Source organism: Mycolicibacterium sarraceniae (assembly GCF_010731875.1).
Classification (GTDB): Bacteria; Actinomycetota; Actinomycetes; order Mycobacteriales; family Mycobacteriaceae; genus Mycobacterium; species Mycobacterium sarraceniae.
This window is the reverse complement of the sequence record NZ_AP022595.1, coordinates 4,668,436-4,783,778: the sequence shown is the minus strand read 5'-3', so window position 1 is coordinate 4,783,778 and position 115,343 is coordinate 4,668,436. Positions and strand designations below refer to the sequence as shown.

Annotated in this window: 102 protein-coding genes, 2 tRNA genes and 9 pseudogenes (2 of these 113 only partly in view); 78 read left to right on the top strand and 35 right to left on the bottom strand. The window is 66.0% G+C overall.

Translation table 11 applies throughout. The features are described 5' to 3' along the window. From recG to G6N13_RS24415, 3 genes and pseudogenes are all read left to right on the top strand, one after another. Positions 1-360: the final stretch of an ATP-dependent DNA helicase RecG gene (gene recG / locus G6N13_RS23810; RefSeq protein WP_163701354.1), read on the top strand. The gene continues 1,857 nt to the left of window position 1, outside the view; only the last 360 of its 2,217 coding nucleotides appear in the window; its start codon lies beyond the left edge, outside the window; its stop codon occupies positions 358-360. Further along, positions 357-1,064, top strand: coding sequence for an HNH endonuclease family protein (locus tag G6N13_RS23805; protein WP_163701351.1), 708 nt, complete (start codon positions 357-359; stop codon positions 1,062-1,064). Before recG ends, G6N13_RS23805 begins: the two co-directional genes overlap by 4 nt. Positions 1,065-1,206: 142 nt before the next feature. Next, positions 1,207-1,442 (top strand): annotated as a pseudogene (locus G6N13_RS24415) (hemin transporter); the annotation flags it as partial. An 83-nt stretch (positions 1,443-1,525) separates the two neighbouring features. Here the strand turns inward: G6N13_RS24415 and G6N13_RS23795 are convergent. Continuing rightward, positions 1,526-2,365 (bottom strand): aldo/keto reductase, encoded by an 840-nt coding sequence (locus G6N13_RS23795; protein ID WP_163701348.1) that lies wholly within the window; start codon positions 2,363-2,365, stop codon positions 1,526-1,528. Positions 2,366-2,623: 258 nt separating this feature from the next. On the opposite strand from G6N13_RS23795, the gene G6N13_RS23790 reads away from it, so the two are divergent. From G6N13_RS23790 to G6N13_RS23695, 20 genes are all read left to right on the top strand, one after another. After that, positions 2,624-3,697, top strand: a complete 1,074-nt coding sequence (locus G6N13_RS23790; RefSeq protein WP_163701345.1) for an alpha/beta hydrolase — start codon at positions 2,624-2,626, stop codon at positions 3,695-3,697. Positions 3,698-3,769: 72 nt separating this feature from the next. Next, entirely contained in the window at positions 3,770-4,591 is an 822-nt protein-coding gene (locus tag G6N13_RS23785; protein WP_163701342.1) for a DsbA family protein, read from the top strand. Next, positions 4,588-5,226: a vitamin K epoxide reductase family protein gene (locus G6N13_RS23780; RefSeq protein ID WP_163701339.1), complete on the top strand. Its 639-nt coding sequence runs from the start codon at positions 4,588-4,590 to the stop codon at positions 5,224-5,226. Before G6N13_RS23785 ends, G6N13_RS23780 begins: the two co-directional genes overlap by 4 nt. Positions 5,227-5,262: 36 nt before the next feature. Beyond that, positions 5,263-8,679: a pyruvate carboxylase gene (locus G6N13_RS23775; protein WP_163701335.1), complete on the top strand. Its 3,417-nt coding sequence runs from the start codon at positions 5,263-5,265 to the stop codon at positions 8,677-8,679. Then, positions 8,676-9,227 carry a 16S rRNA (guanine(966)-N(2))-methyltransferase RsmD gene (gene rsmD / locus G6N13_RS23770; RefSeq protein ID WP_163702481.1) on the top strand — a complete coding sequence of 184 codons (552 nt, stop codon included), beginning with the start codon at positions 8,676-8,678 and terminating at the stop codon, positions 9,225-9,227. The genes G6N13_RS23775 and rsmD overlap by 4 nt, the downstream gene beginning before the upstream one ends. An 11-nt stretch (positions 9,228-9,238) precedes the next feature. Further along, positions 9,239-9,736, top strand: coding sequence for a pantetheine-phosphate adenylyltransferase (gene coaD, locus G6N13_RS23765; protein WP_163701332.1), 498 nt, complete (start codon positions 9,239-9,241; stop codon positions 9,734-9,736). A gap of 49 nt (positions 9,737-9,785) precedes the next feature. Beyond that, positions 9,786-9,941: a hypothetical protein gene (locus G6N13_RS23760; RefSeq protein ID WP_163701329.1), complete on the top strand. Its 156-nt coding sequence runs from the start codon at positions 9,786-9,788 to the stop codon at positions 9,939-9,941. Between the two features lie 181 nt (positions 9,942-10,122). Further along, positions 10,123-10,860, top strand: a complete 738-nt coding sequence (sepIVA, locus tag G6N13_RS23755) for a cell division protein SepIVA (protein WP_163701325.1) — start codon at positions 10,123-10,125, stop codon at positions 10,858-10,860. 59 nt (positions 10,861-10,919) lie between these two features. Further along, entirely contained in the window at positions 10,920-11,525 is a 606-nt protein-coding gene (locus tag G6N13_RS23750) for a YceD family protein (RefSeq protein ID WP_163701322.1), read from the top strand. Between the two features lie 41 nt (positions 11,526-11,566). Then, positions 11,567-12,226, top strand: a complete 660-nt coding sequence (rnc, locus tag G6N13_RS23745) for a ribonuclease III (RefSeq protein WP_407663951.1) — start codon at positions 11,567-11,569, stop codon at positions 12,224-12,226. Then, positions 12,219-13,067, top strand: coding sequence for a DNA-formamidopyrimidine glycosylase (gene mutM / locus G6N13_RS23740; protein WP_163701316.1), 849 nt, complete (start codon positions 12,219-12,221; stop codon positions 13,065-13,067). Before rnc ends, mutM begins: the two co-directional genes overlap by 8 nt. Before the next feature lie 31 nt (positions 13,068-13,098). Beyond that, positions 13,099-13,515: an OsmC family protein gene (locus tag G6N13_RS23735; protein WP_163701313.1), complete on the top strand. Its 417-nt coding sequence runs from the start codon at positions 13,099-13,101 to the stop codon at positions 13,513-13,515. Beyond that, a complete protein-coding gene (locus G6N13_RS23730; RefSeq protein WP_179965045.1) occupies positions 13,502-13,783 on the top strand; it encodes an acylphosphatase in 282 nt (93 codons plus the stop codon). Before G6N13_RS23735 ends, G6N13_RS23730 begins: the two co-directional genes overlap by 14 nt. A 135-nt stretch (positions 13,784-13,918) precedes the next feature. Beyond that, positions 13,919-17,509, top strand: coding sequence for a chromosome segregation protein SMC (gene smc / locus G6N13_RS23725; protein WP_163701307.1), 3,591 nt, complete (start codon positions 13,919-13,921; stop codon positions 17,507-17,509). Positions 17,510-17,958: 449 nt separating this feature from the next. Next, entirely contained in the window at positions 17,959-19,314 is a 1,356-nt protein-coding gene (gene ftsY / locus G6N13_RS23720) for a signal recognition particle-docking protein FtsY (protein ID WP_163701304.1), read from the top strand. Positions 19,315-19,508: 194 nt separating this feature from the next. Further along, the gene (locus G6N13_RS23715; RefSeq protein ID WP_163702479.1) at positions 19,509-20,846 is read left to right on the top strand and encodes an ammonium transporter; all 1,338 of its coding nucleotides are present in this window, start codon (positions 19,509-19,511) and stop codon (positions 20,844-20,846) included. Between the two features lie 5 nt (positions 20,847-20,851). Further along, on the top strand, positions 20,852-21,190 hold the full coding sequence (locus G6N13_RS23710; protein ID WP_005148837.1) for a P-II family nitrogen regulator: 339 nt from the start codon (positions 20,852-20,854) through the stop codon (positions 21,188-21,190). 75 nt (positions 21,191-21,265) lie between these two features. Next, positions 21,266-23,749 (top strand): [protein-PII] uridylyltransferase, encoded by a 2,484-nt coding sequence (locus G6N13_RS23705; protein WP_163701301.1) that lies wholly within the window; start codon positions 21,266-21,268, stop codon positions 23,747-23,749. A 96-nt stretch (positions 23,750-23,845) separates the two neighbouring features. Then, positions 23,846-25,411, top strand: a complete 1,566-nt coding sequence (gene ffh / locus G6N13_RS23700) for a signal recognition particle protein (protein ID WP_163701298.1) — start codon at positions 23,846-23,848, stop codon at positions 25,409-25,411. Between the two features lies 1 nt (position 25,412). Beyond that, on the top strand, positions 25,413-26,489 hold the full coding sequence (locus G6N13_RS23695; protein ID WP_163701296.1) for a metal-dependent hydrolase family protein: 1,077 nt from the start codon (positions 25,413-25,415) through the stop codon (positions 26,487-26,489). 20 nt (positions 26,490-26,509) lie between these two features. On the opposite strand, the gene G6N13_RS23690 is transcribed toward G6N13_RS23695, so the two are convergent. From G6N13_RS23690 to G6N13_RS23665, 6 genes are all read right to left on the bottom strand, one after another. Beyond that, positions 26,510-27,724: a class I SAM-dependent methyltransferase gene (locus G6N13_RS23690; protein ID WP_163701292.1), complete on the bottom strand. Its 1,215-nt coding sequence runs from the start codon at positions 27,722-27,724 to the stop codon at positions 26,510-26,512. Positions 27,725-27,738: 14 nt separating this feature from the next. Then, positions 27,739-28,152, bottom strand: coding sequence for a hypothetical protein (locus G6N13_RS23685; protein WP_163701290.1), 414 nt, complete (start codon positions 28,150-28,152; stop codon positions 27,739-27,741). Positions 28,153-28,238: 86 nt separating this feature from the next. Further along, positions 28,239-28,448: a hypothetical protein gene (locus G6N13_RS23680; protein WP_163701287.1), complete on the bottom strand. Its 210-nt coding sequence runs from the start codon at positions 28,446-28,448 to the stop codon at positions 28,239-28,241. Next, on the bottom strand, positions 28,445-29,287 hold the full coding sequence (locus tag G6N13_RS23675; protein WP_163701284.1) for a D-alanyl-D-alanine carboxypeptidase family protein: 843 nt from the start codon (positions 29,285-29,287) through the stop codon (positions 28,445-28,447). Before G6N13_RS23675 ends, G6N13_RS23680 begins: the two co-directional genes overlap by 4 nt. 166 nt (positions 29,288-29,453) lie before the next feature. Continuing rightward, the gene (locus G6N13_RS23670; protein WP_163701281.1) at positions 29,454-30,326 is read right to left on the bottom strand and encodes a D-alanyl-D-alanine carboxypeptidase family protein; all 873 of its coding nucleotides are present in this window, start codon (positions 30,324-30,326) and stop codon (positions 29,454-29,456) included. Between the two features lie 50 nt (positions 30,327-30,376). Further along, complete coding sequence (locus G6N13_RS23665) at positions 30,377-31,966, bottom strand: sulfite reductase subunit alpha (RefSeq protein WP_407663950.1); 1,590 nt, start codon at positions 31,964-31,966, stop codon at positions 30,377-30,379. Positions 31,967-32,122: 156 nt separating this feature from the next. On the opposite strand from G6N13_RS23665, the gene G6N13_RS23660 reads away from it, so the two are divergent. After that, positions 32,123-32,539 (top strand): nuclear transport factor 2 family protein, encoded by a 417-nt coding sequence (locus G6N13_RS23660; protein WP_163701275.1) that lies wholly within the window; start codon positions 32,123-32,125, stop codon positions 32,537-32,539. Between the two features lie 107 nt (positions 32,540-32,646). On the opposite strand, the gene G6N13_RS23655 is transcribed toward G6N13_RS23660, so the two are convergent. Continuing rightward, complete coding sequence (locus tag G6N13_RS23655; RefSeq protein ID WP_197746816.1) at positions 32,647-33,180, bottom strand: fasciclin domain-containing protein; 534 nt, start codon at positions 33,178-33,180, stop codon at positions 32,647-32,649. A 535-nt stretch (positions 33,181-33,715) separates the two neighbouring features. On the opposite strand from G6N13_RS23655, the pseudogene G6N13_RS25580 reads away from it, so the two are divergent. After that, positions 33,716-33,917 (top strand): annotated as a pseudogene (locus tag G6N13_RS25580) (cytochrome c biogenesis protein DipZ); the annotation flags it as partial. Positions 33,918-33,966: 49 nt separating this feature from the next. On the opposite strand, the pseudogene G6N13_RS23650 reads toward G6N13_RS25580, so the two are convergent. The 3 genes and pseudogenes from G6N13_RS23650 to G6N13_RS23640 all read right to left on the bottom strand — a co-directional run. After that, positions 33,967-34,203 (bottom strand): annotated as a pseudogene (locus G6N13_RS23650) (IS110 family transposase); the annotation flags it as partial. 289 nt (positions 34,204-34,492) lie between these two features. After that, positions 34,493-35,332, bottom strand: a complete 840-nt coding sequence (locus tag G6N13_RS23645) for a mycofactocin-coupled SDR family oxidoreductase (RefSeq protein WP_163701267.1) — start codon at positions 35,330-35,332, stop codon at positions 34,493-34,495. A 33-nt stretch (positions 35,333-35,365) separates the two neighbouring features. After that, on the bottom strand, positions 35,366-36,547 hold the full coding sequence (locus G6N13_RS23640; protein WP_163701264.1) for a cytochrome P450: 1,182 nt from the start codon (positions 36,545-36,547) through the stop codon (positions 35,366-35,368). A 219-nt stretch (positions 36,548-36,766) separates the two neighbouring features. Between G6N13_RS23640 and G6N13_RS23635 the strand changes: the two genes are divergently transcribed. Then, positions 36,767-38,170, top strand: coding sequence for a xylulokinase (locus G6N13_RS23635; RefSeq protein ID WP_163701262.1), 1,404 nt, complete (start codon positions 36,767-36,769; stop codon positions 38,168-38,170). Here G6N13_RS23635 and alr read toward each other — a convergent pair. The 4 genes from alr to G6N13_RS23615 all read right to left on the bottom strand — a co-directional run bounded on the left by alr (position 38,158) and on the right by G6N13_RS23615 (position 42,898). Continuing rightward, a complete protein-coding gene (gene alr, locus G6N13_RS23630; protein ID WP_163701259.1) occupies positions 38,158-39,273 on the bottom strand; it encodes an alanine racemase in 1,116 nt (371 codons plus the stop codon). The genes G6N13_RS23635 and alr overlap by 13 nt on opposite strands. 1 nt (position 39,274) lies before the next feature. After that, the gene (locus G6N13_RS23625) at positions 39,275-40,294 is read right to left on the bottom strand and encodes an aminotransferase class IV (protein WP_163701256.1); all 1,020 of its coding nucleotides are present in this window, start codon (positions 40,292-40,294) and stop codon (positions 39,275-39,277) included. Between the two features lie 24 nt (positions 40,295-40,318). Continuing rightward, a complete protein-coding gene (locus G6N13_RS23620; protein ID WP_163701253.1) occupies positions 40,319-41,839 on the bottom strand; it encodes an APC family permease in 1,521 nt (506 codons plus the stop codon). 105 nt (positions 41,840-41,944) lie between these two features. Further along, complete coding sequence (locus G6N13_RS23615; protein WP_235677874.1) at positions 41,945-42,898, bottom strand: LysR family transcriptional regulator; 954 nt, start codon at positions 42,896-42,898, stop codon at positions 41,945-41,947. 108 nt (positions 42,899-43,006) lie between these two features. Between G6N13_RS23615 and G6N13_RS23610 the strand changes: the two genes are divergently transcribed. The 20 genes and pseudogenes from G6N13_RS23610 to G6N13_RS23515 all read left to right on the top strand — a co-directional run bounded on the left by G6N13_RS23610 (position 43,007) and on the right by G6N13_RS23515 (position 62,001). Further along, positions 43,007-43,819 carry an SDR family NAD(P)-dependent oxidoreductase gene (locus G6N13_RS23610; RefSeq protein WP_163701250.1) on the top strand — a complete coding sequence of 271 codons (813 nt, stop codon included), beginning with the start codon at positions 43,007-43,009 and terminating at the stop codon, positions 43,817-43,819. Positions 43,820-43,865: 46 nt separating this feature from the next. Beyond that, entirely contained in the window at positions 43,866-44,525 is a 660-nt protein-coding gene (locus tag G6N13_RS23605) for a TetR/AcrR family transcriptional regulator (RefSeq protein ID WP_163701247.1), read from the top strand. Positions 44,526-44,531: 6 nt separating this feature from the next. Next, a complete protein-coding gene (locus tag G6N13_RS23600; protein ID WP_163701244.1) occupies positions 44,532-44,726 on the top strand; it encodes a ferredoxin in 195 nt (64 codons plus the stop codon). A gap of 3 nt (positions 44,727-44,729) precedes the next feature. After that, positions 44,730-45,971 (top strand): cytochrome P450, encoded by a 1,242-nt coding sequence (locus G6N13_RS23595; RefSeq protein ID WP_163701240.1) that lies wholly within the window; start codon positions 44,730-44,732, stop codon positions 45,969-45,971. Positions 45,972-46,008: 37 nt separating this feature from the next. Next, the gene (locus G6N13_RS23590; protein WP_163701236.1) at positions 46,009-47,175 is read left to right on the top strand and encodes an amidohydrolase family protein; all 1,167 of its coding nucleotides are present in this window, start codon (positions 46,009-46,011) and stop codon (positions 47,173-47,175) included. Next, positions 47,172-48,443 carry a M24 family metallopeptidase gene (locus G6N13_RS23585; protein ID WP_163701234.1) on the top strand — a complete coding sequence of 424 codons (1,272 nt, stop codon included), beginning with the start codon at positions 47,172-47,174 and terminating at the stop codon, positions 48,441-48,443. Before G6N13_RS23590 ends, G6N13_RS23585 begins: the two co-directional genes overlap by 4 nt. After that, the gene (locus tag G6N13_RS23580; protein WP_163701231.1) at positions 48,433-49,581 is read left to right on the top strand and encodes a M24 family metallopeptidase; all 1,149 of its coding nucleotides are present in this window, start codon (positions 48,433-48,435) and stop codon (positions 49,579-49,581) included. Before G6N13_RS23585 ends, G6N13_RS23580 begins: the two co-directional genes overlap by 11 nt. After that, positions 49,574-49,687: pseudogene (locus tag G6N13_RS23575) on the top strand (enoyl-CoA hydratase/isomerase family protein); the annotation flags it as partial. The gene G6N13_RS23580 and the pseudogene G6N13_RS23575, both read left to right, overlap by 8 nt. A gap of 16 nt (positions 49,688-49,703) precedes the next feature. Then, on the top strand, positions 49,704-52,103 hold the full coding sequence (locus G6N13_RS23570) for a CaiB/BaiF CoA-transferase family protein (protein ID WP_163701228.1): 2,400 nt from the start codon (positions 49,704-49,706) through the stop codon (positions 52,101-52,103). A 45-nt stretch (positions 52,104-52,148) separates the two neighbouring features. Then, positions 52,149-53,339, top strand: a complete 1,191-nt coding sequence (locus tag G6N13_RS23565; RefSeq protein WP_163701225.1) for an amidohydrolase family protein — start codon at positions 52,149-52,151, stop codon at positions 53,337-53,339. Positions 53,340-53,371: 32 nt separating this feature from the next. Further along, positions 53,372-54,781 carry a FadD3 family acyl-CoA ligase gene (locus G6N13_RS23560; RefSeq protein WP_235678120.1) on the top strand — a complete coding sequence of 470 codons (1,410 nt, stop codon included), beginning with the start codon at positions 53,372-53,374 and terminating at the stop codon, positions 54,779-54,781. A 252-nt stretch (positions 54,782-55,033) separates the two neighbouring features. Then, positions 55,034-55,747, top strand: a complete 714-nt coding sequence (locus G6N13_RS23555; protein WP_163701220.1) for an Rv1363c family protein — start codon at positions 55,034-55,036, stop codon at positions 55,745-55,747. Beyond that, positions 55,744-56,421, top strand: a complete 678-nt coding sequence (locus G6N13_RS23550; protein WP_163701217.1) for an Rv1363c family protein — start codon at positions 55,744-55,746, stop codon at positions 56,419-56,421. The genes G6N13_RS23555 and G6N13_RS23550 overlap by 4 nt, the downstream gene beginning before the upstream one ends. Before the next feature lie 27 nt (positions 56,422-56,448). Beyond that, positions 56,449-57,942, top strand: a complete 1,494-nt coding sequence (locus tag G6N13_RS23545; RefSeq protein WP_163701214.1) for a class I adenylate-forming enzyme family protein — start codon at positions 56,449-56,451, stop codon at positions 57,940-57,942. Positions 57,943-57,958: 16 nt separating this feature from the next. After that, positions 57,959-58,261, top strand: a complete 303-nt coding sequence (locus tag G6N13_RS23540) for a hypothetical protein (RefSeq protein WP_163701211.1) — start codon at positions 57,959-57,961, stop codon at positions 58,259-58,261. Between the two features lie 56 nt (positions 58,262-58,317). Continuing rightward, complete coding sequence (locus G6N13_RS23535) at positions 58,318-58,911, top strand: fatty-acid--CoA ligase (RefSeq protein ID WP_163702475.1); 594 nt, start codon at positions 58,318-58,320, stop codon at positions 58,909-58,911. 10 nt (positions 58,912-58,921) lie between these two features. Continuing rightward, positions 58,922-59,104: a (2Fe-2S)-binding protein gene (locus G6N13_RS23530; protein WP_163701208.1), complete on the top strand. Its 183-nt coding sequence runs from the start codon at positions 58,922-58,924 to the stop codon at positions 59,102-59,104. A 214-nt stretch (positions 59,105-59,318) separates the two neighbouring features. Beyond that, entirely contained in the window at positions 59,319-60,056 is a 738-nt protein-coding gene (locus G6N13_RS23525) for an SDR family NAD(P)-dependent oxidoreductase (RefSeq protein WP_163701205.1), read from the top strand. Between the two features lie 81 nt (positions 60,057-60,137). Beyond that, entirely contained in the window at positions 60,138-61,139 is a 1,002-nt protein-coding gene (locus G6N13_RS23520; protein ID WP_163701200.1) for an Acg family FMN-binding oxidoreductase, read from the top strand. Beyond that, entirely contained in the window at positions 61,120-62,001 is an 882-nt protein-coding gene (locus G6N13_RS23515) for a universal stress protein (protein ID WP_163701197.1), read from the top strand. Before G6N13_RS23520 ends, G6N13_RS23515 begins: the two co-directional genes overlap by 20 nt. On the opposite strand, the gene G6N13_RS24410 is transcribed toward G6N13_RS23515, so the two are convergent. The 3 genes from G6N13_RS24410 to G6N13_RS23500 form a co-directional block, all read right to left on the bottom strand. Further along, positions 61,908-62,246, bottom strand: coding sequence for a hypothetical protein (locus G6N13_RS24410; protein WP_179965043.1), 339 nt, complete (start codon positions 62,244-62,246; stop codon positions 61,908-61,910). The genes G6N13_RS23515 and G6N13_RS24410 overlap by 94 nt on opposite strands. Positions 62,247-62,282: 36 nt before the next feature. Beyond that, entirely contained in the window at positions 62,283-62,930 is a 648-nt protein-coding gene (gene dosR / locus G6N13_RS23505) for a hypoxia response regulator transcription factor DosR/DevR (RefSeq protein WP_163701194.1), read from the bottom strand. Positions 62,931-63,100: 170 nt separating this feature from the next. Continuing rightward, positions 63,101-64,393, bottom strand: coding sequence for an MFS transporter (locus G6N13_RS23500; RefSeq protein WP_163701191.1), 1,293 nt, complete (start codon positions 64,391-64,393; stop codon positions 63,101-63,103). Positions 64,394-64,479: 86 nt separating this feature from the next. On the opposite strand from G6N13_RS23500, the gene G6N13_RS23495 reads away from it, so the two are divergent. From G6N13_RS23495 to G6N13_RS23475, 5 genes are all read left to right on the top strand, one after another. After that, on the top strand, positions 64,480-64,692 hold the full coding sequence (locus G6N13_RS23495; RefSeq protein WP_163701188.1) for a hypothetical protein: 213 nt from the start codon (positions 64,480-64,482) through the stop codon (positions 64,690-64,692). Positions 64,693-64,741: 49 nt separating this feature from the next. Continuing rightward, positions 64,742-65,464 carry a DUF1906 domain-containing protein gene (locus G6N13_RS23490; RefSeq protein ID WP_163701185.1) on the top strand — a complete coding sequence of 241 codons (723 nt, stop codon included), beginning with the start codon at positions 64,742-64,744 and terminating at the stop codon, positions 65,462-65,464. 503 nt (positions 65,465-65,967) lie between these two features. After that, positions 65,968-75,198: a type I polyketide synthase gene (locus G6N13_RS23485; protein WP_163701182.1), complete on the top strand. Its 9,231-nt coding sequence runs from the start codon at positions 65,968-65,970 to the stop codon at positions 75,196-75,198. Positions 75,199-75,226: 28 nt separating this feature from the next. After that, positions 75,227-75,619: a holo-ACP synthase AcpS gene (acpS, locus tag G6N13_RS23480; protein ID WP_083119904.1), complete on the top strand. Its 393-nt coding sequence runs from the start codon at positions 75,227-75,229 to the stop codon at positions 75,617-75,619. Positions 75,620-75,636: 17 nt separating this feature from the next. Next, positions 75,637-76,971, top strand: coding sequence for a dipeptidase (locus tag G6N13_RS23475; protein ID WP_163701179.1), 1,335 nt, complete (start codon positions 75,637-75,639; stop codon positions 76,969-76,971). Here the strand turns inward: G6N13_RS23475 and bcp are convergent. After that, positions 76,968-77,441: a thioredoxin-dependent thiol peroxidase gene (gene bcp / locus G6N13_RS23470; protein WP_163701176.1), complete on the bottom strand. Its 474-nt coding sequence runs from the start codon at positions 77,439-77,441 to the stop codon at positions 76,968-76,970. The genes G6N13_RS23475 and bcp overlap by 4 nt on opposite strands. An 87-nt stretch (positions 77,442-77,528) precedes the next feature. Here bcp and G6N13_RS23465 point away from each other — a divergent pair, with 87 nt between their 5' ends. After that, on the top strand, positions 77,529-77,756 hold the full coding sequence (locus tag G6N13_RS23465) for a DUF3618 domain-containing protein (RefSeq protein ID WP_163701174.1): 228 nt from the start codon (positions 77,529-77,531) through the stop codon (positions 77,754-77,756). Between the two features lie 432 nt (positions 77,757-78,188). On the opposite strand, the pseudogene G6N13_RS23460 reads toward G6N13_RS23465, so the two are convergent. Continuing rightward, positions 78,189-78,314 (bottom strand): annotated as a pseudogene (locus tag G6N13_RS23460) (cytochrome P450); the annotation flags it as partial. A 103-nt stretch (positions 78,315-78,417) separates the two neighbouring features. Between G6N13_RS23460 and G6N13_RS26305 the strand changes: the two are divergent. Next, positions 78,418-78,747 (top strand): annotated as a pseudogene (locus tag G6N13_RS26305) (IS3 family transposase); the annotation flags it as partial. A 22-nt stretch (positions 78,748-78,769) separates the two neighbouring features. Here G6N13_RS26305 and G6N13_RS23450 read toward each other — a convergent pair. Together G6N13_RS23450 and G6N13_RS23445 are read right to left on the bottom strand one after the other, a co-directional pair. After that, on the bottom strand, positions 78,770-79,087 hold the full coding sequence (locus tag G6N13_RS23450) for a DUF732 domain-containing protein (RefSeq protein WP_163701170.1): 318 nt from the start codon (positions 79,085-79,087) through the stop codon (positions 78,770-78,772). Positions 79,088-79,258: 171 nt separating this feature from the next. Continuing rightward, positions 79,259-79,334, bottom strand: a tRNA-Lys gene (locus tag G6N13_RS23445). Positions 79,335-79,498: 164 nt separating this feature from the next. Between G6N13_RS23445 and G6N13_RS23440 the strand changes: the two genes are divergently transcribed. Then, positions 79,499-80,728 carry a L,D-transpeptidase gene (locus G6N13_RS23440; protein WP_163701166.1) on the top strand — a complete coding sequence of 410 codons (1,230 nt, stop codon included), beginning with the start codon at positions 79,499-79,501 and terminating at the stop codon, positions 80,726-80,728. Positions 80,729-80,871: 143 nt separating this feature from the next. Here the strand turns inward: G6N13_RS23440 and G6N13_RS23435 are convergent. The 3 genes and pseudogenes from G6N13_RS23435 to orn form a co-directional block, all read right to left on the bottom strand. Beyond that, a pseudogene (locus tag G6N13_RS23435) lies at positions 80,872-81,278 on the bottom strand (IS21 family transposase); the annotation flags it as partial. A gap of 155 nt (positions 81,279-81,433) precedes the next feature. Then, a tRNA-His gene (locus G6N13_RS23430) sits at positions 81,434-81,506 on the bottom strand. 45 nt (positions 81,507-81,551) lie between these two features. After that, positions 81,552-82,187, bottom strand: coding sequence for an oligoribonuclease (gene orn / locus G6N13_RS23425; protein WP_163701163.1), 636 nt, complete (start codon positions 82,185-82,187; stop codon positions 81,552-81,554). A 75-nt stretch (positions 82,188-82,262) separates the two neighbouring features. Here orn and G6N13_RS23420 point away from each other — a divergent pair, with 75 nt between their 5' ends. Then, complete coding sequence (locus tag G6N13_RS23420) at positions 82,263-83,834, top strand: helicase HerA-like domain-containing protein (protein ID WP_163701160.1); 1,572 nt, start codon at positions 82,263-82,265, stop codon at positions 83,832-83,834. Positions 83,835-83,875: 41 nt separating this feature from the next. Here the strand turns inward: G6N13_RS23420 and cmrA are convergent, their stop codons facing one another. Next, positions 83,876-84,682 (bottom strand): mycolate reductase, encoded by an 807-nt coding sequence (gene cmrA / locus G6N13_RS23415; protein ID WP_163701157.1) that lies wholly within the window; start codon positions 84,680-84,682, stop codon positions 83,876-83,878. A gap of 22 nt (positions 84,683-84,704) precedes the next feature. Here cmrA and G6N13_RS23410 point away from each other — a divergent pair, with 22 nt between their 5' ends. After that, positions 84,705-86,027, top strand: coding sequence for an MFS transporter (locus G6N13_RS23410; protein ID WP_163701155.1), 1,323 nt, complete (start codon positions 84,705-84,707; stop codon positions 86,025-86,027). Here G6N13_RS23410 and G6N13_RS23405 read toward each other — a convergent pair. Then, positions 86,024-86,761, bottom strand: coding sequence for an MmpS family transport accessory protein (locus tag G6N13_RS23405; protein WP_163701154.1), 738 nt, complete (start codon positions 86,759-86,761; stop codon positions 86,024-86,026). The two genes, G6N13_RS23410 and G6N13_RS23405, sit on opposite strands and share 4 nt — an antisense overlap. 139 nt (positions 86,762-86,900) lie before the next feature. Here G6N13_RS23405 and G6N13_RS23400 point away from each other — a divergent pair. From G6N13_RS23400 to G6N13_RS24230, 3 genes and pseudogenes are all read left to right on the top strand, one after another. Continuing rightward, positions 86,901-87,465, top strand: a pseudogene (locus G6N13_RS23400) (S9 family peptidase); the annotation flags it as partial. 253 nt (positions 87,466-87,718) lie between these two features. Further along, positions 87,719-87,928 (top strand): hypothetical protein, encoded by a 210-nt coding sequence (locus G6N13_RS23395; RefSeq protein WP_163701151.1) that lies wholly within the window; start codon positions 87,719-87,721, stop codon positions 87,926-87,928. Positions 87,929-87,968: 40 nt separating this feature from the next. Beyond that, on the top strand, positions 87,969-88,124 hold the full coding sequence (locus G6N13_RS24230; protein ID WP_170310465.1) for a DUF6131 family protein: 156 nt from the start codon (positions 87,969-87,971) through the stop codon (positions 88,122-88,124). Here the strand turns inward: G6N13_RS24230 and G6N13_RS23390 are convergent. Further along, positions 88,121-88,762, bottom strand: a complete 642-nt coding sequence (locus tag G6N13_RS23390) for an SACE_7040 family transcriptional regulator (protein ID WP_322789286.1) — start codon at positions 88,760-88,762, stop codon at positions 88,121-88,123. The two genes, G6N13_RS24230 and G6N13_RS23390, sit on opposite strands and share 4 nt — an antisense overlap. Positions 88,763-88,842: 80 nt before the next feature. On the opposite strand from G6N13_RS23390, the gene G6N13_RS23385 reads away from it, so the two are divergent. The 8 genes from G6N13_RS23385 to G6N13_RS23350 are packed head-to-tail and all read left to right on the top strand — an operon-like array spanning position 88,843 to position 98,105. After that, the gene (locus G6N13_RS23385) at positions 88,843-90,393 is read left to right on the top strand and encodes a carboxyl transferase domain-containing protein (protein WP_163701148.1); all 1,551 of its coding nucleotides are present in this window, start codon (positions 88,843-88,845) and stop codon (positions 90,391-90,393) included. 2 nt (positions 90,394-90,395) lie between these two features. Further along, complete coding sequence (locus G6N13_RS23380) at positions 90,396-92,375, top strand: ATP-binding protein (RefSeq protein WP_163701145.1); 1,980 nt, start codon at positions 90,396-90,398, stop codon at positions 92,373-92,375. Next, positions 92,375-93,535, top strand: coding sequence for an acyl-CoA dehydrogenase family protein (locus G6N13_RS23375; RefSeq protein ID WP_163701142.1), 1,161 nt, complete (start codon positions 92,375-92,377; stop codon positions 93,533-93,535). Before G6N13_RS23380 ends, G6N13_RS23375 begins: the two co-directional genes overlap by 1 nt. Further along, positions 93,536-94,024, top strand: a complete 489-nt coding sequence (locus tag G6N13_RS23370; RefSeq protein WP_163701138.1) for a MaoC family dehydratase — start codon at positions 93,536-93,538, stop codon at positions 94,022-94,024. Next, the gene (locus tag G6N13_RS23365) at positions 94,024-94,842 is read left to right on the top strand and encodes an HpcH/HpaI aldolase/citrate lyase family protein (RefSeq protein ID WP_163701135.1); all 819 of its coding nucleotides are present in this window, start codon (positions 94,024-94,026) and stop codon (positions 94,840-94,842) included. The genes G6N13_RS23370 and G6N13_RS23365 overlap by 1 nt, the downstream gene beginning before the upstream one ends. A gap of 59 nt (positions 94,843-94,901) precedes the next feature. Next, positions 94,902-95,960 (top strand): pyruvate dehydrogenase (acetyl-transferring) E1 component subunit alpha, encoded by a 1,059-nt coding sequence (gene pdhA / locus G6N13_RS23360; protein WP_163701132.1) that lies wholly within the window; start codon positions 94,902-94,904, stop codon positions 95,958-95,960. 1 nt (position 95,961) lies between these two features. Continuing rightward, complete coding sequence (locus G6N13_RS23355; protein ID WP_163701129.1) at positions 95,962-97,014, top strand: alpha-ketoacid dehydrogenase subunit beta; 1,053 nt, start codon at positions 95,962-95,964, stop codon at positions 97,012-97,014. Next, complete coding sequence (locus tag G6N13_RS23350; RefSeq protein ID WP_163701125.1) at positions 97,011-98,105, top strand: dihydrolipoamide acetyltransferase family protein; 1,095 nt, start codon at positions 97,011-97,013, stop codon at positions 98,103-98,105. Before G6N13_RS23355 ends, G6N13_RS23350 begins: the two co-directional genes overlap by 4 nt. A gap of 338 nt (positions 98,106-98,443) precedes the next feature. Here G6N13_RS23350 and G6N13_RS23345 read toward each other — a convergent pair whose 3' ends face one another. Continuing rightward, positions 98,444-99,301 carry a DUF559 domain-containing protein gene (locus tag G6N13_RS23345; RefSeq protein WP_163701123.1) on the bottom strand — a complete coding sequence of 286 codons (858 nt, stop codon included), beginning with the start codon at positions 99,299-99,301 and terminating at the stop codon, positions 98,444-98,446. Between the two features lie 263 nt (positions 99,302-99,564). Next, on the bottom strand, positions 99,565-100,311 hold the full coding sequence (locus G6N13_RS23335; RefSeq protein ID WP_163701121.1) for an enoyl-CoA hydratase: 747 nt from the start codon (positions 100,309-100,311) through the stop codon (positions 99,565-99,567). 94 nt (positions 100,312-100,405) lie between these two features. Here G6N13_RS23335 and G6N13_RS23330 point away from each other — a divergent pair, with 94 nt between their 5' ends. The 7 genes from G6N13_RS23330 (at position 100,406) to G6N13_RS23300 (ending at position 105,893) form a co-directional block, all read left to right on the top strand. After that, positions 100,406-100,732, top strand: coding sequence for an AfsR/SARP family transcriptional regulator (locus tag G6N13_RS23330; protein WP_163701118.1), 327 nt, complete (start codon positions 100,406-100,408; stop codon positions 100,730-100,732). Beyond that, entirely contained in the window at positions 100,636-101,583 is a 948-nt protein-coding gene (locus tag G6N13_RS23325) for a BTAD domain-containing putative transcriptional regulator (RefSeq protein WP_322789334.1), read from the top strand. Before G6N13_RS23330 ends, G6N13_RS23325 begins: the two co-directional genes overlap by 97 nt. Then, the gene (locus G6N13_RS24515; protein ID WP_197746815.1) at positions 101,567-102,139 is read left to right on the top strand and encodes an oxamate carbamoyltransferase subunit AllG family protein; all 573 of its coding nucleotides are present in this window, start codon (positions 101,567-101,569) and stop codon (positions 102,137-102,139) included. Before G6N13_RS23325 ends, G6N13_RS24515 begins: the two co-directional genes overlap by 17 nt. Before the next feature lie 123 nt (positions 102,140-102,262). Beyond that, on the top strand, positions 102,263-102,679 hold the full coding sequence (locus G6N13_RS23315) for an allophanate hydrolase-related protein (protein WP_197746814.1): 417 nt from the start codon (positions 102,263-102,265) through the stop codon (positions 102,677-102,679). A 209-nt stretch (positions 102,680-102,888) separates the two neighbouring features. Then, positions 102,889-103,179: a transposase gene (locus G6N13_RS23310; RefSeq protein WP_163696061.1), complete on the top strand. Its 291-nt coding sequence runs from the start codon at positions 102,889-102,891 to the stop codon at positions 103,177-103,179. Then, on the top strand, positions 103,176-104,111 hold the full coding sequence (locus G6N13_RS23305; RefSeq protein ID WP_163701112.1) for an IS3 family transposase: 936 nt from the start codon (positions 103,176-103,178) through the stop codon (positions 104,109-104,111). Before G6N13_RS23310 ends, G6N13_RS23305 begins: the two co-directional genes overlap by 4 nt. 459 nt (positions 104,112-104,570) lie before the next feature. Further along, positions 104,571-105,893, top strand: coding sequence for a ferredoxin reductase family protein (locus G6N13_RS23300; protein ID WP_163701111.1), 1,323 nt, complete (start codon positions 104,571-104,573; stop codon positions 105,891-105,893). Between the two features lie 218 nt (positions 105,894-106,111). Here G6N13_RS23300 and G6N13_RS23295 read toward each other — a convergent pair whose 3' ends face one another. The 3 genes from G6N13_RS23295 to G6N13_RS23285 all read right to left on the bottom strand — a co-directional run bounded on the left by G6N13_RS23295 (position 106,112) and on the right by G6N13_RS23285 (position 109,553). Then, complete coding sequence (locus G6N13_RS23295; protein WP_163701105.1) at positions 106,112-107,104, bottom strand: DUF2332 domain-containing protein; 993 nt, start codon at positions 107,102-107,104, stop codon at positions 106,112-106,114. A gap of 101 nt (positions 107,105-107,205) precedes the next feature. Further along, on the bottom strand, positions 107,206-108,267 hold the full coding sequence (locus G6N13_RS23290; RefSeq protein ID WP_163701102.1) for a thiolase family protein: 1,062 nt from the start codon (positions 108,265-108,267) through the stop codon (positions 107,206-107,208). A 305-nt stretch (positions 108,268-108,572) separates the two neighbouring features. Continuing rightward, positions 108,573-109,553 carry a LacI family DNA-binding transcriptional regulator gene (locus tag G6N13_RS23285; RefSeq protein ID WP_163701100.1) on the bottom strand — a complete coding sequence of 327 codons (981 nt, stop codon included), beginning with the start codon at positions 109,551-109,553 and terminating at the stop codon, positions 108,573-108,575. Between the two features lie 134 nt (positions 109,554-109,687). On the opposite strand from G6N13_RS23285, the gene G6N13_RS23280 reads away from it, so the two are divergent. Next, the gene (locus G6N13_RS23280) at positions 109,688-112,114 is read left to right on the top strand and encodes a beta-glucosidase family protein (RefSeq protein ID WP_235677872.1); all 2,427 of its coding nucleotides are present in this window, start codon (positions 109,688-109,690) and stop codon (positions 112,112-112,114) included. 45 nt (positions 112,115-112,159) lie between these two features. On the opposite strand, the pseudogene G6N13_RS23275 reads toward G6N13_RS23280, so the two are convergent. Next, positions 112,160-112,363, bottom strand: a pseudogene (locus G6N13_RS23275) (IS3 family transposase); the annotation flags it as partial. Between the two features lie 621 nt (positions 112,364-112,984). Then, positions 112,985-113,809 carry an IclR family transcriptional regulator gene (locus G6N13_RS23270; RefSeq protein WP_163701093.1) on the bottom strand — a complete coding sequence of 275 codons (825 nt, stop codon included), beginning with the start codon at positions 113,807-113,809 and terminating at the stop codon, positions 112,985-112,987. A 195-nt stretch (positions 113,810-114,004) separates the two neighbouring features. On the opposite strand from G6N13_RS23270, the gene G6N13_RS23265 reads away from it, so the two are divergent. The 3 genes in view from G6N13_RS23265 to G6N13_RS23255 are tightly spaced (each overlapping or abutting the next) and all read left to right on the top strand, a layout consistent with a single transcriptional unit that may run on beyond the window. Next, positions 114,005-114,568: an FAS1-like dehydratase domain-containing protein gene (locus G6N13_RS23265; RefSeq protein WP_163701090.1), complete on the top strand. Its 564-nt coding sequence runs from the start codon at positions 114,005-114,007 to the stop codon at positions 114,566-114,568. Further along, positions 114,565-115,005 carry a Zn-ribbon domain-containing OB-fold protein gene (locus G6N13_RS23260; protein ID WP_163701087.1) on the top strand — a complete coding sequence of 147 codons (441 nt, stop codon included), beginning with the start codon at positions 114,565-114,567 and terminating at the stop codon, positions 115,003-115,005. The genes G6N13_RS23265 and G6N13_RS23260 overlap by 4 nt, the downstream gene beginning before the upstream one ends. Next, positions 115,002-115,343, top strand: partial view of a MaoC/PaaZ C-terminal domain-containing protein gene (locus tag G6N13_RS23255; protein ID WP_163701084.1) — the 5' portion only. The gene runs 81 nt beyond the window's last position; 342 of the gene's 423 nt are visible here — the first part of the coding sequence; the start codon lies at positions 115,002-115,004; the stop codon falls past the right edge of the window. Before G6N13_RS23260 ends, G6N13_RS23255 begins: the two co-directional genes overlap by 4 nt.

Below are 115,343 nucleotides of genomic sequence, written 5' to 3'. Positions count from 1 at the left end.
CAGCTGCGCGGGCGGATCGGGCGTGGCCCGCACGCGAGCCTGTGCCTGCTGGCGACAAAGTTCCCGGAGGGCTCCAAGGTGGGCGACCGGTTGACCGCGGTAGCAGGCACTCTCGATGGGTTCGTCCTCGCCGACCTGGATCTGCAGGAGCGCCGCGAGGGAGATGTGTTGGGGCTCAATCAATCCGGGCGGCCCATCAGTTTGCGGTTCTTGTCGCTGGCTGAACATCTCGAAGTCATTCTCGACGCGCGGGAAGTGGCTCAGGCGATCCACGCCCACGACCCTGGCCATCGGGGGATGATGGTCCTGGCCGGACAGTTCACCGGTGGTGACCGGATCGACTACCTGGACAAGGCATGAAGCGCCGCTCGCTCATCTGGTTGTCGGTGATCGCGGCGCTGTCGGTGATTGTCGCTGTGCAGGTGATGAACTCGACCGGCGAGCCGGACCCGATGGTCGCGCGAGCCGACGTGCCCACGGTGGCGCCGGGAAGCGATGTGCTCGAGGGCATCGTGATCGTCCCGCAGCGGGTGCGGGGCTATGACTACCGGCGCGCGGCGTTCGGCGATGCCTGGGACGACGAGAACTCCGCACCCGGCGGGCATAACGGCTGCGATACCCGTGACGACATCCTGGACCGCGATCTCGTCGACAAGACCTACGTCTTCACCAAGCGCTGCCCGCAGGCGGTCGCCACCGGAGTGCTGCTCGATCCCTATACCAGCGCGACCGTTCCCTTCACTCGGGGAGCGAATGTCGGACAGGCGGTGCAGATAGACCACCTGGTGCCGCTGGCCTACGCGTGGGACATGGGGGCGCGAGACTGGCCGGACGCCACCAAGATTCGGTTCGCCAACGATCCGGCGAACCTGCTCGCGGTGGCGGGGCGGGCCAACCAGGACAAGGGGGATCAGCCGCCGGGCTCCTGGATGCCGCCCAACCACGCGTTCTGGTGCCAGTACGCCATACAGTTCGCCGCGGTGCTGCGCGGCTACTCACTGCCGGTCGATCAAACCTCAGCCGATGAACTACGCCGGGCTGCGGCCACCTGCCCCAGTCACTGACGGACCTCTTGCGTCAGGTCAGTCTCGTTCTGCAGCTGATGTGACGGCCGCCGCACGGCGATCACCGCAGGTCAAAACCGCACGATTCGTGGTAGTCAAGACCCCGATGTATTGCACATTCTGTATGCGCAATACACTGCCCGTCGACGATCCGTCCGGCGTCGTGCTGCTGACCGTCCTCGGCGATAGGAACTCGAATACCGTTGCAGCACAGTATTTGTCAGTTGATTTGACACTGCTGGACGGCGCGCGCCAGCTGCGGCAATACAGCTTGGTGAACGCCCCGGGCACCGCCGAGCTGACCTTCGCGGTCAAGCCCGGCCGCAACCGCGCGGCGGGGCGCCGGTGGTCCTGATCTCCGCCGGGATCGGCATCACAACGGACCGCGTCCACTGCGAACTGTTCAGCCCGAACGACTGGCTGCTGGACCAGCGGCGACAAGCTCGGCGGCGGGGAAATCCCTAGGTGCCGGTGTAGGTCTGCGGGTTTGGCCGGAACCGGGTCCCGTCGTCGAGCCCGCTGAGGGTCTGTACCTCGGCGGGAGTGAGCTCGAAGTCGAACACGTCAGCGTTTTCAGCGATCCGCGCCGGATTGGCCGAGCGGGGGATCACGACGTTACCCAGCTGCAGACTCCATCGGATCAGCACCTGGGCGGGCGACTTGCCATGTGCCGCAGCCACTTCGGCGACCACAGGCAGCTCGAGCAGGTTGCCGACGCCGAGCGGGCTGTACGCCTCGGTCACGATCGAGTGGTCGGCATGCACCGCGCGCAACTCGGCTTGATTGAGCAGCGGATGCAGCTCGACCTGGTTGACGGCGGGCGTGAAGTAGCTCAGGTCGATGATGTTCGACAGATGTTCGGGAGTGAAGTTCGAGACGCCGATCGACTTGATCAGGCCGTCCTGGCGGGACCGCATGAGACCGCCCCAGGCGTCGACGTACCTGCCGTTCTGCTCGGCGGGCCAGTGGATGAGATAGAGGTCCACGTGATCCAGGCCAAGCCGTTCGAGGCTGGCTTTGACGGCGTCCTGGGCGGCTTGGAAACCCTGGTCCTCGGTGGCGAGCTTGGTGGTGATGAACAGCTCGTCGCGGGGGATGCCCGACGCGGCGATCGCGCGGCCGACGATCTCCTCGTTGCCGTACGCCGCAGCGGTGTCGATCAATCGGTAACCGGCCGCCAGGGCGCTGGCCACCGCGTTCTCGGTCTCCTCGGCGGACAACTCGGCGACGCCGAGGCCCAGCGCCGGGATGATGTTGTCGTCGTTGAGCGTGACGGTGGGGATCGGGGCCGCCGGTGTCATGTCACCTGCCTGTGCAATAGGAGTTTGTCCAGGTCGGTACCCGGGCATGATCGGTTGTCGGGTCACCGACTTCGGGATGACGATAGTACGGACAGCGACATCTTTGCTGAGCAGGCTCGGTGCGCCGTCCCGGGCGGACGCCGAAGTTATCGCCTTCGTCGGCCAACGGCCCAGGCCAGAGGCTGACAGGCCGCTACCAGCGCGGGTCCCGTACGCTGCGGCGATGCCGACCACACAGCAGGAGTGAGGGGAGCGGCAATGCCAGAAAGCCGGTTTTCCCAGCGCGCGCGGGCCGTGAGTGCCCGAGCCGGAGTCACGATGATTCCTCGACTCCCGACTGCTCTGAAGCGTCTGATGTCGGGCGGTCGGGCGATCACGATCGACGGAAACACCCTCGATCCCTCGATCCAGCTGATGCTGGTCGCGCAGCGCGCGGTCGGCATCAGCAGCCTGGCGATCGACGGCGATCCGGTCGCCACCCGCAAGCAGAACCGGGAAGCGACGGCCAGTCTGGACGAGGCCGACGTCCACGTCGCCGGCATCGAACCCGTCGCCATCCCCGGCCCGGCCGGGACCATCGCGGCCCGACACTACAGCCCGATCGGCGGCGATCCCGCACCGCTGCTGGTCTTCTTCCACGGCGGCGGCTTCGTCTTCGGCGACCTGGAAACCCACGACACCGCGTGCCGGCTGATCTGCCGCGATGCCGGGGTTCACGTGCTGGCCGTCGACTACCGGCTGGCACCCGAACACAAGGCGCCCGCCGCTTCTGAGGACTGCTACGCCGCCTATCTGTGGGCCCTCGAACACGTTGTGGAGCTGGGCGCCGACCCCGACCGGATCGCGGTCGGCGGTGACAGCGCCGGTGGCTGCCTGGCCGCCCTGGTGACCCGGCAGGCCCGCGATGCGGGCGTCCCGCAGCCCGTTCTGCAATGGCTGATCTACCCGGTCACCGACCTGCGCGGCAACACCACATCGCGCACCCTGTTCGGCGATGGGTTTCTGCTGACCAAGCGCAATATGGACTGGTTCGAGTCCGCCTACGTCGAGGGATCGGGTCTCGAGGTCGCTGACCCGCGGGTCTCGCCGCTGGTGGCCGACGACGTGGCCGGACTATCTCCGGCGTTGGTGATCACCGCCGGGTTCGACCCGTTGCGTGACGAGGGCGAGCAGTATGCGGACAAGTTGCGGGCGGCCGGTGTGACCGTCGATGCCCGCCGGATGGGCCCGATGACCCACGCGTTCCTGAACCTGAATGCACTGGGCGGGCAGGTCAGGCAGTGCAATGCCGAGATGATCTCGGCATTGCGGGCCCACCTCGCCCGCAGCTGACGGGGCTCAATTGCGCCGCCGGTACTGTAGAGGAGCTCACACCGAGTCTTGACAGCGAGGATCAGCCGACCCGTGGCCACCAATAAGAAAAGTGCCCCCCGCTACGACCTGAAAGCTCAGGATCGCAAGCGCAACCTCTTCATCCAGCTTGGGTTGACCGCGATTGTCGTGATCTTCGCGGTCGGCCTGGTCCTCTATATCGTGATGGGCCACGACAAGAACAAGGGCAACGGCAACGCACAGGCCGTCCGGATCGCGTCCAGCTCCGTGATCAAGAAGGACGGCACCGACGAGCCCAAGGCCGTCCTGTCGCTCTACGAAGACTTCCAGTGCCCGCACTGCCGCGAGTTCGAGAAGACGTTCGGCCCGACCATCACCAAGCTGGTCGACAGCGGCGCGATGGCCACCGACTACTACATGGTCGCGATCCTCAATTCGTCGTTCAACAAGAACTACTCGACGCGCGCCGCCAACGCGGCCTACTGCGTCGCCGACGAGAACAAGGACGCCTTCCTGCGCTTCCACGGCGCGCTGTTCGCCCAACAGCCCGAGGAGGGCTCAGACAGTGCGCCGGCCAACAACGCGTTGATCGAGACCGCCCGTCAGGCCGGTGCGGCCGGCAGCGTCCCGCAGTGCATCAACTCCGGTAAGCACAGCGACATGGTTGAGGGACTCGCCAAGGCCACCAAGATCCAGGCGACACCGACGATCCGGCTCAACGGCCAGGACATCAGCCCCGCATCGCCCGAGGATCTGGTAGCCAAGGTCAAGGCGATCGTGGGCAACGTGCCCGGACTGGATTCCGCGGTGCCCCCGACGCCCGGCGCCCCGGCCGCTCCCGCCCCGACACCCGCGGCACCGGCTCCCGCGGCTCCGGCGACACCGACACCATGAGTGTGGCGACCCCGGCACCGGTGGAACCGACGGAATCCGCCCCGTCGGGTGCCGCGCCGAGCGGAGTCGCAGTGCGCGCGACTAGCGCATGGTGGGTGTTGATCGCCGGCGTTGTCGGATTGATCTCCTCGGTCACCCTGACGGTCGAGAAAATCGAGATTCTGGTCAACCCGGCCTACGTGCCGAGCTGCAGCATCAACCCGGTGCTGTCGTGCGGGTCAGTGATGATCACCAAGCAGGCCTCCGCATTCGGCTTCCCCAACCCGCTGATCGGTATCGCCGGTTTCACCGTCGTGGTGGTCACCGGCGTGCTCGCCGTCAGCAAGGTGCGCCTACCCCGGTGGTACTGGCTGGGTCTGACGGCCGGTACGGCGCTGGCCGTCGTGTTCATCCACTGGCTGATCTTCCAGACGCTGTACCGCATCGGCGCGCTGTGCCCGTATTGCATGGTGGTGTGGTCGGTCACCGTTCCGCTTCTGGTCGTGGTGTCCTCGATCGCGTTGCGCCCACTCGCGGGCAATGCGCTCGCCAGGGTGCTCTACACCTGGCGATGGTCGTTGGTGGCGCTGTGGTTCACCGCGGTGATGCTGCTGATCCTGGCCCGGTTCTGGAACTACTGGTCAACGCTCATCTAGAGGGTGTCGGATCGGCAACGGGGGTAGGGTCCGTCTGTGATTTCGAAAGTCCTTGTCGCCAACCGCGGTGAGATCGCGATTCGCGCCTTCCGCGCCGCCTACGAGATGGGCATTGGCACGGTGGCGATCTATCCCTACGAGGACCGGAACTCGCTGCATCGGCTGAAAGCCGACGAGTCGTACCAGATCGGCGACATCGGGCATCCGGTGCGGGCCTATCTGTCGGTCGACGAGATCGTTGCCACCGCGCAAGCCGCCGGCGCTGACGCGATCTATCCGGGTTATGGCTTCCTGTCGGAGAATCCCGAACTCGCGGCGGCCTGCACGGCTGCGGGCATCACGTTCATCGGACCCGACGCCGCGATCCTGGAACTGACCGGTAACAAGGCGCGCGCGATCGCGGCCGCCCGCGAGGCCGGCCTGCCAGTGCTCGCCTCGTCGGAACCGTCATCGTCGGTGGAAGAACTGGTCGAAGCCGCCACATCCATGCATTTCCCGGTGTTCGTCAAGGCCGTCGCCGGCGGCGGCGGACGGGGTATGCGCCGAGTGAGCGAGCCCGCCGCGCTCGCCGAATCCATTGAGGCGGCCAGCCGCGAGGCTGAATCCGCGTTCGGTGATCCGACGGTGTTCCTCGAGCAGGCGGTGGTGAATCCGCGCCATATCGAGGTGCAGATCCTGGCCGACACGCACGGCAACGTCATTCACCTCTACGAGCGCGATTGCAGTGTGCAGCGCCGCCACCAGAAGGTCATCGAGTTGGCTCCCGCGCCGAACCTGGATCCCGCTCTGCGGGAACAGATTTGCGCTGACGCCGTCGCGTTCGCCGGTCAGATCGGTTACACCTGCGCGGGCACCGTCGAGTTCCTGCTCGACGAGCGTGGTCGGCACGTGTTCATCGAGATGAATCCCCGGATTCAGGTGGAGCACACCGTGACCGAGGAGATCACCGACGTGGACCTGGTGTCGGCGCAGCTGCGGATCGCCTCGGGGGAGGCGCTGGCCGATCTCGGCCTGAGCCAGGAGGCGATCCAGCCGCACGGCGCCGCATTGCAATGCCGCATCACCACCGAGGACCCGGCCAACGGGTTTCGGCCCGACACCGGCCGGATCACCACCTACCGCTCGCCGGGTGGCGCGGGAATCCGGCTCGACGGTGGGACGTCCCTGGGCGCCGAGGTTGCTGCCCATTTCGATTCGATGCTTGTCAAGCTCACCTGCCGCGGCCGGGACTTTCCCACCGCCGTGGCGCGGGCCCGGCGCGCGGTCGCCGAATTCCGCATCCGCGGCGTGTCGACGAATATCCCGTTCCTGCAAGCGGTTCTGGACGATCCGGATTTCCAGTCCGGCCGCGTCACCACCTCGTTCATCGATGAGCGCCCGCAGCTGCTAACGTCGCGCGCGTCGGCCGACCGCGGAACCAAGATGCTGAAGTACCTGGCGGAGGTGACGGTGAACTCGCCCTACCGCGACCGTGACCGGGTGTACCCGCAGGACAAGCTGCCCGACATCGACATAACGACCACGCCGCCGCCGGGAAGCAAGCAGCGCCTGGTCGAACTGGGTCCGCAGGGATTCGCCAGGTGGCTCAGGGACTCTCCGAGTGTCGGTGTCACCGATACGACGTTCAGGGATGCACATCAGTCTTTGCTCGCGACTCGGGTGCGTTCATCGGGGCTGCTGAAAGTCGCGCCCTACATCGCCAGGATGACGCCAGAGCTGCTGTCGATCGAATGCTGGGGCGGCGCGACTTACGATGTGGCACTTCGGTTCCTGAAGGAAGACCCGTGGGAGCGGCTGGCTTCGCTGCGTGAGGCGATCCCCAACATCTGTTTGCAGATGCTGTTGCGCGGCCGCAACACCGTGGGCTACACGCCGTATCCGGAGGCGGTGACTCACGCGTTCGTAGAGGAAGCGGCGGCCACTGGAATCGATATCTTCCGCATCTTCGATGCGCTGAACAATGTCGAGTCGATGCGGCCCGCCATCGATGCGGTGCGCCAAACCGGTTCGGCGGTAGCCGAAGTCGCCATGAGCTATACCGGCGATCTGACCAACCCCGGCGAGACGCTCTACACGCTGGACTACTGGCTGCGGTTGGCCGAGCAGATCGTCGACGCCGGCGCACACGTGCTCGCGATCAAGGATATGGCCGGCCTGTTGCGCCCGCCGGCGGCCGCCACTCTGGTGTCGGCGCTGCGCAGTCGCTTCGATCTGCCGGTGCATGTGCATACCCACGACACCCCCGGCGGTCAGCTGGCCACCTACACCGCGGCGTGGCATGCGGGTGCGAGCGCAGTCGACGGGGCGGCAGCGCCGCTGTCGGGCACCACAAGTCAACCGCCGCTGTCGGCGATCGTCGCGGCCGCGTCGCACACCCCGTTCGACACCGGTCTGAACCTGGGCGCGGTCTGCGATCTCGAGCCGTACTGGGAACTGTTGCGGCGGGTGTACGCCCCGTTCGAGGCAGGCCTGCCCGCTCCTACGGGGCGCGTCTACCACCACGAGATCCCTGGCGGCCAGTTGAGCAACCTGCGCACGCAGGCGATTGCGCTCGGGCTGGGGGAGCGGTTCGAGGACATCGAGGACGCCTACGCCGGAGCCGACCGGATCCTCGGGCGGCTGGTCAAGGTCACCCCGTCGAGCAAGGTCGTCGGAGACCTGGCGCTGGCACTGGTCGGTGCGGGGATCACCGCCGAAGAGTTCGCCGAAGACCCTGCACGCCAGGACATCCCGGATTCGGTGATCGGCTTCTTACGCGGAGAGCTAGGCGATCCGCCCGGCGGCTGGCCGGAACCCCTGCGTAGCAAGGCATTGGAAGGCCGCGGCGCTGCCAAACCTGAACAGCCGCTGTCGATCGAGGACGAGAAAATCCTCGGCGAACCCGGCCCGCTGCGCCAGGCAACCCTCAACCGGCTGCTGTTCCCCGGGCCGACCAAGGAATTCGAAGCCCACCGCGACGAGTACGGCGACACATCGGGCCTGTCGGCCAACCAATTCTGGAGCGGTCTCCGCCACGGCGACGAACACCGCATCGAACTCGAGCGCGGCGTCGAGCTCATCGTCGGGCTGGAAGCCATCTCCGATCCCGATGAGCGCGGGATGCGCACGGTCATGTGCATCATCAACGGGCAGCTTCGTCCGGTACTGGTGCGCGACAACAGCATTGCCGAAACCGTGCCGACCGCAGAAAAAGCCGACCGCGCCAATCCCGATCACGTCGCCGCCCCGTTCGCCGGGGTGGTCACCGTCGGTGTCGCCGTCGGCGACCAGGTCGAGGCGGGCCAGACCATCGCCACCATCGAGGCGATGAAGATGGAAGCTGCGATCACCGCACCCAAGACGGGCGCCGTCAACCGCGTCGCCGTGTCCAGCACCGCCCAGGTTGAAGGCGGCGACCTCCTGGTCGTGATCGGTTCGGCGGGCAGGAGCGGAGCGACCGGGGGAACAACCTGACGAGGATCGTCGGGGGCGCTGCCGGTGGTCGGCGTCTCGAGGTGCCGCCGCGCGGAACGCGGCCGACCACGGATCGGGTGCGTGAGGCGTTGTTCAATGTCCTTGCCGCACGTCGGGATTTCGACGGACTGCGGGTGCTGGACCTCTACGCCGGCTCCGGTGCGCTTGGCCTGGAAGCGCTGTCCCGCGGTGCGGCCTCGGCGCTGTTCGTCGAAAGTGATTCGCGCGCAGCGGCGGTCATCAAACGCAATATCGACACCCTTGGGCTGGCCGGTGCGATGGTGCGCCGCGGTGCGGTCGCCACCGTTTTGGCGGCGGGGGCTGACAAGCCGGTCGATCTGGTCCTCGCCGACCCGCCGTATGAGGTGTCGACCGCCGAGATTGAAATGCTGCTGGACAGTCTGGGGCGCAACGGCTGGCTGCGCCCCGAATGCGTCGTGGTGGTGGAGCGGCCGGCCTTCGCGGCTGAACTCACCTGGCCGGCCGGCTGGACGGCGTGGCCGGTGCGCCGCTACGGAGACACCCGGGTTGAATTGGCGGGCTGCTAGCGTCTTCGCCTATGAGTGGCGCGGTATGTCCGGGATCGTTCGATCCGGTGACGTTGGGCCATATCGACGTGTTCGAGCGCGTGGCCGCGCAATTCGACGAAGTGATCGTCGCCGTCCTGATCAATCCCAAGAAGTCAGGGATGTTCGATATCGATGAGCGGATCGCGATGATCGACGAGGCCACCACCCACCTGCCGAACCTGCGAGCCGAGTCGGGGCAGGGGCTGGTCGTCGACTTTGTGAAAGACCGCGGGTTCACCGCGATCGTCAAGGGTCTGCGCACGGGCACCGATTTCGAGTACGAGCTGCAGATGGCCCAGATGAACAAGCACGTCGCCGGGGTGGACACCTTCTTCGTGGCCACCACGCCGCAGTATTCTTTCGTCTCCTCATCGCTGGCCAAAGAGGTGGCGGCCTTCGGCGGTGACGTCTCGGCGCTGCTGCCGGAGTCGGTTAACCGCCGACTGCAGGCCAAGCTGTCGATTTCCTCAAACGCCAGCACAACCTGATCAAGGACATGTCCGACGAGGTTCGGCACGCCTCGGAGTCGAAGGCCACGTGACCGACGGTGACAGTATCGTCGACGCCCTGCTTGCTGAAGAGCATCAGGCCAAGGAGGACTTGTCGGCCCTGGAGAAGATGGACATGGACGCCGCGGATCTCACGCGGATGCTCGACCGCGCCCGCGATGCGATTTCGGCGGCGATCAAGTAGCGAGCCCACTGGGCGGATTGCCCGCGCCGTAGACGTCAGCCCGACATAATCTCCGACGGGACGCCCTCTGACCGGTGCGCTTACCAACAACGTCTTTCCGACACACCGGCATGTCGTCACAGTCACAGGCGTAACACCAGGCACACTAGTCACTACCAACTACGCCCAGGAGGGTGGCGCCGTGTACCGAGTTTTTGAAGCGCTCGATGAGTTGAGCGCGATTGTCGAAGAGGCCCGCGGCGTTCCGATGACGGCTGGTTGCGTGGTCCCGCGCGGTGACGTGCTGGAGCTCATCGACGACATCAAGGACGCCATCCCCGGCGAGCTCGACGACGCCCAGGATGTGCTGGACGCCCGCGATTCACTGCTGCGCGAGGCCAAAGAGCATTCCGATTCGATGGTGTCGAACTCCGCCGCCGAGGCAGACTCACTGCTGAGCCATGCCCGCGCGGAGGCCGACCGGCTGCTGGCGGATGCCAAATCGCAGGCCGACCGCATGGTCGGCGAGGCCCGCCAGCACAGCGAGCGCACCGTTCTCGAGGCCCGCGAGGAGTCGAGCCGTCTGGCGGCGACCTCCAAGCGTGAGTACGAGGCGGCCACCAGCAGGGCGAAGGCCGAGGCCGACCGGCTGGTGGAGAGCGGCAACATTTCCTATGAGAAGGCTGTTCAGGAAGGCATCAAGGAGCAGCAGCGGCTGGTCTCCGAAACCGAGGTCGTGCAGGCGGCGCACGCCGAAGCGACCCGGTTGATCGACACCGCACACGCCGAAGCCGACCGCCTGCGCGGTGAGTGCGATATCTACGTCGACAACAAACTCGCCCAGTTCGAGGACTACCTCAACGGCACTCTGCGTTCCGTCAGCAGGGGTCGTCACCAGCTGCGGACCGCCGCCGGGACCCACGACTACGTGCAGCGCTGAACGGCACGGCCTGCGCCTACTGGCTGAATCAGGTCGCGCCGGGTTTTAAGATTGACTTCATGGCGACGTCACGCAGTGCCCGAATGAGGCCCAACTCGCGGTTGCCGCTGGTGTTCGATATCTCCCGGCTGGGACGGCGTCCCGGCTCCATGCTGGAGGTGCGCGAGACTGTGTCGAGCCCGTCCCGAATCGGGTTGGACCTGATCGCGATCGAACGCGGTGCGGATGTGAATCTGCATCTGCGTCTGGAATCGGTGTCCGAGGGAGTGCTGGTCACCGGCACGCTGCACGCGCCGACCCGCGGTGAATGCTCCCGGTGCCTGACGCCGTTCACCGGTGACGTCGAAATCTCGTTGACCGAACTGTTCGCCTATCCCGACAGCGCAACGGAATCCACGACCGAGGAGGACGAGGTCGGTCACGTCATCGACCAGACCATCGACCTCGAACAGTCGATCGTCGATGCGGTCGGCCTGGCCCTGCCGTTTACTCCGGTGTGCACCGAGGACTGCCCGGGGCTGTGCACGAGGTGCGGTGTCCCGTTGTCGAGTGCCGAACCGGGCCACCACCACGACGAGATCGACCCGCGTTTTGCCAAGCTGAAGAACATGTTTCCCGCCGCAGACGAGGGGAACAACCCCGGGCGGGGGGCCGGCGCTTCGTGAGTCCGCCACGTGAGAATCTGCTGGACGCCCTCGGCGTTGACATGCCGGAAGAGTTGCTGACGCTGGCGTTGACCCACCGCAGCTATGCCTACGAACACGGCGGCCTGCCCACCAACGAGCGGCTGGAGTTTCTCGGCGACGCGGTGCTTGGGCTCATGGTGACCGACGAGCTATTCCACCGCCACCCGGACCGCTCCGAAGGCGACCTGGCCAAGCTGCGCGCCAGCATCGTCAACACCCACGCGCTGGCCGATGTCGGGCGCGCACTTACCGACGACGGGCTTGGCGCGTACCTGTTGTTGGGCCGAGGTGAGCTCAACACCGGTGGGGCCGACAAATCCAGCATCCTGGCCGACGGGATGGAATCGCTGCTGGGTGCGGTGTACCTGACGCACGGTATCGACACCGCACGCAAGGTCATCATGCGGTTGTTCGGCGCTCTCCTGGACACCGCGCCGACGCTGGGCGCCGGGCTGGACTGGAAGACCAGCCTTCAAGAGCTCAGTGCGTCAAAGGGTTTGGGCCCGCCGAACTACCTCGTGACCTCAACGGGGCCCGACCACGACAAGCTGTTCACGGCGACCGTCGTGGTGGGGGAGACCGAATACGGCACCGGTGTGGGCCGCTCCAAGAAGGAAGCCGAACAGAAGGCCGCAGCCCAGGCATGGCAGGCCATCAAGGGCCAACAACCGGATGCCTGAACTGCCGGAGGTCGAGGTCGTCCGGCGCGGCCTACAAGCCCACGTGGCCGGCAAGACGATAACCGCGGTGCGCGTGCACCATCCGCGCGCGGTGCGCCGACATGAAGCGGGTGCGGCCGATCTGACCGCTCGGCTGCTCGATGCGAAGATCATCGACACAGATCGGCGCGGAAAGTACTTGTGGCTCAACCTCTCCGATGACACCGCTCTGGTGATCCACCTGGGGATGAGCGGGCAGATGCTGCTCGGCGAAATCCCCAACACCAACCATCTGCGGATTGCGGCGGTGCTCGACGACGGCACCCCGCTCAGTTTCGTCGACCAGCGCACCTTCGGCGGGTGGCAGCTGGCCGATGTTGTCGTGGTCGACGGCAGCCGGGTCCCCGAGCCGGTGGCCCACATCGCTCGCGACCCGCTTGACCCGCTCTTCGATCGCGAGACCGTTGTTACGGTGTTGCGCCGCAAGCACTCTGAGATCAAGCGGCAGCTGCTCGATCAAACCGTGGTCTCCGGCGTCGGCAACATCTACGCCGACGAGTCGCTGTGGCGGGCCAAGATCAACGGCGCCCGACTGGCCGAGAAGCTGACGCGCCGCGAGCTCGGCGAGCTGCTCGACGCGGCCACCGAGGTGATGCGTGAGGCGCTGGGGCAGGGTGGCACGTCCTTCGATTCGCTCTACGTCAACGTCAACGGCCAGTCGGGTTACTTCGACCGGTCGCTGAACGTCTACGGCCGCGAGGATCTGCCCTGCCCGCGCTGTGGCACGGCAATCCGCCGGGACAAGTTCATGAATCGCTCGTCGTACTACTGCCCGAAATGCCAGCCGCGTCCGCGTGGTTGAAGACAGCACCGACCAAAGGAGCGCACGGCATATGACCGATCTGTGGGTGGAACGCACCGGCGTGCGGCGCTATACCGGGCGTAGCAGTCGCGGGGCTGAGGTGCTGATCGGTTCGGAGACCGACGAGGGCGTCTTCACCCCCGGTGAGCTGCTCAAGGTCGCACTGGCCGGCTGTAGCGGGCTGAGCAGCGATCAGCCGCTGCGCCGCCGGCTGGGCGATGACTACCCGGCCGTGATCAGAGTCTCCGGGCCGGCCGACCGGGAGCAGGAGCGTTACCCGCTGCTCGAGGAGAAGCTCGAGATCGATCTGTCCGGACTGTCCGCCGAGGACGTTGAACGCCTGGTGGTGGTGGTCAACCGGGCGATCGAACAGGTCTGCACCGTGGGGCGCACTCTCAAATCCGGCACCGATGTCCAGTTCGAGGTGGCCGACGTTGGCCGGACCTGACGTCCGGCTGACCGCCTGGGTGCACGGCCACGTGCAGGGCGTGGGTTTCCGCTGGTGGACGCGGTCGCGGGCCCTGGAGCTAGGCCTGACGGGCTACGCGAGCAACCAGGCCGACGGGCGGGTGCTGGTCGTGGCGCAGGGTTCCCGCGCGGCCGGCGAGCGGTTATTGGAGCTGTTGCGGGGCGGAACGACGCCCGGTCATGTCGACACCGTGATCGCCGACTGGTCAGCTGCCGGTGAGACGCTGCGCGGTTTTGTCGAAAAGTAAGCCCCAGAAGTAACATTCGTCACTTCAGCCCCGCCTGTTCGGAAGCAACCGCTGGGTGATGAACGTCTGGGAAGACGTTAACCACGCAGCACGGTTGCGCGAACAGGCCCTCCTGCGCCGGTAAGGTTGCACCCCGTGTACCTCAAGAGTCTGACGCTGAAGGGCTTCAAATCCTTCGCATCGCCGACGACTCTGCGCTTCGAGCCGGGCATCACCTGCGTGGTCGGCCCCAACGGCTCCGGCAAATCCAATGTCGTCGACGCGCTGGCCTGGGTGATGGGCGAGCAGGGCGCCAAGACCCTGCGCGGCGGCAAGATGGAGGATGTCATCTTCGCCGGCACCTCGTCGCGAGCGCCGCTCGGGCGTGCCGAGGTCACGCTGACCATCGATAACTCCGACAATGCGCTGCCCATCGAGTACGCCGAGGTCTCGATTACTCGCCGGATGTTCCGCGACGGTGCCGGTGAGTACGAGATCAACGGCAGCGGCTGCCGGCTGATGGACGTCCAGGAGCTGTTGAGCGACTCCGGTATCGGCCGCGAGATGCACGTCATCGTCGGCCAGGGCCGGCTCTCGCAGATCCTCGAGTCACGGCCCGAAGACCGCCGGGCCTTCATCGAAGAGGCCGCCGGTGTGCTCAAGCACCGCAAACGCAAGGAAAAGGCGGTCCGGAAGCTGGATTCGATGGCGGCCAACCTGGCCCGGCTCACCGATCTGACCACCGAGCTGCGCCGCCAGCTCAAACCACTGGGCCGCCAGGCGGAGATGGCGCGACGCGCCCAGACCATCCAGGCCGATCTGCGCGACGCCCGGCTGCGGCTGGCCGCCGATGATCTGGTGGTCCGCCGGGCCGAGTTCGCCGGCGCCGATAACACCGAGACCATGCTGCGCCGCGAGCACGACGAAGCCGCGACCCGCCTCGTGGTGGCCACCGAGGCGCTGACCGCCCACGAGGCCGCCGTGGCCACGCTGTCCGAACGCACCGACGCCGCCCAGCAGGCATGGTTCCGGCTGTCCGCGCTGGCCGAGCGGGTCAGCGCCACGGTCCGCATCGCCAGCGAGCGCGCGCAATACCTGGATGCCGAACCCGCCGCGGGCACCGGCCCGGACCCCGACGCCCTGGAAGCCGAGGCCGACGAGGTCGCGGCCCGGGAGCGGGAGCTGCTGGCCGAGCTGGCCGAAGCCCAGTCCCGGCTCGAGGTCGCCCGCGCCGAGCTCGGTGAACGCGAACGCGCGGCCACCGAAGCCGAACGCGCACACATGGCGGCCGTGCGCGCCGAAGCCGACCGCCGCGAAGGCTTGGCCCGGTTGTCCGGACAGGTTGACACCTTGCGTGCCCGGGTCGAGTCCATCGACGACGGGGTGGCGCGACTGACCACTGCGATCGAGGAGGCCGGGGCCCGAACTGAGCACGCCAGGGCCGAGTTCGAGACCGTGCAGGGCCGCGTCGGTGAGCTCGATCAGGGTGAGGTCGGGCTCGACGAACAACACGATCGCTCGATCACCGCACTGCGGTTGGCCGATGAGCGGGTGGCCGAATTGCAGTCCGCCGAGCGCGCCGCCGAGCGGCAGGTCGCCTCATTACGAGCGCGCATCGATGCGCTCTCCGTCGGGTTGGAACGTAAAGACGGTTCGGCATGGCTGACTCAGAATCACAGTGGCGCAGGGCTTTTCGGAACCATCGCCAAACTGGTTCGGGTGCGCTCGGGCTACGAGGGGGCGTTGGCGACGGTGCTGGGCGCAGCCGCCGACGCGGTGGCCGCTGATGACTCCTCCGCCGCCCGCTCCGCGGTGCGCGCGCTCAAGGACGCCGACGGCGGCCGGGCCGCAATCGTGTTGGGGGACTGGCCGATAACGGCGCGGCCGGCCGGTGCGTTGCCCGACGGCGTGACCTGGGCGCTGGATCTGATCGAGGCGCCGCAGCGCCTTCAGGGTGCGATGACCGCGATGCTATCCGATGTCGCCGTCGTGGGCGACCTGGGTGCGGCGCTCGATCTGGTATCCGCGCGTCCGACGCTTCGTGCGGTGACGCGTGACGGCGACCTGGTGGGCGCGGGCTGGGTCAGCGGAGGCTCTGACCGCAAGCCCAGCACACTGGAGATCGCTGGCGAAATCGACAAGGCCAGAACCGAACTCGCTGCTTCCGAGACGCTGGTCGACGAGCTGTCGGCAGCACTGACCGGCGCGCTGGCTGAGCAGGGCAACCGCCAGGAGGCCGCCGAGGAGGCCCTGGCCGCGCTCAACGAATCCGATGCCGCGATTTCAGCGATCTACGAGCAGCTCGGCCGGCTCGGGCAGGAAGCCCGAGCGGCCGAGGAGGAGTGGCGCCGCCAGCTGGCCCAACGCGGCGAGCTGGAGGCCAGCCGGCTGCAGACGGTCCAGGAGCTCACCGAGCTCGAGAACCGGCTGGCCACAGCGCAAGACGACCAGACGGCCGTCGATGACGAGCCGGTGGATCGCCAGTACATGCAGGCCGCGGCTGAAGAAGCCCGTGCCGTCGAGGTAGAGGTGCGGCTGGCGGTGCGGACCGCCGAGGAACGCGCGAATGCCGTTCGCGGGCGTGCGGATTCACTCCGCCGCGCCGCGGTTGCCGAGCGGGAGGCGCGGGTTCGCGCGCAGCGCGCCCGCGCTGCCCGCGAGCATGCCGCCGCGGTGGCGGCCGCGGTGGCCGACTCCGGCCGCCGCGTCGCCGAGCGGTTGGCTGGTGTTGTCGCCGCCGCGTCCCGCCGCCGCGACAGCCTCGCCGCAGAGCGCCAGGAACGGGCCGCCGCGATGACCGCTGCTCGCGAAGAAGTGACCGCACTGAACAGCCGGATCACCGCGCTGACCGACTCGCTGCATCGCGACGAGGTGGCCAAGGCCCAAGCCGCCATGCGAATCGAACAGCTCGAGGGCATGGTGCTCGAGCAATTCGGTATGACCGCCGACGATCTGATCGCCGAGTATGGCCCCGATGTGTCGCTGCCGCCGTCGGAGCTGGAGATGGCCGAATACGAACAGGCCAAGGAGCGCGGCGAGCAGGTCACCGCGCCCGCACCGATGGTGTTCGACCGGCCGACCCAGGAGCGCCGTGCCAAACGTGCGGAACGCGAGCTGGCCGAGCTGGGTCGGGTGAATCCCCTTGCGCTGGAAGAGTTCGCGGCTCTGGAGGAACGCTATAACTTCCTGGCCACCCAGCTTGAGGACGTCAAGGCCGCGCGCAAGGACTTGCTCGACGTCATCTCCGATGTCGATGCCCGGATTCTGCAGGTGTTCGCTGAGGCCTACGCCGACGTCGAGCGTGAATTCGAACAGGTCTTCTCGGCGTTGTTCCCCGGCGGTGAAGGTCGGCTGCTGCTGACCGACCCCAATGATTTGCTCACCACTGGCGTCGAGGTGGAGGCCCGCCCGCCGGGCAAGAAGGTCAAGCGCCTCTCGCTATTGTCCGGTGGTGAGAAATCGTTGACTGCGGTGGCGATGCTGGTGGCGATTTTCCGGGCCCGCCCATCGCCCTTCTACGTCATGGACGAGGTCGAAGCTGCCCTCGACGATGTGAACCTGCGCCGGTTGATCGGGTTGTTCGAGCAGCTGCGGTCGCAGTCACAGCTGATCGTCATCACCCACCAGAAGCCGACGATGGAAATCGCTGACGCGCTCTACGGCGTCACGATGCAGGGTGACGGCATCACCACGGTGATCTCGCAGCGGATGCGCGGCGAAGAGCTGGTGTCGGCCAGCGGCGGATAGTCCGACGGTGAAGCCGGTGTGCGTGCTCATCCCACCGGCCGGTGGTGTCGCGGCCTTTGCTGGTATCCATTGGCCGCCAGTTCTGGAGGAGATGCGATGGTGCTTCGCGTTAACGTCGAATCGTTGGCCGGACCGAATCTCTGAGTGGCCATGCCCCTCACTATCGGTGATATCGAACGCTGGCATGCCGGCGAGGTCCGCGAGGTGTTTCATGCCGCAACCAGCAGTGCTGAGGTGGCCGTGGATGCTGCGGCTGGGCTCGCGACGTCACCGGCGTTCGAGACGTGGGGCGGCAGACGTGGCACGGGAGGCGATTGGCCAGACGCGCAAGGATCGCGATACGCACGGCAACGAGGCGCTGGCGGTCCGGCGGTCTGATCCATCGTCATTAGGTGCCCCGTCGTCCAGGGGGCGTATGGGCCTGCACCGAGCCCTGAAACAATGGCACGGTGTCAGAGGGTCTCTGGATCGCTATAGCGGTCATCGCCGTCCTGCTCATCGCTGCAATCGTCGTCGGGCTGGTGCGGTTCCGGCGGCGTCAGATCAGTCTGCGCCCCAGCTCAGAGACTCCCGCACCGATCGACCGATCCGGTGGATACACCGCCTCGACGGGCATTTCGTTCAGCTCGTCGGCACCGACCCCGCCCGCACCGCCCACGGCGGACGTCACCGGCCTGCCGGGCGTCGGTGACGACGCAGCGTTGCCGCGCGACTCGGTCAAGCGTCCGATCGCCGATGTGCGGCTGCCCGAGCCGGAGGTGCGCGAGGAGCCTGTCACCGAGGTAGCCCCCGAAGCGCCGGTAGCCCCGCCCGCCCCGCCCGTCGAGCCGGAGGCGCCAGCGCCGCCGCCGGTCACACCCGCCGCCCCCGCCCTCGACGCCATCGCCCCAGCCGAAGGCCGCCTGGAGCGCCTGCGCGGGCGGCTCGCCAAATCGCAGAACGCGCTGGGCCGCGGCATGCTGGGCCTGCTCGGCGGCGGCGACCTCGATGAGGCGTCCTGGGAAGAGGTCGAGGACACCCTGCTGATCGCCGATCTCGGGCCCGTCGTGACCGCTTCGGTGATCGAGCAGCTGCGCAGCCGGCTGGCTGCCGCGACCGTACGCACCGAGGCCGAAGCCCGCGCGGTGCTGCGCGACGTGTTGATCGCCGAGCTCAACCCCGGCCTGGACCGCTCGATCAAGGCCCTGCCGCACGCCAACAAGCCGTCGGTGCTGCTGGTCGTGGGCGTCAACGGGACCGGCAAGACCACCACCGTCGGCAAGTTGGCCCGGGTCTTGGTCGCCGATGGACGCCGGGTCGTGCTCGGCGCCGCCGACACGTTCCGGGCGGCCGCCGCCGACCAGCTGCAGAGCTGGGCATCGCGGGTCGGCGCCGAGGTGGTTCGTGGCGCAGAAGGCGCCGACCCGGCGTCGGTGGCCTTCGATTCGGTGGACAAGGGCATCGCGACCGGGGCCGATGTCGTCGTCATCGACACGGCCGGGCGACTGCACACCAAGACCGGCCTGATGGACGAGCTCGGCAAGGTCAAGCGGGTGGTCAGCAAGCGCGCTGCCGTCGATGAGGTGCTGCTGGTGCTCGACGCGACCATCGGTCAGAACGGCCTGGCACAGGCGCGGGTGTTCGCTGAGGTCGTCGACATCACCGGTGTGGTGCTGACCAAACTCGACGGCACGGCCAAGGGCGGCATCGTCTTCCGCGTCCAGCACGAACTGGGCGTCCCGGTGAAGCTTGTCGGATTGGGCGAAGGGCCCGACGATCTGGCGCCATTCGAGGCGGCAGCGTTCGTAGACGCGCTACTCGGATAACCCGCAATCCCTTCTGAGCGGGGCCAATTGCGGGACTTAACACCCGCGAAACGAAGACAGTCAATCCGTTCACACGCGCGAAACACCTAGGCGTCGTAGCTGAAACAACTACTGCGCATTGTCATGGCCTAGGTCAACGGTGCCTAACCGTGGCATGGGTGAAGGAGATACTGCGAGTGGATGGATTCCCGATAATGGGCGCGCCGGACACCGGTGACACCGCGTGGATGCTTGCGAGCGCCGCGCTAGTGCTGCTGATGACGCCAGGCCTAGCCTTTTTCTATGGCGGCATGGTGCGTGCCAAGGGCGTGCTCAACATGCTCATGATGAGTATTAGCGCCATGGGCGTTGTCACCGTCTTGTGGGTGCTATACGGCTACTCACTGGCATTCGGCAACGACAAGTTCAACTTGTTCGGCGACCCCAGCCAGTACTTCGGTCTCAAGGGCTTGATCGGCGGCACGTACGCGCAGCTCACCCCGACGGATCCGGCTGTGTCAATCCCGTTGGCCGGGACCATTCCCCAGGTCGTCTTCGTGGCCTTCCAGCTGATGTTCGCGATCATCACGGTCGCCCTGATCTCCGGTGCGGTCGCCGATCGCCTGAAGTTCGGTGGCTGGCTGGTCTTCGCCGGGCTGTGGGCAACCTTCGTGTATTTCCCGGTTGCCCACTGGGTGTTCGCCTTTGACGGCGTGACTGCTGAGCACGGCGGCTGGATTGCCACCAAGCTCAAGGCAATCGACTTCGCCGGTGGCACCGCGGTGCACATCAACTCCGGTACCGCCGGTCTGGTGCTCGCGATCATCCTAGGCAAGCGCCTCGGATGGCCGGGCGCCCCGATGCGGCCGCACAACCTGCCGTTCGTGATGCTCGGCGCCGGTCTGCTGTGGTTCGGTTGGTACGGCTTCAACGCCGGTTCGGCGGTGGGCTCCAACGGAATTGCCGGTGTCACCTTCATCACCACGACCGTCGCCACCGGTGCGGCGATGCTCGGCTGGCTGCTCACCGAGCGGATTCGCGACGGACATGCCACCACCCTGGGTGGTGCGTCGGGCATCGTGGCCGGCCTGGTCGCGATCACGCCGTCCTGCTCGTCGGTGAATGTTGTTGGCGCACTCGCGATCGGCGCGGGCGCCGGCATCATCTGCGCGCTCGCTGTCGGCTTGAAGTACAAGCTGGGCTTCGACGACTCGCTCGACGTGGTCGGCGTCCACCTGATCGGCGGCCTGTTCGGCACCCTGATGGTCGGCCTGGTGGCCACCTCAGAGGCACCGGCAGCGGTTTCCGGCCTGTTCTACGGCGGTGGTTTCGATCAGTTGATCAAGCAGGCCATCGGCGCCTTCGCGGTTCTGGGGTACTCCGCGGTGGGTACCGCTATCTTGGCCTTGATCGTCAAGTACACCATCGGACTGCGGCTTGATCGCGAGGAAGAGGCATCCGGCATCGACGAAGCCGAGCACGCGGAGACCGCGTACGACTTCGCAACGGCTGGCACAGGCTCGGTTCTCGGTCGTCACGGCGCGGAGGAATGAGGGAAATGAAACTGATTACTGCGATCGTCAAGCCGTTCACGCTGGAAGACGTCAAGACCGGCCTCGAGCAGACGGGTATCCTTGGGATGACCGTCAGTGAGGTGCAGGGATACGGACGCCAGAAGGGTCACACAGAGGTGTACCGAGGCGCGGAATACTCCGTCGACTTCGTACCCAAGGTCCGCGTGGAGGTCGTGGTCGATGACTCTGCCGTCGACAAGGTCGTGGACGTCATCGTGCAGGCCGCCCGCACCGGCAAGATCGGTGACGGCAAGGTGTGGGTCAGTCCGGTGGAGACCGTTGTTCGGGTCCGCACCGGCGAGCGGGGGTCCGACGCTCTCTGACGCATCCGATGTGACGTTTTCTCGCGGCCACACCGAATAGGCGTTAGTTCGAGGGTCGGCCGTGGGAGGACTGAGATGACAAAGCAATCAAGAGATCCCGCCGCCGGCGCTTCCCGATGGGAGGCACCGGCGGCGGGCTCGTCCAAGCCCGCGAAGGATCTGGCCGGGGCATGCCGGCAGTTGCTGGAAGGCGGTCAGCGCCAACTCGATTCGGTCGACTTGCGCGATGCTCTGCTGGATCTGCACGAATTCTGGCTGTCCGCCAAAGCCACCGAGATCGGGATCACCCCCACCAGTGGGTTCGCGATCGTCGCCACCGGGGGACTGGGCCGCCGCGAATTCGTGCCCTATTCCGATCTCGATCTCATGTTGTTGCACGACAACATGCCCGTCGACATCGTCAGTCAGGTTGCCGAACTGTTGTGGTATCCGTTGTGGGACGCCAACATTCGCCTTGATCACAGTGTCCGCACTGTGCCCGAGGCGCTTACCGTGGCCAGTGAGGACATCTCGGCGGGGTTGGCGATGCTGGAGGTGCGTCATATCGCCGGCGATGCCGAGCTGTCCCAACTGCTGGTCGGTGGCGCCCGCAGGCAGTGGCGCACCGGGATCGGCTCCCGGTTCGACGAGCTCGTCGAACTCACCCAGGCGCGCTGGGAGCGCAGCGGTCAGATCGCGCACCGTGCCGAGCCCGACCTGAAGTGCGGCCGCGGTGGTCTGCGCGATGTCCAACTGCTCAATGCGCTGGCGATCGCGCAGCTGGCCGATGTCTACCCGAGCCACTCGCTGGCCTCGCCGACCGGATCGCTGGGCGAGGCGCACCTGGCGCTGCTGAACGTGCGCACCGAATTGCATCGCTCCTCCAAGCGTGGCCGCGATCAGCTGCTGGCCCAGTTCGCCGACGAGATCGGTGCCGCGCTGCGCATCGGCGACCGGTTCGATCTGGCCCGGGTGCTCTCCGACGGGGCGCGCACCATCAGCTACTACGTCGATGCCGGATTGCGAACGGCTGCCAATGCCCTTCCCAAGCGCGGGCTTTCGGTATTGCGCCGCCCCACCCGTCGCCCGCTTGACGAAGGCGTGGTGGAGTTCGCCGGGGAGGTCATCCTGGCGCGCGACGCCCGCCCGGAACGCGATCCGGGCCTGATCCTGCGGGTGGCCGCCGCCTCGGCGACCACCGGGTTGCCGATTTCGGGTTCGACACTGAGCCGGCTGGCGGCCTCGGCCCCCGAGCTGCGCACGCCGTGGCCCCGGGATGCACTCAAAGACCTGCTGGTGCTGCTGGCCGCCGGTCCGGCGACCGTCGCCACCGTCGAAGAGTTGGACCGCACCGGGTTGTGGGGGCGGCTCTTCCCGGAGTGGGGAGCCGTGCGCGACCTTCCGCCGCGCGACGTTGTCCACATCTGGACCGTCGACCGGCATCTCGTCGAAACTGTCTCGCGGGCAAGCGCTTTCACAACCCGAGTGTCCCGCCCCGACCTCCTGGTGCTCGGTGCGCTGCTGCACGATATTGGGAAGGGTCGCGGTGGCGACCACAGCGTGATCGGTGCCGACCTGGCCGTGCAGGTCGGCACCCGGCTGGGCTTGTGGCCGTCGGATATCGACTTGCTCGCTGCGATGGTCCGCTATCACCTGCTGTTACCCGACACCGCGACACGCCGTGATCTGCAGGATCCCAAGATCATCGCCCGCGTCGTCGAGGCGCTCGGTGGTGACCCGGTGCTGCTCGAGTTGCTGGACGCCCTCGCCGAGGCGGACTCGCTGGCCACCGGCCCCGGGGTGTGGGGCGACTGGAAGGCCTCACTGATCGGTGACCTGGTCCGGCGCTGCCGGCTGGTGCTGGCTGGGGAGCCCTTGCCGCAGGCGGATCCGATTGACCCCCATCATCTTTCGCTTGCCGCGGATCACGGGGTGCATGTCGAGATGACGCCAGGGGACGGCGCCCACACCTACAACGTGGCGATCATCGCCCCGGACCGGCGAGGCCTGCTGTCCAAAGCGGCCGGTGTGCTCGCGCTCAACTCGCTGCGGGTGCACTCGGCATCGGTCAACAGTGCTGATGGCTCGGCGATCAATACGTTCGTGGTGTCACCGCATTTCGGTGCGCCACCCGCCGCCGAGCTCTTGCGACAGCAGTTCATCCTCGCCCTCGACGGCGAGCTCGACGTCATCGCCGCACTGGAGAAGCGCGACCGGGAGGCGACCCAATACGGCACCGGCCGGGTGGGGGAGCACAAGCCGGCCGTGCCGATCAACGCCGTGCCCGCTCCGCCGCGCATCCTGTGGCACGACGGCAGTGACGAGGGTCAGCTGGTCGTCGAGATTCGCACCACCGACCGCACCGGGCTGCTCGCACTGCTCACCGGAGTGTTCGAACGCGCCGCGGCGGATATCGCCTGGGCCAAGATCATCACGCTCGGCTCGTCCGTGGTCGATGCGTTCGGTATCTCGGTGCAGGATCTGGATTCCGTCGACGATGTGCGTCTGCAGCTCGAAAAGGATCTCTATGCAGTGCTCCCAGCGCCCCCGCCGGCCCAGCCCGTCGTGGAAGCCAGCTAGGGGAGCCGGCAAATCGACACCAGGGTCGTGGTTGACGTCCTAGGCGCGACCATGGCGTCGATCTCGCCGCAGCCCTGCGCCCGCTAGGCTTACCCCGTGTTTGAATCCCTGTCCGACCGGTTGACCGGTGCGCTTTCCGGCCTGCGTGGCAAAGGCCGGCTCACCGACGCCGATATCGACGCGACCACGCGTGAGATCCGGCTGGCGCTGCTCGAGGCGGACGTCTCGCTGCCGGTCGTGCGTGCCTTCGTCAATCGCATCAAGGAGCGGGCGCGTGGCGCCGAGGTCTCCGGCGCACTCAACCCTGCCCAGCAGGTCGTCAAGATCGTCAACGAGGAGCTCATCGGCATCCTCGGCGGTGAGACCCGCCAGCTGGCCTTCGCCAAGAACCCGCCGACGGTGATCATGCTGGCCGGCCTACAAGGAGCCGGTAAGACGACGCTGGCCGGCAAGCTGGCCAAATGGCTCAAGGGCCAGGGCCACACCCCGCTGCTGGTGGCCTGCGACCTGCAGCGCCCCGGGGCGGTCAACCAGCTCAAGATCGTCGGCGAGCGGGCCGGCGTCAACGTCTTCGCCCCCCACCCGGGCACCGCACCCGACGCTGCCGACACCGATGCCGCTGGGCCCGGTGACCCCGTCGCCGTCGCGGCCGCCGGCCTCGCCGAAGCGCAGACCAAGCATTTCGACGTCGTCATCGTCGACACCGCCGGCCGTCTCGGTATCGACGATGTGCTGATGGCCCAGGCCGCCGCGATTCGCGACGCTGTGCACCCCGACGAGACCCTGTTCGTCCTGGACGCGATGATCGGCCAGGATGCGGTGGCCACCGCCGAAGCCTTCGGCACCGGTGTCGGGTTCACCGGTGTCGCGCTGACCAAGCTCGACGGTGACGCCCGCGGTGGCGCGGCGCTGTCGGTCCGCGAGGTCACCGGCGTCCCAATCCTGTTCGCGTCGACCGGTGAGAAGCTCGAGGACTTCGACGTCTTCCACCCCGACCGGATGGCCGGTCGCATCCTCGGCATGGGCGATGTGCTGAGCCTGATCGAACAGGCCGAGCAGGTTTTCGACCAGGAGAAGGCCGAGGAGGCCGCCGCCAAGATCGGGTCCGGTGAGCTGACGCTGGAGGATTTCCTCGAGCAGATGCTGATGATCCGCAAGATGGGCCCGATCGGCAACCTGCTGGGCATGCTGCCCGGTGCGGGTCAGATGAAGGACGCCCTGGCCACTGTTGACGACAAGCAGCTCGACCGGCTGCAGGCCATCATCCGCGGCATGACGCCGCAGGAGCGTGCCGACCCAAAGATCATCAACGCCTCACGGCGGCTGCGCATCGCCAACGGCTCCGGTGTCACCGTGTCGGAGGTCAACCAGCTCGTCGACCGCTTCTTCGAGGCGCGAAAGATGATGTCACAGATGGCCGGAGCGATGGGCATGCCCTTCGGTCGGCGCTCATCGAAGAAGGCTGCCAAGGGCAAGAACAAGCAGTCGGGCAAGAAGAAGAGCGGCAGGGGACCGACGCCGCCGAAGCGCAATCCGCTGCTCGCCGGTGGTATGCCCGGTGGTTTCCCCGACCTGTCCGGAATGCCCGAGGGGCTCAACGAGCTGCCTCCCGGGTTGGCCGACTTCGATCTGTCCAAGCTGAAGTTCCCGGGCAAGAACTAGCGTGCCCGCCCGGGCCCTGCATGTTCGCGGCCGCGGCCTGCCCGATGGCGAGCCCGTCGAATGGTGGATCGTCGACGGCGTCCTGCGCGCCGAACCGGTCGCCGATGCTGACACCGTCTTTGACGGCGGCTGGGTCCTCCCGGGTCTGGTCGACGCGCACTGCCATGTCGGGCTGGGGGAGCACGGCGAGATCCCGCTCGACGAGGCGATCGCCCAGGCCGAGGTGGAGCGCGGGGCCGGTGCCCTACTGCTGCGCGACTGCGGCTCGCCGACCGACACCCGTAGCCTCGATGATCACCACGATCTGCCCCGCATCATCAGGGCTGGGAAGCATTTGGCCCGCCCGAAGCGCTACTCGCACGGTTTCGCCATCGAACTCGAAGACGAGTGGCAGCTACCCGAAGCGCTGGCGCAGCAGGCCCGCCGCGGCGATGGGTGGGTCAAACTCGTCGGCGACTGGATCGACCGGTCGGTGGGTGACCTGGCGCCGCTGTGGTCCGATGACGTCCTACGCGCCGCGATCGCAGCCGTGCACGATGAAGGCGCCCGCGTCACCGCACACGTGTTCAGTGAGGACGCCCTGCCCGGCCTGATCGGCGCCGGTATCGATTGCATCGAGCACGGTGCCGGCCTGACCGACGACACCATCGCGATGATGGTCGAGCACGGCACTGCCTTGGTGCCCACCCTGATCAACATCGAGAACTTTCCCGGATTCGCCGACGCCGCAGGCAAATACCCGACGTACGCCGCCCATATGCGCGACCTCTACGCCAGCTGCTATCCGCGGATGGCCGCCGCTCGGGAGGCCGGCGTCCCGATCTACGCTGGCAGCGACGCGGGCAGCACGATCGCCCACGGCCGCATCGCTGACGAGGTCGACGCCCTCAAGCGCATCGGGATGAGCCCGACCGAGGCGCTCGGCGCGGCCTGCTGGGATGCTCGGCGGTGGCTGGGCCGGCCCGTCAACGACGACGGCGGCCCGGCGGATCTGGTGTGTTTCATCGAGGATCCGCGCGGCGGCGCCGACGTGCTGTGCCACCCTGACCTGGTGATCCTGCGCGGCCAGGTTTACTAGCGGGTTGCTCCGCGTGCAGATCAGCGCGCAAGGCGGCTTAGGTCGATTGCGATGAAATCCTGTTGCCAGAGCCGCTCGAAGATGTTCGCGCCCAGCGTGGTTAGGCCATCCACGTCGGCGACGATTCCGCTACGCCCGACCTGCTCGGTGATCTCGGCGATAGTCCGAGCCGTATCGATGCGTTGGACGAACGCGAGCTCGACGGAGGTTAGTGCCCGACGACCACCGGGCCTCACCAGGTCGGTGCCGACCGCCTTGCAGCGGTAGCGCAAGACAGGCACGTAGTCGGCGACCGCTGCGGAGGAGAAGTCCACCCGGTAGGTCGCCGGCGATCGGTCCGGCCTACACGCGGTAAAGAAATGGCAGGCGTTGGAGGTGTTGATGCGCTCCGCCAATGCCCACTGCCGGTGCGGTTCCACGCTCGCTACCGCGCGGTAGAAGGTACCACCGTCGTTCGGCGGGTAGTAGTTGCTCTTGAAGAGCCAGTCCTGGAACGTCAGGCCCGCGTTCTCGATCAGATTCAGGCAATCGGGCACAGTGAAACTGCGGTCACGGCCGTGCAGGAACGTGTCGACAAGCCCAGCGTCGTAGCTCACATCTGGCGCCACCGCGAGGTAGCGCCGCACCGGGTGATCGGCGGGCAGCACCCGCAGCGCGTCCTTGACGATTTCCAGGGACTGCGAGTCCTGCCGCAGACCTAGATCTCGAAAGACGCCTTGCATCAGTTCGACGCCGTCGCGGCCGTGGGTGGCGTACACCATGATGGCCGCCACACCGTCGATACGCAGGCAGTCGGCCAGTGCGCGCATCCCGACATCCGGATCGGCGAGGTGATGTAACACGCCGGTGGACACGATCAGGTCGAAGTCGAGAGACAGACTTCCGACCTCTTCGATTGGAAGAAGGCGGAGATCGAGATTGCCCAACGAATACTTGTCTTTCAGGTGCCGCTGGTGATCGAGCGACGGGCCGCTGACGTCAATCGCGGTGATGCGGGCTTCAGGATTGGTGTAGGCCAGGACGGCGGCCTGGTTGGTGCCGCATCCGGCAACCAAGATGTCCATGTCCTGGATGTGCGGACGGTCCGGCCACAGCAGCCGGTGCGCGTGGCTGGGATCGAACCACTGCCAGTTGTTTACGAGCCACCCGTCCAGATCCTCGACGGGTTCGGGGTATTGCCAACGCTGATACTGACTGACGACGACATCTGCATCGGTCGGACCCGATGAAACCATGGTGTGGTCCTTCGCTAAGGCGTCGTCAGGAGGGGATTGCGTTGCATGATCGGCAGCTCGAATAGGTGCTCGGTTTCCGCGTCGTCAGTGTTCTGATGCAAGCGCAATGTGTAGATGCCGGCGGTCTCCACTCGAATAGGCAAGTGCTGCGCGAACACTCGGAATTTGACCGGCACCGGCAGGTCAGGCCAGTGCCAGCTGAACTCCATCGCCCCGACCCGTTGTCCGTCGGGTGAGGTGGCGGTGAGAAACAAGCGGGGGTCGTAGTCGCCCCCACCGGGGGCGGACACCGCCACCACCACCGGCACGGTGATCTGTGCGGGCAATGCGTCGGCGAAACAGCTAGTCATCGGAAACCCGGTGACGCTGACGCCGCCGCCCTCGTCCTGGGACGTACGCAACGCCGGAGCGAAAGCATCAACTCGCATGGTGGCCTTTCAAACGTGTCAGAGGTGTTGAGAGCGTAAGGCGCCACCACACCGGAACAGCCAGCTAGACCGGCAACCGCCGTGTCTTACGTCTCACTGCAGACCTTACCGTCCACCCCGGGTTGGCCCGTGATGCCGGTGATCGATGTGCCGCCGGATCCGCCAAGACCGGCCGTGTTGTTGTCACCACCGGTGTTGTCGTTGGCGTCACCTCCGTTGCCCCCGTTACCGCTCACCGACACCGTGGTGCCCGGCGCCGAAACACCGACGCTGGTTGCTCCGAGCGGGCGGGTCACTGGCTGTAGTGGCTGAAACCCCAGTCGAGCAGTTTCGCGGCCTGGCCCCGCAGATCGTCGCTGCCATACATCTGCACCACGATCAACCGGTGCCCGTTGCGCTGGGCCATGCCGACATAGGTCTCTTGGGCCAGGTCGGTGTATCCGCTCTTGCCGCCGATGAAGCCGGGGTAGCTGCGCAGCAGGCGATCCTGGTTCTTGAGCTCCTTGAACCCGGACCGGTCGGGGAACAGTGCTGAGGGTTGGTGGACGATCTGCGCGAACAGCGGGTAGCGCAACGCTTCTCGGTAGATCACCGCAAGGTCATGCGGCGTCGTCACCGATTCCCAGCCCGGCCCGTCCAGGCCCGACGGGGAGCCGGCCTTGGTGCTGCGTGCGGTGAGTTGGTAGGCCTTGGCATTCATCTTCTGCACCGCGACCTGGGGGCCGCCGAACATATCGGCCAGCAGGTTGGCAGCGTCATTGCCCGACACCATCAGCAGGCCGTCGAGCAGTTGTCGCCCCGTGTAGACCTGGCCCGGAACCAAACCGACGCACGAGCATTCGACTTGGGTGTGCGCCGCGCTCGCCCGGACCGCGGTGTTGGGAGCCAATTGGTCGAGTACGACCATCGCCAGCAGCGCCTTGATGGTGCTGGCCGGCGCGTGGGCACTATACGGTTCGCGGCCGCCGAGGATCTGGCCGCTGTCGAGGTCGGCGACCAGCCAGGCCTGGGCCGGGCCGTCGGGCGGAGCTGCCACCGCGCCAGCCGGCTGGGGAGCGGGCGCTGCGGCGGCCGGCGCCACCAGAACGAGGGACATGGCAATGCTCAGCAGTGCGATGAACGGGTGGGCCGGCATGGCCGCCGAGGCTAATCAGCGCGCACCTCGGCAACGACGCGATCGAATCTCGAAAGCGTTGCGATGGGTTTAGAACGTTCTTGCAAGAGAGCTTTGCTTCGACGTAGTTGGTGACGTCCCGAACAGCGTCGTCTACACCGACGGCGGCCACCGCTAGCCGCGCGGACTACAGCGTGGCTACGCTGTCCGAGCGGTTCTGGGCGAAACCCCAGTCCAGCAGCGTCGCCGCCTGATCCCAATAGGTGGGGCCGCCTTCGTGGATCAGCCCGTACATCATCGCGATCACCAGCCGGCGGCCGGAGCGGTCGGCGGCGCCGACGAACGTCTTGCGGGCCGCATCGGTGAACCCGGTCTTGCCGCCGACAGCTCCCGGGTAGCGCGCCAGCAACTCGTCTTGATTGACCAGCGGCCTGTCACCGGCATCGGTCGGGAACATGGCCACCGGCTGCGCGGTGATCTGCGCGAACACCGGATTGGCCATCGCCGCCCGGAAGATGGCAGCCAAGTCATGCGGGGTGGTCCACCCCGACCCGCTCGGTCCGTCCAGGCCGGACGGTGTGGTCGCATGCGTGTTGGTCGCGCCGATCGTGACGGCCTTGGCGTTCATTTTGTCCACCGTGGCGCCGAAGCCGCCGAGCATGTCTGCCAGGGTGTTGGCGGCGTCGTTGCCCGATACCAGCAGCAGCCCGTCGAGCAGCTGGCGTGCGGTGTAGACCCGGCCGGGTCGGACTCCCGCACAGTTGCATTCGACCAGGGTGTCGTTGTTATTGGCCACGACAGTCGCGTTCAGGTCAGGCAGCTCGTCCAGCACGGTGAGGGCCAGCAGCGTCTTGATTGTGCTGGCCGGCGGGTGGGCGGCGTACATATCGCGACCCGCCAGCACCTGGCCGGTGTCCATATCGGCGATGATCCAGGCCGGCGCGGGTCCGTCGGGGATCGGTACCGAACCCGGCGGCTGGTCGGTGTCGGCGGTGGCGATACCGGTCGACGCGGTCAGCAGGCTCAGCCCGGTGATCGCGCTCGCAAGAAGTCTGCGCATGGGTTCCGAGCCTAACCCGCGGTGCCCCAGGCGTCCGGGCGCCGATGGCGTCAGTAGACGTCGCGCACGTACCGATGGGCCTTGATCAGCTCGTTGACATAGGCGTGGGCGCCCGCGGCGTCCATGCCGCCGGCGTCGGCGACGATTTCGTGCAGGGTCCGGTCGACGTCCTTGGCCATCCGGTCGGCGTCACCGCATACATAGAGATGCGCACCGTCCTGCAACCAGGAGAACAGCTCGGCGGCGTTGTCCTTCATCCGGTGCTGGACGTACGTCTTCGGGCTGTCCTGCTCGCGAGAGAACGCCAGGTCCAGCCGGGTCAGCGCGCCGGACTCGACGAATTCCGACAGCTCATCGCCGTAGAGGAAATCGGTGGCGCGGCGACGATCACCGAAGAACAGCCAGGACTTGCCCGGCGCTGCGATCGCCTGGCGTTCGTGCAGGAACGCTCGAAACGGTGCGATGCCGGTGCCGGGTCCGATCATGATGATCGGCACGTCGGGGGCGGGCAGCCGGAAGTTGTGGTTCGGCCGCAAGTGGATGCGCACCGCCTGACCACCGGAGACTTTGTCGGCCAGGAAGGTCGAGGCGACACCACCGCGGTCGCGCTCGCGGTAGCGATAGCGCACGGTCGCCACCGTCAGATGCAGCTGATCGGGATGGACCTGCGGGCTGGAGGCGATCGAATAATCGCGAAACTGCAAGGGCCGCAACACTTCTAGCAGCTCCTCGGGCGTCAGCTCGGCGAGGTCGAGCAGGTCGAGAACATCGCGGCCATACAGCCAGGCCGACACCGCCGCCGGGTCTGAGGAATTCAGCGCGGCCGCGGCCTCGGCATTGTCGGTGCGGGCGGCGATCAAGGCCTGTAATGCCCGCGATGGCGTGCAGATCTCCAGCTCGTTGGTGAGCAGATCGTCCAGCGGCCGCTCGCCGCCGGCGGGGGCGAACGCGGCGTCGACACCCAGTTTCGCCAGCAGGGCCGCGACCAAGTCGGGCGAGTTGATCGGATGAACGGCCACCGAATCGCCGGCTTCGTAGGTGATGCCGGAATCGCCGAGATCGAGTTCGATGTGGCGGACTTCCTTATCGGAGTCCGTCGCCGTCAAGAGCCGGTTCACCACGGCCGTCGCCATATACGGGTTCGCGTCCGTCCATCGGGTGGTGTTGCGGGTCGGGGTCGGCCGCGGTGCCATCGGCACCGCGGCTGCGGTATGCCCGGGCGCGGCGGTGCTGGCCGCCTCGATCATCTTGGCGATGTCGGCGATCCACTCGCGAGCGTCACCCTCGTGGTAGCAGTCGTACTCGATGCGGTCGGCGAGCGGGCGAGCCCCAAGTTCGGCCAGCCGGGCATCGAAGAGGCGACCGGCATTGCAGAAGAGTTCATAGGAGCTGTCGCCGATGGCCAGGACGGCGTAGGCCACATGGTCCAGACGGGCTTTGGATACCGACAGCTCCTCCCAGAACACGGTGCCGTTGTCGGGAACTTCGCCCTCGCCGAATGTCGAGGCCACCACGATGAAGTGACTGGCGGCCGCTAGGTCGTCGAGGGAGAGGTCGTTGAGTTCGGTTTCGGTAACGTCGACGCCGGCCGCTTTACACGCGTCGGCCAGCTGCATGGCGATGTATTCGGCGGTGCCCATGTCACTGGCGTAGCCAATGGTCAGTGAGAATTCGGGGCCCTGGAACACTCGTCCTCCACTCGGCAGCCAACTTTTGTTAGGGTTACCTTAGTGGACTTGTCTCGCTGGCGTGGACCTCCCCACCGGGGCGCGGCACGACGGTGTTGAATCACTCCGATGCTGAGTCTTGAAGAGATTTCGGATCGGCTGGAGATCCAGCAGCTGCTGGTGGACTACTCCACGGCCATCGACAATCGCCAGTTCGACGACCTGGATCGCGTTTTCACGGCAGACGCGCACATCGACTACACCGAGCTGGGCGGTATCGCGGGGACCTTCCCCGACGTCAAAGCCTGGCTTGCCGAGGTATTGCCGAATTTTCCGGCGTACTTCCACATGCTCGGTAACTTCGACATCCGGATCGAGGGGGACACCGCGACCTCGCGCACGATCCTGTTCAATCCGATGGCGCTCGGCGACAACGGCCAGGTCATGTTCTGCGGACTCTGGTACGACGACGCGTTCATCCGGACTGCCGACGGCTGGCGGATGACGCGGCGCGTCGAACAGAAGTGCATCCAGAGGATCGTTTGAGCAGTGCGCGTGGGGTGATGCCGTCGCCGCAGGGTTTGTCACGTCGAAGGCGGCGTTTGTCCGGCACCACCGCCACCGCACTCAGCATTCCTCGAGTGCCGTCAGTATCAGTTGGCCGGTGGCATCAGAACGGTGTCGATCATGTATACGGTGGCATTGGCGGTGCGCACGCCGCCGCAGACGACCGATGCGCCGTCCACCTTGAGGTCGTTGCCGGTGCCAGTCACAGTCACCGGAGCGCCCTGCACGGTTGGGTGTGCGCCGACGACGTCGGCCGGAGAGAGCTGACCGGGTACGACGTGATAGGTGAGAATCTTGGTCAAGCTGGCGGAGTCGGATTTGAGCGCCTCGACAGTGGACGCCGGCAGCTTGGCGAAAGCAGCGTCGGTCGGCGCGAAGACGGTGAATTGCCCGCCGTCCAACGTGTCGACGAGATTCACGTTCGGATTGAGCTTGCCCGATACGGCAGCCGTCAGGGTGGTCAGCATCGGGTTGTTCGACGCGGCGACGGCGACGGGGTCTTGTGCCATACCGGTAACCGAACCCGGGCCGGTGGGAACCTGCATGGCGTAACCCGCACACCCTGGTCCGACCAGGTCGCTGGTGATATCGGCACCGGCAACGCCGGTTGAGATCGTCATGATGGCAGCCGCGGTCAGGGTTGTCGCCCCTACCGCCGCCGCGATTTCGCGGTGAATGTTCATTGACGTGTTTGCCCTCCGAGTCATCGACGGCCGGGTGCCGCCTTCGTGGTGTACGAATGGGATTCGGAGCCGATCGCGTCGCGGATTGGTCGAATACGAAACTCTCTGAACAACTGCGGCCCACATGGGTGCCGCCCCGCCTCGAAAAGTCCGCTATCACTGATAATTTCGGACGGTCACCCATCCGCGCGCCCGGCGGCTCCGAACTCCTTGAGCAACTCGGCGTCGGCACGCCGTACCGAGGCGGTGGAAGGGACCACAATGGACGGTCTGCGGGTTACGGCGCGGGTGCTTACTCGCGCGGTGATAACGACGACCGCGGTGTGCAGGGCCGTCGTGGCGTGTAGTCGCAACCTCGTCGGTGATTGCGACCCGGCAGCGGTCGCGCGGTATCCACCGTCAGGTCGGCACGAGTACAGCCGTGAGTCAACAACAATCGCGCCCATGGCCTGGCAGGCACCGAATACTGATCATGGCCACGCTGCTGCTGATCGGCTTCTTCGGTGGGTTGATCACCGGCAGCTCGCCTTGCTTCTTGCCAGTCGTGTTCCTATCGGCGGCAGACTCCGGCGACGGGCGTGATGTACTGCAGCTTCAGCGTCGTTACTCTCACCGGGTCGGCTCTACTGTCCGTACTGCACCTGCCACACGACGCGATCCGGCGGTGTGCCGTGGCGCGGGTAGCGGGTCGAGCCGGGTGTGCAGGCCCCTGCCCCCGGCCACGTCCTCCAGCAGGTAGTGGAACGGCTTCCAATAATCGCCGGTGGCTTCCATCACCACGCAGGTGACCTTTTGTTCGGCCAGATGATCGCGCGAGGCCACGATCTGGCGGGTGGTCGCTCCGAATGTGGTGACCGTTTCGGTAGTTTTTCGACGACCCGCGCCGTTGATCCGGACGCAGATTGTGGCGTCCCTTTTCGAGATGTCCAGACCCGCGCAGCGCGGATGAATGACGTCCACGGTGCCGCTCCCTTCTCTGGTGATCAACTGTGCAGGTGTCCGTCGTGGGGAGGGCAGGCAGAGTCGGAAGTCTGACGCACGGGCCTCTAAGCACCAATCCACGGTTCCCGTGGAAGCCCTCCGCCGCCATGCTGACTTACCGGCTCAAGGCGCAGAAGTCTGCCCAACTGTGCGGATTCTCGTTATGCGCGGAGATTTTCACCACCCGCCCCGCCTCGACGGTGACGTCAACACCGCGCGAGGCTAGGCAGTACCGACAGAACGTGAACGGTCTGTTGCGGAGTGGGAACTACTTCAGGCAACTGCCGCCGTCGACGGGCAGTTGGACACCGGTGATGTAGCGGGCCTCATCGGAGGCCAGGAACAGCACGGCGTTGGCGATGTCCTCGGGTTCGACCCAGCCGATCGGCAACGTGTGCATCAGCTGTCCCACGATCTTCATGTCCTCGGGGCCCGGATTCTCCAGGTCGGGGCGGAACAGCTTCATCGTGCCCTCGTTCATGAACAGCGGGGTGTTCACGTTCGTCGGGTGCACCGAGTTGACCCGGACGTTCTGGGCACCCAGCTCCACGGCGAACGTCTTCATCAGGCCAACCACTCCGTGTTTGGCGGCGACGTAATGGCCGCAGTGTGGGTAGGCCTTGATCCCGCCCACCGAGCTGGTCAAGATCACCGATCCGCCGCGTCCGCCCGCGAGGATATGCGGCATACCGGCTTTCACCGTCTTCCAGACGCCGGCGAGGTTGATGTCGATCATCGCGGTCCAGTCGGCTTCACTGGTCTGGTCTAGCGTTTGGCCGCCGTTACCGATGCCTGCGTTGGCGACGATGATGTCGAGCCGGCCGAACTCCTCGACACCGGCGTCGACCACACTCTTCAACGCGTCGTAGTCGCGGACGTCGACCTCGGCGGTGAAGATGCGGCCACCGGCATTCTTGACCAGATCGGCGGTCTCAGCCAGATCCTCTGGCGTGGAGGCGGCGATCAGCTCGACCGTCTCGACCTTCTTGCAGATGTCGACCGCGATGATATCGGCGCCTTCCGACGCCAGCCGGACCGCGTGGGCGCGGCCCTGTCCGCGTGCCGCACCGGTGATGAGTGCGACTTTGCCTTCTACCCGTCCTGCCATGTTCTTGAATCCTCTTGTCGTAGTTGGTGGATGTCAGGGAACGATCGTCGGCATGGCATCCCATCCGCGGACCGCAGTGGTTTGGGATTTCACAGCATTTGGCCAGTCGACGTCCCATTCGGGGAAGCGCTTGAGGACTTCTTCGAGCGCGATGCGCCCTTCCATCCTGGCCAGGGCGTTGCCCATGCAGAAGTGAGTGCCCGCCCCAAAGGTCATGTGCGACTTCAGTTCACGGTGAATGTCGAACACGTCGCCGTCGGGCTCGAACCGGCGATGGTCACGGTTGGCCGAACCGACGAGCATCAACATCGCCGAACCCTCCGGGACTGTCTGCCCGTAGTACTTGGTGTCCCGCGCGACGTAGCGGGCGATCTGCAGCGCCGGCGGTTCCCAGCGGAGCAGCTCTTCGATCCCCTGCGGGATCAGGGCCGGATTCTCGGCGAGTTCCCGGCGCTGATCCGGGTATTCGGCCAGTGTCTTTCCGGCCCAGCCGATCAGCCGGGTGGTGGTCTCCGACCCGGCGGTCGCGATCACCGTCAAATAGAGCAACAGCTCCTCGCGGGCCAGCCGCCGTACCGTGCCGGTCTCGTCGGTGAATTCAGCATTGAGCAGGTCGGTCATGATGTCGTCGGACGGGTGATCGCGGCGATAGTCGATGAATTCGGCGAACACCTCGCCGGTGGCCAGTAGGTCGACCTCTTTTTTCTGAAGCGTCGCCTCGCCGTAGTCGGTGACTGCGCGCTGCCGGTCCTCCGGAATGCCCAGAAGCAGGCCGATTACCCGCATCGGCATCTGTTCGCCGAGGTCGTTGACGAAGTCGAACCGGCCGGTGCCGACCAACGGATCCAGGCAGCGGGTGGTGAATTCGCGGATTTGTGGTTCCAGCGCAGCGACTTTGCGCGGGGTGAACACCCGTGACAACAGATTGCGATGGATGTTGTGGAGCGGCGGATCCTCGAAAATCAATGTCCCAGTAGGAATCTCCATGCCGGACTTGATGATCTCCAACAATGCGCCCCGGCCGGAGATGAACGTTTCGTGGTCGATGACGGCCTTGTTGACATCGTCGAATCGGCTCAGCGCGTAGAAGTCGAGATCCGGGTTGTAGTAGAGCGGAGCTTCCTCGCGCAGCCGCGCAAACATCGGATACGGGTTGATGTTTTGTTCGACGTCATAGGGGTCGTAGTGAAGATCCCTGTCGGCACTAACGGTCACCGGGTGTTCCTCCCATGGGCTGCGGTGTGAGCAACTGTTGCAGCTTCGTTCAAAAGGTGTCAATGCCATGTCCGGATTAGGCGAGGTTTGCTGCCGAAGTGAGAGAACATCGTTCTCAGGCGCCTCGTTTAACTCGGCTAAGTTGTTTGATCGGGTGCCCTGTGAGCAGGTTGAATACAGGAGTGGCGGCATCGGAATACTGCGGGTGAGGGTCCGGTCATGACGTTGGTTGCCGGTGTCGATTCGTCCACCCAGTCGTGCAAGGTCGTGATTTGCGACAGCGAGACCGGGGCGGTGGTTCGCTCGGCGTCGACCACCCATCCGCCGGGTACCGAGGTCGATCCCGAGCATTGGTGGAACGCCCTGGGCGACAGCATCGTTCGGGCCGGCGGCCTCGACGATGTGGCCGCGGTCGCGGTCGGTGGTCAACAACACGGCATGGTCTGCCTCGACGACGAGGGGACGGTGGTCCGGCCCGCGCTGCTGTGGAACGACACCCGCTCCGGCGGCGCGGCCGCCGACCTGGTCGCGGAGTTCGGCGGCGCGGCGTGGTGGGCCTCGCAGATCGGTGTCGTGCCGGTCGCGTCGGTCACCGTCGCCAAGATTCGCTGGCTGGCCGACGAGGAGCCCCGAAACGCGGACGCGACCGCCGCGGTCTGCCTCCCGCACGACTGGCTGACCTGGCGGTTGAGCGGGAGCGCCGATATCGCCGACCTGTGTACCGACCGGAGCGACGCCAGCGGCACGGGCTATTTCGCCGTTCCGGCGGGCGGCTACCGCGACGACGTCCTGAGCGCCGCGATGCGCGGCCGCCGTCCGGCGCTGCCACGGGTACTGGGGCCGCACGAAGCCGCCGCTCACATGACCTCCGGGGCCCTGCTGGGGCCTGGTGCGGGTGACAACGCCGCCGCTGCTCTGGGATTGGGGGCCGGTGTCGGCGACTGCGTGATCTCGCTGGGCACCTCCGGGGTGGTCAGCGCGGTCGGCGATGTCGTGCCCAACGACGCCGACGGCCTGGTCGCCGGATTCGCCGACGCGACCGGCCGATACCTGCCACTGGTGTGCACACTCAACGGCGCCCCGGTGCTGGCCGCTGTCGCCGCGATGCTCGGTGTCGGTCTCGAGGAGTTCTCCGCGCTGGCACTCAGTGCCCCTGCCGGCGCCGAGGGCCTGGTCTGGGTGCCCTATTTCGGCGGTGAGCGATCGCCGAACCTGCCTGCGGCGTCCGGCGCGCTACACGGTGCGACCGACCGTAACCTGTTGCCGGCCAACGTTGCCCGCGCTGCCGTCGAGGGCCTGCTGGCCTCCATGCGGTTCTGCCTGGACAAGATCGCCGACCAGGGTATCGACACCGCGACGGTGATGATCGTCGGCGGTGGCGCGCGCTCAGAGGCGGTGCGCCGGATCGCACCAACGGTGCTCGGTGTCCCCGTCGTGGTGCCGCAACCGGGCGAATACGTCGCGCTCGGTGCGGCGCGGCAGGCCGCCTGGGTGTTGTCCGGCGGCGCGACGCCCCCGATCTGGTCGACGGGCGAGGCCACCGTGTACGAATCCGAGCCGACTCCGTCGGTCGTGGAGCGTTACCGGGAAGCCAGCCGGCTGACGCTGGGTCAGGACACGTAGCGTCGCACGGTCCGCCCGCGGATGCCCGACAGGATCTCGTAGTCGATCGTGCCGGCGGCTCGCGCCCAGTCGGCTGCTGTCGGTTCACCGCCGGCGCCGGTGCCGAACAACACCGCCCGGTCGCCCTCGGTCACCCTTGTTTCGTCAGGCCCGAGGTCGACGACGAACTGGTCCATACAGATCCGGCCCACGTTGGGAAACGAGCGCCCGCCGATCGTGATGGTCAACCCGTTGGACAGCACCCGCGGAATCCCGTCGGCGTAGCCACAGGCGATCACTGCGATGGTGGTGTCTCGCGGCGCGACCCACGTGTGGTTGTACGACACTCCCTGCCCAGCCGAAATCCGTTTCACCACTGCGATCTCGGCCGTCAGCGTCAGAGCCGGCTCGAGTCCGAAGTCGCCCATCGCCGGGATGGGCGTTCGGCCGTAGACGGCGATGCCTGCGCGCACCAGATCGCGGGAGAGGTCTGGGCGGGTCAGGGCGGCAGCCGAATTCGACATATGGATAACCTGTGCGGGTGCCCCTGCTCGACGTAGGTAGGCCACGCAGGCATCCAATCCGGCGGCCTGCCGGTCGTTGAGTGGGTGCTGCGGCTCATCGCCCCGTGCCAAGTGCGTCATCGCAGTGCGCATCACGACCGCGCCGGATGCCGCGTACTTGGCCACGGCTTCGCATAGATCGGGCCAATCCGGCAGTGCGGCCCCACCGCGTCCGAGGCCGGTGTCGACTTTCACGCCGACCGTCGCGATCGTGCCGGTGGCTTCGGCCGCCGCAGCGACGTCGGACAACTGGCGAACCGACGACACTACGACTTCGATCCCCGAGGCCACCGCAGCCGCGAAATCGGTTGTGCACGTGTGTAACCAAGTGGCAATGGGCGCGGTGATCCCGTCGCGGCGCAATGCCATCGCCTCGTCGACCGTGGCCACCCCCAGCTCGGCGGCACCCGCGCTCAGAGCGGCCCGCGCGACCTGGGTGGCGCCGTGCCCGTACCCATCGGCCTTGACTACGGCCATCACACCCGCGCGGGCCCGATCGCCCACCACCTGCACGTTGTAGGCGATCGCACCCAGATCGACGACGGCCTCGACGGCCGCCATCTCAGTAGTCGATGGCTTCGATGAGCGGCGACGGCTCGTCCATCAACGCCCAGAAGCGATCCCGGATCGCCACCGTCAGCGGTCCCGGCCTGCCGTCGCTGATCTGCTCGCCGTCCAGCGAGATGATCGGTGTCACCCCGCCGGCGGTCGTCACGGCCATGAGCTCGTCGGCGTCGTAGAGATCGCGGCTGGTCACATCGCACAACGTGGCCTCAATGCCCATCGCGTCGGCGATCTCGAACACCGTCTTGCGGGTAATACCGGGCAGCGCGTTGCGCGACGGCGAGAACAGCTTGCCGTCCTTGACGATGACCACGTTGAATCCGGGTCCCTCGGCCACACAGTTGTCGGCGTCGAGCAGGATGGCGGTGCGGGCACCGCGGTCCTTGGCCTCGAAGCTGGCGGCGGTCAGATCACCCCACTGGTAGTTCTTGATCGTCGGGTCGACAGTGTTGCGCCCGGCGCGCCGGACGTGACGCGGCACGACCGCGGTGGTGCCGAAGATCTGCTCCTCGGGCGGAAACGCCCAGAGGTAGGGGATGGCGTAGATGTAGACCTGGTGGTTGAGCTTGGACAAGTCCTTCTCGCCCTTGCGTTTTCCGTAGCCGCGAGTGACGGTCAGGTTGACGAAGGACTCGCGCAGGCCCGACAGCGCGACGCATCGCTTGGTGATGTCGGCCAGCTCCTTTTTGGTCATTCCGGCGTCCAGGCGCAGCTTGCGGGAGCCGTCGAGCAGCCGGTCCAGGTGGTCGCCGAGCCGGAAGATGTTGCCGTGCCATACGTGGGCCACGGTGTAGGTCAGGTCGGAGTGCCCGAATCCGGTGTCGAAGATCGAGATCTTGGCCTCCGAGGCGGGCACATACTCGCCTTCGATCCAGGCGGCGCCGCCGGCGAACTCGCTGGAATGGTCCAGTTCGTAGTCGCTGTACTGGATGACCGACCCCGGCGGGGTGTCCTCGCGGATCGCCCCCGGCTCGACGCTGACGAGGTTACTGCTGGCGAAATCGGTATGAATTGTCATGGTTATGAGTCCTTTTCGTCAAAGCTAGTCGTTGGACAGATGGGTGCGGGCGAAGTCTGATCCCGCCTCGCCACGATTGAGGCGGCCGCGTAGGGCCGTACCCCACCAGAGGGTCCCGACCACGACGATCCCGAGGAATACCCAGCCGTTGCCGGCGAACTGTGGCAGGAAAATCAGCGCCACCGCCACGCTGAGGAAGACCACGAGTGCCGTGACATAGAGCGGAACGCGGAACCGGCCCAGGTCGAACGTGCCCGGTTCACCTTGTGGAATGGTGCCTTTGCGCACCCCGATCAGCAGTCCGATGGTCTGCAGGATGTAGACCGAGAAGAACAGCAGGGAGGCGATGCCGAGGATGTAGTTGAACGCCCTCTCGTTCACCAGCGCGGAGATCAGCAGCACTGTCGACAGACAACCGAGGCCGAGCACCGCATAGGTGGGGGTCTTGCTCTTGACTGAGACGTGCCGCCACAGGTGTGAGGCCGGCAGCATGTTGTCGCGCGCCATCGAATAGGTCAGCCGGGTGGCTACCAGGATGTTGGACAGCAGGCAGGCCAGGATGTTCGTCAATGCCACCGCGACAACGATTTTGGTGACGACGGGGCCGCCCTGCTGGTTGATGATCTCCTCGATCGGTGCTGCCGAGTTGGCCTCCACGGCGGCTTCGTCACGGATCGCCAGCACGTAGACGACGTACATCAGCAGTTCGATCACGATCGAGGTGATCAAGGCGTAGAACATCGTGCGCGGCACGACGTGGCGGGCGTTCTTGGTCTCTTCGGCAACGTCGGCGCCCGACTCCACGCCGATCAGACCGAAGAACGGGCCGAGGGCCGCGGCCAGCCAGGCCACCACGTAGGAGTCCTTGTCACCGGACTGTCCGCCGGTGAATAGCACGGAGATCGGCTGATGGTGGTCGGGTGCCGAGAACGCGATGACGGCGACCAGCAGCGTGGCACCGACGGTGATGATCAGTTCCAGGCTGACGCCGATGTTGTTGACCATCGTCGCGAACCGCACGCCGTAGATGTTGATGAGCACGCAGAGGAACACCACGGCGATGGCGACCAGGATCTGTTCGCTCTGCGTCATGTTCCAGCCGAACAGGCCGCCGAGGTAGCCCGACAGGATGAAGCCCACCCCGGTCATGCCACTGATCCAGCCGAGCAGCGCCACGAACCCGGTGAACCAGCCCAGGCTGGGCCCGTTGATCCGGCTGGTCCACTGGTAGGCGTAGCCGGCCAGCGGGATCTTCGCGGTCAGGTCCGCGGCGATGAACGCCCACAGCGAGAACACCACACCGGCCAGCAGCAGCGTCCAGACGAATGGCCCACCCGCGGTGAAGTAACAGGCACCGAAGCCGGTGAATACGGCGGTGGTGGCGCTGATGGTGGCGAACCCGATGGCGAACGACGCCACCGAGCCGACCGACCGGTCCAGCCGCTGCTGGTAGCCGAACTCGGCGAGCCGGGCGTCCTCGCCTTCCCCCGGACGGGCTGGCGGCGGTATCGGTGAATGAGTGGCGGGTGTCAGCGCATCGGTCATGGTCACTCCAGGTCAGGACGGCTCATGGAACATCTGAAGTCAGGAAAACGCGCCGTGAACGGTTTCGGAAGTTCCACATTTCAATGGACTGATAACCGTGGATTATCAGTCACGCTCATCGTCGGAGTTCCAATGCTTCTGGACATGCGAAACCAGGGCTTCTGCCTGCGGAGACAGCCGCGCGGGGTGCCATGCGAGTGCGGTGTAACTGGGCGGGCGGCCTGTGATCGGCACGTAAACAATGCCGGGCCGGTCGTAGAAATGCGCCACCGACGACGTCGTGAAACTGATGCCGAGGCCGCGGGCGACCATGGTGGTCTCGGCCTCGTAGGTGGCGGCGATCCCCGCGATCGTCGGCGGGCGGTTGCCGCGCACATCCATCGCCAGCCAGTAGTCTCGCCAGCCGCCTGCGGTCATCGGAGCGCACACGATCGGCTCGTCGAGCAGCTCGGTGATGTCGACCTCGGTGCGGGTGGCCAGCTGGTGATCCCGGGGCAGGCAGGCCACCCAGCTCTCGGCGTCGAGCACCATCATCCGGTGCTCCGGCAGATCCACCGGCGGCCGGATCAGCGCGACCTCCATACTGCCGTCACCGAGACCCGCGGTGGGATCGGCGAAGTCGTACTCGCTGGGTTCGACGACCACTCCGGGATGAGCCGTCTCGAAATGCCGGACGATTCGGAACAGCAGGTCGGCTCCGGTGCCGATCAGGTAACCCAGACGCAGGACGCCCTGCTGTGTTCCCGACATCGTGACGAGATTGCCGACGACGGCGTCGATGCCGGCCAGTGCCTGCTGTACCTGGGGGAGCCAGGCGGCCCCCAGGTCGGTCAGCGCGACCTCGCGGGTGTTGCGGATGAATAGGACGACACCGAACTGGTGCTCTAGCTGTTTGATCGCCGTCGACAGCGCGGGCTGGGTGATGAACAGCTTGTCGGCCGCGCGCCGATAGTTCAGTTCGGTGCCGAGGGCGGCGAAGTACCGCAGTTGACGCAAGGTGACGTCGGCGATCGTGATGCCCTCCAGGATCGACGGGTGGGGACTCCAGTGTGCGTCCAATCCGCTGTGGCGCGCCCATTTAAATCAACCGCTTGACTTCGGTCGGATGCAGCGAGTTGACTGCCTACGCCGCCGGATTGGCGTGCATACGAGAGGGATTGGGCCGTCATGAGCAACGAATTGGCAGGCAAGGTCGCGGTCGTCACCGGCGGCGCGTCGGGACTCGGGGCCGGCATTGCCGAGCGGTTTCTCGCCGAGGGTGCGACGGTCGTATTCGGCGATATCGACGCCGAACAGGGCCAAGCGCTGGCAAACAGCCATTCGCAGGCATTGTTCCTGCCCACCGACGTTGCGCTCACCGACCAGGTCACCCGGCTCATCGATACCGCGGTGGAGGAGTTCGGCCGTATCGATGTGATGGTCAACAACGCGGGAGTGTCGGGGAAGATGTATCGGAGTTTCCTCGAAGACGGGCTCGAGGACTTCGAGAAGATCCTGGCTGTCAATCTGAAAGCTGTCATGGCCGGCACGCGTGATGCCGCCAGGCACATGAAGACCTCCGGCGGCGGCTCGATCATCAACCTGACATCCATCGGCGGAATCCAGGCCGGCGGCGGGGTGATGACCTATCGTGCGTCCAAGGCCGCGGTCATCCACTTCACCAAATGCGCGGCGATCGAACTGGCCAACTACGAGGTCCGGGTCAACTGTGTTGCGCCCGGCCATATCCGGACGGCCATCGTGTCGAAGTCGGCCCACGGCATGGACGCCGAGCAGGTCGCGAAGTTCGAGGCGGGTATCCGGGCGACTATGCGGGCCGACCGGCCGCTGGAGCGGGAGGGGACTGCCGCTGACGTCGCCGAGGCGATTCTGTTCTTCGCCGGCGACCGCTCGCCCTATGTCACCGGCACGGTTCTGCCAGTCGACGGTGGGACCGCGGCGGGCAAGCCGGTGCCGAAGCTGAAGCCGCAAGGCTCTTAAATCAATCGCTTGACTTAATAACGGCATCGGAGTTGACTGACCAGCGATGACGACAGCGACGAAAGGTGCCCGCACGGATCGGGCCAGCCTGACCCGTCAGGCGATCCTGACTGCCGCCGAGCGCCTGTTCGCCGAGCACGGCGTCTTCGCGGTATCGAATCGGCAGGTCAGCGAGGCCGCCGGGCAGGGCAACAACGCTGCTGTCGGCTACCACTTCGGTACCAAGACCGATCTGGTCCGTGCGATCGAACATAAGCACGCGATCCCGGTGGAGAAGCTGCGTGCAGCCCGGGTTGCGGCGCTGGCCGGTACGAATGTCCAGCTGCGGGACTGGGCCGAGTGCCTGGTCTTGCCGCTCACCGATCACTTGACCGCGATGGGCAACCCCACTTGGTACGCACGGTTCGCCGCCCAGGTGATGGCAGATCCGGCCTACCAGCAGACCGTCACCCGTGACGCGCTCGCGCTGCCGAACCTGGTCACCGTGCTCGAGGGCATCAATCGCTGCCTGCCGGACCTGCCGGGGCACGTCCGGGTGGAGCGCAACATCATGGCGCGCAACCTGCTGATGCACACCTGCGCGGAGTACGAGCGCGCCCTCGCCGAGGGGGCTTCGTTACCGTTAACTAATTGGCGCACAGCGGCTTCCGGGCTTGTCGACGCGATCGTCGGGCTGTGGCTGGCCCCAGTGACACGACAGGGTTAGAACACGATGAAGGTCACCGTCGACCAGGACAAGTGCGTTTCCTCGGGTCAGTGCGTGCTCACCGCATCTGAGGTATTCGATCAGCGCGACGAGGACGGCGTCGTCGTCCAACTCACCACCGAACCGCCGGCCGAAGAAGAAGACAATGCGCGACGGGCCGCCGCGGCCTGTCCCGCGCAGGCGATCTACGTCGAGGAGTGACGCATGTCGGACACATTGGCAACTGACTCGACCGAGGCAGCCGCCGCGGTCCCGGAGTACCCGATGGCGCGTGCGGCGCGATGCCCGTTCGCCCCACCTCCCCAGCTGCTCGAGCTGAACGAGACCGCGCCGCTGTCGCGGGTGCGGATCTGGGACGGCAGCGCCCCGTGGGTGGTGACCGGCTATGAGGCGGCTCGCGCCCTGTTCGCTGACCCGCGCATCAGCGTCGACGACCGTATTTCCGGCTTCCCACACTGGAATGCGCACATGGAAGCCACCGTGAACAAGCGGCCCCGGTCGGTGTTCACCTCCGATGCCGAGGAGCACACCCGATTCCGGCGCATGCTGTCCAAGCCGTTCACCTTTCGCCGGGTGGAAACGCTGCGCGCGGTGATTCAGGACGTCACCGACGAGTGCATCGACGAGATCCTGGCCGGCCCCGCGCCCGCCGACATGATCAAGAAGCTCGCCCTGCCGGTGCCGACGCGGGTGATCAGCGACATGCTCGGCGTGCCCTACTCCGACCACGAGTTCTTCCAGGAACACGCGAATGCGGGGATGGCTCGCAACGCAGCCGCCGACGCCATGCACAAGGGTGCGATGAGCTTGCACAAATACCTGATCGATCTGGTGGAGAAGAAACAGAGAGATCCGTCCGAGGATGCGGTGTCCGACCTCGCCGGGCGGGTCACCGCCGGTGAGATCAGCGTCAAGGAAGCGGCACAGCTGGGCACCGGCCTGCTGATCGCCGGCCACGAGACCACTGCCAACATGATCGGCATCGGTCTGGTCGCACTGCTGGAGAACCCCGAACAGGCTGCGTTGCTGCGTGATTCCGATGACCCGAAGTTCATTGCCAACGCGGTCGAAGAGCTGATGCGCTTCCTGTCGATCATTCAGACCGGCCAGCGCCGAGTTGCTCTCGACGACATCGAGATCGGCGGCGAAACCATCAAGGCCGGTGATGGGGTCATCCTCGATCTGGCGCCGGCAAACTGGGATCCCGCAACCTATGTCGATCCCGGGAAGCTCGACCTGACTCGAGATGCCAGCCAGCAGTTGGGTTTCGGCTACGGCCGGCACCAGTGTGTCGGCCAGCAGCTGGCCCGCGCCGAAATGCAGATCGTGTTTCCCACCGTCCTGCGCCGGATGCCCAAGATGAAGTTGGCGATCCCCTTCGGCGAGGTGCCCTTCCAGCACGACCGCCTCGCCTACGGCGTCTACGAGCTTCCCGTCACCTGGTGACAAGCCCGCTCAGCCCTTATCGATTGGAGTGTCCACGATGTCGACGTTGACTGCCACGCTCTACCCACCGGAAGGTTTCGGTGCACCCAAGGACCGCCAGGGTCACGCCACGGGGGACTTCGGATTGCCTTTCGGCACTGAGGTTTTCTCGGCCGACAACCATATCTCGGTGGCCCAGGACATCTTCTACGAGAAGTTCCCCGAAGACCTGAAGGGACAGGCGCCGCGGATCTGGTACGAGGACGGCGCCTACATGGTCGGCATGAAGGGCAAGGCATGGACGGGCGGTGATTTCGGTCGTGTGCTGATGCAGTACGACGACCTGGCGGGGGCGTCGACCAACGACATGGCTGCGCGCGTCCGTGAGCTGGCCGAGGACGGTATTGACAAGGAGCTGGCATTCCCCAACGCCGTCCTCGCCCTGTTCCACTATCCGGATAAGTCGTTGCGGGAGCGCGTGTTCCGAATCTACAACGAGGTGATGGCCGAGCTGCAGGAGCAGTCCAAGGGCCACTTCTACGGTGTTGGCTTGATCAATTGGTGGGACCCCAAGGGCGCTCGCCAGAATCTCGAAGAGCTGAAGGCGCTCGGGCTCAAGACCTTCCTGCTGCCGCTCAACCCCGGCAAGGATGACGACGGCAATATCTACGACTACGGCGCCGCATCGATGGATGCGGTCTGGGACGAGATCGAAGACTCCGGCGTGCCCGTCACCCACCACATCGGTGAGACGCCGCCGAAGACGCCGTGCGAGAACAACAGTGTGGTCGTCGGGATGATGGTCAATGTCGACTCGTTCCGCGAACAGTTTGCCAAGTATGTGTTCTCCGGGATTCTCGACCGGCACCCGACACTGCGTGTCGGCTGGTTTGAGGGCGGAATTGCTTGGGTGCCAACCGCATTGCAGGACGCGCAGCATCTGTTGGCGTCCTACCGCCACATGTTCAACCACGAACTGGCCCACGATCCGCAGTACTACTGGGATAACCACATGTCCGCGTCGTTCATGGTGGACCCGCTGGGACTGGAACTCCTTGACAAGATCGGTGTCAACAACGTGATGTGGTCGTCTGACTACCCACACAACGAGTCGACCTTTGGTTACTCAGAGAAGTCACTGGCCACCGTGGTCGAGGCTGTCGGCCCGGAGAATGCGGCGAAGATCTGCAGCTCCAACATCAAGAATTTCCTGGGTGTGCAGTGACCACGTCCACCCATTTCGGCGTCACCCAGATCGCCCGGACCGGTTACACATGGCTGGACATCCCGCAGGAGCCTGACTTCGCCCGGTTGCGCAGCGAAGTCGGCGCGCGCCTGCGGGCCGCGATGGGCGATCAGGGAGTCGACGCACTGGTGCTGCTGGGCAACAGCAACGTCATGTACGCCAGCGGTATCAGCTGGCCGCTGGCGGACGCCGGGTTGTCACATGTCGAGCGGCCGGTGGCGGTGATCCTGGCCGACGACGAGCACCCGCACCTGTACTTGCCTTTTCGTGAGGGTGCCGCCGAGGAGACCGAGCTACCCGCCGATCACCTGCATGGACCGGTGTATCTGGAATTCGACGAAGGCGTAGCGGAATTCGCGACGATCCTGGCCGGACTTGTCCCGCCGGGTGCGACGGTGGGGACCGATGAGTTGACCGGGGCGATGCGACGAGCTGGTAGTGCGCTGTTCCCCAGCCCGCCGGTCGACGCCGCGCCGACGGTCGGTGCGGCGAAACTGGTCAAGACCATCGACCAGATAGCGTGCATCCGGCGAGCCTGCCAGATCACAGAACTGGCCATCGCCGAGATTCAGAAGTCGCTGGCGCCCGGTGCTCGCCAGATTGACCTGTCTGCCGAATTCGTGCGTCGCACCTTCGAACTCGGCGCGACCACGAACATGTTCGACTCGATCTGGCAGGTCATGCCCGCGTCCAAGTCGGCCCAGGGAACCTGGACCACGACAGGCGATCTCGCCCTGCCGCTGTTGACCACCGAGCGCGAGCTTGCACAAGGTGACGTGTTGTGGACCGACGTGTCCATCTCCTACCACGGCTACTGCTCCGACCACGGGCGCACCTGGATCGTGGGTCAGGAACCGACACGGGCGCAGCAGCTTCAGTTTGAGAAATGGAGCCGGGTGGTCGACGGGGTGCTGTCGGTGACCAAAGCCGGCGCTACTTGCGGAGATCTCGGACGGGCGGCGATCGCCGCCACCGGCGGGGAGAAGCCGTGGCTGCCGCATTTCTACCTGGGCCATGGGATCGGAACAAGTGCAGCCGAAATGCCGATGATAGGAACAGATCTCGGCCAGGAATGGGACGACAACTTCGTCTTTCCGTCCGGCATGTTGTTGGTATTGGAGCCGGTGGTGTGGCAGGACGGCACCGGCGGCTATCGCGGCGAGGAGATCGTGGTGGTCACCGATGACGGCTGGATGCCACTGACCGCCTATCCATACCATCCGTATGAGGTGTCCAATGGGAACTGAGATCGAGGCCGACGCCCGGGCTCTGCGGTTCAGCCGTCGTGAACGGGCCCTGGCCCAGATGGAGGCCCACGACCTTGATGTGCTGGTGCTCGGCCGTCAGGCCAATGTCCGCTACATTTCCGGTGCCCCGCAGCTGTGGGTAGTGGGCACTCGTCCATTCGGGCCCATCTGCGAGTTCGTGCGGGCTACCGGCGAGATCCATCTCAACAGCACGTGGGATGAGGGCGTTCCCGAAGAGATCCCGCACGAGAACCTGTATGGGTTCGCGTGGAACCCCCTGACATTGATTGAGATACTGAAGAACATCGAGGGTGCCGATACCGCTCGGCGAGTCGGCGCCGATGCACTGACACCGACTTTCGCCACACTGTTGCCGATGGCGTTCCCGAATGCGGAGTTGGTGGATGCCGAGCAGGCCATGCAGGCCGCCCGCCGGATCAAGACTCCGGAGGAAGTGAAGGCGTTGCGCCACGCGCTGGCGATCGCCGAGGAGGGCCTGGCCGCGGGTGTGGCAGCGCTCGCTCCGGAGGCTACTGCGAAAGCCATCACCGCTGCGGTGTTGGAGGCGGAGGCCGCTGGTGGGGTGAGTACTCCGGCAACGCAGGAGGCCGCCTGGGCGACGTCGCGGGAGCATCCGTGGGGCCGCTCCGAGGGCGGTGGTGTGATCTGTGAAGGTGACCTGGTGGTGTTGTCGGCAGGAGTGCTGGCCGACGGATATGTCGCCCAGATGGCCCGCACGTTCTCGGTCGGCGAGCCGACCGAGGCCATGCGCGGGCTCTATCGGCGTCGAGATGCGCTGTGGGACAGACTGCTAGCGGCTTGTCGGCCAGGTATGCCCACGAGCGCGCTATTGGACGCCTACGTCCAGGCTGGCGAGCAGCTACCGGTCATGCCGGTGGCGCACGGCCTCGGCTTGGGCTTCGACCCCCCGGTCGTCTCACCTCAGCTGCGAGCCACTGCCGACGCCGAACTCCTGGAGGCAGGAATGGTGCTCGCCGTCACCGCCCACGTCTGGGAGGCATCGGTTGGGTCAGTGATCACGCGGGATGCTGTGTTGATCACCGCCGACGGGTACGAGGTACTGACGTCTAGTCCGGCGTGGAGCGCCGCGGCGGGCGTCGGTACGCACGATGCCTAAGGCCGAACGCCCGGCGGCCGAGGAGGTCATCGGCTGCGAGAAGAACCCAAAGACCAAGATCGCCACGATCATTTTCAACCGGCCGGAGTACCTCAGCGGCCCGACTAAGAAGAAGTAGCGCCATGGCCGACATGCCACTGGCCGGCTTCGTCGTCGTCGACATGTCGACCGGCATCGCCGGCGGTTACTGCACCAAGCTGCTGTCCGACGGCGGCGCCTCGGTCATCAAAGTTGAAGCCCCTCAAGGGGATCCGCTGCGTCGATGGTCTGCCTCGGGTGCGCCGATCGGCCCGGGGGAGGACGGCGCGCTGTTCACCTTTCTGGCCGGCGGTAAGCACAGCGTGCTGGCCGATCCGGCCGCGGCCGACGACGCAGCCCTCATCGATGACCTGCTGGCCTGCGCCGACGCGGTGGTGTGGTCACCCGGTTCGCCGCTCGCCGACGAGCCGAGGCTGGCTGCGGACGCGCTGCATGCCGCACACCCGCACCTGATCGTCGCCGCAATCACACCGTTCGGCCTGCACGGACCCTGGAGTGAGCTCCCCGCAACGGAATTCACTCTCCAGGCTTGGTCCGGCGGGATTGTCGGGCTGGGCCGCGGCGCGCCGGACCGCGCGCCGGTGTACGTCGGCGGGCGGGTCGGGGACTACCTGTCGGGTTCCTACGCCAGTGCGGCGATCCTGGCATCGCGGATGCGGGTTCTCGGCGGCGGTGCCGGTGAGCTGATCGATCTGTCGATGCTGGAAAGCCACGTGATGGGCCTGACCTATTACCCGGTGACCTATTTCGAGATGCTGGGCCGGCCGTGGCGGGACAGCCGCAAGCTGACCGTGCCGGGCATCGCGAAGACCAAGGACGGCCTGGTCGACGTCGGTTGCGGCACCGCTCAGCAGTGGTTCGACCTGTGCGCGATGACCGGGCATGAGGACTGGATCGACGAGGACGCACCGCTGACGATCACCGAGCAGGCAGGAGAGAAATCGGCGGAGCTGTACGCCTGGATGGCTGAGCGTACGGGTGACGAGGTGCGTGATCTCGCGACGGCGTTCCGGATCCCCAACGCCCCGGTGGCCAGCCCGGACACCGTCGAGTCGCTGGAACATTTCGCTGCCCGTGGGTCGTTCGTCAGCAACCCGGCCGGTTTCCGCCAGCCGGATCATCCCTATCGGATCGCCGGCGTCGAGCTGCGCCCGGCGTCGCCGGCGCCGCGACTCGGTGAACACACCGATCGATACCGGAACGCACCGGGTAACCGGCGCCACGCCGGTTTGATTCAGGATCGATTGCCGCTGAGTGGAATTCGAGTCGTGGACCTCACCACGTTCTGGGCCGGACCGTTGTGCACTCATCTGATGGCGCTGTTGGGAGCTGAGGTGATTCACGTCGAGTCGGCCCGCCGGCCCGACGGCACCAGGATGATCGCCGGCGTACCGATGACCGAAGAGCAGTGGTGGGAGAAGCAGCCGATCTTCGCCGCGCTGAATACCAGCAAAAAAGACATGACGCTCGACCTGGGCACGCAGCGGGGTCGAGAACTCCTGCACCGGCTGATCGCTACTGCTGATGTGGTCGCCGAGAATTACACGCCGCGGGTGCTCGATCATCTTGGCCTGGATTATTCTGCCGTGCAACAGATCCGGCCCGATATCGTGATGGCCCGGATGCCGGGGTTCGGGCTCGACGGTCCGTGGCGGGACAATCCCGCGTTCGCCTACGTCATCGAGGCGGCCGCCGGTATCAGTTGGCTGACCGGCTACCCGGACCGCAATCCCTACGAGCCGTACTCCCTTGGTGATCCGAATGCGGGCTTGCATGCGCTCAACGCGGTGCTGCTGGCGCTTGAACACCGCAGGCGCACCGGGGAGGGTGCGCTGATCGAAGCGGCGATGGTGGACGCCGCGCTCAATATCGCCGCCGAGCAGATCGTCGAATACAGCGCCTACGGCGCGGTCTTGCAGCGCGCCGGCAACCGGGGACCGGCCGCATCACCGCAGAATCTCTACCGCACAGCAGAGATCGACGAATTCGGCCGTGCCGACTCCTGGGTCGCGATCGCTGTCGCCACCGACGCGCAGTGGCAGGCCCTCCGTGGCGCGCTGGGCAACCCGGATTGGGCGGTCGATCCCGAGCTGGCCACGGCCGGCGGGCGGCGGATACAAGCAGACTTCGTCGATGAGCACCTCAGCGGCTGGTGCCGAGAACGCAGCGGCGACAAGATCGTCGCGACGCTGTGGCCGGCCGGCGTCCCGGTGGCCAAGGTCATGCAGCCGCACCGGCAGCCCGAGCTCGAACAGCTCACCGCCCGGGGGTTCTTCGAAGTTCTCGACCACCCGGTCAACGCGCCGGTCCGGTTCACCACGATGCCGTTCCAGCTCTCGCGTGGGCCCAAACCCGTGCACGCCGCACCGGCTCCGTTGCTCGGCCAGCACAACCGCGAGATCCTGACCGAACTCGGTTTGTCCGCCGACGAGATCACCGCGCTGGAACAGGAGGGGGTCATCGGCGCTGGGTATTGTGGTTAGTCCATAATGAGAATATCGTTCTCACGAGAAACTTAGGAGGATTTCATGGGCCAGCTGTCGCACCGGGTGGATATCCCATTTCCACTGTTCGACGCGGACAATCACCTCTACGAACCGCCGGAGGCGATGACCAAGTACCTCCCCAAGGAGTACAAAGACCTCGTCCAGTACGTTGAGATCAACGGCCGCACCAAGATTGCGCTGCGGGGCCAGATCAGCAACTACATCCCCAACCCCACCTTCTCGGTGGTCGCCAAGCCTGGCGCGTGGGAGGAATACTTCAAGTTCGGCAACCCCGAGGGCAAGAGCAAGCGTGAGCTGTTCGGCGAGCCGATGCGGGCCATCCCGGCGTTCTTCGAGCCCGGACCGCGCCTCGAGGTGATGAACGAGCTCGGCATCGACCGTTCGCTAATGTTCCCGACGCTGGCCAGCCTGATCGAGGAGCGTCTCGCTGACGATCCGATCGCCATCCACGTCGTCATCCATGCGCTCAACCAATGGCTCGATGAGGTGTGGGGCTTCAACTACCAGAACCGGATCTTCACCACGCCGGTCATCACGCTGCCGATCGTCGAGAAGGCGATCGAGGAACTCGAGTGGTGCGTCAAGCGCGGTGCCCGCGCGATTCTGATCCGGCCCGCCCCGGTGCCCGGGTTCCGCGGTCCACGCTCGTTCGCGCTGCCGGAGTTCGACCCGTTCTGGGAGCGCGTCGTGCACCATGATGTCTTCGTCGGCATGCACTCCTCGGACAGCGGCTACTCCCGCTACACCTCGGAGTGGGACGGTTCGGTGACCGAGATGCTGCCGTTCCAGACGAACGCGATGGGCATCCTCAACGAGTGGCGCCCCATCCAGGATGCGGTGGCGTCCTGGGTCATCCACGGTGCACTGTTCCGTCACCCCAAGCTGAAGGTCGGCATCGTCGAAGCCGGTTCGAAGTGGATGTTCCCGCTGCTGGACTCCATGGCCGAGGTGTGGAAGAAAGCGCCGGAAGCCTTCCTGGGCAACCCGATCGAAGAGATCAAGAACCGCATCTACGTCAGCCCGTTCTACGAAGAGGGCATCGACCAGTTGGTCAACCTTATCGGTGTGGACAACGTGCTCTACGGTTCGGACTGGCCGCACCCGGAGGGTCTGGCCGAGCCAACCCACTATGTGACGGCGCTGGAACATCTTTCGGTGGACGATCAGGCAAAGATTATGGGCGGCAACCTGTCTCGCCTCGTCACGGTGTGACCCACCCCCAAAACTGGCAGACCATCCCTGAGATGGTCTTGAGCGCGGCGGACCGGTTCGGCGACTCAGAAGCAGTCGTCGACGGTCCGCTGCGTCTCACATTCGCCGAGGTCGCGCGGCGAGTGCGCTGTGCGGCAGGCGCATTTGCCGACCTGGGCGTCGCCAACGGCGATCGGGTCGCGATCTGGGCACCCAACTCCGCGCACTGGATGGTGGCGGCGTTCGGTGTGCTCACCGCCGGCGGCATCGTGGTACCGGTCAGCACGCGTTACAAGCAAGCCGAGGCCGCCGATATCATCACCCGCAGCGGAGCCAAGGCGGTGCTGATCGAGAAGGGTTTCCTGGGCCAGGATTTCGTCACCCCGCCCGGGGTTCCCGCGATCGATCTGAAGTCCGGTTTCCTCGAGGCGGGGCACCCGTTCGAACGAGCGATCAGCGGAACCGATACGGCCGACATCATCTACACGTCCGGTACCACCGGCCGGCCCAAGGGCGTGATGATGAACCATCTGCAGAACCTGCGGATGTATGCCGAGTGGTGCGATCTTGCGGACCTGCGCCGCGGTGACCGCTACCTGGTCGTGAACCCTTTCTTCCACACTTTCGGCTACAAGGCCGGTTGCCTCGCCTCGTTCATCCGCGGTGCCACGATGCTGCCGGTACCTGTCTTCGATGTCGACCGCGTCGTCGAGCTGATCGCCGCCGAGAAGATCACCATGCTGCCGGGCCCGCCGACCCTGTACCACTCACTGCTGGGGGTGCCGGACAAGAGCAAGCTGGCCACACTGCGCGCCGGGGTGACCGGCGCTGCCGACATCCCGGTCGAACTCGTGCGACGTGTACACGAAGAACTGCCGTTCCAGACGCTGGCCACCGGCTACGGCCTGACCGAGGCGGGCACGGCCACGCTGTCGCGGCCCGGGGATTCGTTCGAAGATGTCGCCACCACGGCCGGCTTGCCGTGCGACGGAGTCGAGGTGAGCATCGCCGATGACGCCGAGGTATTGGTGCGCGGTTACAGCGTGATGCAGGGCTACTTCGACGATCCGGCTGGCACCGCCGAGGCGATTGATGCCGACGGCTGGCTGCACACCGGCGACTTGGGCACCTTCACCGAGTCCGGGCGACTGAAGATCGTCGGCCGCAAGAAGGACATGTTCATCGTCGGCGGGTTCAACGCCTATCCCGCCGAGATCGAGGGCTTCCTGATGGAGCATCCCGCCGTCGCGCAGGCGGCGGTTATCGGGGTGCCCGACGAACGGCTCGGTCAGGTGGGCAAGGCCTTCGTCGTGCTCAAGCGGGATGAGACTGTGTCGGAAGCGGACCTGATCAGCTGGAGCAAGGACCGGATGGCCGGATTCAAGGCGCCCAGGGTCGTAGTTTTCGTCGACGCGCTGCCGCTCAACGCGACCGGCAAGGTGATGAAGGGCCAGTTGCGCTGAAACAACGGAAATATCATTTCCGCACCATGATGGCGTAATGCCGGCGGGTTCAGCCCGAGACAGATCGGGCGACTTATCGCTCGGTGATAATGTCATTCTCATCAGATTTTGCGCCCCGGCCGTGCATGTGACGGACAGCTCACTCCCCGCCCGTACGCTGGCGGGATGTTTGGACCAGAGAGGAGTTCGACATGCGACGCCTAGACGTTGTCGCGGGCCGCGTGCCGAACGCGAACGACATGTATGAGTTCCATGGCTGCTGACGTAGACGCAGAGGTGCTGGCCGAGCTCGCCGAGGCGGAGGCGGCCGAGGCCGAAGCGGAGGCTGAAGCGGCCCGTGCCAGGGCCACGGCGGCGAGGCTGCGTGGTTCGGCACCGGCTACCGAGACGCTCGAGCCAGCCGAAGATATCGAGGACTGCGAGCTCGAGGACGAGGACGAGGACGAGGCCGTCGAGCTGGACCCCCGCAGCTGGTGGGCGCGGATCGGTGCGGTGACGGTCGCGGTGATCGCGGTGGTGATCGTGGCGATCGGATCGCTGGCGGCGACGGGGCTGATGCTCGTCGCGCACCAGAAGGTCGCCGCACACCAGGCGCACCAGAACGAGCTCATCGATGCCGCGCGCACGGGCGTGACGGCGCTGTTGTCGATCGACTACAACCGGGCCAAGGACGATGTCCAGCATGTGATCGATTTGTCGACGGGGACCTTCAAGGCTGATTTCTCCCGGGGCGCCGAGGATTTCGTGCAGACCGCACAGAATGCGAAGGCAGTGACGGTGGGTTCGATCAAGTCGGCCGCCTTGGAGAATGAGACGGCTGATGGCGGGTTGGTGTTGTTGGCCGCTTCCTCGACGGTGACTAATTCTAGTGGGGCACACCAGGATCCGCGCGCCTGGCGAATGAGCGTCACAGTGGCGCGCGACGGGGACAAATACAAGATGTCGAATGTGGAGTTCGTGCCATGAGCAATGAAAACAAAGACGCCGACGCAACCGAGGTCGAGATCACCGAGAGCGCCGCGACTGAAATCGACCCCGCGGAAGCCGACGCCACTCAGGCAGCAGCCGACGAGACCGCTGACGACAGCGACGTATCAGTCCGGGAGAAGCGCAGCGTGGGGCGCTTGGTCGCGGCCATCGTGCTCGCGGTGCTACTGGTGGGGTCGGCGGCAGGCGCCGCCTCCGTCTACTTCTGGATGTACCGTCCGGATCAGAAGGCCTTCGGCCTCTCGTTCTTCTCCTTGGACGTCGACAAACAGATCCAGGAACGGCAGAAGCTGGTCGCCGGCGCCGCGCGCGACGGCACGGTAGCGCTGTTGTCCTACGCACCGGAGACTCTGGACAAGGACCTGGCCAACGCCAAGTCCCACCTCACTGGCGAGTTTCTCAAGTATTACAGCCAATTCACCGACCAGATCGTGGCTCCGGCAGCCAAGCAGAAGGGCGTCAAGACCGAGGCAACCGTCGCCCGTGCGGCGGTCTCAGAACTGCACGCCGATAGCGCGGTGGTGCTGGTCTTCGTCAATCAGGTGACGACCAGCAAGGATCGGCCGGACCCCGCGCTGGCTACCAGCAGCGTCGTGGTGAAGCTGACCAACATCGACGGTCATTGGCTGATCTCGGAGTTCAATCCGGTCTAGGCGCGCAGCGGCAGGAGAGGTCGATCGATGAGCGTGGCACTGTTGTTGGAGATGGCGGCCTCCGACTCCGAACGGGTCGGGGTGGTCACCGACGACCATCGGCTGACAGTGGGCGAGCTCAACAGCTTGGCTGATGGTGGGGCGGGCGTCATCGCCGCCTCCGGTGCCGGCAGTGTCGTCTACGTCGGCCTCGGCGGTGCCATGCTGCCGCTGCTGATCTTCGCCTCCGCCCGCGCCGCTCGCGCCTTCACCCCGCTGAACTACCGGCTTTCCGGTGAGGCGCTGGCCGAATTGATCGAGCGGCTGCCCGAGCCGCTCATCGTTTTCGACGCCGAATATGCGTACGTGGTAGCGGGTTTGGGCACGGCGCGCCTGGAATCGCAGGAGTTCCTGGCCGCCGCCGCGACCGCTGAGCCGGCCGCCGAATTCCCCGACCCCGACGACGTGGCGGTGGTGCTGTTCACCTCGGGTACCACATCGCGGCCCAAAGCCGTTGAACTGACCCACAACAACCTCACCAGCTATGTGACCGGCACGGTGGAGTTCGCCTCCGCCGAGCCGGGGGATGCGGCCTTGATCTGCGTGCCGCCCTACCACATCGCCGGTGTGGGCGCGGCGCTGTCGAATCTGTACGCCGGCCGAAAGATGGTGTACCTGCGCAAGTTCGATCCGCAGGCATGGATCCGGCTGGCATCGGCCGAGGCCGTCACCAGCGCGACCGTGGTGCCCACCATGCTCGACCGCATCATCACCGAACTGGAGACCACCCCGACCCCGCTGCCCGCCCTGCGCACCCTGGCCTACGGCGGCTCCAAAGTCGCGCTGCCCCTGGTCCGTAAGGCACTCGGCTTGCTGCCCGAGGTCGGTTTTGTCAATGCCTATGGCCTGACCGAAACCAGTTCCACCATCGCGGTTCTCACTCCGGACGACCATCGGGAGGCGCATCAGGCCGCCGACGAGTCCGCCCGCAGGCGGCTCGGCTCGGTCGGCCAGCCCGTGCCGGGCATCGAGGTCCAGATCCGCGCCGACGACGGCACGGTGCTGGGCCCCGAGGAGGTCGGCGAGCTGTTTGTCCGCGGTGACCAGGTCTCGGGCCGCTATGCCGAGATCGGCTCGGTGCTCGACCCCGAAGGCTGGTTCCCGACCAAGGATGTCGCCTACCTGGATGCCGACGGGTATCTGTTCATCGGTGGACGTTCCGATGACACGATCATCCGTGGCGGCGAGAACATCGCCCCGGCCGAGGTCGAGGACGTGCTCGTCGAACACCCGCACGTCCGCGACGTTGCCGTCGTCGGCGTGGAGGACGATGAATGGGGCCAGATCATGGTCGCCGTCGTCGTGCCCGTCGCGCATATCACCCCGGACCCGGAAGACCTGCGTGCGCACGTGCGCACCCAGCTGCGCGGTTCACGTACGCCCGACCGGGTGGTGTTCCGCCACGAACTGCCCACCACGCCGACCGGCAAGGTGCTGCGCCGCCAATTGGCTGACGAGCTCAAGTCGCCGACGCCCAACTAGTCCCAGGAGGACAACCATGATCAAGACCGGCACCCGCCTGCAGAGTCAGGTCTGCGACACCCAGGTGATCGTCGTGCGTTCGTCGGACAGTCTCGACGACCTGCGCGCCGGCGGTGTCCCGATGATCCCGCTCGACGCCGAGAAAACCGAAGGCGCCCAACTGGATCCAGGTTTCGCCGATGGCACCGTGATGGGCAAGCGCTACATCGACGCCGGCGGCGCCGAACTCCTGGTTACCAAGGCCGGCGCGGGCAGCCTGAGCGTGGGCGCCACTCCGCTGGAGCAGAAGACCGCCACACCGCTGCCGGCCAGCGACTAGACGGCAGCGGCGTGGACAGCACGGCGCAGCGCCAGACCCACACGCTCGTCTTCGCCATGGACTACCGGGTTCCGGACCAGAGCCGGGTGTGGCCCGTCCTTCAGCGCAGCAGGCCCGCGCTCGTCGACCTCGGTGCGCATTACGTCCTCGTCTACGCCTCGACCTGGGACCCGGGCCGGGTGATGGTGACGATCTCGTTGCGCAGCAAGGAACCGATCCTCGATGTGCTGCGCTCGCGGGTGTTCCTGAACTGGTTCGACGCTGTGGGGCTCGATGACATCCCCGCCATCTTCGCGGGGGAGACGGTGGACAAGGTGACTCTCGTCGAGCCGCCCGAGGGGACCACGCCGGGCGTGATCGTCGGGGCGATTGCCGCGATCGAGGATGTGCCGGCGTTGATCGACAGCGTCCACAACGGGCTGCCACGTTTTGAAGCCGCCGGTGTCCGGGCCGTCCGGATCTTTCAGGCGTTCGACGACGAACATGAGCTGCTGATCCTGCAGGAACTCGACGACGAGGCCGATGCGATTGCCTGGGTGGATCACCCCGATGTCGCGGCGGAATGGATGGGCCGCACTGGAATCGGCGCATACCCGTCGGTATTCGTCGGCCGGTTGCAGCACATCATGCGCTTGGACGAAAGCGCCTGAGAGTCCGCACATGTTCGTCTGTCTGTGCAACGGTGTGACGAGCCAGGTGGTCGCCGACGCCGTCGAGGCGGGTGCGACCACCACCAAAGAGGTGGCCAGCGTCTGCGGTGCCGGGGCGGAATGCGGCCGTTGTCGGCGTACGGTGCGAGCCATCATCGATTCGAGCTTCGTGGGGCCCGGCCGGCTGGCGTGATGAGGTCTGCCGGGATGCCGCGACCGTGCGGGCGATGTTGTACAACCCGATGCGGTTGTCCAGTGCGACTGAGACAAGCGCATGCGGCGGCCACTGCCACCAGGTTATGGTCCGCAGCGAAAGCGGATGGCGCAGCAGGCAGCTGCGCGAGGAGAACGTCTGGTTCGACAACCCGCCGAGTGCGGAGCTGCGGGCTTCGCTAAAGGAGTAACGCATGAGCGGTGTCATCGTCACCGGAGCGGCATCGGGAATCGGTCGGGCGTCCGCTGAAGCGTTGATCGCCGACGGGCGCCGCGTCGCGCTCTGGGATATCGCGCCCGAGGTCGCCGACATCGCCGGGGCTCTCGGTCAACCGCACGCGGTGATCGACGTCTGCGACGGGGTCGCGCTGAGCTCAGCCGTCGATGCCGCCGCCACGGAGCTCGACGGAATCGACGGATTGGTGCACGCCGCCGGGCGCGTGATCCCAGAACCGGTCGGGGCCTACACCTCGGAATCGTGGGACGCCGTTCTCGACGTCAACCTCAAGGCCCAGGCGATGCTGACACAGCTGCTCCTTCCGCACCTGCAGGAGACCGCGCGCGCCGGCACCGGACCTGCCATCGTCGGGATCTCCAGCATTGAGGCGCTGACCGCCAACCCGTTCATCCCCGCCTACTGCGCCTCCAAGGCCGGCCTGCTGGGACTGACCCGCGCGATGGCGGCCCAGCTGGGTCCTGAAGGCATCCGGGTCAATGCGGTGTGCCCCGGGTTCATCCGCACCCCGATGCTGCAGATCGCGATCGATATCGACGAGGTGCGTCAGGGTTTTGAAGCCGCCGCCCCGATCGGCCGGCTGGGCAATCCCGAGGAAGTCGCCGCGGCGGTCGCATTCCTGATGTCGCCCAAGGCGTCGTTCATCACCGGTTCGCACCTGGTCGTCGACGGTGGAGTGACCAGCCGGCATCCCTGAGACCGGGATCGTCGATTAAGTCCCCAGAGCTGGGGACTTACGTCTCTGTCAGATTCTGGCGGTGCAGGCGACAGTGGACTCATGAGTGTGCAGTTTCCCGACCCTGACACGGTTCGGGCCGTCTTGACCCTGGCGACTCAAGCGCCTTCGGTGCACAATTCGCAGCCCTGGCGCTGGCGGGTCGGGCCGCACAGCCTGCACCTGTACGCCGACCCCAGCCGGCATCTGCCCAATACCGATCCAGACCGTCGCGACCTGTTGGTGAGCTGTGGTGCTGCTCTTCATCACGGCGCGGTGGCGTTGGCCGCACTGGGCTGGCAACCCAAGATCGGCCGCTTCCCCGATGCCGCCGACCGCGACCATCTGGCAGCGATCGAGGTGCACCCGCAGCCTGCCGGCGAGCTCGACATCGCGCTGGCGGCCGCGATCGCCCGGCGACGCACGGACCGGCGCAACTACAGTTCGTGGCCGGTGCCCGGCGGGGACATCGCGCTGATGGGTGCCCGCGCGGCCCGCGCCGGGGTGATGCTGCGCCAAATCGACTTGTTGCCGCACCTGAGCGAGATCATTGCGCAGTCGGTCTGGCGACACGCCACCGACTCCGGCTATCTCAGCGAACTTAGCGCCTGGAGCGGCCGGCATGGGGCGGTCGCCGGGGTGCCCGCGCGCAATACGCCGGTCTTCGATCCGCACGCGGCGGTCCCGGCGCGGGTGTTCGCTGGCCCGGCGCTGGCGCAGCCCGCGAAGACCCCGCCCGCCGATGACAACGCCGTCCTGATTGCGCTGGGCACCGACACCGATGACGATATGGCGCGGCTACGTGCCGGGGAGGCAACGAGTTTGGTATTGCTGTCGGCGACGGCGATGGGGTTGGCGACCTGCCCGGTGACCGAGCCGCTCGAGATCGCCGAAACCCGGGAAGCGGTGCGCGCCGATGTCTTCGGGACCAGTGGCTATCCCCAGATGATGCTGCGGGTGGGCTGGGCGGCGGTGAACGCCAACCCGCTGCCCGCGACGCCGCGTCGCCCGCTGTCCGAGGTGTTCGAACTGGAAGAGACGTGTAATGTCAACTGCTGCAACTAAATACGATGTCCTGGTTGGCGTCGACGGTTCTCCGGAGTCCAAGGTCGCCGTCGACTGGGCGGCGCGTACCGCGGCGTTACGCGGGCTGTCGGTGCGGTTGGTGCACGTTCTCAATCCGCCCGCGGTGACGATGTTCGCCGAGGTGCCCACACCGCCGGATTACCTTCATTGGCAAGAGGATTCGGGTCGAGAGATCCTGGACTCCGCAGCCGAGATCCTCGTGGCAGCGACCACTGGCCATCCGGTGGAGGTGAGCACCGACATGATCTCGGGGCCTGCGGTGCCGACCCTGGTCAGTCTGTCCAAGGATGCCCAGCTGGTAGTGGTGGGTTGCCGCGGTCGCGGGGCCCTCGCCCGTGCACTGCTCGGGTCGGTCAGCACCGGGCTGGTGCATCACGCGCACTGCTCGGTGGCGATCATCCACGACCAGGACCCGTTGATGGTGAACCCCGCAGGCGCCCCGGTGGTGGTGGGCGTCGACGGCTCGCCATTCTCGCAGCGGGCCCTGGCGGTCGCCTTCGAGCAGGCGTCGTTCCGTGGGGTGGACTTGGTGGCGGTGCACGCGTGGAGCGATACCGGAGTCTTCGACGTTCCAGGTGTCGACTGGTCGGCGATGCAAACCCTGGGTGAACAGACGCTCGCCGAGCAGTTATCCGGTTGGCGGGAGCGCTATCCCGATGTCGTGGTGCAGCGGCTGGTTGTCGCTGACCGCGCCGCGCATCAGCTCATCGAACAGTCGGAGTCGGCTCAGCTGGTGGTGGTCGGCAGTCATGGCCGCGGCGGCTTCGCCGGAATGCTGCTGGGTTCGGTGAGCACAGCGGTGGTGCACGGCGTGCGGATGCCGGTGATAGTGGCTCGGTAACTCAGGGCAGCGATCACCGATAGCGGCCCAACGTACTGGACCGTGATGCGAACCTCCGAACCGGTGAACGCACCGACCGCATCGTTGAGGCGCTGGCGCAGCCGGGTTGTTCCCGCCGACCCGGCGTGTAGATCGAAGATCGCGGTGCGGATCTCCTCGATCACCACCACACCGGCGACGGTGTCGGTGGTTCGCAGCGGATACGCACCATCGCGGGCCCTGCCCTTGACTCGGTTACCGGTCACAACACACCATGCTGCCGTCAGATTGGCAGCGGCGCTTCAGTCTTCGGATCGATGATTCTGGTCGAGCTTGGAGATGAACACTGCGGCTTGGGTCCTTCGCTCCATACCAAGCTTTGCCAGTAATCGAGACACGTAGTTTTTTACCGTCTTCTCGGCCAGAAACATGCGCGCGGCGATTTGCTTGTTTGTCAGACCCTCGCCAAGCAGGCCCAGCAGCACCCGCTCTTGCTCGGTCAGACCCGACAGAGGATCGGACCGCTCCGCGGCACCGCGGAGCTTGGCCATCAGCGCCGCCGCCGCCCGATTGTCCAACAGCGAACGACCGGCGCCGACGTCTTTGATGGCCTGCGCTAATTCCATTCCCTTGATGTCCTTGACCACGTAACCGCTTGCGCCGGCCAGGATGGCGTCCAGCATCGCCTCATCGGAGGTGAACGACGTCAGCATCAGGCACCGCAGGTCCGGCATTTTGGAGAGCAGTTCGCGGCATAACTCGATGCCATTGCCGTCGGGCAACCGGACGTCGAGCACCGCGACATCGGGTTGCAGCGCCGGGATCTGTGCCAGCGCATGGGCAACGGAGCCAGCCTCGCCGATCACCTCGAGCTCGGGATCGGTAGACAGCAAATCGATCAGTCCGCGGCGAACGACTTCGTGGTCGTCGACCAGAAAGACCTTGACCATGGCCCAACACTAACGGGCATCAGCGCCAACAGGTCATAACACGCGATGACAATCGATTACCAAAACCAGTCCAACCGCGGCTGGAAAAGTTAGAGCCCGGGCCGCCGTGGAGTCGGGTTTTGCACGGCAGCTCGGGGCTGACTGGGATATCGACGCCCAGAGCTTGGGCGTTAGCGACCCTTTCGGGATGTCGGTGCCACCTGGGCATCGCTGAACCACTCCAGCAGGTAGCGGCTTTCCTCGATGTCCCCGATGGTGCGGAGCGCTTTCCTACGGGTGATCAGGATGCCGGCGATAGCCAGCGCCCACACCACGTACTGCACGCACCACGCCAGCCGGAACGAGTCGAACGAATAGCCGCCGGCCGCGCCGATGATCATGCCCATGGCCTGCATGACCAGCAGTGACGCCAGGAAGCCGCCCATGTTCACCGCGCCCTGCGCGGTGCCCAGCGTGGACCGAGGGTTGAAGGTGCGGGCGAAGTCGAAGCCGACCATCGATCCCGGCCCGCCGAACGAGATGACGACGATTAAAACGACCAACAGCCAGTGCGGCGCCGCGTGCGGCAGCGCGAGCACAACCGTCCACACCAGGGCATTGCTGATCACGACGCCCAGCACGATCCAGGAACGCCGGTGCGGGTGCCGGCCGGTGACCATACCGATCAAGATCCCGAAGGCGATCGCGGCGACCACCGAGATCGTCAGCAGTGTGCCCGCCTGGGCACGCGAAAGATTTTGTGCCACCGTCAGATAGGGGACACCCCACATCAACGCGAACACCGTGACTGAAAACTGGGTGCCCATGTGGGTGAAGAATCCCAACCGGGTGCCTGGACGCATCCAGATCGTCTTCACGCTGGCCAGCGTCTCGCGCAGGCTGATCGCTGGGTCGTGAACGGTGACGCCGGGCGGGGTGTTCTTCACCAGCAACAGGGTCAGCACCATCGACAGGACGCCGAATGCCGCGACGGTCGTGTAGGCCCTTGTCCACCCCGAGCCGATCAACAGTGAGAGGAACGGCACCGCAGAGAGTACCTGGCCGAGTTGCCCTGATATGCCGGTCAATTGAGTCACCAACGGGATCTGGCGCGGCGTGAACCAATGGGGGACCAGCCTCAGCACCGAGATGAACGTGAACGCATCACCAAGCCCCACCACCGCGCGGGCGCCGATCGCCATCGGCAGCGAGACGGTGAACGCCAGCGCCAGCTGGCCGGCCATCATCAGGGCCGCCCCCGACAGGATCATCTTCTTGGACCCGAAACGATCCAACAGCAGGCCGGCTGGGATCTGCGCGGCCGCGTAGACGATCACCTGCAGCACCACGAACGTCGACAGCACGCCAGGGCTGGCCGAGAACCGCTTAGCGGCGTCCAGTCCGGAGACGCCGAGGGTGGTCCGGTCCAGAACGGCGACGATGTAGGCCAACGCTCCCGTCGACCACACCATCCAGGCCCGCACTGCCGTTCACCCTTTCCCCGATCCGCCTCACCATCTTCGCTCAGGCACGCAAATTGATTCCCTGGCTACACCCGCGCTGTACCCGCGTGGACGCCGGATCCCCGCCGAAGCGCTGCGCCAGCCACACCGGGATCACCCTGTACGGCAGCCACCGGTACGCCAAGACCGGCTGCAAGGTCAACGTCAAGATCGGCGACACCTCCGCGAACAGTTCACCATCGGCCACCGCCAGGTCCCCGCCCTCGACGGTGGTGACTCGCGTCCATTACTCGGCAAGACGCACCGTGGTGCGAATGTGACCAGTGGCGTTGATGAGATCAATGAGGTAACTGTCGTATTCTGAGGCGCGTGTGTATGACGCGCCGCGACGTGCTGAAGTTGGCCGCCGTGACTCCGGCCGCGTTGGGTCTGGGGACGTGGGCGTCGGCGCTGGCCCCGCCGACCGCGACCGCCGAACCGCTCGGCGTGCTCCTCGACTATGCCGCCGGTGTGATCAGCGCCAGCGACCTTCGGGCATCCGGCGCACTTGGCGCTATCCGGTACGTCTCTGACCGTCGCCCCGGCGGAGAGTGGATGCTGGGAAAGCCGATTCAGCTGACCGAGGCTCGCGATCTCTATCAGGCCGGTCTCAAGATCGTGTCCAACTACCAGTTCGGCAAGGCGGACAGCGCCGACTGGCTCGGCGGGCAAGAGGCCGGCGTGATGCACGCCAAGCGGGGCTGGGCGCTGCACACCGCCGCCGGTGGTCCGGTCGGGGCTCCGATCTATGTGTCGATCGATGACAATCCCAGCTTGGATCAGTACAAAGCGCAGATCGTGCCGTATCTGCGCGCTTGGGAATCGGTGATTGGACACCCGCGGGTGGGCGTGTACGGAAACTCCAAGGTCATCGACTGGGCGCTGCAGGACGGCATCGGATCCTGGTTCTGGCAGCACAACTGGGGCTCGCCGAAGGGCTACACCCATCCCGCCGCGCACCTGCACCAGGTGGAGATCGACGCGCGCGAGGTCGCCGGCGTCGGGGTGGACCTGAACAACATCATGAAGCCCCAATTCGGGCAGTGGGACTGACTCAACGGGTATTACTTACCCGCCAGTAAGGATTTGCCAGCAAACTCTTTGACGCCATTTTGGTGAACAATTGTGGACTGAAAAACCGAGCAAGTGCTTGGCTGGAGGTCCTTGCCGGCGCAGCTTGGCACGAAATCGGTAGGTAACGATTCGATAACAGTCGGGCTTTGATCTGCGCTATTGCACCTACTCGACCGTAACCACCTGCATGCAGGACGTTTGTCCCGGATGGTCTAGCGCCCGTTCGGCGCTGTGTTACCGGTTGTCCCGTTACCCGTGCGTAGAACTCGCCAGTAACCAATATCGGACGGGAAATGGTGCTGGTTCTTATGTCACTCTTAGTACGGCCGGGATGTTCGCAGGCCCCTAGCCGACGGGATCGGGCGGACGCCGTGATTCGACGGGGAATCGCCGACGACACCTCCGCAGGGCAGCGCAGGTTGCAGACGCCAACACGTACGAAGCGACGACGCGACGATGAGCACGACAGGGAGATACACCAGGTGACGATCCACGAGCACGACAGGCTGTCCACGGGCGACGGATCACGGCGCGGCAACGCCAAGCAGACCAGTGCCCACGCTCTCGTCGACCGGCTCAATGCCGGCGAGCCCTACGCCGTGGCTTTCGGCGGGCAGGGCAGTGCCTGGCTGGAGACCCTCGAGGAGCTGGTCACCTCTGCCGGTATCGAGTCCGAGCTGGCAACCCTGGCCGGTGAGGCTGAGCTGCTGCTCGAGCCCGTCGCCAACGAACTGCTGGTGGTCCGTCCGATCGGCTTCGAGCCGCTGCGCTGGGTGCGCGCGCTGGCCGCCGAGGAACCGGTCCCCACGGCCAAGCAGCTGACGTCGGCGGCGGTGTCGGTTCCGGGCGTGCTACTGACCCAGATCGCCGCTATTCGCGCGCTGGCCCGTCAGGGCATGGATCTGGCTGCGGCCCCGCCGGTGGCGCTCGCAGGCCACTCGCAGGGCGTGCTGGCCGTCGAGGCGTTGCGCGCCGTCGGCGCCAAGGACGTCCAGCTGCTGGCGCTGGCCCAGCTGATCGGTGCCGCGGGCACTCTGGTGGCCCGTCGCCGCGGTATCTCTGTCCTCGGTGACCGCCCGCCGATGGTCTCGGTGACCAATGCCGACCCCGAGCGCATCTTCGAACTACTTGAGGAGTTTGCTCAGGACGTCCGGACGGTGCTCCCGCCGGTGCTGTCGATCCGCAATGGACGGCGCTCGGTCGTCATCACCGGCACCCCCGAACAGCTGTCCCGATTCGAGCTGTACTGCGAGCAGATCGCCGACGCTGAGGCCGCAGACCGCAAGAACAAGGTCCGCGGCGGTGCCGTGTTCAAGCCGATGTTCGATCCGGTCCAAGTCGAGGTCGGCTTCCACACCCCACGGCTGGCCGACGGTATCGACATCGTCTCCCGTTGGGCCGCCGCGGTCGGTCTTGACGTCGACCTCGCCCGCAACCTGGCCGACGCGATCCTCGTTAGGCAGGTGGACTGGGTCGAAGAGGTCACCGCACTCAGCGAAGCCGGCGCCCGGTGGATCCTCGACCTGGGCCCCGGCGACATCCTGACCCGGCTCACCGCGCCGGTGATCCGCGGCCTGGGCATCGGTATCGTGCCGGCCGCCACCCGCGGCGGACAGCGCAACCTGTTCACCGTCGGTGCGGTGCCCGAGGTGGCCAAGCCGTGGTCGAGCTACGCGCCGTCGGTGATCCGTCTGCCCGACGGCTCGGTGAAGCTCTCGACGAAGTTCACCCGGCTCACCGGGCGCTCGCCGATCCTGCTCGCGGGCATGACCCCCACGACCGTCGACGCCAAGATTGTCGCTGCCGCGGCCAATGCCGGGCACTGGGCCGAGCTGGCCGGTGGCGGCCAGGTCACCGAACCCATCTTCGACAAGCGCATAGAAGAATTGGCCACGCTGCTCGAGCCGGGTCGCACGATCCAATTCAACTCACTGTTCCTCGACCCCTATCTGTGGAAGCTGCAGCTGGGCGGTAAGCGGTTGGTGCAGAAGGCGCGCCAGTCCGGGGCGCCGATCGACGGTGTCGTGGTCAGCGCCGGCATCCCCGATCTGGAAGAGGCTGTCGAGCTGATCGAGGAGCTGAACACCGTCGGCATCGCCCACGTCGTGTTCAAGCCGGGCACCGTCGAGCAGATCCGCTCGGTCATCCGGATCGCGGCCGAGGTGCCCACCAAGCCTGTCATCGTCCACATCGAGGGCGGCCGCGCCGGTGGCCACCACTCCTGGGAGGACCTCGACGATCTGCTGCTGACCACCTACTCGGAACTGCGCGGCCGTGCCAACATCACCGTCTGCGTCGGCGGTGGCATCGGCACCCCGGAGCGTTCCGCGGAGTACCTGTCCGGCCGGTGGTCGGCCGGTTACGGTTACCCGCTCATGCCGGTCGACGGCATCCTGGTCGGTACCGCCGCGATGGCGTGCCTGGAGGCCACCACCTCACCGGCGGTCAAGCAGCTGCTGGTCGACACCACGGGCACCGACGCCTGGGTCGGGGCCGGAAAAGCCGTGAACGGCATGGCATCTGGGCGTAGCCAGCTCGGCGCCGACATCCACGAGATCGACAACGCCGCCTCCCGCTGCGGCCGCTTGCTCGACGACGTCGCCGGTGACGCTGAGGCCGTCGCGGCGCGGCGCGGCGAGATCATCGCGGCGATGGCGATCACCGCCAAGCCGTACTTCGGCGACGTCGCCGACATGAGCTACCTGCAGTGGCTGCAGCGCTACATCGAGCTCGCCATCGGCGACGGTGACTCGACCGCCGATACCAAGATCGCCGACTCGCCGTGGCTCGACATCACCTGGCGCGACCGCTTCGCCGAGATGCTGCAGCGCGCCGAGGCCCGGCTCAACGTCGCCGACACCGGCCCGATCGAGACCCTATTCGACGCGTCCTCCGCCGACGGTGAATGGCTGCTGGAGAATCCGGACGCCGCCATCGGGGCTCTGCTGTCCCGTTACCCCGACGCCGCGTCGGTGCTGCTGCATCCGGCCGACGTGCCGTTCTTCGTGCAGCTGTGCAAGACGCTGGGCAAGCCCGTCAACTTCGTCCCGGTCATCGACAAGGATGTGCGGCGCTGGTGGCGCAGCGACTCGCTATGGCAGGCCCATGACGCCCGCTACACCGCCGACCAGGTGTGCATTATCCCGGGCACCCAGGCCGTCGTCGGCATCGACCGGGTCGACGAGCCGGTGGGCGATCTGCTCGATCGCTTCGAGCAGGCCGCTGTCGACGAGGTGCTGGCCGCAGGCGCCCAGCCCGAGCTTGCCGCCGCGCGACTGCGCGTGCGCACCGATGTGGCCGGTCCGCTGGCCATCGTGCTGGACTCGCCCGACGTGCTGTGGGCGGGGCGCACCGCTACCAACCCGGTGCACCGGATCGCGGTGCCGGCCGACTGGCTGGTGCACGACAACCGTTCCGCCACCAACCATTCCACCGGAGCCCGGCTCGAGGTGGTCGCCGCTGACCGGGTCGTCCTCAGTGTCCCGCTGTCGGGTACCTGGATTGACATCGCCTACACGCTGCCCGCCGCCGTGAGCGACGGCGGCATCCCGGTGGTCCGCACCGAGGACGCCGCTGCTGCGATGCGCGCCGTGCTGGCGATCGCGGCCGGGGTCGACGGCCCCGATGCGCTGCCGCCGGTGGTCAACGGCTCCACCACGGTCACCTTCGAGTGGGATCCCGAACGGGTGGCCGACCACACCGGTGTGACGGCGACGTTCGGCACACCGCTGGCGCCGACGCTGACGACCGTTCCCGACGCTCTGGTCGGCCGCTGCTGGCCGGCCGTGTTCGCCGCGATCGGTGCCGCAGCCACCGACTCCGGCTTCCCGGTCGTCGAGGGCCTGCTGAGCCTGGTGCACCTGGACCACGCGGCCCAGCTGCTCAAGCCGCTGCCCAAGGAACCGACCCAATTGACCGTCACCGCAACGGCTTCGGTGGCCACCGATACCGAGGTCGGCCGGGTCGTGCCGGTGACGGTCAACGTCACCGATGCCAGGGGCATGATCCTGGCGGTCCTCGAAGAGCGCTTCGCGATTCGTGGCCGCACCGGCGCAGAGGAGCTCACCGATCCGGTACGGGCCGGGGGAGCGGTGTCGTTGAACGCCACCGACACCCCGCGCCGTCGCCGTCGTGACGTCACCGTCGGCGCGCCGGTCGACATGCGCCCGTTCGCCGTGGTCTCCGGTGACCACAACCCGATCCACACCGACCAGGCCGCCGCGCTACTGGCCGGCCTGGATTCGCCGATCGTGCACGGCATGTGGCTCTCGGCTGCCGCCCAGCACGTGGTGACCGCCACCGACGGCAAGCCGGTACCGCCGGCCAAGCTGATCGGCTGGACTGCCCGTTTCCTGGGCATGGTCAAGCCGGGCGACGAGATCGACTTCCGCGTCGATCGGGTCGGAATTGATTTGGGTGCCGAGGTTTTGGAGGTCACCGCCAAGGTCGGCACCGACCTCGTGATGAGCGCCACCGCCCGCCTGTCGGCGCCGAAGACGGTGTACGCCTTCCCGGGTCAGGGCATTCAGCACAAGGGCATGGGCATGGAGGTGCGCGCGCGCTCGAAGGCAGCCCGCAAAGTATGGGACACCGCCGACAAGTTCACCCGCGACACCCTGGGCTTCTCGGTGCTGCATGTGGTGCGGGACAACCCGACCAGCCTGATCGCCTCTGGTGTGCATTACCAACATCCCGACGGTGTGCTCTACCTGACGCAGTTCACCCAGGTCGCCATGGCCACCGTCGCGGCCGCCCAGGTTGCCGAGATGCGGGAGCAGGGCGCGTTCGTCGAGGGCGCGATCGCTTGCGGCCACTCGGTGGGTGAGTACACCGCGCTGGCGTGCGTCTCGAACGTCTACAAGCTGGAGGCGCTGCTTGAGGTGGTGTTCCACCGCGGCAGCAAGATGCACGACATCGTCCCGCGCGACGAGATGGGCCGGTCCAATTACCGCCTGGCCGCCATCCGGCCGTCGCAAATCGACCTGGCGGACAACGATGTCAAGGATTTCGTCGCTGAAATCGCCGAACGCACAGGCGAATTCCTGCAGATCGTCAACTTCAACCTGCGCGGCTCGCAGTACGCGATCGCCGGCACGGTACGCGGCCTCGAGGCGCTGGAGGACGAGGTTGAGCGGCGCCGCGAAATCAGCGGTGGGAAGCGGTCCTTCATCCTCGTCCCCGGTATCGACGTGCCGTTCCACTCCGACGTGCTGCGGGTCGGCGTCGATGACTTCCGTCGGGCGCTGGAACGTGTCATGCCCGAAGATCCCGACCCGGCACTGATCGTCGGGCGCTACATCCCGAACCTGGTGCCGCGGCCGTTCACTCTGGACCGCGACTTCATCCAGGAGATTCGCGATCTGGTGCCCGCCGAGCCGCTCGACGAGATCCTGGCCGACTACGACACGTGGCGTAACGAGAAGCCGGGCCAGCTGTGCCGCAAAGTCGTCGTCGAGTTGCTGGCCTGGCAGTTCGCCAGCCCCGTTCGCTGGATCGAGACGCAGGACCTGCTATTCATCGAGGAGGCCGCGGGCGGTCTGGGTGTCGAGCGCTTCGTTGAGATCGGCGTGAAGTCCGCGCCGACAGTGGCCGGTCTGGCCGGCAACACCCTGAAGCTACCCGAATATGCCCACAGCACAGTGGAAGTGCTCAACTCTGAGCGCGACGCCGCTGTGCTGTTCGCCACTGATGAGGATCCGGCCACCGACGACTCCGATATCGAGGAGGCCCCAGCCGCCGAGGTCTCGGCCGAAGCCGCCCCGGCTGGGGCTGCCCCAGCCGCTGCGCCGTCGGGCGGGCCGCGCCCCGATGACATCGGATTCGATGCGGGCGATGCCACGTTGGCGTTGATCGCGTTGAGCGCCAAGATGCGCATCGATCAGATCGAGCTGCTGGATTCGATCGAATCGATCACCGACGGTGCGTCCTCGCGGCGTAATCAGCTGCTGGTCGATCTCGGTTCAGAGCTGAACCTGGGTGCCATCGACGGTGCCGCCGAGGCGGACCTGGGCTCGCTGAAGAGTCAGGTCTGCAAGCTGGCGCGCACCTACAAGCCGTTCGGTCCGGTGCTCTCGGACGCGATCAACGATCAGTTGCGCACGGTGCTCGGCCCGTCCGGCAAGCGTCCGGCTGCGATCGCCGAACGCGTCAAGAAGACATGGGAACTCGGCGACGGCTGGGCCAAGCACGTCACCGCCGAACTGGCGCTGGGCACCCGCGAGGGCAGCAGCGTTCGCGGTGGTGCGCTGGGTGGGCTGCATGAGGGCGCACTCGCCGACGCCGGAGCCGTGGACAAGGTTGTCGATGCCGCGGTTCTTGCGGTGGCTGCCCGCAAGGGAATTGCGGTCTCGCTGCCGTCTGCCGGCGGTGCTGCCGGTGGTGTGGTCGACTCGGCCGCGCTCACCGAGTTCGCCGAGCAGATTACGGGCCAGGACGGCGTGCTGGCTTCGGCCGCCCGCCTGGTGCTGGGGCAGCTGGGTCTGGACACCCCGGTGATGGCCGCTCCGTCAGCCACCGACGCAGAACTGATCGACCTGGTGACCGCCGAGCTGGGCTCGGATTGGCCGCGACTGGTGGCGCCGGCGTTCGACGCCAAGAAGGCGGTGCTGCTCGACGACCGCTGGGCCAGTGCGCGTGAGGATCTGGTCAAGCTGTGGCTGGCCGACGAAGGTGATATCGACGCTGACTGGATGCGCCTCGGGGCACGTTTCGAGGGGGCGGGCAATGTCGTGGCCACTCAGGCCAACTGGTGGCAGGGCCGGGCGCTGGCTGCCGGCCGCAACATCCATGCCTCGCTGTTCGGGCGGATCGCCGCGGGCGCCGAAAATCCGAACAAGGGTCACTACAGCGACGAGGTCGCGGTGATCACCGGGGCGTCGAAGGGATCGATCGCCGCATCGGTGGCGGCTGGCCTGCTCGACGGCGGTGCCACCGTGGTCGCGACTACCTCCAAGCTGGACGACGACCGGTTGGCGTTCTACAAGGCCCTCTACCGCGACAATGCTCGCTTCGGTGCGTCGCTGTGGGTGGTCCCGGCCAACATGGCCTCCTATGCCGATATCGACGCGCTGGCGTCGTGGGTCGGCAGTGAGCAGACTGAAAGCCTTGGGCCGCAGTCGATTCACCTCAAAGACGCGCTGACCCCGACGCTGCTGTTCCCGTTCGCCGCGCCGCGGGTGGCCGGCGATCTGTCGGAGGCCGGATCGCGGTCCGAGATGGAGATGAAAGTTCTGCTGTGGGCTGTCGAGCGGCTGATTGGCGGGCTGTCGGCCATCGGTGCCGAGCGGGATATCGCTTCGCGGCTGCACGTGGTGCTGCCGGGCTCACCGAACCGCGGCATGTTCGGCGGTGACGGCGCCTATGGCGAGTCGAAGTCCGCGCTGGACGCGGTGGTCAACCGGTGGAACGCGGAAACGTCCTGGGCACAGCGGGTCAGCTTCGCGCACGCGCTGATCGGCTGGACCAAGGGCACCGGCCTGATGGGCCACAACGACGCCATCGTCAGTGCGGTCGAAGAGGCCGGCGTCACCACCTACAGCACGGAAGAGATGGCAGCGATGCTGCTGGATCTGTGCACCATCGAGGCCAAAGTCGCCTCGGCGCACACCGCGCTGAAGGTGGACCTGACCGGTGGGCTCGGCGATGTTCAGCTCGATATGGCCGAGCTGGCCGCCAAGGCCCGCGAGGAAATGACTGCTGAGGCAACCGCATCCGACGACGAGCCGGCGGCAGGCACCATCGCCGCCCTGCCGTCACCGCCGCGTGGCTACGTCGCGAACACGCCGCCGGAGTGGGCCGACATCGACGTCGACCCGGCGGACCTGGTGGTCATCGTCGGCGGTGCCGAACTCGGCCCGTACGGGTCGTCGCGTACCCGCTTCGAGATGGAGGTCGACGCCGAGCTATCGGCCGCCGGTGTGCTCGAATTGGCCTGGACCACCGGGCTGATCAAGTGGGAGGACGATCCCAAGCCGGGCTGGTACGACACCGCCACCGGCGAGATGGTCGACGAGGCCGAGCTGGTCGAGCGCTACCACGACGCCGTCGTGGAGCGGTGCGGCATCCGCGAATTCGTCGGCGACGGGGTTCTCGACGCCGACCACACCACGCCGCTATTGGTCAGTGTCTTCCTGGACAAGGACTTCCGGTTCGTGGTGTCGTCGGAGGCCGACGCGCGTGCGTTCGTGGAGTTCGACCCCGAGCGCACGGTCATCCGGCCGGTGCCGGACTCCTCGGACTGGGAGGTGATCCGCAAGGCGGGCACCGAGATTCGCGTACCCCGCAAGACCAAGTTGTCGCGCAAGGTGGGGGCGCAGATCCCGACCGGCTTCGACCCGACGGTCTGGGGCATCACCCCCGATATGGCCAGCTCGATCGACCGGGTGGCGCTATGGAACATCGTCGCCACCGTCGACGCGTTCCTGTCCTCAGGGTTCACCCCGACCGAGCTGATGCGCTGGGTGCACCCCAGCCTGGTGGCCTCCACACAGGGCACCGGCATGGGCGGTATGACGTCGATGGAGATGATGTACCACGGCAACCTGCTTGGCCAGGCCAAGCCGAACGACATCCTGCAGGAGGTCCTGCCGAACGTCGTTGCCGCGCATGTCATCCAGTCCTACGTCGGCAGCTACGGCTCGATGATCCACCCGGTCGGCGCCTGCGCCACCGCGGCGGTGTCGGTCGAAGAGGGCATGGACAAGATCCGCCTCGGCAAGGCCGAACTGGTGGTCACCGGTGGCTTCGACGATATGACGGTGGAGGCGGTCGTCGGCTTCGGTGACATGGCGGCCACGGCCGAGACCGCGACCATGCGGGCCAAGGGCATCAGCGACTCGAAGTTCTCGCGCGCCAACGACCGTCGCCGGCTGGGCTTCCTGGAGGCCCAGGGTGGCGGCACCATCTTGCTGGCGCGGGGTGACCTGGCGCTCAAGATGGGTCTGCCGGTGCTGGCCGTGGTGGGCTACGCGCAGAGCTTCGGTGACGGCGTGCACACCTCGATCCCGGCTCCGGGGCTCGGCGCTCTGGGCGCCGGGCGCGGCGGTAAGGATTCGCAGCTGGCCCGTTCGCTGGCCAAGCTGGGCGTCGGCGCCGACGACATCGCGGTGATCTCCAAGCACGACACCTCGACGCTGGCCAACGATCCCAACGAGACCGAGCTGCACGAGCGGCTGGCCGACTCGATGGGTCGCGCCGCCGGTGCTCCGCTGTTCGTCGTGAGCCAGAAGAGCCTCACCGGCCATGCCAAGGGCGGTGCCGCGGTCTTCCAGATGATGGGCCTGTGCCAGATCCTGCGCGACGGCGTCATTCCGCCGAACCGCAGCCTGGATTGCGTCGACGACGAGCTAGCTACCTCCGGGCACTTCGTCTGGGCGCGGGAGACCCTGCGCTTGGGTGACAAATTCCCGCTGAAGGCGGGCCTGGTCACCAGCCTCGGCTTCGGTCACGTGTCGGGTCTGGTTGCGCTGGTGCACCCGCAGGCGTTCCTGGCCTCGCTGAGTGAGCAGGAGCGGGCGCACTACACCAAGCGGGCCAACGACCGGGTGCTGGCCGGTCAGCGGCGACTGGCCTCAGCCATCGCCGGTGGCCCGCCGATGTACGAGAAGCCCGCCGATCGCCGTTTCGACCATGACGCACCCGAGAAGCGTCAGGAAGCGGCCATGCTGCTCGACCCGGCATCACGGCTGGGCGAGGACGATACCTACGTGCGATGAGCATGTGCGCATCCGCTAGGGTGCTCGCGTGGCGATAGTGGGTGTGGGGATCGATGTGGTCTCGATTCCCGATTTCGCCGAGCAGGTCGACCAGCCCGGAACGGTATTCGCCGAGACGTTCACCCCGGGTGAGCGCCGCGACGCCGCCGACAAGAGTTCGGTGGCGGCGCGGCACCTGGCCGCCCGGTGGGCCGCCAAGGAAGCCGTCATCAAGGCCTGGTCGGGTTCACGCTTCGCGCAGCGCCCGGTCCTGCCCGAAGGCATTCATCGCGATATCGAGGTGATCACCGATATGTGGGGCCGGCCCAAGGTCCGCCTGACCGGTGATATCGCCAAGCATCTGGCCGAGGTGACGATTCACGTGTCGCTGACCCATGAGGGTGACACCGCCGCCGCGGTCGCCATCCTGGAGACTTTGTAACCGCTAACGTCGTCGCCATGAGCGATCTCGTCGAACGCGTGCAGGCCGTGCTTCCCTCGGTCCGCGCTGATCTCGAAGACCTGGTCCGCATCCAATCGGTGTGGGCAGACCCAGCCCGTCGCGACGAAGTGCACCGCAGCGCGCGTGCGGTCGCAGAGCTGCTGAGCCAAGCCGGCTTCACGCAGGTCGAGATCGTCGCCGAAGGCGGTGCGCCAGCGGTGATCGCACACCACCCCGCCCCGCCCGGCGCGCCGACCGTTCTGCTCTATGCCCATCACGACGTACAGCCGGAAGGCGAACCAGCGCAATGGAATTCGGAGCCGTTCGAGCCCACCGAGCGCGACGGCCGGCTCTATGGCCGCGGCACCGCCGACGACAAGGCCGGTATCGCCACCCACCTGGCAGCGTTCCGCGCGCACGACGGCAACCCGCCGGTCGGCGTGACGGTGTTCGTCGAGGGAGAGGAAGAATCGGGTTCGCCGTCGTTGGGCCGGCTGCTGGCCGCGCACAAGGACAAGCTGGCCGCCGACGTCATCGTGATCGCCGATTCGGATAACTGGACCTCTGAGATCCCCGCGCTGACGGTTTCGTTGCGCGGGCTGGCCGACTGTGTGGTCGAGGTTGCCACGTTGGACCACGGCCTGCATTCGGGGCTGTGGGGCGGTGTGGTGCCCGATGCGCTGAGTGTGCTGGTGCGCCTGTTGGCCAGCCTGCACGACGACGACGGCAACGTCGCGGTGCAGGGCCTGTACGAGACGACCGCTGCCGATGTGGACCGCGGGCCGCAGTGGGTGCGTACCGAATCAGGGTTGCTGGACGGGGTTCACGAGTTAGGTTCGGGCCCTGTGGCGCAACGCATGTGGGCCAAGCCAGCAGTCACTGTGATCGGCATCGACACCACACCGATCGCCAAGGCGTCCAACACATTGATTCCGCGCGCCAGCGCCAAGGTCAGCATGCGAGTGGCTCCCGGCGGTGACGCGGCAGCCCATCTGCACGCGTTGCGCCGTCATCTCGAGCAGCATGCGCCCTGGGGCGCGCACGTCAAGGTCATCCCGGGCGATATCGGCCAGCCGTACGCGATCGACGCCAGCGGGCCGGTATACAACGCCGCCCGCGCCGCGTTCCGCCAAGCCTGGGGCACCGACGTCGTCGATATGGGCATGGGCGGCTCGATCCCGTTCATCGCCGAGTTCGCGGCAGCGTTCCCCGACGCCACGATTCTGGTCACCGGCGTGGAGGATCCCAGCACTCAGGCGCACAGCGTCAACGAGAGCCTGCACCTGGGAGTGCTGGAGCGCGCCGCCACCACCGAGGCGCTGCTGCTGGCGAAGCTGGGAGAGTTGGCCTAGCCGGCGATATCCCGCCGCAACTTCGCGACGTGGCCAGTGGCCTTGACGTTGTACTGCGCGACCTCGATCTTGCCCTTCTCGTCGACGACGAACGTCGACCGGATCACGCCCTGGACGGTCTTGCCATACAGCTTCTTCTCGCCGTAGGCGCCCCACTCGGTGAGGACCTTCTTGTCCGGGTCGGACAACAGCGGGAACGTCAGCTCGTCCCGCTCGGCGAACTTGGCCAGCTTCTCCGGCTTGTCCGGGGAGATGCCGACCACATCGATGCCCGCGCCGTTGAGCTCGGCCAGGCTGTCCCGGAAGTCGCAAGCCTGTTTGGTGCAGCCGGGGGTCATCGCGGCAGGGTAGAAGTAGACGATCACCTTGCGACCCTTGAAGTCGGACAGCTTCACCGTCTCGCCTTCGGCGTCGGGCAGGCTGAATGCCGGTGCTGTGTCGCCGACTTCGAGGCGTGCTGTGTCCGTCACCTAATGGTCCTTTCATCTACCGGAGCATCGGGGTTGGCCCGGGTTGCTCTAGGGTAGTCGGGCAGGACGGCAATTTGGAGGACTGAAGTGGCGGACCGGGATCCCGAGGTCATCAAAGCCGAGATCGATCAGGCTCGTGACCGGTTGGCGGCGACGGTGGATTCGTTGGCTGTGCGGGCCAATCCGCAGCGCATCGCCGACGACGTCAAGACGGCGCTGCTGAACTTTGTGAAGAGGCCGCCGGTGGCCGCGGCGCTGGCTGGTGTCGGTGTGGTGACGGTTGTGCTGGTGATCCGCCGAATCCGTAACGGATAACGGTCAGCGGCGGCGGAACCACTGGCCGAGCGCACGCCGAAATCCCGGGGGATTGGCGGTCAGGCCGATCCGGCTGCAGCTATGAACCTGCATCGGAGTCACTGGCGCGCAGGGCTGCGGAGCTACGTCGCCTGCGGGGCGTTGAACCAGGTTCTCCGGCACCATGCGGCTAAGTCCTCACTCCATCACTGGGCGTATCGCCCGGGGCGGCTGCAGGTCAATACAGCTAACGGTGACTATAACAGGGTCCGCGACATTACTGCAGCACAATGCGGTGTATTTCCGCTCAACGCTCAGCGCCGGTTATCTATTGCCGCGCATATCCGCTGGTCAATTAGCTGTCGTAACGGGTTGCTCAGCATAACGCACAGCGACGCATCTCATACGGCCTCGCGAGGTGTGCGCCGTGACCGTGGGCAACGTCGCGTGCGCTCAGGGGAGCACGGTGGGCAGTCGCTCCCGGCCCCGCACCGTCGACGTTGGCGCAAGCTTGGCTCCTGCATAGTCGATGTCCCAGTCCGGGAACCGGTTGAGCAGTTCGTCCAGCGCAACGCGTCCTGTCGTTTCGGTGCCCGCGCCGGCCACCACCACCTGGGTGTGGTGCATTAGGTCGTCGGACGGATCGTGGGACCGCCATTCGACCTGACGAGAAGATTGACGTGAGTCACTCTATGGGGCCACCAAGATGTGGGCTCACCTGCAACGCCAGGGCATCATGGTGGCGCGTTGCACCGTGGAGCGGTTGATGCGGGCCAACGGGTGGCAGGGGGTAACCCGCCGGAAGAAGGTCCGCACCACGATCGCTGATCCGGACCGGTTCGTGCGCCAAGCGATCCGCCATGCCGCGCAACTCCGCGTAGGTGAGGGTAATCCGCTGTTGGGCAACACTATTCACCGCAGCGATTATGCGGGCTCTCAATACACGTCGGTGCGCTTCGGTGAAACCCTGGCCCTATGCGGGCTCGGCACGGTTGGGACGGTTGGGGATGCTCCCGCCGCGGGGCTTTTTGTGCCTACGCCCAGCCACCGCGAACGGGAGCGGCATCTGGACGGTATTGCGGGCAGTATGCGGCTGTCGCTATGCCCGCAACACTTCCGGCGTTCCACTCACTCATGATCGGGTTGTTGGCGACGATGACATCCGCTGCATCGACGTCTGTGTTGTGCGGGTTGGTATCGAGGAACGTGCAGACCGCGCGACCCAGGTTGATCGCCCATGCCCGCGATAGATACGGCACTCCGGCGTGATCCAGAGCGAGGATGTAAATGTCGTCGGTGCTCGGCTGCGCAACCGCGCCGGGAGCGGAAGCTAGTAGCCCCGCTGCGACCACGAGAGCACTCAAGAGACCGGCTGCGGCATCGGAGCGATGAGCGAATCGTTCTGGGGTGGGAGTGTAACTAGGGCACCGGCGCGCTGGCCCGGCTTGGCATTCCGCGACCTGCGATGATCCCGTTCAGCTGTCCCTCTAGCTACAATCCCTTTCCCAAAACTACCTCTGACCTGGTGCGCCGTCAGGGTTTCGAACCCCGGACCCGCTGATTAAGAGTCAGCTGCTCTACCAACTGAGCTAACGGCGCGAACCGCGTCAGCGACAATAACAAACACCACGGCTGAACATGAAATTGCGAAGGCGGCCGGGGCCAAGCCTGTCGACCTGTGCAGTCGCCAGGTTCGCCGAACAGCCCTTAGAATATTGCCAACCATCACCAGCGTTTCCACAGCTAGCAAGACAGAGAGTGATATGAAGCAGGCCCGCTCGGCACACCGTCCGCGATTGGGGAGTCGTCTGGCTGTGCTCGCGCTCGTCCCGGCCCTGCTGACCGGGCTCAGCGCGTGCAGCACCGAACCGGCCGGGCCGACGCCGGTCAACGTCATCGACGACAAGGGGACGCCCTACGGCGATCTGCTGATTCCACAGCTGACAGCGTCGGTCAAAGACGGGGCGGTCGACGTCCCGCTCGACCGGCCGGTGACGGTCACCGCGACCAGTGGGGTGCTCGGCTCGGTGACGATGGTCAACGCGGCCGGCAATCAGGTGGAGGGCAAGCTCAGCCCCGACGGCGTCACATGGGCGACCAGCGAGCCGCTGAGCTACAACAAGAGCTACACGCTGACCGCGCAGTCACTGGGCCTGGGCGGCGTGACGGCTGAGAAGATCACCTTCGAGACGCAGTCGCCCGAGAACCTGACGATGCCGTACCTGCTGCCCGGTGACGGAGAGGTCGTCGGCGTCGGCCAACCCATCGCGGTGCGCTTCGACGAGAACATCCCCAACCGGCTGGCCGCCGAGCGCGCTATCAAGGTGACCACTAAGCCGCCTGTCGAGGGCGCTTTCTACTGGCTCAACAATCGCGAGGTGCGCTGGCGCCCGCAGAATTACTGGAAGCCGGGCACCACCGTCGACGTCGCGGTCAACACCTACGGTGTCGATCTCGGCGACGGGCTGTTCGGTCAGCAGAATCTGACATCGCACTTCACCATCGGCGATGAGGTGATCGCGACCGCCGACGACGACACCAAGCAGCTGACCGTCCGGCGCAACGGCGTCGTCGAGAAGACGATTCCGATTTCGATGGGCAAGAACAGCACGCCCACCAACAATGGCGTCTACATCATCGGCGACCGGCTCTCCCACATGATCATGGACTCGTCGACGTACGGCGTTCCGTCCAACTCGCCCAACGGATATCGCACCGAGGTGGACTGGGCCACCCAGATGTCTTACAGCGGCATCTACGTCCATTCCGCGCCGTGGTCGGTCGGTGCGCAGGGCTACTCCAACACCAGCCACGGCTGCCTCAACGCCAGCCCGAGCAACGCGCAGTGGTTCTACAACAACACCAAGCGCGGCGATATCGTCGAGGTCCACAACACCCTCGGCTCGACACTGTCAGGAACAGAAGGCCTCGGCGACTGGAACATTCCGTGGCCGCAGTGGAAAGCGGGCAACGCCAACGCTTCGGCGCGCTGAGGTGATCGCTCCCGAAGAGCACGACGCCTGGAACCCTAGATTGCCGGGCGCTTCGATTGTTCCGGGGACAAGATCCCGCGATGGTGAGACTAGGTCGATCGCCTGGACGCGACGTGCCCGCCGGTGGTGAGATTCGGCGGCGTTGCTTGCCGTGACACCACCCACGGTGTGGTCAGGATCGCCGGATAGGGCCGGGCCGGCATCGGATGTAACCCCTACTGGCTGGCTACAGAGTCGCCACCGAGGCCTTGCCGGCGATCGTCGCGCGCAGCCGGGTGTCGCCACGTGGCAGGCAGAACTCGTCGAGACCGTCCTGCGCTTGTTCGACAGTCACGTCGTCGGGCAGCGTGCGCCACCACCGTTGCGCCGCGGTGTGATTGGACTTCTCCACTGCACCCTTGCGGTTGCCGCGCCGCGGTGGGCAGATCGCAACCGACACCCCGTAGTGCTTGGCCACCCCGGCGAAGCTCGCCGTCACCCGCCCGGACTCCGGGTGACACACCGTGGCCATCCGATCGAAGCGCCACACCCCCCTCACCCCGCCCAGGCCCGGCAGATCCAGCCAATCTCATTGCGTCTCTTCATCTGGTGGCTCAGCGTCTGATACGACTTGAGTAAAGGTTTCCCCGGCGATGCGTTCACGAAGGGTGCACTGGTTTCACCCAAGAAAAAAGTCAGGCCCCGAAAACGGGGCCTGACCTGCAGGGTGGCTGACGGGACTCGAACCCGCGACAGCCAGGATCACAACCTGGTGCTCTACCAACTGAACTACAGCCACCATCGCTGGAAACCGTCCTGGTGGACGGCAGCAGCGTGGTCGATACTAGCCGTTGTCTGCCTCAACAGCCGAATCCGCGGCGGCGGGCCCGCCGATCTCGGCGGCCGCGGCGGCGATTTCGCTGGTAGACGGGCCGGGCAGGGGCACGAAAGCGGTGCGCCGGTAGTACTTCAGCTCCCGGATCGACTCCTGGATGTCGGCCAGAGCCCGGTGCGCGAGCCCCTTTTCGGGCTGGCCATAGTAGATCCTGGGATACCAACGTCGGCAGAGCTCCTTGATGGAGCTGACGTCGATCATCCGGTAGTGCAAATAGTTGTCCAGCGCCGGCATGTCCCGGGCGATGAAGCCACGGTCGGTGGCGATCGAATTGCCGCACAGCGGTGCGGTCTTAGCCTGTTTCACGTGGCCGCGGATGTAGTCCAGGACGAGGGCCTCGGCGGCTGCCAGGTCGATGGTCGACGAGCGGACCTCTTCAGTGAGCCCGGACCGGCGGTGCATCTGGGCAACCACTTCGACCATGCCGTCCAGCGCCGTATTGTCTGCGTGGATGACGACGTCGATACCGTCGCCGAGGACATTGAGCTCGGCATCGGTCACCAGGGCGGCGATCTCGATGAGCTTGTCGCTCCCCAGGTCGAGCCCGGTCATCTCGCAGTCGATCCACACCAATTCTTCCCGCACAGCGCTCAACCCTAAGCCCCCGCTGGCTTGTAGTGTCGTTTCGGCTATCACCCGAGCGACGACGGAGGTCGGCCGATGACGACAGAATCGACAGCGACTCCCGCCGAGCAGATCGCTGCGGGCTACGCGACCACAGGTGCGGCGCTCGATCTCGGCTCTGTGGTCGTCGGCGGTGTCGTCGATCCGGCGGCGCAGGTCAGGATCCCGATGGCCATGATGAATCGGCACGGTCTGGTCGCCGGCGCCACTGGTACGGGCAAGACCAAGACGCTGCAGGTGATCGCTGAGCAGCTGTCTGCTGCCGGGGTGCCGGTGATGATGGCCGACGTCAAGGGCGACCTGTCCGGTCTGGCGCGGGCGGGGGAGTCCAGCGACCGGACCCTGCAACGGGCCAAGGACACCGGCGACGACGGTTGGGTCGGGGCACCGTTCCCCGTCGAGTTCCTGTCGCTGGGCACCGGCGGCCTCGGCGTTCCGGTGCGCGCGACAATCTCGGCGTTCGGTCCTATCTTGCTGTCGAAAGTGTTGGGCCTCAATGCAACCCAGGAATCCACCCTGGGGCTGATCTTCCACTGGGCCGACCAGCAGGGGCTTCCGCTGCTGGATCTGAAGGATCTGCGTTCGGTGATCACCTACCTGACCAGCGATGAGGGCAAGGAGGTGCTGAAGACCATCGGCGGGGTGTCCCCGCAGACCGCGGGGGTCATCCTGCGGGCGCTGGTCAACCTCGAGGCCGACGGTGGTGAGACGTTCTTCGGGGAGCCCGAGATCGACCCGGCCGATCTGTTGCGTGTGGACGCGCAGGGCCGCGGGGTGATCACCCTGCTCGAACTGGGCGACCAGGCCGCCCGCCCGGTGATGTTCTCGACGTTCCTGATGTGGGTGCTGGCCGACCTGTTCACTTACCTGCCCGAGGTCGGCGATATCGACAAACCGAAGCTGGTGTTCTTCTTCGACGAGGCGCACCTGTTGTTCGCCGATGCGTCCAAGGCGTTCCTGCAGCAGGTCGAGCAGACCGTCAAACTGATCCGGTCCAAGGGTGTCGGCGTCTTCTTCTGCACCCAGTTGCCCACCGATGTGCCCAATAACGTGCTTTCGCAGTTGGGTGCGCGCGTCCAGCACGCGTTGCGGGCGTTCACCCCCGACGATCAGAAGGCGCTGTCCAAGACGGTGCGCACCTACCCCAAGACCCAGTTCTATGACCTGGAAACAGATTTGACGTCGCTGGGCATCGGCGAGGCGATCGTCACGGTGCTCTCCGAACGTGGTGCGCCGACGCCGGTGGCGTGGACGCGGATGCGTCCGCCGCAGTCGCTGATGGACACCATCGGTCCCGACGCCATCAAGGCTGCTGGCCAAGCCAGTCCGCTGTTCGTCAAGTACGGGCAGACCGTCGATCGCGAGTCCGCCTACGAGAAGCTCGCGACGAAGTTGGCGCCGCCGCCCGAGGAGCCCGTCGATCTGCCTCCGCTCCTGCCGACCGGTATCGACCTGCCGCCCATGCCCAAGCCCGAGAAGGCCGAACCGGGTGTGCTCGATCAGGTGATGAACAGCCCGGCGTTCAAGAGCGCGATGCGTTCAGCGGGCACAGTGATCGGCCGGGAGATCACCCGCAGCATTTTCGGGACGGGCCGTCGGCGGCGCTAGCCGCTGGGAGATCGAGTGGCCACTCGGAGCCAATGAAGCCGCTAATCCCCGCCCAGCTTCTTGTAGACCGCGCCGACGATCGGCGTGACAATGCCGCGCGGGGCATACCCCGACGCAACCGACATCGCCTTGGATGTCAGCCCCGGCACGATCCGCATCTTGTTGCGCTCCAAGCCATCCAGCGAGATGCGCGCGGTGTATTCGGTGTTGATCCACAAGAAGTCGGGGATCAGGCGCTCCACTAGCGACTGCTCTGCCTCATCGGGCAGCTCCGTGCGCACCGGGCCAGGGGCCAGCACGGTGACATGGATGCCCGAGTTTTTCACCTCGCCGCGCAATGACTCACTGAAGGTGTTGGCAAACGCCTTGCTCGCGGCATAGGTGGCGTTGTTCGGGATCGGCGAGTTTCCGGCGGCCGATCCGGATATGAGAATCCCACCCGCCTTGCGGGCCAGCATCCCCGGCAGCACCGCCAGCACCAGATCGTGTACACCGAGCACGTTGAGCTGAACCTGGGCTCGCTCGGCAGCCGGATCCAGCTTGGCCACCGGCCCGAACGTGGCGGTACCCGCGTTTGCGCACAGGATCGAGATCTCCCGCTCAGCTAACTCGTCGGCGAACGCGGTGCGCGCCGCGGGGTCAGCAAGGTCCACCGGGCGAACCTCGACGATGACGCCGTAGCGCTCGGTGAGCCTGGCGGCCAGCGTGTGCAGCACGTCTGCGCGGCGCGCGGTGATGATCAGGTGGTGGCCGCGGGCGGCGAGTTCGGTGGCCAGCGCTTCACCGATGCCCTGGGAGGCACCAGTGACGACGGCTCGGCTGTCCGGGGCGGGCGCGGGCACAGGCATGCTGCCAGCATATTGTTGCCGCATGACCAGCCCTCCGCCGGTTGCCCAGACCGCCGGCCGGGCGAAGGTTGTGTCCTGGGCGCTCTGGGACTGTGGGTCCACCGGCATGAACGCGATCGTCACGACCTTCGTCTTCTCGGTGTACCTCACCAGCACCGTCGGCCAGAACTTATCTGGCGGCACGTCGCCGGCAAGCTGGCTGGGCCGCGCCCTGGCGATCGCCGGTCTGACCGTCGCGGTGCTGGCTCCGCTCACCGGCGTGCTGGTCCAGGCACCGCGCCGGCGCCGCGTCGCGCTGACCACCCTGACCGGCCTCGCGGTGCTGGCCACGGCGGCAATGAGCCTGATCCGGGCCGAACCGGCCTACTTCGCGGCGGGCCTGGTGCTGCTGTCGTTCACCGCGGCATGTGGCGATCTGGGCAGCGTGCCCTACAACGCGATGTTGCGGCAGCTCACCACCCCGCAGACGTCTGGACGCATCTCGGGGATCGGCGCGGCGGCCGGCTACTTCGGCAGCGTCGCGCTGCTGATCCTCATCTACGTCACGTTCATCGCCGGGGATGGCCCGCAGCGAGGACTCCTCGGAGTCTCCACCGCCGACGGGCAGAACGTGCGTGCGGCGATGCTGATGGCGGCGGCATGGTTCGTCGTCCTCGCCCTGCCGCTGCTGATCACTGCGCGCCTCTTTACCCCGGCGGTCGAGACCGAGCCCACGAGCGTCGGTCTGCTCGGCGGCTATCGCCAACTCTGGACCGACCTGCGCTCGGAATGGCGCCGCGATCGCAACCTGGTCTACTACCTGATCGTCAGCGCGATATTCCGCGACGGGATCGCCGGGGTGTTCGCGTTCGGTGCGGTGCTCGGGGTCAGCGTTTACGGCATCTCACAAGCCAACGTGCTGATCTTCGGCGTGATCGCTAGCACGATGGCCGCCCTGGGTGCGGTCCTCGCGGGTCCCGTCGACGACCGGATCGGCGGTAAGCCGGTGATCGTGGTCTCGCTGACCGCGATGATCGCGGTCGGGGTGACCCTACTGTCGGGATCCGGGCCCATCGTGTTCTGGATCTGCGGGCTGTTGTTGGCGCTCTGCGTCGGACCCGTGACGACATCGGCGCGCACCGTATTGCTGCGGATGGTCAGCGAGGGTAAGGAGGCGGTCGCGTTCGGGCTCTACACCACGACCGGGCGGGCGGCGTCATTCCTGGCACCGTGGCTGTTCTTCGTGTTCGTGGACGCCTTCCACGCCGACCGCGCCGGCCTGGCCGGGCTGTGCCTCGTGCTGGCGGTGGGTCTGCTGGGCATGTTGATGGTGAAGGTGCCCAACGACGGCCGCGCGCAGAGCTAACCGGCTCCGGTACAGATCGTCAGGCCGCGGCCGGTGCGTTCCCGCACCTGCGTCCCGTTGACCGACACGTTGCAGGTCACGTCACGTCCGACATTGACGACGGCGACGCTGGCCGACGCACGTGCCGGCGCGGGTAGGCTGACTTCCTTGCTCCACGGCAGCATCACGTTGAACTCGGTCTGCATGATGCCGCCGGTGTCCACATAGGTGATGTTGATGGCGCGGCCTTCACCGGCGACGTTGTAGACAACAGTGTCGGTGCCTGTCGGGCTGGTGGTGCCCCCGCCGGGCACCGTCGTTGTGCCGGGAGTGCCGCTTGTCGTGGGCAGTGGGGGCAGTGTCGTCGTCGGGATCGATGTGGTGGCCCGCGGCGTTGTGGACGACGTCTCGGACAGCGGCGGCAGTGGTGCTACCAACATCGTGTCCCGCGCCGAGCTGCTCACGATCACCAGCGCGATGACCAACCCGACCACGAGAAGAACCGCAACGCCCGCGGCGATCCACAGCCACTTCGGCGATTTGGGCGGGCCGGGCGGCGGTGTTGGCGGTTCACCCCCGCCCTGGTGCCAGTGCGTCGGCAGCTGCTCGGTGGGCTGTGTGCCACCCTGGCCGTAGCCAGGGGTGCCATAGCCGGGCCCGTAGTACTGACCCGCGTAGGCGGGATCGGGATTCGGCGAGTAACCGCCGCCGGCCTGCATGGGGTCAGACCCTCCTGGTCGACGCGGGTCGTTCATGCCCACCTCATGGTTGCCCAGGCTACCTGCGCGCGGCAGCCCCCGTCCGGTCCTTGTTTGTTCTGGACGTGTTTACCACCGGGGAGGCGCGTGCAACGTCATACCGGGGTAACTCTTAGACAGAACAAAGGGAGGTGGAGTGGACCGGGACGTCCGCGCAACCTGTGGCGCATCGCTGTCGCCCGATGCGACGGCGTTCGCACGCATCGTCGACGACGGCGGCTACCCGCGAGCCGTCCAACGGTTCCTGGGGGGTTGGCGAGCCAGCTCGTGCCGTGATGTCGAGCTGCCCGTATTGGATCGCCGCTCGGGCGGCCGGCTCGTGGACGCCTGGGCCGGCTCGGCTTTGATCCGGGTGGGCACCCGCGGCTATCGCGAGCTGATCATGCGCACGGGTTTCACCGAAATCGCTTTGTCGCCTTCCGATCCCGGCTCCACAATCGATATGGGTGTGATTCTCGACGATCATCACCCCCGACGGGGTCGCTTATCGCGTTGCGGCCGAGCGTCCTGGATACGACCTCGACGAGTTCGCGGTCAGTGGCGATCTGTCGAGCGTTGCCCTGTTATGGAATATCAACGGCTGCAGCGGGTTACAGACACTTGAGTATGCCGACAACTCATTGACCGAACCGATCGTGCTGCCCAACCGGGTCGCCAGCGAGCTGTCGATCAGCGTGGGCGGGTCGATGGTGGCGTTGACGTTCCACCCGGACCCGTTCGTGGCAGGCGTCAGCATCTGCGGGATGAGTGATCTGGGCACGTTGCAACAGCGCGGTCGCACGGTGCGTTATCTGTTCTTCGGCGACGATGGACACGAAATCGTCAAGAGTGAAAACCATGCCGCGCCGTTGCTGACTGGCTGGCTGCGGCATTTGGCGGGGGTCAGGTTTAGGAAACTGTCGGCCGGGTAAAACCTTGTGCGCCAATTGCTGCGAACGTTCAAGGAGGAAATCCATGCGAGGTCGCGGAATTCTAGGTGCGATTGTGATCATCTGGCTGGCGATTGGAGTGTTCGCTACCTGGCAGCGCGGGTATTTCTCCAACAGTGAAGCCAACTGCGCCGCCGCGGGGTCCATCGCCCTGACGGTGGTGGCGGGACCACTCAACTACGCGGGTGTCAACCCCACTGTGGCGAGCTGCAACCTGCCGAAGCCCAGCCAATAGCGGTGAAAAGAGTTCAGCAAGTAACTAGCTGGAGGAAGCAATGATCGTTCTTGGAGCAATCCTGCTCATCCTCGGGTTCGTTCTGAATACTCAGATCCTGTGGACCATCGGCGTCATCCTGCTCGTGGTCGGTGCGGTCCTGTGGCTGCTGGGCAGTGTCGGACGGCCGGTCGGCGGCAGGCGAAACTGGTATTAGCCAACGCTCCCACGGGTGTGGTGGTCGGCCGAGGACAACGCCGCCATCGTCATAGCCCGTAAGACATTGCGTGAACGCCCCTGGTCGGCCACCCTGGCTGCCGGGGGTTTCATGCTGTGTGGCGTCGAATTGAGCAGACCGAACACCGCGTGCGCCATCAACCGCGCATCATCCTCGTCGAGCTCGGGATGCACCTGGCGTTGTACGTCGACCCAGATCTCCACGTAGCTGCGCTGTGCGCGCCGGACCTGACGCTGTGCCGACAGCGGCAGGTGCGCGAGGTCGCGGTCCTGGATGCGGATGAGATCCGACTCGCCGAGGGCGAAGTCGAGATGAAACTCGATCAACCCGGCCAGCGCTGCGACCGGCTCATCGGCCTCACTGACCACGATGCGGGCGCCGGCGAGCAGGCGGGTGCTGATACCGACCAGCAGCTCGACCAGCAGTGCTTCCTTATTTGGGAAGTGCCGGTAGATCGCCGGGCCGCTGACCCCCGCGGCGGCGCCGATGTCCTCGAGCCGAACGGCCTGGAAGCCCTTGTCCGCCATTAGCCGCTCCGCGGCCGACAACAGGGCAGATCGGCGATCCGATTTCTGCCTGCTTCGGCGGGTGGGGGTTTCGATGGGGCCCTCCAGCAAGACCTCTGGACGTTTCGGTTAATCTTCACTAACGTAACACGAGTTAGTCGTCATTAACTCAATCCGACGGGACATCGCCGATGACATCAGCGGCTGCCAACCGTGAGGCGCATCTGGAGCTTGTCGATCAGCTGCGCGGCAAACTCGCCGCGGCAGCGCTCGGTGGCCCGGAGCGTGCACGCGACCGACATGTCGCACGCGGCAAGCTACTGCCGCGCGACCGGGTCGACGGACTGCTGGACCCTGGCAGTGCGCTGCTGGAGGTCGCCCCGTTGGCCGCCGACGGCATGTACGACGACGAATGTCCGGCCGCCGGGATCATCACCGGCATCGGCCGGGTCTCGGGGCGGGAGTGCATGATTGTCGCCAACGACGCGACGGTCAAAGGCGGCACCTACTATCCGGTGACGGTCAAAAAGCACCTGCGCGCCCAGGAAATCGCGTGGCAGAACCGGCTTCCCTGCCTCTACCTCGTCGACTCCGGTGGTGCGTTCCTGCCCCGTCAAGACGAGGTGTTCCCTGATCGCGACCATTTCGGCCGCATCTTCTACAACCAGGCCACCATGAGCGCGGCCGGCATCCCACAGATCGCCGCGGTGTTGGGGTCCTGCACCGCCGGTGGCGCCTACGTGCCGGCGATGAGCGATGAGGCCATCATCGTGCGCAACCAGGGCACGATCTTCCTGGGCGGCCCGCCGCTGGTGAAAGCGGCCACCGGCGAGGTGGTGACCGCCGAGGAGCTCGGCGGTGGCGACCTGCATTCCAAGACCTCCGGTGTCACCGACCATCTGGCCCACGACGACCGTGACGCGCTGCGCATCGTGCGCCGGATCGTCGGCACGCTGGGCCCGCGGGAACCGCGGCCGTGGGACGTCCGCTCTGACGGCCAGGCGATCGCCGATCAGCATGAGCTCTACGACGTCGTCCCGGTCGACGCCCGGGTGCCCTATGACGTGCGCGAGGTGATCACCCGCATCGTCGATGGCGGCGAATTCAGTGAGTTCAAAGCTGAATACGGGACCACCCTGGTCACCGGATTCGCCCACATTCACGGCCACCCGGTCGGGATCGTCGCCAATAACGGTGTGCTGTTCGGTGAATCCGCGCTCAAGGGAGCGCATTTCATCGAACTGTGCGATAAGCGGACGGTGCCGCTGCTGTTCCTGCAGAACATCACCGGCTTCATGGTCGGCCGCGACTACGAGGCCGGCGGGATCGCCAAGCACGGCGCCAAGATGGTGACCGCGGTGGCGTGCGCCCGCGTGCCCAAGCTGACCGTCGTGATCGGCGGCTCGTACGGTGCGGGCAACTACTCGATGTGCGGGCGGGCCTATTCGCCACGGTTCCTGTGGATGTGGCCCAACGCCAGGATCTCTGTCATGGGCGGTGAGCAGGCGGCCTCGGTGCTGGCCACCGTGCGCGGCGAGATGACGCCCGAAGAATCCGACGCTTTCAAGGCGCCGATTCGGGCCCAGTACGAACATCAGGGCAATCCGTACTACTCGACCGCACGGCTGTGGGACGACGGCGTCATCGATCCCGCCGACACCAGAACTGTTCTGGGACTCGCGCTTTCGGTGACAGCCAACGCGCCCGTCGAGCCCATGTCCTACGGCGTCTTCAGGATGTGACGATGTTTACCACTGTCTTGGTCGCCAATCGCGGTGAGATCGCCGTGCGCGTCATCCGCACGCTGAGGGCCATGGGAATTCGCTCGGTTGCCGTTTTCAGCGACGCCGATGCCGGCGCTCGCCACGTCACCGAGGCCGATGTCGCGGTGCGCATCGGGCCCCCGCCGGCCCGGCAGAGTTACCTGGATATCGACGCCGTCGTGAACGCCGCGCTGCGCACCGGTGCCCAAGCCGTCCATCCCGGCTACGGATTCCTTTCGGAGAAATCCGATTTCGCCGCTGCCCTGGAATGCGCGGGGGTGGCGTTCATCGGCCCGACGTCGGGTGCCATCCGCACGATGGGCGACAAGATCGCCGCCAAGGCCGCGGTGTCGGCATTCGGGGTTCCGGTGGTGCCGGGGATTGCCCGGCCCGGGCTGACCGACGCCGACCTGATCGAGGCGGCCGGCGACATCGGTTTCCCGATCCTGGTCAAACCATCGGCGGGTGGCGGCGGTAAGGGGATGCGCCGTGTCGATGACGCCGCCGAACTTCCCGCGGCACTGGCTGTAGCGCGGCGCGAATCCGGCGCGGCATTCGGCGATGACACCCTCTTCCTCGAACGGTTCGTCCTGCGGCCCAGGCATATCGAGGTCCAGGTGCTCGCCGACAGCCAGGGAACGGTCCTGCATTTCGGCGAACGCGAGTGCAGTCTGCAGCGCCGCCACCAGAAGGTCATCGAGGAAGCGCCGTCACCGCTGCTGGATCCCGATACCCGCGCCCGAATCGGTGCGGCGGCCTGCGACACCGCCCGCAGCGTCGACTACGTGGGCGCGGGCACCGTCGAGTTCATCGTCTCCGCCGACCGGCCCGACGAGTTCTTCTTTATGGAGATGAACACCCGCCTGCAGGTCGAGCACCCGGTCACCGAGCTGGTCACCGGTCACGACCTCGTCGAGTGGCAAGTACGCGTCGCGGCGGGGGAGAGGTTGCCGATCGCCCAGGACGACATCGCGATGGTCGGGCACGCGATCGAAGCCCGCGTGTACGCCGAGGATCCGGCCGCGGGCTTTCTGCCCACCGGCGGTCCGGTGTTGGGGTTGTTGGAGCCGTCCGGCGAGGGCATCCGGGTGGATTCGGGCCTGGCGCAAGGGATGACAGTCGGGAGCGATTACGACCCGATGCTCTCGAAGGTGATCGCCTACGGTGCCGACCGCGCCGCCGCTTTGCGCGCACTCGACCGTGCGCTGTCACACACCGCGGTGCTGGGCGTCGGCACCAACATCGAATTCCTGCGTTTCCTGCTGGCCAACGAGGATGTGGTCGCGGGTCGGCTCGACACCGGCCTGATCGATCGCACGGCGTTCACCGGCGAGCCAGCGTGTGACCAGGCGTTCATCGCAGCAGCCGCCTACCGCTGGCTGCAGCGCTGGCCGACCGGGTCGCCCGATCTGTGGGATGTGCCGTCGGGCTGGCGGGTCGGTACGCATGCGCCGACGACCATTCGGTTACGCGGCGGTGATCGCACCGATCATGTGCACATCATCGGAACACCGGATGGTGCGATCGTCTGCATCGAAGATGGGGAAAGCCGTTCGCTGTCAGCGCGGTTGGCCGGCAGTGAGCTCGCCGTCACTGTTGATGGTGTTCGCAGTACCTGCACGGTGGCCGCCGACGGCAGCCAGATCTGGCTGGCCGGTGCCGGCCGGACCGTGGTGCTCGACGAGGTCCGCGAAGCGGCGGTGCGCCTCGATGACGAAGTCGGCGGCGACGCCGAGCTCTTCAGCCCGATGCCGGGCTCTGTTGTGGCGGTGGGTGTTTCGAGCGGTGACGAGGTCACGGCAGGCGCCGTGGTGGTCGCCGTCGAGGCGATGAAGATGGAGCACTCGCTCACCGCGCCGGTCGACGGGGTGGTCGAACTACATGTCGCCGTCGGCGACCAGGTCAAGGTGGGACAGCTGCTGGCGAAGGTCACCGCAAGCACAGAGAAGAAAGCACAGTGATGACTGACTACCTCTCTACGGGAACACTTCCCGACGAATACGCGCAACTCGCCAAGACGGTCCGCGATTTCGCGCGCACCGTTGTCGCTCCGGTGGCCGCCGAACACGATAAGCAGCACACCTTCCCGTACGAGGTCGTCGCGGGGATGGCCGAGATGGGGCTGTTCGGCCTACCGTTCCCGGAGGAGTACGGCGGCATGGGCGGCGATTACTTCGCCCTGTGCCTGGCGCTGGAAGAGCTCGGCAAGGTCGACCAGAGTGTGGCGATCACCCTCGAGGCCGGTGTCTCGCTGGGTGCCATGCCGGTGTACCGGTTCGGCAACGAGGCGCAGAAGCAGGAATGGCTGCCACAGCTGACCAGCGGTCAGGCGCTCGGGGCATTCGGCCTCACCGAGGCCGGGGGTGGCACCGATGCGGGCGCCACGAAGACCACCGCGCAGTTGGATGGGTCGAGCTGGGTTATTAATGGCAACAAGCAGTTCATCACCAACTCGGGCACCGACATCACCCGGCTGGTCACCGTCACCGCGGTGACCGGAGGCACCGGTGACAACCGGGAGATCTCCTCGATCCTGGTGCCGGTCCCGACTCCCGGCTTCACCGCCGAGCCCGCCTACGACAAGGTCGGCTGGAACGCCTCAGACACCCACCCGCTCAGCTTCGACGACGTGCGGGTGCCCGAGGAGAATCTCCTGGGCGAGCGTGGCCGCGGGTACGCCAACTTCCTGCGGATCCTCGACGAGGGCCGGATCGCGATCGCGGCGCTCTCGGTGGGTGCGGCACAGGGTTGTGTTGATGAAAGCGTGAAGTACGCCGCCGAGCGTGCCGCATTCGGCCAGCCGATCGGGAAGTTCCAGGCGATCGAGTTCAAGATCGCCCGGATGGAGGCTCGTGCACACGCGGCCCGCACCGCCTATTACGACGCGGCCGCCCTGATGCTCGCCGGCAAGCCGTTCAAGAAAGAGGCAGCGATCGCCAAGATGGTCGCCAGCGAGGCTGCCATGGACAATGCCCGCGACGCCACCCAGATCCACGGTGGCTACGGTTTCATGAACGAGTACACCGTGGCCCGGCACTACCGGGACAGCAAGATCCTCGAGATCGGGGAAGGGACAACCGAAGTGCAGCTGATGATCATCGCCCGGCAGATGGGACTGTAAGTGAGCGAGCCCTCCGAGGAGAAGGTCGTCGTCCAGCGCGGCTTGTGGTTCGAGGAGTTCGAGATCGGCGTGCGGTACGTACACGCGCCCGGTCGCACGATCACCGAGGCCGACAACGTCTTCTTCACCACCTTGACGATGAACACCCAGGCGCTGCATCTGGATGCCGCGTTTTCCGACGCGCTGCCGCCGTTCAACCAGCGGCTGGTGAACTCGATGTTTACCCTGTCCACTCTGGTAGGCCTGTCGGTGGCGCAGCTGACGCAGGGCACCATCGTCGGCAATCTCGGCTTCGCCGACATCGCCTTCCCTAAACCGCTTTTCCACGGCGACACGATGTATGCCGAGACCGTCGTCACCGACAAGCGCGAGTCCAAGAGCCGTCCGGGTGAAGGCATCGTCACGTTCGCGCACACTGCGCGCAACCAGCACGGTGACGTTGTCGCGACCGCCAGCCGCAAGACCATGGTGCGAAAGAAGCCCGCCTGATGGCACTCGATAACCCAGGGCCCGCCTGGCTGTTCTGCCCCGCCGATCGCCCCGAGCGATTCGAGAAGGCCGCTGCCGCAGCCGATGTCGTGATCCTCGACCTTGAGGATGGAGTGGCGGCCAAGGACCGCGAGGCCGCGCGCGAGGCGTTGGTGTCAAGCCAGCTCGATCCCGGCCGCACGGTAGTGCGGGTCAACCCGTCGACCACGCCCGATCATCCGCTGGACCTCGAAGCCCTGGCCCGCACGCCATACACCACCGTGATGCTGGCCAAGACCGAATCCGGTGCGCAGGTCGCGGCCCTGGCGCCGCTGGATGTCGTGGTGCTGATCGAAACCCCGGTGGGCGCGCTCAATGTCGTCGACTCCACCCAGGCCGCCAATGCACTCGCGGTGATGTGGGGTGCCGAGGACTTGTTCGCCGTTCTCGGCGGCACCGCCAATCGCTATCCCGACGGTTCCTACCGCGAGGTGGCACGACATGTGCGGTCTCAGAGCTTGCTGGCCGCCAAGGCCTACGGCCGGCTCGCCTTGGATTCGGTGTACCTCGACATCAAGAATCTGGACGGCCTGCGCGGCGAGGTGGATGACGCGGTCGCCGTCGGTTTCGATGCCAAAGTGGCCATCCACCCTAGCCAGATCGCGGTGATTAGGGAGGGCTACCTTCCCAGCGCTGAACAGGTAGGTTGGGCGCGACACGTGCTTGAGGCGGCCCGGGATGAACGCGGTGTCTTCCAATTCGAAGGCATAATGGTGGATGCCCCGGTGCTTCGGCGAGCAGAGCGCATTGTCCAGCTAGCGCCCGACCCCGGCCACTAGCTGGAGCCTGCCACAACAGGTTTGCTCCGACCGCCTCTGCACCGGCAGAGGAGGCGGTTATGGATCAGCCGATTCAACTCATCGCACCGGACGGACGCGCGACTCCGGAATCCCGATATCGTCGCGACCTCCCACCGGAAACCCTCGTCTGGCTCTACGAGAACCTCGTCATCACGCGCGATCTCGACGCTGAGTTCGTCAATCTGCAACGCCAAGGTGAGCTGGCGCTCTACGCCTCGTGCCGCGGTCAGGAAGCCGCGCAGATCGGTGCGGCGGCCTGCCTGCGCAAGACGGACTGGCTGTTCCCCCAATTCCGCGAACTCGGGGTCTTCCTGGTCCGCCGCATCGCCCCCGCGCACGTAGCCGCCGTCTGGCGCGGCGCCTGGCACGGGGGGCTGGATTTCACCAGTAAATGCTGCGCACCCATCGCCATTCCCATCGCCACCCACACCCTGCACGCCGTCGGCGCGGCGATGGCTGCCCAACGGCTGGGCGAGGATTCACTCACGGTGGCCTTCCTCGGTGACGGCGCGACCAGCGAAGGCGATTCGCACGAGGCGATGAACCTGGCCGCTGTCGAGAAGGCGCCCTGTGTTTTCTACGTCCAGAACAATCAGTGGGCGATCTCCGTGCCGGCGAGCCGCCAGTACGCTGCGCCCACCATCGCCCACCGGGCGGTCGGCTACGGGATGCCGGGAATCAGGGTGGACGGCAACGATATCCTGGCCTGCTATGCGGTGATGGCCAAAGCTGCCGAACGCGCGCGGGCCGGTGACGGTCCCACCCTCATCGAGGCGGTCACTTATCGGATGGAACCGCACACCACCTCTGATGATGCCACCAGGTACCGGGGTGCGGCCGAATTGGCCGAGTGGTCGGCACGCGATCCGATTAGCCGCTATCGCACCTATTTACGGGACATCGGTGTCCTCACCCAACGAGTGGACACGCGGGTGCGAGCCCGCTCGGTTCGGCTGCGGGCCGAGCTTCGCGACGCCGTTGTCGGCGCCCCCGACGCGGATGTGGGTGAGCTGTTCGACCACGTCTACGCCGAGATCACGCCGGAGTTGTCGGCTCAGCGGGCGCAGTTGCGCGCCGAATTGGCATGGGAGGCATGAGATGACGCAGATCATCGACCGGCCGCCGTTGCGCGGTGACGGCACCCCGGAGCCCGACGGCCCGATCCTGACCGAGTTGCCCAGCGTCACCACCCTCACGATGGCGCAGGCGATCAACCGTGCCCTGCATGATGCGATGGCCGGTGACGAGCGGGTGCTGGTGTTCGGCGAAGACGTCGCCGCCCTGGGCGGGGTGTTCAGGATCACCGAGGGTTTGGCCGAAACATTCGGTGAGCAAAGGTGTTTCGACACCCCGCTGGCAGAATCGGCCATCATCGGCATTTCGGTGGGCCTGGCGATTCGCGGTTTCGTCCCGGTTCCGGAAATCCAATTCGACGGCTTCTCCTACCCGGCGTTCGATCAGGTGGTCAGCCACCTCGCCAAGTACCGGATGCGCACGCGGGGCCGGGTCGGCATGCCCGTCACGGTCAGGATTCCCTCATTCGGCGGCATCGGCGCAGTGGAGCACCACTCGGAATCCACCGAATCCTATTGGGTGCACACCGCCGGGCTGAAAGTCGTTGTCCCCTCGACGCCTTCGGATTCCTACTGGCTGCTCCGGCACGCGATTGCCAGCCGCGATCCGGTGATCTACCTGGAACCCAAGCGACGCTACTGGGCCCGCGAGGCTGTCGACCTCACCGTGCCGGGCCCGCCGATTGGCAAGGCCGCGGTACGGCGCGGCGGCGATGACGTCACGGTGATCACCTATGGTGGGCTGGTCGGCGCGGCGCTGAACGCAGCCGAAATCGCGAACTGGAGCCTGGAAGTCATCGATCTACGTTCGCTGAGCCCCCTGGACTTCGACACCGTCGCGGAGTCGGTTCGCAAAACCGGCCGGGCGGTGGTGATGCACGAGGGCCCGCGAACGCTCGGCTTCGGCGCCGAGTTGGCGGCCCGGATCTCCGAGGAACTGTTCTACGACCTCGAGTCACCGGTGCGGCGCGCCACCGGATTCGACACGCCCTACCCACCGGCCCGGCTGGAGAAGCTTTGGCTGCCGGGAGTCGACCGGCTGCTCGACTGCGTCGCGAAAGCGATGCAGCGGCCATGAGTGACTTCCTGGTCCCGGACCTCGGTGAAGGCTTGGAGGACGCCACTATCACCAGCTGGGCTGTCGCAGTGGGTGACCTTGTCGAGCTCAACCAGACACTGTGCACGGTTGAGACCAACAAGGCCGAGGTCGAGATTCCCAGCCCGTACGCGGGGCGGATCGTCGAGCTCGGCGGCGCCGAAGATGAAACCCTCGCGGTGGGCACACTGTTGGTGCGTATCGACACCGACGAGCGCACCCCGGTGCTGGTGGGCTACGGCATCGACAACGGTATGGATCGCAGCCGGCGGGCCCGCGCGGCCCCCAAGACGCGCAAGCTCGCGGCCGATCTCGCGGTGGATCTACAAGGGCTGCAAACCGGTTCGGGTGCTGACGGGGTGATCACCCGCGACGATGTGCTGCACGCGGCGGGCGCGTCGTCAAAAACCGTTCCGGTGCGCGGTGTTCACGCCCGGATGGCCACCCATATGGCGCTGTCGCGCAGCCAGATTCCGGATGCGCACGCCAGCGTGCAGGTGGAATGCTCGGCGCTGTTGCGGCTTCGGGACACGCTGGATGTGACGCCCTTCGTCCTGACGTTGCGGCTGCTGGTTATCGCGCTCGGGCGCCATCCGATGCTCAACGCAACCTGGGTGGAATCCGAGGCCGGACCGGAGATTCGGCTGCATCCCGACGTGCGGCTCGGCGTCGCGGTGGCAACCGAGCGTGGTCTGGTAGTCCCCGTCATCGACACCAGTCAGTGTTCCACCCGGCGGCTGGCAGTAGCCGTCGACGATGTGGTGATACGCGCCAGGGCGGGCACACTGGCGCCCGGTCAGTTGAGCGGGTCGACGTTCACGGTGTCGAATTTTGGGGCGCTGGGACTCGATGACGGTGTCCCGGTGATCAACTATCCCGAAGCCGCGATCCTCGGCATGGGCTCGCTGAAGCCACGTGCTGTGGTGGTCGGCGACGCGGTGATGGCTCGGCCGACGATGACGCTGACGTGTGCGTTCGACCATCGCATCGCCGATGGCGCGCAGGCAGCGGCGTTCTTGACCGATCTGCGCGGGTTGATCGAGGCACCCGAGACGGCACTACTGGACCTCTGATTTCGCTCAGGCCTGCGGGTAGGGCTGTTGTATCCCAGTTGACGTGTGGCGATCTGCGCTGCCCGCTCATCCGGGGTCACGAAGGCGGTACCGGATCGAGCCGGAACGTTGAGATACCGTGCTTTACCCGGGTTGATCGTGATCACCAGCGCCTCGTCGTCGCCCAGCTGGAAGTACTCTGCGCTCTGCAACTGGGTCGCGAGCAACGCTGCATTGTGGTCGGGATCCGACAGCACATTGGGCGGTTTGGTCTGGCTGACGCAGGGACCTTGATGCCGAGCGTGCGGGTTTTCGTTGAGTCTCGGTCGATTCAGCACCAACAACCTGCACGCTCGACGTCACAGCGGGCAGCCGGCGGCGCGCAGTTTGGCCGTCCCTCGCCGGATGATGACCTCGGGCCGCCCGAGCATGTCGGCGCTCACCCGAATCACCACCCACCCCAATGAATCCAGAATCGCGATGCGGTCGATGTCCCAGGCCCGCTGTCTGCCGTCAGCCCAGTGCTGCACGCCGTCGTATTCGACCGCGACCTTCCATCTCCGCCAACCCATGTCGACGCGGATCATCGCGTCGCCGTAGTCGTCGTAGAACTCGATCTGCGTCTCCGGCGGCGGCAAGCCGGCACTGACGAGAAGCAGGCGAAGCGTCGTTTCGCGCGGCGATTCAGCCCCGCCGTCGGCCAGCTTCAGTGCTGCGCGGAGGCGACGGACGCCCCGCACACCCGGGTTCGCGTCGGCGATGGCCAGGATGCCGGCGGGCTTGAGTCCTGTGGCGTTCATCAGCGCATCGAGCAACGGCACGGCTTCGTGCGTCCTAAGCCGGCGTCCGATGTCGAATGCGGTACGCGCAGCGGTAGTGACCCGCATACCCCGCCGAACACAGACGTCGTGGTCGGCGACCTCATCCGAATGCGCGAGCAGGCCCGATGGAGTGTGCCGGTTGACGCGGATAATCTCCGCGGGCGCGGTCCCGCTCAACCATTTTGTGCCATGGATCGCGGCCGCCGACAGTCCGGCCAGCACAACCTCCGGGCCGGCGAATAACCAGGCCGCCCGAGCGCGGCGTAGCGCTGTCAACGGCAAGTCATTGGCCAGGTACACGTTGCGGTACACCGCGCGATAGTGGGTGCGCAGCTGGTAGTCGGTGACGAGGCCGTTGCCCAAGGCCTGTCTCCCGAGGAACGGCTGGTCGTCCACGCCAATACCGTTGCCGAACCGGGCGTCAGACGAATGCGGCTATCCCCAGTACCGTCGTGCGTGCAGCCTCTTGTCGACCAACCAGTCTCCGAACGCCAACAACCTGCACGCTCGGCGTCAGTGCGTCAGTGCGTCAGTCCCGCACGCTCGCGAAGCATGTCCAGCAAGCGCCGCCGGCCAGGGTCGGCCAGCGCTTTGAAGACCGCGTCTGCGTCCACGATCTGATCGTGCAGGCATTTACCTGCCTAATGCAATGATCCAGTTCAGCGGCGTTGTGCGGCGGCCAGCCGGGCCTTGAATTCCGGCGATTCGATCGAGGTGGCTTGCGGGCCGAGCTCGATGTCCTTGGCCGCCTCGTGGTGATCGGTGTCCAGGAACCCGGGGATGGCGGTCGCCCGCATCGAGGCCTTGGTGGCAAGGACGACCTCGCGTGGGGCGGCTGCCGGTCCCGCTGCCAGTTCCAGCGCGGCGGCGACGGGATCCTCAGCGACGGCCAGCGCGAGCCCGTGCCGTACGGCCGCCTCGGCATCGAAGCGCATGCCGAACAACAGGGCCGCTCGGGCCACCTGCGGACCGACCGCGCGCTGCAGCATCCAGGTGGCGCCGCCGCCGGGATGGATGCCGAGCTTCTGGAACCGCGGATCGAAGAGCGCGTGCGGCCCGGCGATCCGGACATCGGCCGCCAGAGCCAGGTTCAGTCCGGCACCCACGGCGGCACCGTTGACCGCCGCGACGGTCGGCAGGGCGCAGCGGCCCACCGCCATGAAGCCGGCGTAGATCCGTTCGAGCCCTTCCTTAGCGGCGGCACCGAGGGCGGACAGGTCAGCGCCTGCGCAGAAGGCTTTGCCCGCGCCCGTGATGACGACGGCAGTGGCCTCGGCTTCGGCAGCCTCGACGGCCGCGCGCAACTGCTGCGACATGGCGTCGGTGACGGCGTTGCGCCGATCGGGGTCGTTGACGGTGATCAGCGCGACGCGATCGATGACCTCGTAAAGGACCAGGTCAGACATTCCGAATCTCCATCATCCGGACGCTAGCAGTTAGGGCCGTTTCATCATTGCGGCACCTCATCGGCAACCTGTTCGGGTTGCCGCATTGGGATCCGTGCGGGCCTGGCGGGGGGCGGCGCCAGCGGAGCTGGGCGGACCGCGACAGCGTTCCCTGCTGGCGCGGCAGTTCCTGGCGCAAGGGCACGTGGTGTCGGTCGACCGGCTCGTCGAGGACCTCTGGCACGGCGAACCGCCACCGAAAGCGTTCTCTGCGCTGCAGGCCTACGTGTCGCACTCACGGCGGGTGCTCGAGCCCGATCGCGCTCGCCGGGGTATCGCTTACAGCTGCGCACCGATGCCGTCGACGGGTGGTGTTTCGACGAACAGATCCGCGCGGCACCATCCGAGCCTGACCCGCAGCGGCGGGCCGACGTCATCGTAGTGGCCCTGAACAGCTGGGCCGGCGAACTTCACGCTGAGGTGACCGACGCCGCACGGGTCATCGCCGAGATTGCCCGCCTCAGCGAATTGCGAATTGCTGCAATCGAATTGCTGGCCTCGGCTGAACTCGCCGTGGGTCACGCGAGTTCCGTCATCGGGCGGCTGGAACAGGTCGTCCGCGAACACCCGACCAGAGAAGGTGCGACCGCCATCCTGGCCACCGCACTACACCGGGCCGGTCGTCAGGCTGACGCACTGGAAGCGTTGCGCAGCAACCGTATTCACCTTTCCGTGGAGCTGGGGCTGGAACCTGGTCCCACATCGCGCAAACTCGAGCGCGACACCCTCAGCGACGCCGCGCATCTCGATGCCGACGAACTGCAGTCCGCGGCGTCCCCTCAGGCTCCGATTGAGCCACCGGCCCTCGCCGAGTCGACCTCGACACGTGGCCGCTCCGCGGAACTCACGGCGATCGCCGATGCCGCGCAGGCGGCGAGATCTGGTGGTTGTGAGGTGGTGTGGGTCGGCGGCGAGGCCGGCGCAGGTAAGACGAGTCTCCCCATAGCCGCAGCGGCCGGGTTGCGTACTGCGGGCTGGACGGTCGCCGCGGGCCGGTGCCCCGAGGTCGACGGCGCACCGCCGGCCTGGGCGTGGACCGAGGTGTTGCGTCACTTCAGCGATTCATTCGCCGCCACCGACCCGCGCCGGCTGCGGGCCCTGGCGCCACTGCGGCACACCGACGAGTCCATCACTGACGACGGCCAAAGCCCTTTCTGGACAGCGCGTGCCATCGCCGACCTGATCGACCGGTCGGCAACCAACCAACCGGCCGGTCGTGGCGATCCTGGATGATCTGCGCCGAACCGACGGTCTAACCCTGGAACCATTGCGCCTGGTGATCCACGAGCTGCGGGAACGGCCTGGTGTACCGGGCAGCAGTATAGTCACGGTGATTGCCCGTAACGGGGTGAACTTCGGGACCGAGCCGTCCGGCACGGGCGATCAGTGGTTCCAAGCGCCCGCCAATCCGGTTGACGGGCTGTACTTCCCGGGCTACGCCGTCGACGATGCGGCCGCCGACCTGGGTGACTCGGCGGTCACCGAAACCAACGGGCTCGGCGGGTGCTATGGCCGCCTCACCTGCGATCGTCCAGTTCGGTGGCGGTGCCCCCGGCCGATGCGACGGCCAACAGCCGCCGCATGCTGCCCATCATCAACACCGGCATCGCCCACGCCTCCGGCCTACTGGCCCACGAACTCGGGGATGATTCCCACCGGCGTGCCGCGGGTGGCCGTGGGGTTCGGGACGTCGTCCGAGACGTGGCTCGACACGATCACCGTCGAGCAGGCCCGCGACTACATCGCCTCCGGCCAGTTCGGCAAGGGGTCGATGGAACCCAAGGTCTAGGCCGTCGCCGACTTCGTGGCCGCGACGCCAGGGGCCGTCGGCGTCATCGGGGCGGCTGAGGAAATCCCGGCGATCCTGGCTGGAACCTCGGGAACCCGGATCGTCGGCGCTACAGTGACAGCTGTGGATGATGACGAAACCGGCAGTGGGGCAGTGCTATTAGCGGTCAACGGCACGTTGATGCGCGGGCTGAAACTGTCCCCGAACATGGCCGCGGCCGGCGCTACGTTTATCCGGGAGGCCACCACCGAAGCGGTGTATCGGCTGTGGACGATCAATGACGACCATCCCGCGATGATCAGAGTCACCGACGGCTCGGGGGTCGGGGTCGCGGTTGAGGTGTGGTCAGTGCCCGCCGCGGGCCTGGCCGGAATCCTGCTGGCCGAGCCGCCCGGGCTGTCGATCGGAAAAGTCACCCTCGACGACGGGTCGACAGTATTGGGCGTGATCGGTGAACCGGCACTGGTCGAGGGTCAACGGGAGATCACCCGGTTCGGCGGTTGGCGGGCCTACACCGCGGCCGATGGGCAGGCGCTATAGCCATCGACGCCGGGGCTCGCTACCATCCGTCACTCGATACCCACTGACGTTCAGATACCACGGTAGGACGGCATGCTCGACGTAGTCGGGATCGAATTGGGCGTTGTACTGTGCGCGCAGCTTGGCGATTGTGGCGGCCATCTGGTCGTCGGAGACGGGTGTCTGGCCTTCCCCCGGGACCGTGGAGGCATCAGCTATAAGGAGTAGCGATGTCAGAGAAACGGAAGAAGTACGACCGGGAGTTCCGTGAGGGGGCTGTTCGGATCGTGCGTGAGACGGGTAAGTCGATCGCGCAGGTGGCTCGGGATCTGGGGGTTCACGAGGGCACTCTGGGTAATTGGGTCACTCAGGACCGTGAGGCACGGGAGGGTCGTGGGGAGTTGACCCGCGATGACCTGGCCGAGCTCAAGCGTCTGCGCAGCGAGAACGCCGAGTTGCGGATGGAGCGTGATGTCCTCAAGCGATCGGTGGTCCTGTGGGTGAAGGAGGCGACGAAGTGAGCGTGGCACGTTTCATTGCCGACCAGAGGACCAAATACCGAGTGCCACATGCATTTACGTGTGTGTTGTTGGGTGTGAGCGTGTCGTGGTTCTACAAGTGGATCGCTCGCGCGGGCAATGCCGATGGGTTGCACACTGACACCGATCGGCGTCGCGCGCAGCTCGATGCCGCGGTCGCGTCGGCGTTCACGGCGGCCAGAGGGTTGCATGGATCGCCGCGGCTGATCGCTGACCTGCGCGATCTGGGCTGGGAAGTGTCGGAGAAGACGGTGGCCGATTCGATGCGCCGCCAGGGTTTGGTGGCGCGCCGTATCAAGCGCCGCAATGGGTTGACTAAGCAGGACAAGACGGCACCGAAGTTCCCTGACCTGGTTAAACGGGACTTCACTGCGGCTGCGCCGAACCTGAAGTGGGTCGGTGACATGACTGAGATTCCCACCGAGTGCGGGCAGAAGTTGTATCTGGCTACCGTGATCGATCTCTACAGCCGCCGGTTGCTAGGCGCGGCGATGGGCCTGCATCCGGATGCCGAGTTGGCCTGTGCGGCGATCACGATGGCCGTGGCCGCCCGCGGCGGCCGCCAAGCGATCTGGCGGGACGAGGAGTCCGAGCGGGTCATTTTCCACACTGACCGCGGCAGCACCTACACGGCGAAGGCGTTCACCACGCTGTGCCGCACCGTGGGGATTCGCCAGTCGATGGGTCGGGTCGGATCGTGTTTCGATAATGCCGCCGCGGAGGCGTTCTTCTCCTCGCTGGAATGGGAAGTGTTGTCCCGCAATCAGTTCCGTGATACCTTTCATGCGCAGGCGGTAGTTATCGACTGGTGCTATACCTTCTACAATCACCAACGCCGGCACAGTGCCGCCGACGGGCTATCGCCCGTCAACTATGAGATCAGGGAATCCAAGACCAAGCCGGAAGCGGCATAGGAAACCCTCCACGATTTCGGGGGAACCACAGTCGGAGTGTTGGCCGCGGATGGATGAGGAGACCGGTCTGCACATCCGGCCAAGGCGGTCAGCCCCGCGACCGCCCCTGCGCCACTTGCGATGAAAGCACGCCTTCTCACGTTTTGCCTCTCAGCATAGTCCGGTCAACGCCAGCCAAGTTTGTGTCACTTCCGTTATTGCTCAACGGAAGTGGGAGCCGAGAATTATCTGACGCGAGCTTCACAGTGTCCAGGTGGGGCTCCGAAGGCCAACGTGCGTCCATCCCGAAGGCAGCCGTCCCCCGAAAAGGGGACAGAACACAATGCTGGGAGGTAACGGCGGTCGCATTGCTGACGGCGAGGCGCCATCGCTGAATCAGCGGTGCGGGAGCCACAGAGATGTGGTAGACCGAAGCGTGCGACTTGGAATGCTGGCGGGCAGGTGAATGACGGTTTTCCGATGATTCGGGTCGCGGTCCGGGGATCGCTGTGGTTCGGACTCTACGTAGCCGTTGCGATGTTCCCGCTGGCATTCGCCGCTATCGGCGTCGCCGATCAGCGTCGCGGCTTCTGGCGGGAGTTCGCAGCCGCGCTCGGCTTTGTCGGGTTGTCCATGATGGGGATGCAGCTGATTCTCGTCGCCCGGATCAAGATGGTGGCCGCCCCGTTCGGCGAAGATGCGTTGGTCGCCTTCCACCGCTACATGGGTTATGCGGGAACGGCGTTGGTGTTCGCGCACCCGTTGCTACTTATCGTCCTGGTTGATCCCAGCTACATCGAACGGATCATCCCGTGGACGGCCCCGTGGGCGGGGCGCTTCGGCAGCCTGGCCATCCTGTGCCTTCTCGGGATCATCGTCACATCGGTCTGGCGGGTCCGCCTGCGGATCTCCTATGAGACCTGGCATGCCATTCACCTCGTGGCCTCAGCGGTGGCGATCATCGCAGCAGTCGTGCATGTCGAGCTGATCAACTATTACATCGACCGCCCGTGGAAGCGCGGGCTCTGGATAGTGATGAGCGCGGCCCTGCTGGGCGTTTTCGTCTGGGTGCGGATCATCAGGCCCGCCATTCGCATGCGGCACCCGTGGACAGTCGACTCAGTGGTCGCAGAGCGTGGTGGGATCAGCACCATTACCTTCAAACCGGTCAACCACGCCGGCTTCACCTTCGCGCCCGGCCAGTTCGGCTGGCTGTCAATGAATCGGTCACCTTTCTCGCTGACGCAACATCCGTTCTCGTTCTCCTCCAACGGCGATGACCCATCAGCTCTGCAGATGGCTATCAAGTCGTTGGGCGACTTCACCACGACCTTGGCCGGTATTCAACCCGGCACCCGTGCCTATATCGATGGACCGCACGGAGTCTTCTCGCCGGACCGCAACGAGGGTCCGGGCTTCGCTTTCATCGCCGGTGGCGTGGGGATCTCGCCGATCATGAGCATGCTGCGCACGCTCGCGGCGCGTGGGGATCGGCGGCCCTGTCACTTGTTCTACGGTGTCAACAGTCTCGCCGCGGCGGCCTTCAGCGAGGAAATCGACGAGCTGGCAAGCGAATTGGAGCTGTCTGTCTGGTACGTGGTTGCCGATCCTGAGCCGGACTGGAGCGGTGATCGCGGCTTCATCTCCGAGGAAACGCTACGCATGCGGTTGCCCGCCAGGTATCAGACCCTGCAATATTTCATCTGTGGTCCCGGTGCACTACAGGATGCGATGGCGGATGCCCTCGGCGCCATGGCCGTGCCCGCCGACCGCGTCCACACCGAGCACTTCAACTTCGTCTAGAGAGGCGCTCCTCGATGCGGCACCACCAGGTCAAGTGGGCAGCAGTCGCGGTCACGGTCGGGATCGTCGTGGCATGCGTGCTCTTTGCGCTTGTCCGGATGTAAATCCACTGCTGGCTATGGATAAACGACCGAATTCGTGTGTTGCTCACAAAGATCACTGGCGAGCCTGATCCATCCGCCCCAGTGTTGCCGTGCCACCCGGCGTCGTCGATGCTATTAGGTGGTGGGCTTTGGTACATCCAGGACTGCCATGGTGTCGCCGTGGCCGGATGCGGTGGCCTGTGGCGTGCGGTCTAGAGCTGCGACGAAAAGGTCTCTGGGACCGGATGATTCGGGAATAGCAGCCGTGAGGGCGATCACGTCGCGGCTTTCGAAGCTGATCCAGCGGGCACCGCTGTCAGCGATGATCGCGGAGGTGCGACGTCGATCTTCTGCTGAGAGGTAGGCCAGGGTGGCGGAGTGCTGGATGACGGCGGTCACCCCGGAGGGCACCTCTGCCAGGAGCGCGGCTAGTCCGTTGCGTAGGTCAGCACGATCGATGCGTATCGACACGTTCGCAGCCGCGTCCAATGCTGCCAGCAGCCGGGTGCGTCGCTCGTCGTGCTCCGGCCAGATCAGCGTCGTCAACCAGGCAGCGGTGTCTGGGTCGGAGGCGTTGAGTGGGTTGAGGTCTAATCCGGCTCGCCACACAATGTCGGGGGTGGCGAGCTGTGGCGGCAGGGTACCGGCGGTGACCTGGCAACCGATGACGACCGGCGATGGGCCAGTGGGTGGGTGGACGATGGTGCTGTCGGAATAGCGATAGCTGTAGTGGTCGGGGATGAGGCACAGCCCAGCGGCGGCGCCGATTTCGATCAGAGCGATGGGGCCCGATATCTGATGCATGAGTGGGAGCAAGACGGCGCATCGTGCGGGCTCGTTGGTTTGGGTAGAGCGCTTCAGAATTGTGGTGCGTAGCCGGTCCCAGTGGCCCAGCACGCCGTCTCGCAGGGAATCCGCGTCCCCGGGTCGGGCACCGTGCCAGCGCAGACAAGCGAACACCAGGTTCGGTTGCCGCTTCCCTTCTGGCAGTTCAGCCAAACGAATGCGGACCTCCGGGTCTTCGACCACTGTTCGCGCCCACGATTCCAGGCTTGGCGAGCTGCCGCGTGCTTGCCGGTCGGCGAACTGAGCGTAGACCGCGGCAACCTGTTCACCAACATTGACCATCACCTCAGGATGCCCTGCGCTGGCAAGTCCCGGTGTCTGACCTCACGCGCGCGATCAGGGCTGCGGCCAACCTTTGTGGCGAGTCTCAAACCCGCATTAGTTCACTGAGCTTCCAGAACGGCGATGAGATTCTGTTGCAGTACGGGACCGCTGGTCGCGTGCGCGAGCACGCGCTGGGCCGAACCGTTGAAGATGTGCTGCGCAGCAAAGCCGATGCGTTCCAGGCCGACCGAGAACATCGGATTGGCCGCCAGGGCGCCGCCCGAGGGGTTGACGATCGTCGAGGAGGGCAGGCCGATGGCTTCGGTGAGAATCACGTGCTGGTGGGTGAACGGAGCGCATATCTCAGCCACGTCGATCGACCCGGTGTCGCCGTTGGTGGCCACCGCGGCGGACGCCGCGGTAGAAGGTGAGGTGGTCAAGTCACGTGCGCCCAGGATCGGCGTCTCGATGCGATGCTCGAAACCGGTTATCCAGGCTGGGGTTTCGCGCAGTTCGCGTGCCTTGTCCCCGGCGGCCAGCACGATCGCGGATGCGCCGTCGGTGATCGGGGCGATATCGTGGCGGCGTAACGGGTCGGCGAAGAAGGGCTGCTCAAGTAGTTCCCCAATGGTCCCGGTTGCCGACACATTGTCCGTGCGACCTGCTGCGGCAAAGGAATCGAGCGCCACCTGAGCCATCTGCTCGGCGGTCCACTTCCCGGAGTCCAGGCCGGCGCGGGCCTGCAGGCCCGCCAAGGATACGGAGTCTGGCCATAGCGGCGCGACGGTGTAGGGATCGGTCTGCAGCGCCAGTACCCGGCGCAATATGCCTGCCGATGACTTGCCGAAACCGTACACCAGCGCGGTCTCGACCTGCCCGGTGAGCAGTTTGATGTAGGCCTCATACAGCGCCCAGGCTGCGTCCATCTCCACGTGCGACTCGTTGATCGGCGGCACCGCACCAATCGAGTTGACTGCTGAGTTGAACGAGAACGGTCTGCCGGCAAGGTAATCCGAGGATCCAGAACACCAGAAGCCGATGTCGCCCTTTTCTATGTCCAGCTCCTGGTAGAGGGCATCGAAACACGGGATCAGCATTTCGATACCGTTGGTGGTTCCCTCGGTGGAACGCACATGGGGAGCGTGTGCGAAGCCGACCACGGCAACATGACGATCTGACATTGTTCACTCGCCTTTACAGATGCCGCTTACGGGTTGGGTACTGCCGTCGGGTTCGCCGGCGAGCACCTCAGTGCCCATGCCAGCGGTCACCAGTGAAGGACAACATGAGTGCGACACCTCTGCTGGGCCCAGGTTCGGCCAGTGGGACTTGCGACGATCTTCTCTGCTTGGGCCATCCGCTCGTAGCTGGGCCGTCCCGAGCGCAGCCACGCACGATCCCGCGGCACCGACCGATGGCGGCTCGGTGGGTCCGGTAGTGACCTCGCCCGCAACAACCAGCCAATGTCCTTGGTGACCGATCACCGTCATGTTGATTGGCGCCGGTGGACCACGACGGCGTCGTCCGGGACGGAGGTATCGGGTATTGGCAGTCCGCGGGCTGCCGCGACGATGAGGTTCACCAAGATGGCGACACGCGTATGTTCGGGCACCGCTACCGAAGTCAGCGGGGGATGGGCGAACGGGGCCAGCGGTATGTCGTCCACACCGATCACGGCCACGTCGGCGGGGCAGGACAGCCCCGCAACGGAGACTCCGCGCAGGACGCGGAAGGCCACCTCGTCGTTGTAACAACACACCGCGGTGATCCCCGCCTGGTGCCAGGATTCGACGATCCGGGCGATACGTGATTCGTGCTGGGGAATGCGTTGGGCGGGCGGATCGGGAATACCTGCGGACCGGGCCACGCGGCGGGCGGTGTCCATCCGCGGATTCGCAAGCCAGTCGAGTTCGATTCCGTCCGGAAGCGCGTAAGCGATCTCCCGGTGACCTCGGGCGATGAGATGGGCCATCTGTGCGGCGGACTGCGGCTCCTGATACGTAGGGTCGCTACTGGCCAGACCGCTCAGCGAGATGGTTTCGGTCCCGAACATACGCAACTGGGCTGCCACCTCGGGTGCGAGTTCGTCCATGGCGAACACCACCGTGGGCAGCAACTCCGCGATCACGTCGACCACGGCCCGCGATCCGGGACCTTCCTGGTGAATCACCGACACGATCCCGAACTTCGATAGCTCGGCGCCGAGCACACCACCGATGAGTAGACCCAAATGCCGCAAAGCGTTGTCGGGGATCACGGTCACGATGAGGTGGGTGTTGCCGGTCGCCAAGCTCCGGGCAGCCCGATTGGGGGTGTAGTCCAGATCGCGGACCGCTTTCATGACCGCCGCCCTGGTGCGGGCTGAGATGCTGTGATGGGCCACATCGTTAAGGACGTAGGACACCGTGGCTTTCGAGACTCCCGCGGCCCGTGCCACGTCGGCCGTCGTGGCACGGTTCCTGCTCACAGCGGCTCCTTACGGCACGACCTCGCAGACGAGTGTACGGTCGGGTTAACCGGTTAACTGACGGCGCTTATCCGCCCGATCGAGTTCAGCGCTGGTCAGCCGACTCCGGGAATCACCCAACCAAAGGTCCGACTGTGGCACATGACCTCTCGAACGCGCATGACCGCGCCTCCCACCTGCTCGCGCAGATGACTACCGAGGAGAAGGTGCAACAGCTCACCGGCATCATCCCGGTTGGTCTCCTCGGTGAGGATGGAGTGTCGCCTCAGCGATGCGCCGAACACCTGAGCGCGGGCATCGGCCACATCTCGATGATCGCGACCATCGGGAACAAGGGCCCCGCGGCGGTGGCCGCGGCGACCAACGAGATCCAGCGCTATCTCGTCACCGGCACCCGGCTGGGCATCCCCGCCATCGTCCACAACGAAGCACTCAACGGTGTGGTGTCGGCCGGCTTCACCGCTTTTCCGACCGCGATCGGGCTGGCCGCGACCTGGGATACCGCAGCCGTGGAGAAGATGGCCGATATTCTGCGGCGCCAACAGCGTGCGGTGGGAATCCGTCAGGCGCTGTCCCCGGTGCTCGACGTGGCCCGCGACGCCCGTTGGGGTCGTGTGTATGAGACCTACGGCGAGGACCCGTATCTCATTTCGGCGATGGGCGTGGCTTACGTTCGCGGCACGCAGGGCACGGACCCCACCGACGCAGTGCTAGCCACCGCAAAGCACTTCCTGGGCTACAGCTGGACCGAGGGCGGTCAGAACATGGCGCGCAGCACCATGGGCAACCGGCTGCTCTACGACGTGTTCGCCCGCCCGTTCGAGGCGGCCATCAAGCTGGCCGGGCTCGAGTCGGTGATGAACTCCTACTCCGAGATCGACGGCGTACCCGTGGGGATAAATCGCGCTGTGCTCACCGGCTTGCTCCGCGAGAGGATGGGGTTCGCCGGGGTCGTCGTCGCGGACTACACGACAACCAACCTGGTGCGAGAGCGTCAGCGGGCGGCCAGCACGGCGGAGGAAGTTGCCGCCCTGGCATTGCACGCCGGGCTGGATGTGGAACTCCCCATGGCCTACGCGTACGGTTCGGTGCTAGCCGAGGCGGTCGACGCTGGGCGTATTCCGGCGGCCGAGCTTGACGCCAGTGTGTTGCGGGTTCTTGAGCAGAAGTACCGACTCGGCCTCTTCGATCAGCCGTATGTGCTCGAGGATCCGATTCTGATCTCTACGGTGGCCGGAGAGGGGCGCGACCTGTCGCTGCACCTGGCCGGGGAATCGCTGACGTTGCTCAAGAATGACGGCACCTTGCCGCTGGCCCGCGACACGACGAGGGTCGCGGTGATCGGGCCTCACGCCCACGACCCGACCTCGGTGTTCGCCGGCTATACCTATCCGGCGATGCTCGACATGATGCGCGCGATGGCGGCAGGCCACGGCACCACCCAGGCCGGTGTGGATGGCCTGGAGAACTTGCTCGACCCGTCGGCATCGGGGGCCTTCATCGCCGATCTCGCTCCGGTGCTGATGATTCCGCGTGACCAGTACGCCCGCGACAGCTACGGCGCCACCTCGCTGGTCGAGGAAATCCAAGCGCAGTACCCGGCATCGGAGGTCACGGCGGCCATGGGTGTCGGTGTCACTGCCGATGAACCCCGCGATGTCGCCGACGCCCTGGCCGCTGCGCGGGATGCCGATGTCGTCGTGCTGGCCCTCGGCGGACGATGTGGATGGTTCTCGGATCGAACCACCGAAGGTGAGGGCGGCGATTCGGCGAATATCGAACTGCCGCAACATCAGATCGAACTCGTCGACGCGGTGGCGCAGCTCGGCAAGCCCATGATCGCCGTGGTCTACGGCGGGCGTCCCTTCGCCCTGACCGAGTTGGAGAGACGAGTCGGGGTGATCCTATGGGTGTACTACCCCGGCCCGTTCGGCAATCAGGCCATCGCTCAGGCGCTCGTCGGCGCGATCAACCCTGGTGGGAAACTGCCCTACACGCTGCCGCGTCACTCCGGGCAGATCCCGATCTACTCCGCACAGCATTGGGGTTCTGGGTACCGCCGAACCGACACCGATATGTTCACGTCCTACCTCGACATGTCCGCCACTCCGCTCTACCCGTTCGGCCACGGATTGAGTTACACCACGTTCGAGTACTCGGATCTGGAAGCCGACGACACCGTCGCCGCCGATGGCGCATTCAGGGTCGCGGTCTCGGTCACCAACACCGGTCGGGTCGGCGGCGACGAAGTCGTCCAGGTCTACGTCAGCGACGAGGCCCTCGGCCTCACCCGCCCGGCACGTGAGCTCGTCGGGTTCCAGCGAATCACCCTAGAGGAAGGCGCAACGGCGCACATCGAGTTCACCATCGGGATGGCCCAACTCGCCTACACCGGAATCGACGGCACACTCGTCATGGAACCTGGCCCAATCCAGGTTCTGGTCGGCTCCAGCGCCGACGACATCCGGCTCAGCACCGAGGTCGAGGTCACCGGGAAGACCGTCAACTACGAAGGCCGGCGCGAGTTCCTCTCCGAAGCCCACGTGACCACTACCCGCTGAACAGCCTGATGTGCTCCGGGTTTGGCGATGTCGCCCTACTTGGTTTCAGGTCACGGGTTGAGCGGACTGGTGTAGCAGTCCGAACTCTATCGGAGTGTGCATCCCGAGTGGGCAATGACGCCGTTGCCGGTTGTGGAAGAACTCCAATTGGTCGAAGGTCGCGTTGGCCAACTCGATCCGTGTCTTCCATCGCTCACGGTTGAGTGGCTCGGTTTGCATTCTGCCCCAAAAGGATTCGATCATCGCGTTGATGCTCCTATATCCGTCAAACAGCGGATTTCATGGTGTGCGGATTCATCCGCACAGGGCGCATCAGTGACCAGATTTCGCGGGCAGAGTAGGAGTTTGAGGCAACGGATGATCTCGGCCAACGTACGCGTCGCGTGGTCGGACTTCTCTACCGTCGATCTGTGGCTGCGGGTTCGACGCCGCGCCCGCGCGGCCTGACTGGGTGCCGCGCAAACTAGTGTGTTGACCGCGGACATGCTGCTCACCACGATCGTCGATGCGCTGTCGATCTACCCACCCGCCTCGCCCGGATCCGTGAAATCGGAGCGACCGTTGCCCATGCTGCCGAGCGGATAACTCATAAGGCACGATAGGGAAAGTTGGGCGTGCTGCAGCCAGCCGTTCAGTGACCGAGGTGAAGTGTGGCCAGCGTCGACCCGATCTTGACCAGCACCGCGAAAATCCTCGCGTCGGGGCGACTTTGGTGGATGTTCCGCAGTGGGTGCACCGGTGAACCATAGGGGAACGCCGTGACGCAACTGATCCCGGGGAAGGGCCTGTATTGCTACGGTGCCCTCCCACGTGGCTGGATCGATCCCGGCATCCCGATATCGCTGAGTGGAGCGTCGTACGCGACAGGCTTCATCGGCGCGGCGAACACGCTCCGGCCCGGCAATGGTCGCGCCAGTTCGGAAAGAGCCGCTGCGAGGTCGCGCGGGCGGCAGCAGCCACCACTGGGGCCAGTGCGTTGAGCCGCACCGTCCGCCGCGACACCACAGAGATAGCCGCGACAGCGCCGTGAGGACCCAGTACGGGTGCGGAGACCGAACTGATGCCCATGCTGCATTGTTCGGCATGGGATAAGGCGAGCCCCCGTTCCCGCCGAATGCGGTCGAGCCTCCGGTGCAGGACGTCGATGCCGATCCCATCACCAGCCAGCTGCCGATGGTCCTCGGCGTATCGGCGGTCGACGTCCTCTGGGGTCAGAGTCGCCAGTAGCGCCTGGCCGCTCACCGTCTCCTCGGCGCCCAGCCGCGCCCCGACCTGCGACGGGACGCTGTGCATCGCCGCGCCACCGATCTTGTCCAGGTAATGCACGAAGCTCCCCTCGAGCACCCCGAGATGACTGACGGCACCGGTCTTGAGGCTGAGATCGGCGAGTACCGGCGATGCGGCCGCGCGGATGTCGGTGTAGTCGACTGCGCAGCCGTGCAGTTCGTGTAGTCGCCGACCGAGGCGGAAGCCTTCGGGTCCATATTCCAACCACGCCTTGTCGACGAGCTGGCGAAGGATGCGAAACGCTGTCGAACGCGGCAGACCGGTGTGTTCGACGACGTCTTCGAGGCGGGCACTCCGCCTGTCGGGTCCGAAAACATCCATCACCAGCGTGACCCGTTCCACGATCCCGGACCTGACGGGTTTGCCCGCGTCCGGGTGGGTGGCGTCGATTTCGGAAAGCAGCGTCATCAGGGTTCTCCTACGGTACCAAGCAATTGCTCAAGTCAACACCGACCGTACCCGCCGACACCGACCTGAATAAAGGTGATCCGCCGGCTTGGCGTGCGCGCCACCGCTCCCGGTGGATGGGAGCGTGCCGCAGTGCGCCGCCGGTTCGCGGCTAGCTTGCGACCAAGCAATTGCTCAACTTCTCAGGAGATCGGCGTGACAACACCTTCGCTCGGCGAACAGCTGCAGACCTACGTCGGCCGGGAAGCGGAGCCGCCGCGGGTAGCGCGATATCCGGTCAGTGCGGCCATGATCCGCAACTGGGCCGAGGCTCACGAGGACTACAACCCGATCTACCTCGATGCCGACGCAGCCACCCAGACCGGACGCGACGGCATCGTGTGCCCGCCGGCGATGATCTCGACCTGGGTGATGTCCGGGCTCAAGCGTTACCGCGACGTCCAGGCCATGCGCGCCCGCGGCGAAACCGAGCAGTTCGCCTACTCCGAGTTGATGAACGTTCTCGACCGAGCCGGCTTCACCTCCGTGGTGGCCACCAACATCGAACAGACCTATCACCGCGAACTGCGGCCGGGGGAACACGTCACCGCGGACTTCACCATCGAGTCGGTGTCGGGACCGAAGACCACCGCGCTCGGCGACGGTCACTTCATCACGCTCTACAAGCAGTACCGGGTCGGCGACGGCGACGTGGTCGCCGAGGAACGGTTCCGGCTGCTCCGATTCCGCCCCGCCGCACCGGAGACCACCGCGTCATGACGGCCGGACCGCAGTCGACCGCCCCGCGCACCGGGGTGCCGCCCTTGATCATCACCGAGGACAACCACTTCTGGTTCGAAGCCGCCAAGGCCGGCCGCCTGGAGATTCAGCGGTGCGCCGCGTGCGCGGCGCTGCGCCATCCGCCCGGCCCGGCATGTCCGCAATGCCGTTGCCTGGACTGGGACACGATCCAGGCCAGCGGCCGCTGCACCCTGCACAGCTACACCACGATCTACCACCCCAAGGACTCGGCGTTCGACTATCCGCTCGCCGTCGGGCTGGTCGACCTCGAGGAGGGCACCCGCCTGGTTGCCGACATCATCGACGTGCCGCCAACCGAACTCGCCATCGGGATGCCGCTCGAGATCACCTTCGGTGAACACGCACACGGCGCCATCCTTCCGCAATTGCGCCGGCCACAAGGAGATTCCCGATGACCGAGATAACACCATTCCCCGAGTACCGCACGGGTGACATCCTGCCCGAACTGCGCATCCCGATCGACCGAACGACGATCGTGGCGGCTGCCCTGGCATCCCAGGATTTCGAGGACGTCCACCACGACCCCGGCAAGGCGCAGGAGCGCGGCACCCCGGACATCTTCATGAGCATCAACTCCACCAACGGCTTCGTCGACCGCTACCTCACCACGTGGAGCGGGCCGGCCGCGCGCATTTCGAGTGCCAAACTGCGCCTTGGTGTTCCGATGTTCCCCGGCGACGATCTCACCTTCAGCGGAGAGATCATCGACGACACCTTGGGAGCCACCGTCAAG

What these genes read in the sequence shown, in the direction of transcription:
- G6N13_RS23805 (WP_163701351.1), top strand. Translation starts at nt 357, where the DNA reads ATGAAGCGCCGCTCGCTCATCTGGTTGTCGGTGATCGCGGCGCTGTCG.
- G6N13_RS23795 (WP_163701348.1), bottom strand. Translation starts at nt 2,365, where the DNA reads ATGACACCGGCGGCCCCGATCCCCACCGTCACGCTCAACGACGACAAC.
- G6N13_RS23790 (WP_163701345.1), top strand. Translation starts at nt 2,624, where the DNA reads ATGCCAGAAAGCCGGTTTTCCCAGCGCGCGCGGGCCGTGAGTGCCCGA.
- G6N13_RS23780 (WP_163701339.1), top strand. Translation starts at nt 4,588, where the DNA reads ATGAGTGTGGCGACCCCGGCACCGGTGGAACCGACGGAATCCGCCCCG.
- coaD (WP_163701332.1), top strand. Translation starts at nt 9,239, where the DNA reads ATGAGTGGCGCGGTATGTCCGGGATCGTTCGATCCGGTGACGTTGGGC.
- G6N13_RS23750 (WP_163701322.1), top strand. Translation starts at nt 10,920, where the DNA reads ATGGCGACGTCACGCAGTGCCCGAATGAGGCCCAACTCGCGGTTGCCG.
- rnc (WP_407663951.1), top strand. Translation starts at nt 11,567, where the DNA reads ATGCCGGAAGAGTTGCTGACGCTGGCGTTGACCCACCGCAGCTATGCC.
- mutM (WP_163701316.1), top strand. Translation starts at nt 12,219, where the DNA reads ATGCCTGAACTGCCGGAGGTCGAGGTCGTCCGGCGCGGCCTACAAGCC.
- G6N13_RS23735 (WP_163701313.1), top strand. Translation starts at nt 13,099, where the DNA reads ATGACCGATCTGTGGGTGGAACGCACCGGCGTGCGGCGCTATACCGGG.
- G6N13_RS23715 (WP_163702479.1), top strand. Translation starts at nt 19,509, where the DNA reads ATGGGCGCGCCGGACACCGGTGACACCGCGTGGATGCTTGCGAGCGCC.
- G6N13_RS23710 (WP_005148837.1), top strand. Translation starts at nt 20,852, where the DNA reads ATGAAACTGATTACTGCGATCGTCAAGCCGTTCACGCTGGAAGACGTC.
- G6N13_RS23705 (WP_163701301.1), top strand. Translation starts at nt 21,266, where the DNA reads ATGACAAAGCAATCAAGAGATCCCGCCGCCGGCGCTTCCCGATGGGAG.
- G6N13_RS23690 (WP_163701292.1), bottom strand. Translation starts at nt 27,724, where the DNA reads ATGGTTTCATCGGGTCCGACCGATGCAGATGTCGTCGTCAGTCAGTAT.
- G6N13_RS23685 (WP_163701290.1), bottom strand. Translation starts at nt 28,152, where the DNA reads ATGCGAGTTGATGCTTTCGCTCCGGCGTTGCGTACGTCCCAGGACGAG.
- G6N13_RS23675 (WP_163701284.1), bottom strand. Translation starts at nt 29,287, where the DNA reads ATGCCGGCCCACCCGTTCATCGCACTGCTGAGCATTGCCATGTCCCTC.
- G6N13_RS23670 (WP_163701281.1), bottom strand. Translation starts at nt 30,326, where the DNA reads ATGCGCAGACTTCTTGCGAGCGCGATCACCGGGCTGAGCCTGCTGACC.
- G6N13_RS23665 (WP_407663950.1), bottom strand. Translation starts at nt 31,966, where the DNA reads ATGGGCACCGCCGAATACATCGCCATGCAGCTGGCCGACGCGTGTAAA.
- G6N13_RS23660 (WP_163701275.1), top strand. Translation starts at nt 32,123, where the DNA reads ATGCTGAGTCTTGAAGAGATTTCGGATCGGCTGGAGATCCAGCAGCTG.
- G6N13_RS23655 (WP_197746816.1), bottom strand. Translation starts at nt 33,180, where the DNA reads ATGACGATCTCAACCGGCGTTGCCGGTGCCGATATCACCAGCGACCTG.
- G6N13_RS23645 (WP_163701267.1), bottom strand. Translation starts at nt 35,332, where the DNA reads ATGGCAGGACGGGTAGAAGGCAAAGTCGCACTCATCACCGGTGCGGCA.
- G6N13_RS23635 (WP_163701262.1), top strand. Translation starts at nt 36,767, where the DNA reads ATGACGTTGGTTGCCGGTGTCGATTCGTCCACCCAGTCGTGCAAGGTC.
- alr (WP_163701259.1), bottom strand. Translation starts at nt 39,273, where the DNA reads ATGGCGGCCGTCGAGGCCGTCGTCGATCTGGGTGCGATCGCCTACAAC.
- G6N13_RS23625 (WP_163701256.1), bottom strand. Translation starts at nt 40,294, where the DNA reads ATGACAATTCATACCGATTTCGCCAGCAGTAACCTCGTCAGCGTCGAG.
- G6N13_RS23620 (WP_163701253.1), bottom strand. Translation starts at nt 41,839, where the DNA reads ATGACCGATGCGCTGACACCCGCCACTCATTCACCGATACCGCCGCCA.
- G6N13_RS23610 (WP_163701250.1), top strand. Translation starts at nt 43,007, where the DNA reads ATGAGCAACGAATTGGCAGGCAAGGTCGCGGTCGTCACCGGCGGCGCG.
- G6N13_RS23605 (WP_163701247.1), top strand. Translation starts at nt 43,866, where the DNA reads ATGACGACAGCGACGAAAGGTGCCCGCACGGATCGGGCCAGCCTGACC.
- G6N13_RS23600 (WP_163701244.1), top strand. Translation starts at nt 44,532, where the DNA reads ATGAAGGTCACCGTCGACCAGGACAAGTGCGTTTCCTCGGGTCAGTGC.
- G6N13_RS23595 (WP_163701240.1), top strand. Translation starts at nt 44,730, where the DNA reads ATGTCGGACACATTGGCAACTGACTCGACCGAGGCAGCCGCCGCGGTC.
- G6N13_RS23590 (WP_163701236.1), top strand. Translation starts at nt 46,009, where the DNA reads ATGTCGACGTTGACTGCCACGCTCTACCCACCGGAAGGTTTCGGTGCA.
- G6N13_RS23580 (WP_163701231.1), top strand. Translation starts at nt 48,433, where the DNA reads ATGGGAACTGAGATCGAGGCCGACGCCCGGGCTCTGCGGTTCAGCCGT.
- G6N13_RS23570 (WP_163701228.1), top strand. Translation starts at nt 49,704, where the DNA reads ATGGCCGACATGCCACTGGCCGGCTTCGTCGTCGTCGACATGTCGACC.
- G6N13_RS23565 (WP_163701225.1), top strand. Translation starts at nt 52,149, where the DNA reads ATGGGCCAGCTGTCGCACCGGGTGGATATCCCATTTCCACTGTTCGAC.
- G6N13_RS23560 (WP_235678120.1), top strand. Translation starts at nt 53,372, where the DNA reads ATGGTCTTGAGCGCGGCGGACCGGTTCGGCGACTCAGAAGCAGTCGTC.
- G6N13_RS23555 (WP_163701220.1), top strand. Translation starts at nt 55,034, where the DNA reads ATGGCTGCTGACGTAGACGCAGAGGTGCTGGCCGAGCTCGCCGAGGCG.
- G6N13_RS23550 (WP_163701217.1), top strand. Translation starts at nt 55,744, where the DNA reads ATGAGCAATGAAAACAAAGACGCCGACGCAACCGAGGTCGAGATCACC.
- G6N13_RS23545 (WP_163701214.1), top strand. Translation starts at nt 56,449, where the DNA reads ATGAGCGTGGCACTGTTGTTGGAGATGGCGGCCTCCGACTCCGAACGG.
- G6N13_RS23540 (WP_163701211.1), top strand. Translation starts at nt 57,959, where the DNA reads ATGATCAAGACCGGCACCCGCCTGCAGAGTCAGGTCTGCGACACCCAG.
- G6N13_RS23535 (WP_163702475.1), top strand. Translation starts at nt 58,318, where the DNA reads ATGGACTACCGGGTTCCGGACCAGAGCCGGGTGTGGCCCGTCCTTCAG.
- G6N13_RS23530 (WP_163701208.1), top strand. Translation starts at nt 58,922, where the DNA reads ATGTTCGTCTGTCTGTGCAACGGTGTGACGAGCCAGGTGGTCGCCGAC.
- G6N13_RS23525 (WP_163701205.1), top strand. Translation starts at nt 59,319, where the DNA reads ATGAGCGGTGTCATCGTCACCGGAGCGGCATCGGGAATCGGTCGGGCG.
- G6N13_RS23520 (WP_163701200.1), top strand. Translation starts at nt 60,138, where the DNA reads ATGAGTGTGCAGTTTCCCGACCCTGACACGGTTCGGGCCGTCTTGACC.
- G6N13_RS23515 (WP_163701197.1), top strand. Translation starts at nt 61,120, where the DNA reads ATGTCAACTGCTGCAACTAAATACGATGTCCTGGTTGGCGTCGACGGT.
- dosR (WP_163701194.1), bottom strand. Translation starts at nt 62,930, where the DNA reads ATGGTCAAGGTCTTTCTGGTCGACGACCACGAAGTCGTTCGCCGCGGA.
- G6N13_RS23475 (WP_163701179.1), top strand. Translation starts at nt 75,637, where the DNA reads ATGAGCGATCTCGTCGAACGCGTGCAGGCCGTGCTTCCCTCGGTCCGC.
- G6N13_RS23440 (WP_163701166.1), top strand. Translation starts at nt 79,499, where the DNA reads ATGAAGCAGGCCCGCTCGGCACACCGTCCGCGATTGGGGAGTCGTCTG.
- G6N13_RS23420 (WP_163701160.1), top strand. Translation starts at nt 82,263, where the DNA reads ATGACGACAGAATCGACAGCGACTCCCGCCGAGCAGATCGCTGCGGGC.
- cmrA (WP_163701157.1), bottom strand. Translation starts at nt 84,682, where the DNA reads ATGCCTGTGCCCGCGCCCGCCCCGGACAGCCGAGCCGTCGTCACTGGT.
- G6N13_RS23410 (WP_163701155.1), top strand. Translation starts at nt 84,705, where the DNA reads ATGACCAGCCCTCCGCCGGTTGCCCAGACCGCCGGCCGGGCGAAGGTT.
- G6N13_RS23405 (WP_163701154.1), bottom strand. Translation starts at nt 86,761, where the DNA reads ATGAACGACCCGCGTCGACCAGGAGGGTCTGACCCCATGCAGGCCGGC.
- G6N13_RS23395 (WP_163701151.1), top strand. Translation starts at nt 87,719, where the DNA reads ATGCGAGGTCGCGGAATTCTAGGTGCGATTGTGATCATCTGGCTGGCG.
- G6N13_RS24230 (WP_170310465.1), top strand. Translation starts at nt 87,969, where the DNA reads ATGATCGTTCTTGGAGCAATCCTGCTCATCCTCGGGTTCGTTCTGAAT.
- G6N13_RS23385 (WP_163701148.1), top strand. Translation starts at nt 88,843, where the DNA reads ATGACATCAGCGGCTGCCAACCGTGAGGCGCATCTGGAGCTTGTCGAT.
- G6N13_RS23380 (WP_163701145.1), top strand. Translation starts at nt 90,396, where the DNA reads ATGTTTACCACTGTCTTGGTCGCCAATCGCGGTGAGATCGCCGTGCGC.
- G6N13_RS23375 (WP_163701142.1), top strand. Translation starts at nt 92,375, where the DNA reads ATGACTGACTACCTCTCTACGGGAACACTTCCCGACGAATACGCGCAA.
- G6N13_RS23365 (WP_163701135.1), top strand. Translation starts at nt 94,024, where the DNA reads ATGGCACTCGATAACCCAGGGCCCGCCTGGCTGTTCTGCCCCGCCGAT.
- pdhA (WP_163701132.1), top strand. Translation starts at nt 94,902, where the DNA reads ATGGATCAGCCGATTCAACTCATCGCACCGGACGGACGCGCGACTCCG.
- G6N13_RS23355 (WP_163701129.1), top strand. Translation starts at nt 95,962, where the DNA reads ATGACGCAGATCATCGACCGGCCGCCGTTGCGCGGTGACGGCACCCCG.
- G6N13_RS23350 (WP_163701125.1), top strand. Translation starts at nt 97,011, where the DNA reads ATGAGTGACTTCCTGGTCCCGGACCTCGGTGAAGGCTTGGAGGACGCC.
- G6N13_RS23335 (WP_163701121.1), bottom strand. Translation starts at nt 100,311, where the DNA reads ATGTCTGACCTGGTCCTTTACGAGGTCATCGATCGCGTCGCGCTGATC.
- G6N13_RS23310 (WP_163696061.1), top strand. Translation starts at nt 102,889, where the DNA reads ATGTCAGAGAAACGGAAGAAGTACGACCGGGAGTTCCGTGAGGGGGCT.
- G6N13_RS23300 (WP_163701111.1), top strand. Translation starts at nt 104,571, where the DNA reads ATGATTCGGGTCGCGGTCCGGGGATCGCTGTGGTTCGGACTCTACGTA.
- G6N13_RS23295 (WP_163701105.1), bottom strand. Translation starts at nt 107,104, where the DNA reads ATGGTCAATGTTGGTGAACAGGTTGCCGCGGTCTACGCTCAGTTCGCC.
- G6N13_RS23290 (WP_163701102.1), bottom strand. Translation starts at nt 108,267, where the DNA reads ATGTCAGATCGTCATGTTGCCGTGGTCGGCTTCGCACACGCTCCCCAT.
- G6N13_RS23270 (WP_163701093.1), bottom strand. Translation starts at nt 113,809, where the DNA reads ATGACGCTGCTTTCCGAAATCGACGCCACCCACCCGGACGCGGGCAAA.
- G6N13_RS23260 (WP_163701087.1), top strand. Translation starts at nt 114,565, where the DNA reads ATGACGGCCGGACCGCAGTCGACCGCCCCGCGCACCGGGGTGCCGCCC.